Source organism: Xanthomonas sp. D-109 (assembly GCF_017746095.1).
Taxonomy (GTDB): Bacteria; Pseudomonadota; Gammaproteobacteria; order Xanthomonadales; family Xanthomonadaceae; genus Xanthomonas_A; species Xanthomonas_A sacchari.
In genome coordinates this window covers 1-115,343 of sequence record NZ_JAGHWV010000023.1, presented here as the reverse complement: position 1 = coordinate 115,343, position 115,343 = coordinate 1, and the positions used below count along the sequence as shown (strand labels likewise).

At 67.1% G+C, this 115,343-nt stretch carries 87 protein-coding genes and 1 riboswitch (1 of these 88 running past the window's edge); of the genes, 47 read left to right on the top strand and 40 right to left on the bottom strand.

Annotated features, from left to right (window positions below; all coding sequences use genetic code 11):
• Positions 1 to 176, top strand: partial view of an ATP-binding protein gene (locus tag J7357_RS18255; protein WP_209248655.1) — the final stretch only. 1,045 nt of this gene lie to the left of the window's left edge; 176 of the gene's 1,221 nt are visible here — the last part of the coding sequence; the start codon falls outside the window, past its left edge; the stop codon is at positions 174 to 176.
• Between the two features lie 162 nt (positions 177 to 338).
• Here the strand turns inward: J7357_RS18255 and J7357_RS18250 are convergent, their stop codons facing one another.
• The gene (locus J7357_RS18250; RefSeq protein ID WP_010341742.1) at positions 339 to 2,063 is read right to left on the bottom strand and encodes an EAL domain-containing protein; all 1,725 of its coding nucleotides are present in this window, start codon (positions 2,061 to 2,063) and stop codon (positions 339 to 341) included.
• A gap of 4 nt (positions 2,064 to 2,067) precedes the next feature.
• On the bottom strand, positions 2,068 to 4,170 hold the full coding sequence (locus J7357_RS18245) for a PAS domain S-box protein (protein WP_244667646.1): 2,103 nt from the start codon (positions 4,168 to 4,170) through the stop codon (positions 2,068 to 2,070).
• Positions 4,171 to 4,333: 163 nt separating this feature from the next.
• On the opposite strand from J7357_RS18245, the gene J7357_RS18240 reads away from it, so the two are divergent.
• The 3 genes from J7357_RS18240 to J7357_RS18230 all read left to right on the top strand — a co-directional run bounded on the left by J7357_RS18240 (position 4,334) and on the right by J7357_RS18230 (position 10,742).
• Positions 4,334 to 7,123 carry a bifunctional diguanylate cyclase/phosphodiesterase gene (locus J7357_RS18240; RefSeq protein ID WP_209248653.1) on the top strand — a complete coding sequence of 930 codons (2,790 nt, stop codon included), beginning with the start codon at positions 4,334 to 4,336 and terminating at the stop codon, positions 7,121 to 7,123.
• A gap of 525 nt (positions 7,124 to 7,648) precedes the next feature.
• Positions 7,649 to 9,406: an ABC transporter permease subunit gene (locus tag J7357_RS18235; protein ID WP_209248651.1), complete on the top strand. Its 1,758-nt coding sequence runs from the start codon at positions 7,649 to 7,651 to the stop codon at positions 9,404 to 9,406.
• Between the two features lie 16 nt (positions 9,407 to 9,422).
• The gene (locus J7357_RS18230) at positions 9,423 to 10,742 is read left to right on the top strand and encodes a nitrate/sulfonate/bicarbonate ABC transporter ATP-binding protein (protein WP_010341738.1); all 1,320 of its coding nucleotides are present in this window, start codon (positions 9,423 to 9,425) and stop codon (positions 10,740 to 10,742) included.
• Between the two features lie 686 nt (positions 10,743 to 11,428).
• Here the strand turns inward: J7357_RS18230 and J7357_RS18225 are convergent.
• The 6 genes from J7357_RS18225 to J7357_RS18200 all read right to left on the bottom strand — a co-directional run bounded on the left by J7357_RS18225 (position 11,429) and on the right by J7357_RS18200 (position 15,855).
• A complete protein-coding gene (locus J7357_RS18225; RefSeq protein ID WP_343237431.1) occupies positions 11,429 to 11,698 on the bottom strand; it encodes a hypothetical protein in 270 nt (89 codons plus the stop codon).
• 160 nt (positions 11,699 to 11,858) lie between these two features.
• On the bottom strand, positions 11,859 to 13,049 hold the full coding sequence (locus J7357_RS18220; RefSeq protein ID WP_209248646.1) for a methyl-accepting chemotaxis protein: 1,191 nt from the start codon (positions 13,047 to 13,049) through the stop codon (positions 11,859 to 11,861).
• A gap of 148 nt (positions 13,050 to 13,197) precedes the next feature.
• Entirely contained in the window at positions 13,198 to 13,812 is a 615-nt protein-coding gene (gene hflD, locus J7357_RS18215) for a high frequency lysogenization protein HflD (RefSeq protein ID WP_209029260.1), read from the bottom strand.
• Positions 13,809 to 14,951, bottom strand: coding sequence for a tRNA 2-thiouridine(34) synthase MnmA (mnmA, locus tag J7357_RS18210; protein WP_209248645.1), 1,143 nt, complete (start codon positions 14,949 to 14,951; stop codon positions 13,809 to 13,811). Before mnmA ends, hflD begins: the two co-directional genes overlap by 4 nt.
• Positions 14,948 to 15,406, bottom strand: a complete 459-nt coding sequence (locus J7357_RS18205; protein ID WP_209248643.1) for an NUDIX hydrolase — start codon at positions 15,404 to 15,406, stop codon at positions 14,948 to 14,950. The genes mnmA and J7357_RS18205 overlap by 4 nt, the downstream gene beginning before the upstream one ends.
• Positions 15,406 to 15,855, bottom strand: a complete 450-nt coding sequence (locus tag J7357_RS18200; RefSeq protein WP_209248641.1) for a hypothetical protein — start codon at positions 15,853 to 15,855, stop codon at positions 15,406 to 15,408. The genes J7357_RS18205 and J7357_RS18200 overlap by 1 nt, the downstream gene beginning before the upstream one ends.
• A gap of 76 nt (positions 15,856 to 15,931) precedes the next feature.
• Here J7357_RS18200 and clpS point away from each other — a divergent pair, with 76 nt between their 5' ends.
• Positions 15,932 to 16,252 carry an ATP-dependent Clp protease adapter ClpS gene (gene clpS / locus J7357_RS18195; protein WP_010341728.1) on the top strand — a complete coding sequence of 107 codons (321 nt, stop codon included), beginning with the start codon at positions 15,932 to 15,934 and terminating at the stop codon, positions 16,250 to 16,252.
• Between the two features lie 123 nt (positions 16,253 to 16,375).
• On the top strand, positions 16,376 to 18,658 hold the full coding sequence (gene clpA / locus J7357_RS18190; protein WP_209248639.1) for an ATP-dependent Clp protease ATP-binding subunit ClpA: 2,283 nt from the start codon (positions 16,376 to 16,378) through the stop codon (positions 18,656 to 18,658).
• A gap of 135 nt (positions 18,659 to 18,793) precedes the next feature.
• Here clpA and infA read toward each other — a convergent pair whose 3' ends face one another.
• The 4 genes from infA to trxB form a co-directional block, all read right to left on the bottom strand.
• Positions 18,794 to 19,012, bottom strand: coding sequence for a translation initiation factor IF-1 (gene infA / locus J7357_RS18185; protein ID WP_004425677.1), 219 nt, complete (start codon positions 19,010 to 19,012; stop codon positions 18,794 to 18,796).
• A gap of 92 nt (positions 19,013 to 19,104) precedes the next feature.
• A complete protein-coding gene (gene aat / locus J7357_RS18180) occupies positions 19,105 to 19,842 on the bottom strand; it encodes a leucyl/phenylalanyl-tRNA--protein transferase (RefSeq protein ID WP_209248637.1) in 738 nt (245 codons plus the stop codon).
• Between the two features lie 22 nt (positions 19,843 to 19,864).
• A complete protein-coding gene (locus tag J7357_RS18175; RefSeq protein WP_209248635.1) occupies positions 19,865 to 20,989 on the bottom strand; it encodes a GNAT family N-acetyltransferase in 1,125 nt (374 codons plus the stop codon).
• 93 nt (positions 20,990 to 21,082) lie between these two features.
• On the bottom strand, positions 21,083 to 22,051 hold the full coding sequence (trxB, locus tag J7357_RS18170; protein ID WP_209248633.1) for a thioredoxin-disulfide reductase: 969 nt from the start codon (positions 22,049 to 22,051) through the stop codon (positions 21,083 to 21,085).
• A 287-nt stretch (positions 22,052 to 22,338) separates the two neighbouring features.
• Between trxB and J7357_RS18165 the strand changes: the two genes are divergently transcribed.
• From J7357_RS18165 to lolA, 3 genes are all read left to right on the top strand, one after another.
• Complete coding sequence (locus J7357_RS18165; protein WP_017909556.1) at positions 22,339 to 24,696, top strand: DNA translocase FtsK; 2,358 nt, start codon at positions 22,339 to 22,341, stop codon at positions 24,694 to 24,696.
• Between the two features lie 191 nt (positions 24,697 to 24,887).
• Entirely contained in the window at positions 24,888 to 26,687 is a 1,800-nt protein-coding gene (locus J7357_RS18160) for a DUF3857 domain-containing transglutaminase family protein (RefSeq protein ID WP_343237432.1), read from the top strand.
• A gap of 87 nt (positions 26,688 to 26,774) precedes the next feature.
• Positions 26,775 to 27,401, top strand: a complete 627-nt coding sequence (gene lolA, locus J7357_RS18155) for an outer membrane lipoprotein chaperone LolA (RefSeq protein WP_010341718.1) — start codon at positions 26,775 to 26,777, stop codon at positions 27,399 to 27,401.
• Positions 27,402 to 27,447: 46 nt separating this feature from the next.
• On the opposite strand, the gene dmeF is transcribed toward lolA, so the two are convergent.
• Positions 27,448 to 28,533, bottom strand: coding sequence for a CDF family Co(II)/Ni(II) efflux transporter DmeF (gene dmeF, locus J7357_RS18150; RefSeq protein WP_209248629.1), 1,086 nt, complete (start codon positions 28,531 to 28,533; stop codon positions 27,448 to 27,450).
• 104 nt (positions 28,534 to 28,637) lie between these two features.
• On the opposite strand from dmeF, the gene J7357_RS18145 reads away from it, so the two are divergent.
• Complete coding sequence (locus tag J7357_RS18145) at positions 28,638 to 30,011, top strand: replication-associated recombination protein A (protein ID WP_209248627.1); 1,374 nt, start codon at positions 28,638 to 28,640, stop codon at positions 30,009 to 30,011.
• A 1-nt stretch (position 30,012) separates the two neighbouring features.
• Positions 30,013 to 30,082, top strand: a riboswitch (Fluoride riboswitch).
• 110 nt (positions 30,083 to 30,192) lie between these two features.
• Positions 30,193 to 30,612, top strand: a complete 420-nt coding sequence (gene crcB / locus J7357_RS18140) for a fluoride efflux transporter CrcB (RefSeq protein ID WP_209248625.1) — start codon at positions 30,193 to 30,195, stop codon at positions 30,610 to 30,612.
• A gap of 13 nt (positions 30,613 to 30,625) precedes the next feature.
• Here the strand turns inward: crcB and J7357_RS18135 are convergent, their stop codons facing one another.
• The 17 genes from J7357_RS18135 to J7357_RS18055 form a co-directional block, all read right to left on the bottom strand.
• A complete protein-coding gene (locus tag J7357_RS18135) occupies positions 30,626 to 30,958 on the bottom strand; it encodes a DUF3325 domain-containing protein (RefSeq protein WP_209248623.1) in 333 nt (110 codons plus the stop codon).
• Positions 30,955 to 32,571: a PepSY-associated TM helix domain-containing protein gene (locus J7357_RS18130; protein ID WP_209248621.1), complete on the bottom strand. Its 1,617-nt coding sequence runs from the start codon at positions 32,569 to 32,571 to the stop codon at positions 30,955 to 30,957. Before J7357_RS18130 ends, J7357_RS18135 begins: the two co-directional genes overlap by 4 nt.
• Positions 32,568 to 32,906: a DUF3649 domain-containing protein gene (locus J7357_RS18125; RefSeq protein ID WP_244667644.1), complete on the bottom strand. Its 339-nt coding sequence runs from the start codon at positions 32,904 to 32,906 to the stop codon at positions 32,568 to 32,570. The genes J7357_RS18130 and J7357_RS18125 overlap by 4 nt, the downstream gene beginning before the upstream one ends.
• A 272-nt stretch (positions 32,907 to 33,178) precedes the next feature.
• Positions 33,179 to 33,826 carry a tetratricopeptide repeat protein gene (locus tag J7357_RS18120; protein ID WP_209248619.1) on the bottom strand — a complete coding sequence of 216 codons (648 nt, stop codon included), beginning with the start codon at positions 33,824 to 33,826 and terminating at the stop codon, positions 33,179 to 33,181.
• Entirely contained in the window at positions 33,826 to 34,269 is a 444-nt protein-coding gene (locus J7357_RS18115; RefSeq protein ID WP_244667650.1) for a cytochrome c-type biogenesis protein, read from the bottom strand. The genes J7357_RS18120 and J7357_RS18115 overlap by 1 nt, the downstream gene beginning before the upstream one ends.
• Positions 34,270 to 34,298: 29 nt before the next feature.
• The gene (locus tag J7357_RS18110; RefSeq protein WP_209248615.1) at positions 34,299 to 34,841 is read right to left on the bottom strand and encodes a DsbE family thiol:disulfide interchange protein; all 543 of its coding nucleotides are present in this window, start codon (positions 34,839 to 34,841) and stop codon (positions 34,299 to 34,301) included.
• A complete protein-coding gene (locus J7357_RS18105) occupies positions 34,838 to 36,808 on the bottom strand; it encodes a heme lyase CcmF/NrfE family subunit (RefSeq protein WP_209248613.1) in 1,971 nt (656 codons plus the stop codon). The genes J7357_RS18110 and J7357_RS18105 overlap by 4 nt, the downstream gene beginning before the upstream one ends.
• A 37-nt stretch (positions 36,809 to 36,845) precedes the next feature.
• On the bottom strand, positions 36,846 to 37,328 hold the full coding sequence (gene ccmE, locus J7357_RS18100; protein ID WP_209248611.1) for a cytochrome c maturation protein CcmE: 483 nt from the start codon (positions 37,326 to 37,328) through the stop codon (positions 36,846 to 36,848).
• Complete coding sequence (gene ccmD / locus J7357_RS18095) at positions 37,312 to 37,524, bottom strand: heme exporter protein CcmD (RefSeq protein ID WP_209248609.1); 213 nt, start codon at positions 37,522 to 37,524, stop codon at positions 37,312 to 37,314. Before ccmD ends, ccmE begins: the two co-directional genes overlap by 17 nt.
• Positions 37,521 to 38,327: a heme ABC transporter permease gene (locus J7357_RS18090; RefSeq protein ID WP_209248607.1), complete on the bottom strand. Its 807-nt coding sequence runs from the start codon at positions 38,325 to 38,327 to the stop codon at positions 37,521 to 37,523. Before J7357_RS18090 ends, ccmD begins: the two co-directional genes overlap by 4 nt.
• A 10-nt stretch (positions 38,328 to 38,337) precedes the next feature.
• Entirely contained in the window at positions 38,338 to 39,660 is a 1,323-nt protein-coding gene (locus tag J7357_RS18085) for a S8 family serine peptidase (protein WP_209248605.1), read from the bottom strand.
• Positions 39,657 to 40,298, bottom strand: coding sequence for a zf-HC2 domain-containing protein (locus tag J7357_RS18080; protein ID WP_209248604.1), 642 nt, complete (start codon positions 40,296 to 40,298; stop codon positions 39,657 to 39,659). The genes J7357_RS18085 and J7357_RS18080 overlap by 4 nt, the downstream gene beginning before the upstream one ends.
• Complete coding sequence (locus J7357_RS18075) at positions 40,298 to 40,879, bottom strand: sigma-70 family RNA polymerase sigma factor (protein ID WP_209231565.1); 582 nt, start codon at positions 40,877 to 40,879, stop codon at positions 40,298 to 40,300. The genes J7357_RS18080 and J7357_RS18075 overlap by 1 nt, the downstream gene beginning before the upstream one ends.
• Positions 40,880 to 40,942: 63 nt before the next feature.
• Positions 40,943 to 41,671, bottom strand: a complete 729-nt coding sequence (locus tag J7357_RS18070; protein WP_244667643.1) for a hypothetical protein — start codon at positions 41,669 to 41,671, stop codon at positions 40,943 to 40,945.
• 171 nt (positions 41,672 to 41,842) lie between these two features.
• Positions 41,843 to 42,238 carry a c-type cytochrome gene (locus J7357_RS18065; protein ID WP_209248602.1) on the bottom strand — a complete coding sequence of 132 codons (396 nt, stop codon included), beginning with the start codon at positions 42,236 to 42,238 and terminating at the stop codon, positions 41,843 to 41,845.
• 23 nt (positions 42,239 to 42,261) lie between these two features.
• Positions 42,262 to 43,626 carry a cytochrome C gene (locus tag J7357_RS18060; protein ID WP_209248600.1) on the bottom strand — a complete coding sequence of 455 codons (1,365 nt, stop codon included), beginning with the start codon at positions 43,624 to 43,626 and terminating at the stop codon, positions 42,262 to 42,264.
• A 65-nt stretch (positions 43,627 to 43,691) separates the two neighbouring features.
• Positions 43,692 to 44,279: a cytochrome b gene (locus tag J7357_RS18055; RefSeq protein WP_244667642.1), complete on the bottom strand. Its 588-nt coding sequence runs from the start codon at positions 44,277 to 44,279 to the stop codon at positions 43,692 to 43,694.
• Between the two features lie 200 nt (positions 44,280 to 44,479).
• Between J7357_RS18055 and J7357_RS18050 the strand changes: the two genes are divergently transcribed.
• From J7357_RS18050 to J7357_RS17980, 15 genes are all read left to right on the top strand, one after another.
• Complete coding sequence (locus J7357_RS18050; protein ID WP_209248598.1) at positions 44,480 to 44,896, top strand: FdtA/QdtA family cupin domain-containing protein; 417 nt, start codon at positions 44,480 to 44,482, stop codon at positions 44,894 to 44,896.
• A 3-nt stretch (positions 44,897 to 44,899) separates the two neighbouring features.
• On the top strand, positions 44,900 to 45,565 hold the full coding sequence (locus J7357_RS18045) for an acetyltransferase (protein ID WP_209248596.1): 666 nt from the start codon (positions 44,900 to 44,902) through the stop codon (positions 45,563 to 45,565).
• Positions 45,566 to 45,570: 5 nt separating this feature from the next.
• A complete protein-coding gene (locus tag J7357_RS18040) occupies positions 45,571 to 46,530 on the top strand; it encodes a hypothetical protein (protein ID WP_209248594.1) in 960 nt (319 codons plus the stop codon).
• Positions 46,517 to 47,452: a GNAT family N-acetyltransferase gene (locus J7357_RS18035; RefSeq protein WP_209248592.1), complete on the top strand. Its 936-nt coding sequence runs from the start codon at positions 46,517 to 46,519 to the stop codon at positions 47,450 to 47,452. The genes J7357_RS18040 and J7357_RS18035 overlap by 14 nt, the downstream gene beginning before the upstream one ends.
• A complete protein-coding gene (locus J7357_RS18030) occupies positions 47,449 to 48,579 on the top strand; it encodes a DegT/DnrJ/EryC1/StrS family aminotransferase (protein ID WP_209248590.1) in 1,131 nt (376 codons plus the stop codon). Before J7357_RS18035 ends, J7357_RS18030 begins: the two co-directional genes overlap by 4 nt.
• Complete coding sequence (locus tag J7357_RS18025; protein ID WP_209248588.1) at positions 48,576 to 49,829, top strand: O-antigen translocase; 1,254 nt, start codon at positions 48,576 to 48,578, stop codon at positions 49,827 to 49,829. The genes J7357_RS18030 and J7357_RS18025 overlap by 4 nt, the downstream gene beginning before the upstream one ends.
• Complete coding sequence (locus J7357_RS18020; RefSeq protein ID WP_209248586.1) at positions 49,829 to 50,770, top strand: glycosyltransferase; 942 nt, start codon at positions 49,829 to 49,831, stop codon at positions 50,768 to 50,770. The genes J7357_RS18025 and J7357_RS18020 overlap by 1 nt, the downstream gene beginning before the upstream one ends.
• Positions 50,767 to 51,933 carry a hypothetical protein gene (locus tag J7357_RS18015; protein ID WP_209248584.1) on the top strand — a complete coding sequence of 389 codons (1,167 nt, stop codon included), beginning with the start codon at positions 50,767 to 50,769 and terminating at the stop codon, positions 51,931 to 51,933. The genes J7357_RS18020 and J7357_RS18015 overlap by 4 nt, the downstream gene beginning before the upstream one ends.
• Before the next feature lie 11 nt (positions 51,934 to 51,944).
• Entirely contained in the window at positions 51,945 to 52,790 is an 846-nt protein-coding gene (locus J7357_RS18010) for a Wzz/FepE/Etk N-terminal domain-containing protein (protein ID WP_209248582.1), read from the top strand.
• A 108-nt stretch (positions 52,791 to 52,898) separates the two neighbouring features.
• Positions 52,899 to 53,747 (top strand): class I SAM-dependent methyltransferase, encoded by an 849-nt coding sequence (locus tag J7357_RS18005; protein WP_209248580.1) that lies wholly within the window; start codon positions 52,899 to 52,901, stop codon positions 53,745 to 53,747.
• A gap of 2 nt (positions 53,748 to 53,749) precedes the next feature.
• Positions 53,750 to 54,982, top strand: a complete 1,233-nt coding sequence (locus J7357_RS18000) for an amidohydrolase family protein (protein WP_209248578.1) — start codon at positions 53,750 to 53,752, stop codon at positions 54,980 to 54,982.
• Positions 54,979 to 55,674: a class I SAM-dependent methyltransferase gene (locus tag J7357_RS17995; protein WP_209248576.1), complete on the top strand. Its 696-nt coding sequence runs from the start codon at positions 54,979 to 54,981 to the stop codon at positions 55,672 to 55,674. The genes J7357_RS18000 and J7357_RS17995 overlap by 4 nt, the downstream gene beginning before the upstream one ends.
• 22 nt (positions 55,675 to 55,696) lie before the next feature.
• A complete protein-coding gene (locus J7357_RS17990) occupies positions 55,697 to 57,208 on the top strand; it encodes a radical SAM protein (protein ID WP_209248574.1) in 1,512 nt (503 codons plus the stop codon).
• Positions 57,209 to 57,234: 26 nt separating this feature from the next.
• Entirely contained in the window at positions 57,235 to 58,359 is a 1,125-nt protein-coding gene (locus J7357_RS17985) for a glycosyltransferase family 4 protein (protein WP_209248683.1), read from the top strand.
• Positions 58,356 to 59,492: a glycosyltransferase family 4 protein gene (locus J7357_RS17980; RefSeq protein ID WP_209248572.1), complete on the top strand. Its 1,137-nt coding sequence runs from the start codon at positions 58,356 to 58,358 to the stop codon at positions 59,490 to 59,492. The genes J7357_RS17985 and J7357_RS17980 overlap by 4 nt, the downstream gene beginning before the upstream one ends.
• A gap of 164 nt (positions 59,493 to 59,656) precedes the next feature.
• Here J7357_RS17980 and J7357_RS17975 read toward each other — a convergent pair whose 3' ends face one another.
• On the bottom strand, positions 59,657 to 60,940 hold the full coding sequence (locus tag J7357_RS17975) for a nucleotidyltransferase family protein (protein WP_209248569.1): 1,284 nt from the start codon (positions 60,938 to 60,940) through the stop codon (positions 59,657 to 59,659).
• A complete protein-coding gene (locus J7357_RS17970; protein ID WP_209248567.1) occupies positions 60,937 to 62,445 on the bottom strand; it encodes a radical SAM protein in 1,509 nt (502 codons plus the stop codon). The genes J7357_RS17975 and J7357_RS17970 overlap by 4 nt, the downstream gene beginning before the upstream one ends.
• Before the next feature lie 184 nt (positions 62,446 to 62,629).
• Here J7357_RS17970 and J7357_RS17965 point away from each other — a divergent pair, with 184 nt between their 5' ends.
• Positions 62,630 to 63,691 carry a serine kinase gene (locus J7357_RS17965; RefSeq protein ID WP_209248566.1) on the top strand — a complete coding sequence of 354 codons (1,062 nt, stop codon included), beginning with the start codon at positions 62,630 to 62,632 and terminating at the stop codon, positions 63,689 to 63,691.
• Between the two features lie 51 nt (positions 63,692 to 63,742).
• Positions 63,743 to 65,464, top strand: a complete 1,722-nt coding sequence (locus J7357_RS17960; protein WP_209248564.1) for an ABC transporter ATP-binding protein — start codon at positions 63,743 to 63,745, stop codon at positions 65,462 to 65,464.
• A gap of 170 nt (positions 65,465 to 65,634) precedes the next feature.
• Here the strand turns inward: J7357_RS17960 and J7357_RS17955 are convergent, their stop codons facing one another.
• The 3 genes from J7357_RS17955 to J7357_RS17945 form a co-directional block, all read right to left on the bottom strand.
• Positions 65,635 to 65,916: a hypothetical protein gene (locus tag J7357_RS17955; RefSeq protein ID WP_209029302.1), complete on the bottom strand. Its 282-nt coding sequence runs from the start codon at positions 65,914 to 65,916 to the stop codon at positions 65,635 to 65,637.
• 272 nt (positions 65,917 to 66,188) lie between these two features.
• The gene (locus tag J7357_RS17950) at positions 66,189 to 67,469 is read right to left on the bottom strand and encodes a phospholipase D-like domain-containing protein (protein WP_343237429.1); all 1,281 of its coding nucleotides are present in this window, start codon (positions 67,467 to 67,469) and stop codon (positions 66,189 to 66,191) included.
• Between the two features lie 356 nt (positions 67,470 to 67,825).
• The gene (locus J7357_RS17945) at positions 67,826 to 68,056 is read right to left on the bottom strand and encodes a hypothetical protein (protein WP_209248562.1); all 231 of its coding nucleotides are present in this window, start codon (positions 68,054 to 68,056) and stop codon (positions 67,826 to 67,828) included.
• Between the two features lie 162 nt (positions 68,057 to 68,218).
• Here J7357_RS17945 and J7357_RS17940 point away from each other — a divergent pair, with 162 nt between their 5' ends.
• The 6 genes from J7357_RS17940 to J7357_RS17915 are packed head-to-tail and all read left to right on the top strand — an operon-like array spanning position 68,219 to position 72,776.
• Positions 68,219 to 68,755, top strand: coding sequence for a DUF2796 domain-containing protein (locus tag J7357_RS17940; RefSeq protein ID WP_244667641.1), 537 nt, complete (start codon positions 68,219 to 68,221; stop codon positions 68,753 to 68,755).
• Entirely contained in the window at positions 68,752 to 69,465 is a 714-nt protein-coding gene (locus J7357_RS17935; protein ID WP_209248560.1) for an ATP-binding cassette domain-containing protein, read from the top strand. Before J7357_RS17940 ends, J7357_RS17935 begins: the two co-directional genes overlap by 4 nt.
• A gap of 2 nt (positions 69,466 to 69,467) precedes the next feature.
• The gene (locus J7357_RS17930) at positions 69,468 to 70,721 is read left to right on the top strand and encodes an ABC transporter permease (protein ID WP_209248677.1); all 1,254 of its coding nucleotides are present in this window, start codon (positions 69,468 to 69,470) and stop codon (positions 70,719 to 70,721) included.
• 2 nt (positions 70,722 to 70,723) lie between these two features.
• Entirely contained in the window at positions 70,724 to 71,320 is a 597-nt protein-coding gene (locus J7357_RS17925; RefSeq protein ID WP_209248558.1) for a DUF3299 domain-containing protein, read from the top strand.
• Complete coding sequence (locus J7357_RS17920) at positions 71,307 to 71,957, top strand: DUF3299 domain-containing protein (RefSeq protein ID WP_244667639.1); 651 nt, start codon at positions 71,307 to 71,309, stop codon at positions 71,955 to 71,957. Before J7357_RS17925 ends, J7357_RS17920 begins: the two co-directional genes overlap by 14 nt.
• A gap of 12 nt (positions 71,958 to 71,969) precedes the next feature.
• On the top strand, positions 71,970 to 72,776 hold the full coding sequence (locus J7357_RS17915; RefSeq protein ID WP_244667638.1) for a hypothetical protein: 807 nt from the start codon (positions 71,970 to 71,972) through the stop codon (positions 72,774 to 72,776).
• 81 nt (positions 72,777 to 72,857) lie between these two features.
• Here the strand turns inward: J7357_RS17915 and J7357_RS17910 are convergent, their stop codons facing one another.
• Entirely contained in the window at positions 72,858 to 73,817 is a 960-nt protein-coding gene (locus tag J7357_RS17910) for a LysR family transcriptional regulator (RefSeq protein WP_209248556.1), read from the bottom strand.
• Positions 73,818 to 73,951: 134 nt separating this feature from the next.
• Here J7357_RS17910 and J7357_RS17905 point away from each other — a divergent pair, with 134 nt between their 5' ends.
• Positions 73,952 to 75,169 carry an FAD-dependent monooxygenase gene (locus tag J7357_RS17905; protein WP_209248554.1) on the top strand — a complete coding sequence of 406 codons (1,218 nt, stop codon included), beginning with the start codon at positions 73,952 to 73,954 and terminating at the stop codon, positions 75,167 to 75,169.
• Positions 75,170 to 75,312: 143 nt separating this feature from the next.
• On the opposite strand, the gene J7357_RS17900 is transcribed toward J7357_RS17905, so the two are convergent.
• Complete coding sequence (locus J7357_RS17900) at positions 75,313 to 75,954, bottom strand: TetR/AcrR family transcriptional regulator (RefSeq protein WP_209248552.1); 642 nt, start codon at positions 75,952 to 75,954, stop codon at positions 75,313 to 75,315.
• Positions 75,955 to 76,044: 90 nt separating this feature from the next.
• On the opposite strand from J7357_RS17900, the gene J7357_RS17895 reads away from it, so the two are divergent.
• Positions 76,045 to 77,046 carry an NmrA family NAD(P)-binding protein gene (locus tag J7357_RS17895; RefSeq protein ID WP_209248550.1) on the top strand — a complete coding sequence of 334 codons (1,002 nt, stop codon included), beginning with the start codon at positions 76,045 to 76,047 and terminating at the stop codon, positions 77,044 to 77,046.
• A 1-nt stretch (position 77,047) separates the two neighbouring features.
• Positions 77,048 to 78,202 carry an epoxide hydrolase family protein gene (locus tag J7357_RS17890; RefSeq protein ID WP_209248548.1) on the top strand — a complete coding sequence of 385 codons (1,155 nt, stop codon included), beginning with the start codon at positions 77,048 to 77,050 and terminating at the stop codon, positions 78,200 to 78,202.
• Positions 78,203 to 78,235: 33 nt separating this feature from the next.
• Here J7357_RS17890 and J7357_RS17885 read toward each other — a convergent pair whose 3' ends face one another.
• On the bottom strand, positions 78,236 to 80,608 hold the full coding sequence (locus tag J7357_RS17885; protein ID WP_209248546.1) for a TonB-dependent receptor: 2,373 nt from the start codon (positions 80,606 to 80,608) through the stop codon (positions 78,236 to 78,238).
• Between the two features lie 377 nt (positions 80,609 to 80,985).
• Between J7357_RS17885 and metX the strand changes: the two genes are divergently transcribed.
• The 10 genes from metX (at position 80,986) to J7357_RS17835 (ending at position 109,287) form a co-directional block, all read left to right on the top strand.
• On the top strand, positions 80,986 to 82,125 hold the full coding sequence (gene metX / locus J7357_RS17880) for a homoserine O-acetyltransferase (protein ID WP_209248544.1): 1,140 nt from the start codon (positions 80,986 to 80,988) through the stop codon (positions 82,123 to 82,125).
• On the top strand, positions 82,122 to 83,228 hold the full coding sequence (locus tag J7357_RS17875) for a hypothetical protein (RefSeq protein ID WP_209248542.1): 1,107 nt from the start codon (positions 82,122 to 82,124) through the stop codon (positions 83,226 to 83,228). The genes metX and J7357_RS17875 overlap by 4 nt, the downstream gene beginning before the upstream one ends.
• Before the next feature lie 2 nt (positions 83,229 to 83,230).
• The gene (locus J7357_RS17870; RefSeq protein WP_209248540.1) at positions 83,231 to 84,880 is read left to right on the top strand and encodes a fatty acyl-AMP ligase; all 1,650 of its coding nucleotides are present in this window, start codon (positions 83,231 to 83,233) and stop codon (positions 84,878 to 84,880) included.
• An 85-nt stretch (positions 84,881 to 84,965) separates the two neighbouring features.
• The gene (locus J7357_RS17865; protein WP_209248538.1) at positions 84,966 to 85,235 is read left to right on the top strand and encodes an acyl carrier protein; all 270 of its coding nucleotides are present in this window, start codon (positions 84,966 to 84,968) and stop codon (positions 85,233 to 85,235) included.
• Positions 85,195 to 91,632, top strand: coding sequence for an amino acid adenylation domain-containing protein (locus J7357_RS17860; protein ID WP_343237428.1), 6,438 nt, complete (start codon positions 85,195 to 85,197; stop codon positions 91,630 to 91,632). The genes J7357_RS17865 and J7357_RS17860 overlap by 41 nt, the downstream gene beginning before the upstream one ends.
• A 34-nt stretch (positions 91,633 to 91,666) precedes the next feature.
• Complete coding sequence (locus tag J7357_RS21425) at positions 91,667 to 93,262, top strand: MBL fold metallo-hydrolase (RefSeq protein ID WP_244667637.1); 1,596 nt, start codon at positions 91,667 to 91,669, stop codon at positions 93,260 to 93,262.
• A 63-nt stretch (positions 93,263 to 93,325) separates the two neighbouring features.
• Positions 93,326 to 104,194 (top strand): non-ribosomal peptide synthetase, encoded by a 10,869-nt coding sequence (locus tag J7357_RS17850; protein WP_209248534.1) that lies wholly within the window; start codon positions 93,326 to 93,328, stop codon positions 104,192 to 104,194.
• A 90-nt stretch (positions 104,195 to 104,284) separates the two neighbouring features.
• On the top strand, positions 104,285 to 105,064 hold the full coding sequence (locus J7357_RS17845; protein ID WP_209248533.1) for an alpha/beta fold hydrolase: 780 nt from the start codon (positions 104,285 to 104,287) through the stop codon (positions 105,062 to 105,064).
• 90 nt (positions 105,065 to 105,154) lie between these two features.
• Positions 105,155 to 107,545 carry a penicillin acylase family protein gene (locus J7357_RS17840; RefSeq protein ID WP_209248531.1) on the top strand — a complete coding sequence of 797 codons (2,391 nt, stop codon included), beginning with the start codon at positions 105,155 to 105,157 and terminating at the stop codon, positions 107,543 to 107,545.
• Positions 107,542 to 109,287: a cyclic peptide export ABC transporter gene (locus tag J7357_RS17835; protein WP_209248529.1), complete on the top strand. Its 1,746-nt coding sequence runs from the start codon at positions 107,542 to 107,544 to the stop codon at positions 109,285 to 109,287. The genes J7357_RS17840 and J7357_RS17835 overlap by 4 nt, the downstream gene beginning before the upstream one ends.
• Here the strand turns inward: J7357_RS17835 and J7357_RS17830 are convergent.
• Positions 109,284 to 109,787, bottom strand: a complete 504-nt coding sequence (locus tag J7357_RS17830; RefSeq protein WP_209248527.1) for a nuclear transport factor 2 family protein — start codon at positions 109,785 to 109,787, stop codon at positions 109,284 to 109,286. The two genes, J7357_RS17835 and J7357_RS17830, sit on opposite strands and share 4 nt — an antisense overlap.
• A gap of 37 nt (positions 109,788 to 109,824) precedes the next feature.
• Complete coding sequence (locus tag J7357_RS17825; RefSeq protein WP_209248525.1) at positions 109,825 to 115,188, bottom strand: non-ribosomal peptide synthetase; 5,364 nt, start codon at positions 115,186 to 115,188, stop codon at positions 109,825 to 109,827.
• Positions 115,189 to 115,343: the final 155 nt, after the last annotated feature.

Sequence of the window (115,343 nt, the reverse complement as noted above, 5' to 3'; positions counted from 1 at the left end):
TGCAGCGCATCTTCGACCCGTTCTTCACCACCAAGCCGGTCGGCAGCGGCACCGGCCTGGGCCTGTCGATCTCCTACGGCATCATCAACAAGCACCACGGCCGCATCGACGTGAGCAGCGTCGTGGGCGAGGGGTCGACGTTCCGGATCGTGATTCCGGTTAGGCAGCCGAAGTAGCTGGGAATGGGGAATCGGGAATGGAGAATCGGAAAAGCGGGCAGCACTGCCGCTATTCGATTTCCGCGTACCCGATTTTGCATCAATGATCTGATATGAAAAATGAAAAGCCGCGATGCGGCTTTTCCCATTCCCGATTCCCCATTCCCCAATCCCAGCCCCTCAAGGCCCCGCATCCCGCCGCTGTTCGTCGTGCGTGCGGAAGGCCTGGCGGATGTGTTCGCGCAGTTCGTCGTCGTTCCAGGGCTTGGTCAGGAAGCGGTAGATCGCGCCGCGGTTGATCGCGTCGGTGACGGTGGCCAGGTCGGTGTAGCCGGACAGGACCAGGCGGATGGTGTCGGGGTAGAGCATCTTCACCCGGCCCAGGAACTCGGTGCCGCTCATGTCGGACATGCGCTGGTCGGACAGGATCACCTGCACGTCGTTGGTGGCGAGCAGGTCGAAGGCGTCGCGGACGTTGCCGGCGGCGAGGATGCGGTAGCCGTCGCGGCGGAACAGGCGCACCAGCGAGCGCAGCACGTTCTCTTCGTCGTCGAGCAGCAGCAGGGTGCGGTCCGGGCGGGTCTCGGTGAACGATTCCGGGCGCAGGTAGCGCCGGCGCAGGGCCATGCCGGCGGCTTCGGCCGACATCGGTTCGCCGAACAGGTAGCCCTGGAAGATGTCGCAGTCGTTGCGGCGCAGGAAGCCGAGTTGCGCCTGCGATTCGACGCCGTTGGCGATCACCACCATGCCCAGCTGGTGGCCCATGGCGATGATCGCGCGGGCGATCGCCGCCTCGCGGTTGCCGGCCGGCGCGCTCTTGATGAAGCTGCGGTCGATCTTCAGCTTGTCCACCGGGTAGCGCACCAGCGCGCTGAGGCTGGAATCGCCGGTGCCGAAGTTGTCCAGGCTCAGGCTGATGCCTTCGCGGCACAGGTTGGCCAGGGTCTCGTGGACGAAATTGACGTTGTTGGTGAGCGCGCTCTCGTTGATCTCCAGCACCACCATCTGCGGCGGCACCCCGGCCGCCTGCAGCGCGGACATTACTTCGTTGAAGAAGGTCGGGCGCAGCAGCTGCAGGGTGGAGACGTTGACCGCGATGGTGAAGTCGTCGAAGCCCTGGTCGCGCCACAGCCGCGCCTGGCGCAGCGCGCCTTCCATCACCCAGGTGCCGATCTGCACGATCACGCCCAGGCGCTCGGCGGTGCGCATGAAGCGCTCCGGCACCAGGATGCCCAAAGTCGGCGACTGCCAGCGCAGCAGCGATTCCATGCCGACCACGCGACCGTCGCGGGCGCTGACCATCGGCTGGTAGCGCAGGCGCAGTTCGCCGTTGGGGATGGCGTCGACGATCTGCCGCGAGATGATGCTCTCGCTGTGCGCGCTGGGCGGGCCGTCGGCGGCGTACAGGCGTACCAGGTTGCCGCCTTCGCGTGCGGCCTGGTAGACCGCGTCCTCGGCGAAGTCGAGCAGGGTCGACAGGCGCGTGGAATGTTCCGGGCACAGGCTCACGCCGATCTTGCCGGTCATGAACAGGGTGTACGGCAGCACCGACAGCGGCAGTTCGATCTGCTGCCGGATCTCCTCGGCGAAGGCTTCCGGCGGCGGCACGTCGGCGGTGCGCGGCACCGCCATCACCAGTTCGTCGCTGCCGTGGCGCCACAGCAGGCCGCGGCCGCGCAGGTGCGCCTGCAGCCGGTGCGCCAGCAGCGCCAGCGCCTGGTCGCCGACCTCCGGGCTCATGTTCTCGTTGATCGAGGCGAAGTGGTCGATGTCGATGTGCAGCAACATCACCCCCGGCCCGCCGGCCAGCGCCTCGGCGATCATGCCGGTCAGGGCGGGATGGCCCGCACCCAGGCGCGACGGCAGTTCGTCGTCCACGGGTACGGCGCTGGCGGGATTCCACATCGGCTCAGGTTCCAGGCGGGGGCGACGGCGGTGCCGCGGTGGTGTAGGGCAGGCACAGCGTCACCCGGGTGCCGGCGCCGGGGGCGGTGTCGATCTGCAGGGTACCGCCAGCGCTCTGCGCGCGCTCGCGCATCACGATCAGGCCCAGGCCGCGCGGCCCGGCCGGATCGAAGCCGTCGCCGTCGTCGACCACTTCCAGGCGCAGGCGCTGGCGTTCCTCGTCGCCGAGGGTCATCCGCACCTCACCGGCGCTGGCATGGCGCAGCACGTTGGTCAGGCTCTCCTGGGCGATGCGGAAACAGGCCTGTTCGACCTCGCCGCTGGGGCGCTCGGGCAGGGCGGCGATGTCCAGTTGCAGGCGCACCGGCGAGGCGCGGAACAGCATGCCGGCCTGCCAGCGCAGCGCCGCCTCCAGGCCCAGCGCGTCCAGTTGCGGCGGACGCAGCAGGGTGGAGAGGTTGCGCAGCTTGGTGATGCTGCTGTCGGCCAGTTGCACGATCTCGCTCAGGTCCTCGCGGCGGCGCTCGGCGTCGGTCTCGTCCAGCGCCGCGTGCGCGGACAGCTTCATCGCGGTGATCGCCTGGCCGATGTCGTCGTGCAGGTCGCGCGAGATCGCCCGGCGCTCGTCTTCCTGCAGCGAGAACAGGCGCCGCGCCATCGCCTGCAGTTCGCGGTTGCTCTGCGCCAGCGCGTCGCGCATGCGCTCCGGTTCGCTGAGGTCGCGCACGATCATCAGCTTGCAGTCGCGGCCGCTGTAGCGGACGTTGCCGAACGACAGCCCGGCATGGAACAGCGAGCCGTCGCGGCGGCACATGCGCGCGGTGGCGCCGCGTTCGCCCTTGGCCCCGGCCGCGCCCATCCGCTGTCGCACCAGCGCCAGGTCGGCGCTGTCGACCAGGCCCTGCAGCGGCTCGCCAAGCAGGTTCTCGCCCTCGAAGCCGAACTGCCCGGCGCAGGCGGCGTTGGCGTACAGCACGTGTTCCTGGTGCAGGATCGCCACGCCGTCCGGCAGCACCCGCACCAGTTCGCGGAACTGCTCCTCGCGCTCGTGCAGCAGGCGCCGCGAGCGCTCGTGCTCGGTCACGTCCTGCAGGGTGCCGTGCACGCAGGCGCGGCCTTCGTCGTCGCTGGCCGATTCGGCGCGCAGGTGCAGCATGCGCGCCTGGCCGTCGGCGGCCAGCACCGGCAGCAGCATGTCCAGTTGCAGCGGCGCGCTGCCGCACAGGTCCTCGATCACCCGCTGGATGCGCGCCTGCGAGGCCACGTCGGGCGGGACCAGCAGTTCTTCCAGGCGGTGCTGGCGCGGCTGGTCCGGCACGCGCCGGCCGAGCATCCGGTAGACCTGCTCGGAATAGCTGCCCAGGCCGCTGGCCCGGTCCAGTTGCCAGGAGCCCAGCCGCGCGATCGACTGCGCCTCCTGCAGATGCTGCAGGGCCTGGTCGCGGCGGCGCTGCGCGTCGTATTCGGCGCTGCGGTCGCTGATGACCACCAGCCGCGCCTGCCGGCCGTGGTAGTCCAGGCTGGTGCTGCGCGCCTCGGCCATGCACTGGGTGCCGTCGCGCAGGCGCAGCGGCTCGGCCACCACGCAGGTCTTGGACGGGGTCTGGCGGATCGTCTCGATCACCTCGGCCAGGCGGGCGCTGGCGCTGGGCGGCCACAGCCGGGCCAGCTCCAGGCCGACGAACTCGTCGTGCGACCAGCCGAAGAAAGCGACCGCGGCGGGGTTCACGTCGAGGATGCGCAGGCTTTCCAGGTCGTAGACCAGCATCGGGCTGGGATTGGCGTGGAACATCTGCCGGTAGCCGGCCTCCGACAGCGCCAGCCGGGTGTGCGCCTGCACCGCGGCGCGCACCAGCGGGCGCAGCAGGTAGTACAGGGCGACCGCGGTCAGGGCCAGGAACAGGGCGTCGTTGGCCAGCTGCAGGACGATCAACGTGCGGGGATCGTCTACGAAATGCGCCAGAACCAGGTCGCTGCCGATCGACAGCGCCAGCCCCAGCAGGACATACAGCAGCACCACCCGCCAGATGCCGCGGTCCAGGCGCTGCGCCAGGCGCATGCCGGAGGTCGCCTGGGTGGGCAGGGAGCTGTCGCGTTGTGGTTGCATGCCCCGGCAGCCTGCTGCGGTGGTCCGTGTCCGGCGGACATCTTAGCCGCTGACGGCCGCCGCGGCCCATCGCCGGGCGCTGCCGGCGCTCAATTAATGCCACCGGGTGCCGTTATCACCTTCGACCGCTGGCCTCCAGGGCGGCGAAACGGAGTATCTCGGCGTGGATCAAGGCGTCATCGCAAGCTTGCTGCAGCACCCGCTCACCTCGGCGCTCGTCCTGTTGGACGCCGATGGCAGGCCGCTGGCGGCGAACCGGGCAGCGCAGGCGCTGGAGCTGCCGCGCACGGTGGAGGCGTATGCCGAGCTGTTGCGTGCGGCCCGCGAGCGCCTGCTCGGCGGCGAGACCATGCTGGCCTGCGCCTTGCCCGGCACCGCCGGGCGGCGCCTGGACGGCTGGCTGCGTGCGGTCCGCGACGACAGCGGCGGCCTGCTGGCCTATACCCTCAGCGTGCCCGAACCGGTCGGCAGCGATGGCGCTACCCGCTGGGAGATCGCCCTGGACAGCGCCGAACACGGCCTGTGGGACTGGGACATCCCAAGCGACACCATCTTCCGCTCCGAGCGCTGGAAGCGGATGCTCGGCTACGCGGGCGATGCCCCGGCCGATGGCCTGAACGCGCTGCTGCCGCTGGTCCACGGCGACGACCAGGAGCGCCTGCGCCAGGCGATCCGCGCGCATTTCGAGGGCCGTACCGAAACCTATATGTGCGAGTTCCGCCTGCGCCGGCAGGACGGGCAATGGCACTGGATCCTGGACCGCGGCCGCATCGTGGCGCGCACCGCCGACGGCAGCCCGCTGCGCATGATCGGCACGCACACCGACATCCACGAGCAGAAACTGCTCGAGCAGCGCCTGCGCGACCAGCAGACCCTGCTGCGCGAGGCGCAGCGCATGACCCGCATGGGCAGCTGGTCCTGGGACCCGCTGCGCGACCGGGTCTGGTGCTCGCGCGAGTTTCTGCGCGTCACCGGCCTGGACGAACAGCAGGCGCCGAGCAGCCGCGGCTGGCTGCGCCTGCTCAGCCGCGATTCGATGGCGCAGCTGATCTCGGTGTGGCGGCGCATGGTGCGCGAGGCCAAGCCGGCCAACTTCGAGGTCGAGCTGGTGCGCGGCGGCGAGTCGCCGTTGCACCTGCGGGTGTGGGCGCAGCCGCAGGTTGAGGCCGACGGCCGCATCCAGCGCGTGCTCGGCCAGGTGCAGAACATCACCGAACAGCGTCAGACCGACGCGCTGATCCGCTGGCGCACCGAACTGCTCAACCGGGTCTCGGCGCTGGGCAAGATCGGCGGCTGCGAGATCGAGGTCGGCACCCGGCGCATGCAGTGGACCGAGGAGTGCTACCGCATCCATGGCCTGCGCAAGGAGGCCATCGATCTGGACCACGCGCTGGCGCTGTACACCCAGGACTCGCGCGATGCGTTCGAGTCGGCGCTGGTGCGCATCGCCGAGGGCGGCCTGCCCGAGCAACTGGACCTGTGCTTCCACCGTCCGTCCGGGCAGCGCATCTGGGTGCAGGTGCTGATCGAGCTGGACGAACGCGACGGCCTGCCGCCGCGCTTCGTGGTGCTGTTCCGCGACATCACCCGCGAACGCGAGGCCAGCGAGCGTATCGAGCTGCTGGCCCACTACGACCTGCTGACCGGTCTGCCGAACCGGCAACTGCTGCGCGAGCAGGCCGAGAAGGCGATGCACGAGGCGGTGGAGCGCGGCACCACGCTGGCGATGCTGTTCGTCGACCTGGACGGCTTCAAGAGCATCAACGATTCCTTCGGCCACGCCACCGGCGACGCGCTGCTGAAGCTGGCGGCCACCCGCATGCATCAGCAGCTGCGCACCAGCGACCTGTTCGGCCGCTTCAGCGGCGACGAGTTCGTGGTGGTACTGCGCGACCTGGCCGAGCCGGGCGACGCCGGGCACGTGGCGCGCAAGCTGATCGCGGCGCTGGCCGAGCCGCTGCACAGCGGCGAGAACGTGATCAAGATCGGCGCCAGCATCGGCATCGCGCTGATGGAGGAGGGGCGCCAGGACTTCGACGGTCTGCTGCGCGCGGCCGATGCGGCGATGTACGCGGCCAAGGAATCCGGGCGCAACACCTGCCACTACTACAGCCAGGACGTGTTGCTGCGCGCGCAGCGGCGTCTGGAGATCGAGCATGCGCTGCACGGCGCGCTGGACCGCGAGGAGTTCTCGCTGGTGTACCAGCCGCTGGTGCATGCGGCGGGCGAGCGCGCCCCGGCGGTGGAAGCGCTGCTGCGCTGGCACCGCCCCGGCCACGGCCACTGCAACCCGGCCGAGTTCATTCCCATCGCCGAGGAATGCGGCGAGATCGTGCGCCTGGGCGACTGGGTGATCGGCGAGGCCTGCCGCCAGGCCGCGGCCTGGGATGCGGCGGGGCTGAGCTTCGACCGGGTCTCGGTGAACGTCTCGGCGATGCAGTTGCGCGACCGCGGCTTCGCCGAGCGGGTGATCGAGCTGTGCCAGCGCAACGGCTGGTCGCCGAAGCGGCTGGAACTGGAACTGACCGAATCGGCGCTGATCCGCGACAGCGAGTCGCTGCGCCGGTGCTTCGAACTGTTCGAACAGGAAGGTGTGCTGCTGGCGGTGGACGATTTCGGCACCGGCTTCTCCAACCTGCATTACCTCAACCGCTTCCCGGTGCAGCGCCTGAAGATCGACCGCAGCTTCGTGCAGGACATGCTGCACGACAGCGGCACCGCCAAGGTCACCCAGGCGATCGTGCAGCTCGGCCATGCGCTGGGCATGCAGGTGGTGGCCGAGGGCGTGGAGACGGTGCAGGAAGAGGCGCTGCTGCGCGAGCAGGGCTGCGACGAGATCCAGGGCTACCTGCACGCGCGGCCGTTGCCGCCGCGCGAGCTGGCCGCCTGGCTGCGCGCGCGCCAGCAGGTGGCGCCGGCCACGCACCCGCGGTTGGTGCTGGCTGCGCAGTGAATGCGCGGCGCTGCGTGCGCCGTGCCGACTTGCGGCGGCGCAGCAGCTGGCTATACTGCGCGCGCCCATCGTTTCCCGGCCAGAGGCCACCTTCCTTGGACAGTCATCCTAGACCGACGCTGCAGCGACAGAGCTGACAGGACCGCCACGGTCTGGGTCGTCCCAGATGGGTCCCGTCCGCTCAGGACGGGATCGTTCGCCAGCCGCTTGCGGCGCTGGCCTTGATTCCGAGAGTGCGCAAGCCCGATCCGCGAGGACTCCGAGCGTAGCCCCTGGCGTTGCCCGTCGTCGGAGCCGCCCATGCGCCTGCCATCGCCATCGTTCCCGATCCACCTGACCTCGCTGCCCATTCGCGCGCGGTGGCGACGTCCTGCCTGCGCCACATTGCCTGGGGACGCCCGCGCAGCCGGCAGCGGCTGACGCACGCCGTACATCTTCCCCGGTCACACTGGGCGGTCCGCTCCGCGACCCGCGCCAGCGTCCTTTTTCCTGCGGCGCCCGCTGCCGCTCTTGCCGGATCTTCCCATGCTGCCATTCGCTCGCGACCGCACCGCGCCCGGACAGCTCGCCGCACGCCCCGGCGTACTGCCCAACCTGCACGACCTGGCGGTGTTCGCCCTGCTGCTGGGGCTGGGGGCGCTGCTGCTGCACGGCGCTACCGACATGCGCGCGCCGCTGCCGCCGGCCGGCACCGATGCGGTGTCGCTGGACCTGTGGCAGTTGCCCGAATACGGCCTGCGCACCACCTTGCGCATGTTCGCGGCGATGGCCGCCTCGCTGGTGTTCACCTTCGTGGTGGCGACCCTGGCCGCCAAGAGCCGCCGCGCCGAGCGGGTGATCGTGCCGGCGCTGGACATCCTGCAGTCGGTGCCGGTGCTGGGCTTTCTCACCTTCACCGTCACTTTCTTCCTGGGCCTGTTCCCCGGTCGGCAGATCGGTGCCGAACTGGCCTCGATCTTCGCCATCTTCACCAGCCAGGCCTGGAACATGGCGTTCTCGTTCTACCAGTCGCTGCGCAACGTGCCGCGCGACCTGGACGAGGTGTCGCGCGGCTTCGGGCTCAGCGCCTGGCAGCGCTTCTGGCGGCTGGAGGCGCCGTACGCCACGCCTTCGCTGATCTGGAACATGATGATGTCCATGTCCGGCGGCTGGTTCTTCGTGGTCGCCTCCGAGGCGATCAGCGTCGGCGACCACACGCTGGAGCTGCCCGGCATCGGCTCGTACCTGGCGCTGGCGATCGCCCAGCGCAACTTCGCCGCGGTCGGCTGGGCGGTGGTGGCGATGGCGGTGCTGATCGCGCTGTACGACCAGTTGCTGTTCCGCCCGATCGTGGCCTGGTCGGACAAGTTCCGCGCCGAACTCACCGCCTCGCAGGACAAGCCGCAGTCGTGGCTGTACGACCTGCTGCGGCGCACGCGCCTGGCCAAGCGGCTGGTCGCGCCGCTGGCCTGGGTCTGGCAGCGCGCCATGCTGGTGCGCTGGACGCCGCGGCGCCAGCCGCAACTGCTGCCCGCGCCGCAGGTACCCGGCCGCAGCGGGGTGTGGGGCGACCGGCTGTGGAGCGCGGCGCTGGCGCTGGCCGGCGCGGCCGCGGCCTGGTTCGCCTACGACTACGGCCGCCGCCACCTGGGCCTGCACGACCTGGCCGAGGCCTTCGGCGGTGGCCTGGCCACGCTGCTGCGCGTGGTGGTGCTGATCGCCCTGGCCAGCCTGGTGTGGGTGCCGATCGGCGTGTGGATCGGGCTGCGGCCGAAGGTGGCGCAGCGGGTGCAGCCGCTGGCGCAGTTCCTGGCCGCGTTCCCGGCCAACGTGCTGTTCCCGTTCGCGGTCCTGGCCATCGTCAGCACCGGCGCCGATCCCAACATCTGGCTGTCGCCGCTGATGATCCTCGGCACCCAGTGGTACATCCTGTTCAACGTGATCGCCGGCGCCAGCGCGTTCCCCACCGATCTGCGCGAGGCCGCGACGATCTACCACCTGCGTTCGTGGACCTGGTGGCGGCGGGTGATCCTGCCCGGCATCTTTCCGTACTACATCACCGGTGCGCTGACCGCGTCGGGCGGCTCCTGGAACGCCAGCATCGTGGCCGAGCTGGCCAGTTGGGGCCACACCCAGGTGCAGGCCTACGGCCTGGGCGCCTACATCGCCCGCGCCACCGCCGCCGGCGACGGCCCGCGGGTGTTGCTCGGTGTGGCGGTGATGTCGCTGTTCGTGACCCTCTTCAACCGCGCGGTCTGGCGACGCCTGTACGTGTTCGCCGAACGCCGCCTGCGTTTCGACTGATTCCTGGAGACCGACCATGAGCTATTCCGCAAGCGTGCCCGAACGCGCCCCGCTGGTCCGCGTGCAGGGCGTGCGCAAGACCTACGACAAGGGTGGGGCGACGCCGCTGGTGGTGCTGGAGGATGTCGACCTGACCCTGCACTCGGGGCAGATCGTCGGTCTGCTCGGCCGTTCCGGCTCGGGCAAGTCGACCCTGCTGCGCGCCATCGCCGGGCTGCTGCAGCCCAGCGCCGGCAGCATCGCCTTCCGCGACGCCGCGCCCGGCCAGGTCGCCGACGACATCGCCATGGTGTTCCAGAGCTTCGCCCTGTTCCCGTGGCTGACCGTGCTGCAGAACGTGGAAGTAGGCCTGGAAGCGCGTGGCGTGGCCGCCGACGAACGCCGCCGGCGTGCGCTGGCGGCGATCGACCTGATCGGCCTGGACGGCTACGAGGGCGCCTACCCGAAGGAACTGTCCGGCGGCATGCGCCAGCGCGTGGGCCTGGCGCGGGCGCTGGTGGTGCGGCCGAAGCTGCTGCTGATGGACGAGCCGTTCTCGGCGCTGGACGTGCTGACCGCCGAGACCCTGCGCACCGACCTGCTGGACCTGTGGTCGGAAGGGCGCATGCCGATCGAATCGATCCTGATGGTCACCCACAACATCGAGGAGGCAGTGCTGATGTGCGACCGCATCGTCATCTTCGGCGCCAATCCGGGGCGGGTGATCGGCGAGATCGAGGTGACCCTGCCGCAGCCGCGCAACCGTCTGGCGCCGGCGTTCCGCGCCCTGGTCGACGACATCTACGCGCGCATGACCGCCAGCCCGCAGCGGCCGCAGACCCGCGAGGGCGTGTTCCCGGGCAGCGGCATCGCCATGGTGTTGCCGCGCGTGTCGAGCAACCTGCTGGCCGGCCTGATCGAGGCGGTGGCGGCCGAGCCCTACCACGGCCGCGCCGACCTGCCGCCGCTGGCGGCCGGCCTGCAACTGGAAGTGGACGAACTGTTCCCGATCGCCGAGACCCTGCAACTGCTGCGCTTCGCCGTGTTCGAGCAGGGCGACCTGCAATTGACCCCGGCCGGACAGCGCTTCGCCGAACTGGGCACCGACGCGCGCAAGCAGCTATTCGCCCAGCACCTGGCCACCTACGTGCCGCTGGCCGCGCACATCCGCCGCGTCCTCGACGAACGCCCGGCGCATCACGCACCGGCGCGCCGTTTCCGCGACGAGCTGGAAGACCACATGTCCGAGGCCTATGCGGCGGAGACGGTGCAGGCGGTCACCAGCTGGGCGCGTTATGCCGAGTACTTCGCCTACGACAAGCAGGCGGATCTGTTCTCGCTGGAGAATCCGAGCTGATCAAGGGAGCTGCACAGCTTCGCGTAGGAGCGGCTCCAGCCGCGACGGGACGGCCAACATTGCTGGCGTCAAGCATGAGCTTGCTCGCCGCCCAATGCGCCTTGCAGCAGGATGTCGCGATCTGATCGGCGTCGTTGTGGGAGGGACTTCAGTCCCGATTGCGGGCGCATCGAAGCGCCGGACGGCATCGCGCGTCGCGACTGAAGTCGCTCCCACAGTGACGCTTTCCCACGGCCGGGCGCTCGCGATTCGGAGAAGGGTTCAGGCGCGCGCCTGGATGCGACGTCGATCGGTCAATGTGTCGTAGCTCGCCGCCTAATGCGCCTTTGCAGCAACGATGTCGCGATCCGATCGGAGTCGTTGTGGGAGGGACTTCAGTCCCGACTGCATGCGGCCGGCCAGGCACGTGTCGCTCGCTTGTGGCGATTGAAAAGCCGTACGGCGCGGCTTTTCCGCGGCCTGGTGGGCCCGTCGTGCTCGCGTAGGAGCGGCTTCAGCCGCGACAGGAGCATTCCCCTACCGCCTGTCGCGACTGAAGCCGCTGCCACAGTCGTGACGCGTGCATGGGCCACGCGGCCTCCACCAAGCAAAATCGAGAGATGGGGCCGGGTCACTCTCCAGCGCGGTGCCCCGAACGCGCTGCCACATCAGGCACCGTGCGATGCCAACGCCGCCGACGCGTCGACTCAATCGCCGTCGTAGAGCGGGAAGTGCACCAGCGGCGCCGGCGTGCCGGCGGCAGCGACCGCGCTGCCGTTCAGGCCCATGTCCCAGGCCAGGCCGGCCCAGACCGGGTCGGCGATGCGTGCGTCCTGCGGTGCCGGTGCGCGCGCGATCAGCAATTGCCGCAGTTCGGCCTGGGCCAGCGTCTCCAGCCGTCGCAGGGCGTGGCCGGGCTGGCGCGGTGTGGCCGCCGGCCGGATGCCGGGATCGGCCACCGGCTCTGACGCAGACACGTGCGCGCTGCTGCTTTCATCGCAGGACATGGCCGCAACTCGGGACAGGGACTGGAGATGCATCGACATCGACGGAGCCGGACGGGGAGGGCAGAGACGACAAGCCCCGGCAGGGGCCGGGGACTCGTCGGTTCATGGCGTGGGGGACGACAAGGCGGACTTAGAACAGCTCGACCGTGCCGGCACCCATGCTCTGCTGCGCCACCGGCTTGTGCGGCGGACGCTCCCACTCCACGCGCATGTCGCGCAGGCGGTTGCCGACCCGCTGCAGGGCGTCGAGCAGTTCGTGGTCGAACACGCCGCCATTGCGATGCAGCAGTTCCTGCAGCGCCACGGCCTCGCGGTTGATCGCGGTCAGGCGGTCCAGGTGGGTGTGCACGCCACCCAGGGCCTGGGTCGCGATGTCCTCGAACTGCAGGGCACGCACCGCTTCGGCGACGCTGCTGTCGATGGCGCGGCCGCACTCGGAGATCTCGCGCATGCCGTCGCCCAGCGAGTGGTTGATCGCGGCCACGTTGTCCAGCATCGACGCGGCCTCGGCCCGCGCCTCGCGGGAGCGGTCCATGTCGCGCGAGGCCATGTTCGAGACCGTCTCGCGGACCTTGGCGATGGCGTCCTTGGAGCTGTGCGCCAGCTTGCGGATCTGCTCGTTGAAGGTGGTCGAGCGCTCAGACAGGTTGCGCACCTCGTCGGCCACCACCGCGAAGCCGCGGCCCGCCTCGCCGGCGCGCGCCGCTTCGATCGCCGCGTTCAGCGCCAGCAGGTTGGTCTGGTCGGCGATCGACTTGACGTCCTCCAGCAGGGCGAAGATGCCGTCCAGGTGCTGGGACATGTCGTCGATGTAATGCACCGTGGTGCTGCTCTGGCCGCTGACCTGTTCCAGCGCCTCCACCAGCTGCTCCATGCGCTGGCTGGCATGCTGGGCGAAGCGGGCCACGTCCACCCCGGCGCCGCCGTCTTCGCCGGCGCGGTCGACGATGCGGGCCAGGGCCACGCTCTGCTGCCGCGACTTGCGGTTCATCGCCTCGAAGCTGCCACCCAGGCCGCTGACCGCCTGGCGGATCAGTTCGCGGGCACGTTCGATCTCCGAGCGCGAGCCCTCGATCTCGTTGCCGACGAAGCTGCGCAGCTCGGTCAGCAGGTGGTCCTGCTCGCGCATGACCTTGGCCTGCTCCGGCGAGCGCCGGCTCTGGCTGTACGCGGTCCAGCCGGCAAAGCCGAGCCAGCTCAGCGTCATGGTGGTGAGGATGGCCCAACGGACCGGGGCCGGCCAGTCGAAACCGGCGGCGATGGGGAACAGCAGCGTCAGGGCGAGCGGGGCGGCCAGACGGATCAGGAGGCGTGAGTACATGGAAGTTCTCGGCAGATTCACGATTGCTGTATCGGCCGCCCCCCCGGGGTCTTTAGCAGCGTCATCGCCGAATCGTCGAAACCTGCGTCCTGTCGCAGGATCGGCGTCGCAGAACGGGCGCGGCGGCCCGCGCCCTCCGCCTCCGGGCTCAGCGCAGCGCGCGGTCCACGGTCTCGCGCATGCGCCGCTTGGCCAGCAGGAAGTCCCACAGGCTGCCGCCCATCTGCCGCCACAGCACCGCCGCGCGGACCGCCGCCAGCAGCAGGGCGCGAATCTCCGCCACCACCCCGGCCTGGCCCAGGTAATGCGGATTGCCTTGCACCATCACCCGTGGGCGCAGGTGGCTGATGGTGTCGGCATACAGCTGGCCCAGTGCGGTGATCACCTCCGGGTGGGTGCTGTCGCCATGGCGTTCCAGCAGCGGCGCGATCCGGGCCAGGCCGGCATCGACCTTGGCGTCGGTCTCGGCATCGCCGGCGAAGCGCCGCTCCAGCTGGATCACGGCCATCGCCAGCCGCGGCAGCACCTCGTCCTGGCCCTGGTTGCGGAAGTAGTTGTGCAGCAGGCGCAGGCCCGGCGCCAGGTCGGCACGGCGGCCGTAGACCGCTTCGGGGCTGGGCGCGTCGATGCGGAACACGCTGTCGAGCAGGGTGCGCACCAGCGACGCCTCCGACTGGCCGGTCTCGGCGATGCGCCGCACCTGCTGCAGGGCCTGGGCCAGGCCCGCCAGCGCCAGCATGCGCGCGTCCATGGAATCGGTCATCGAATGGAGTCCTCGTGTACGGCGGGGGCCTGCTGCGCCAGGCGGCGCTCCAGCGGGGCATCGGTGGTGGCGATCACGGCGCCGCCCAGGCATTGCTCGCCCTGGTACAGCACCAGCGACTGCCCGGGGGTGACGGCGCGCTGCGGGCACGCGAAGCGGACCGAGAGGGTGCCGTCGTCGCCGACCTCGACCGTGCAGGGCTCGTCGGCCTGGCGGTAGCGGGTCTGCGCGGTGCAGTCGAACCGTCGCGCCGGCGGCGCGCCGGCGATCCAGTGGGCGGTCTCGGACTGCAGCCAGTTGGCCATCAGGTAGGGACTGTCGCGGTCCTGGTCGACGTACAGCACATTGCGGGCGACGTCCTTGCCGACCACGTACCAGGGCGCCGCGGCACGCCCGCGCACCCCGCCGATGTTCAGGCCCTCGCGCTGGCCGAGGGTGAAGTAGAACACCCCCGGGTGCTCGGCCACGACCTGCTCGTGCGGGTCGCGGATCTCGCCGCGCCGGGCCGGCAGGTAGCGGCCCAGGAACTCACGGAAGTCGCGTTCGCCGATGAAGCAGATGCCGGTGGAATCCTTCTTGGCGTGGGTCGGCAGGCCGGCCTCGCGGGCGATGCGGCGTACCTGCTCCTTTGGCAGCTCGCCGACCGGGAACAGGGTCGCGGCCAGTTGCGCCTGGCCCAGCTGGTGCAGGAAGTAGCTCTGGTCCTTGTTGCGGTCCAGCCCGCGCAGCAGCCGCCAGCGGCCGCCGACGCAGTCCACCCGTGCGTAGTGGCCGGTGGCGATGCGCTCGGCGCCGAGCTCCCGCGCCGCGTCCAGGAAATGCTTGAACTTGACCTCGCGGTTGCACAGCACGTCTGGATTGGGCGTGCGCCCGGCGGCGTACTCGGCCAGGAAGTGCGCGAACACGCCTTGCCAGTATTCCTGCGAGAAATCGCGGAAATGGAACGGGATGCCGAGCCGCCCGCACACCGCCACCGCATCGCGGCGGTCGTCGTCGGCGCGGCAGTCTCCGCTGCCGTCGTCGGCCCAGTTCTGCATGAACAGGCCGGACACCGCCGCGCCCTGCTGGACCAGTTGCCAGGCCGCCACCGACGAATCCACGCCGCCGGAAACCCCGACCATGACCGCTGCGCCGCTCATGCCACCTGCCGCAACAGGTCCAGCGGGTAGCGGCGCCCGGCCAGGTAGTCGGCCACCACCTGCCACACCAGCGGGCTGCGCCAGCGCGGCGCGGCGGCCTCCAGCTCGGCCGGGGTCATCCACAGCGCGCGCACGATGCCGGTGTCCAGCGGCCGCTGCACATCGTGCGCGACCGGGTCGGCGGCGAAGGCGAAGCGCAGGTAGTGGCGGCCGTTGTCGGCCTTCCACTGGTAGGCGCCGATGAAGGCAGTCGGCTGCACCTGCCAGCCGGTTTCCTCCAGCGTCTCGCGCACCGCGGCCTCGATCAGGCTCTCGTCCGGTTCCAGGTGACCGGCCGGCTGGTTCAGCACCAGCGCACCGGCGATGGCTTCCTCGACCTGCAGCAACCGCCCGTCGCGCACTACCACCGTGGCCACGGTCACATCCGGCTGCCAGGGCTCGGTGATCGCCGTCATCAGAACAGATCCTTGCCGCCGTTGAGCTCGGCGTCCATCGCATCGGCGGGCAGCTTGACCACGAACACGGCGGTACCGCCCTGGCGCACCCAGCCACCGAGGATGTCCGACTGCGCGTCTTCCAGCAGCCGGTTGGCGACCTTGGCGGGCAGGCTGTCGCCCTGCGCCTGGTAGGCCGGCGACCAGACCTCGCGGATGCGGTAGCTGCCGAAGGTCTCCACCGGCGAGCGCACGTAGGTGAGCTGCTTGCGCTCCTGGCCGTGGTCGCGCAGGCCGAACAGCACCTGGTAGTCGCCATCCTCGTCGGCCTGCACGTCGTAGCCCAGCGCCTGCAGCCGCTTGCCCAGCGCCGCATCCGGCGGCTCGGCGGCCGCCGGCAGGGCGGCGGCGAGCAGCGCGGCGAGCAGCGGAACCTTGGGGAACATCGTCGAATGCATGCGGAGCGCCATCGAAAGGAGGGGAATTGTGCGGGCAGGGCCGGCGATCGTCCAATCCCGCCAGGCAGGCCCCGTATATAATGAGCGGATGCCCCGCAAGAATTCCCCCGAGCACGATCATGGCGTCATGGTGGAGACCGGCAAGCCGGAAGTCGCCCGCCCGCCCATGTATCAGGTGCTGCTGCTGAACGACGACTACACCCCGATGGACTTCGTGGTGACCGTGCTGCAACAGTTCTTCTCCCTGGACCTGGAGCGCGCCACCCAGGTGATGCTGCACGTCCATACCCGCGGCCGCGGCGTCTGCGGCGTCTATACCCGCGAGGTGGCTGAATCCAAGGTAGCTCAGGTGAACGAGTTCTCGCGGATGAACCAGCACCCCCTGTTGTGCACGATGGAAAAAGCCTGATAGTGGGAGGCGTCGGTCACCGGTTTGCCCGGACTAACGCGGTGTGAACACACTGATCCGATAGGGTTGTGGAAATTCGCAACTCAAGCCACATATTGTCGGCAACAGACGTCGGAGTACACCATGTTCAGCAAAGATCTCGAGCAGACCATCGGCCAGTGCTACAAGCGCGCCCGGGAAGCCCGTCATGAGTTCATGACGGTGGAGCACCTGCTGTTGGCGCTGCTCGACAATCCCTCCGCCCAGGCCGTGCTCAAGGCCTGCGGCGCCGACGTCGACCGCCTGCGCAGCGACCTGGAACAGGCCATCGAAGCCTCGGTGGCCCGGTTGGCCGAGGACGACGGCCGCGATACCCAGCCCACCCTGGGCTTCCAGCGGGTGCTGCAGCGGGCGGTCTACCACGTGCAGTCCTCCGGCAAGAAGGAGGTCAGCGGCGCCAACGTGCTGGTGGCGATCTTCGGCGAGAAGGACTCGCATGCGGTGTATTTCCTGAATCAGCAGGACATCACCCGCCTGGACATCGTCAACTACCTGTCCCACGGCATCGCCAAGATGGGCGAAGACGGCGAGCAGGCGGCGCCGAGCGACGGCGAGCCGAAGGGCGAGGCAGGTGAGGGCGAACCGAAGGGCGACGCCCTGGCCGAGTACGCCACCAACCTGAACGAGCAGGCCCGCAATGGCCGCATCGACCCGCTGGTGGGGCGTGGCGACGAGATCGAACGCACCATCCAGGTGCTGTGCCGCCGCCGCAAGAACAATCCGCTGTACGTGGGCGAGGCCGGCGTCGGCAAGACCGCCATCGCCGAGGGCCTGGCCAAGCGCATCGTCGAGGGCAGCGTACCGGAGGTGCTGGCCGACGCGGTGATCTTCTCGCTCGACCTGGGCGCGCTGGTCGCCGGCACCAAGTACCGCGGCGACTTCGAGAAGCGCCTGAAGGGCGTGCTGACCTCGCTGAAGAAGGTGCCCAATGCGGTGCTGTTCATCGACGAGATCCACACCATCATCGGCGCCGGTTCCGCCTCCGGCGGCACCATGGACGCGTCCAACCTGATCAAGCCGGCGCTGTCCTCGGGCGAGCTGCGCTGCATCGGCTCGACCACGTTCCAGGAATACCGCGGCATCTTCGAGAAGGACCGCGCCCTGGCGCGGCGCTTCCAGAAGATCGACATCGTCGAGCCGACCGTGGGCGAGACCTTCGAGATCCTGCAGGGCCTCAAGCCCAAGTACGAGGCGCACCACGGCGTGACCTACGCCGACGACGCGCTGCAGGCGGCGGTGGACCTGTCGGTCAAGCACATCGGCGACCGGCTGCTGCCGGACAAGGCGATCGACGTGATCGACGAGGCCGGCGCACGCCAGCGGCTGCTGCCGGAAGGCCAGCGCAAGGAACTGATCGACATCGAGGAGATCGAGACCATCGTCGCCAAGATGGCGCGGATCCCGGCCAAGCAGGTCAGCGCCACCGACAAGGACGTGCTGCAGCACCTGGAGCGCAACCTGAAGATGGTGATCTTCGGCCAGGATCCGGCGATCGAGACGCTGTCCTCGTCGATCAAGCTGGCGCGCTCGGGCCTTGCCAATCCGGAGAAGCCGATCGGCAACTTCCTGTTCGCCGGCCCCACCGGCGTGGGCAAGACCGAGGTCACCAAGCAGCTGGCGCTGCAGCTGGGCATCGAACTGGTGCGCTTCGACATGTCCGAGTACATGGAGCCGCATTCGATCAGCCGCCTGATCGGTGCGCCCCCGGGCTACGTCGGCTTCGACCAGGGCGGCCTGCTGACCGAGAAGATCGTCAAGACCCCGCACTGCGTGCTGCTGCTGGACGAGGTGGAGAAGGCGCATCCGGACATCTTCAACATCCTGTTGCAGGTCATGGACCGCGGCGTGCTCACCGACACCAACGGGCGCGAGGCCAACTTCAAGAACGTGATCCTGGTGATGACCACCAATGCCGGTGCCACCCAGGCCTCGCGGCGCTCGATCGGCTTCACCCAACAGGACCACTCCACCGACGCGATGGAGATCATCCGCCGCAGCTTCACCCCGGAGTTCCGCAACCGGCTGGACGCGGTGGTGCAGTTCCAGCCGCTGGCCTTCAGCCACATCCTGCGCGTGGTCGACAAGTTCGTGATCGAGCTGGAGATGCTGCTGCAGGAGAAGCACGTGTCGTTGTCGGCGACCCCGACCGCGCGCGACTGGCTGGCCCAGCACGGCTTCGACCCGCTGATGGGCGCGCGGCCGATGGCGCGGGTGATCCAGGACAAGGTCAAGCGCCCGCTGGCCGACGAGCTGCTGTTCGGCAAGCTGGTCAACGGCGGCCGCGTCACCATCGACGTGCGCGACGGTGAGCTGGTGGTGGAGACCCAGGCCGAGCCGGAACGCCTGCTGCCGGCGACGGTGGACTGAGCCCTGTCCCGGGGCACAGGCACGACGAAAGGCGGCTGCAGAGGCTGCAGCCGCCTGGCGAGGTCACCGTCGTTCCATCGTTGCAGACGCGGAAGGCGGCCAGTGGCCGCCTTCTTCATGTCCGCCCGTGGCGGATTACTTCATGCGGTAGGTGATGCGACCCTTGGTCAGGTCGTACGGGGTCATTTCGACCTTCACCCGGTCGCCGGTCAGGATGCGGATGTAGTTCTTGCGCATGCGGCCGGAGATGTGGGCGATGATTTCGTGCCCGTTTTCCAGCTTGACCCGGAACGTGGTATTGGGCAACGTCTCGCTGACGGTGCCTTCGAATTCGATGGAGTCGTCTTTCGACATGTAATCCTGTGCGATTCGGAACGGCCAAAGGCCTGAAGAGCGAGGATTTTACTCGCCTGCGCCGCGCCTTGCAAAGTTTGCGTTAATCCCGCTCAGCCCTGGGCCAGTTCCGCGGCCGCCAGGGTGCCGAACTGGGACGTCCACGGCCCGATCTCGGCCGGTGCCGCCACCAGCGGGGCGATGGCCTCCAGGAAGCGCGGGCGCGGCCAGCGCTCGGCGCCCAGGCTCAGCAGGTGGTCGTTCTCGACCTGCGCGTCGATCAGCGGCCAGTCCCAGCCGTGCAGGCGCCGCGCCAGCGCCGCCAGCGCCACCTTGGAACCGCCGCTGCGGGCGCTGAACATGCTCTCGCCGAAGAACATGCGCCCGCGCGCCACCCCGTAGATGCCGCCGACCAGGTCGTCGCCGTCGAACACTTCCACCGAATGCGCATGGCCGGCCTGGTGCAGGGCCAGGTAGGCGGCGCGCATCGGTGCGGTGATCCAGGTGCCGTCCTGGCCGCGGCGCGGCAGTTGCGCGCAGGCGTCGATGACGGCGGCGAAGGCGGTGTCGGCGCGCACCGTCCACGGCGAGCGCCGCAGGCTGCGGCGGAAGCGCGAGGACAGGCGCACGCCGTCGCTGCGGAACACGGTACGCGGGTCCGGGCTCCACCACAGGATCGGTTCGCCGTCGGAGTACCAGGGGAAGATGCCCTGCGCATAGGCGGCGAGCAGGCGGGTCGGCGACAGGTCGCCGCCGATCGCGAGCAGCCCATCCGGCTCGCGCAGGGCGCTGGACGGTGGCGGGAACGGGGCGGCCGGATCGGCCGCGAGCAGGGCAGGAAGACGACGCATCGCCGGCAGCGTAGCCGATGCCTCAGGCGTCGTGGCGGAACGGCGAGTGGCGTTGCAGCGCCGCGGCGTGCTGACGCACCTCGGCGCGCTCCTGCGCGCACCAGTCGGCCAGCGGCACACGGAAGCCGGGGTCGGCGATCCAGTGGCGGCTGCGCACCAGCCGCGGCAGGAAGCCGCGGGCGATCTTGTGCTGGCCCTGCGCGCCCGGCTCGAAGCGGGTCAGGCCCTCGCGCAGGCAGTACTCGATGCCCTGGTAGTAGCAGGTCTCGAAGTGCAGGCCGGGCAGGGCATCGCCGCCCCAATAGCGGCCGTACAGGGTGTCGCCGCCGCGCAGGCAGAACGCCCCGGCCACCGGCATGTCCTCATGCATGGCGAGGAAGATCAGCAGGTTGCGCGGCATCGTTCGCGCAAGATGCGAGAAGAAGTCCAGGGTCAACGCCGGCGAATTGCCGTAGTCGTCGAAGGTGCGCAGGTAGAACCCGTACATCGCCTGCAGGTCGGCGGCGCTGGCCTCGTCGCCGTGCAGTACGCGAAAGCCGATGCCGGCGCGCTGCACCTTGGCCCGCTCCTGGCGGATGTTCTTGCGGTGCTTGTGGTCCATCGCGCCCAGGTAGTCGTCGAAGCCGGTCCAGCCGGCGTCGTTGTGCCACTGGTACTGCACGTCGTTGCGCTCCAGCCAGTCGACGCCGAACGCGGCGTCCTCGTCGGCACGGTGGAAATTGACGTGGGCCGAGGACAGGCCGGTACGCTCGGTCAGCGCCTGCATGGCCGCGAGCAGTTCCTGCTGCGCGGCCTGGTCGCGCGCCAGCAGCCGCGGCCCGGTCACCGGCGAGTAGGGCACCGCGCACAGCCACTTCGGGAAGTAGTCCTGGCCGTAGCGCGCGTAGGCATGCGCCCAGGCGTGGTCGAACACGAATTCGCCGTGCGAGTTGCTTTTGATGTACCCGGGCGCCGCCGCGACCAGCGCCTCGCCGTCCCACACGGTGAGATGCAGCGGGCTCCAGCCCCAGTCCGGGCGCAGGCAGCCGTGCTGCTCCAGCCCGGCCAGGAAGGCGTGGGCGATGAACGGATTGCAGCCGTCGTGCAGGGCGTCCCAGTCCGCGGCGGCGACCGCCTCGAGCCCGCGCAGCCAGCGGATCCGGCTCATCGCCGGGACGGCCTGCGGCGGCGGGCGCCGCCACGGTCGTCCGCGCCACCGGCCGCGCGCGCAGGCGCACGGCCGCTCAGGGCGTGCGCGGACTCAGGCACCCTTGTCCAGATACCGCTCGGCGTCCAGCGCGGCCATGCAGCCGAAGCCGGCGGAGGTGATCGCCTGGCGGTAGTGCTGGTCGGCGACGTCGCCGGCGGCGAACACGCCCGGCACCGAGGTCTCGGTGGCGGCGCCGCCCAGGCCGGAGCGGATCTCCAGGTAGCCGTTGTGCATGGTCAACTGGCCGTCGAACAGCTGGGTGTTCGGGTGATGGCCGATGGCGACGAAGAAGCCGTGCGCCTCCAGGTCGCGGGTGCTGCCGTCCTGCACCGACTTGACCCGCACGCCGGTGACGCCGGCCTCGTTGCCCAGCACCTCGTCCACCTGATGATGCCAGACGGTCTCGATCTTGCCGGCGGCGACCTTGGCGAACAGCTTGTCCTGCATGATCTTTTCCGCGCGCAGGGTGTCGCGGCGATGCACCAGGTAGACCTTGCGGGCGATGTTGGACAGGTACAGCGCCTCTTCCACGGCGGTGTTGCCGCCGCCGACCACGACCACGTCCTGATCCTTGTAGAAGAAGCCGTCGCAGGTGGCGCAGGCGGACACGCCGCGGCCCTTGAACGCCTCTTCCGAGGGAATGCCCAGGTACTTGGCGGTGGCGCCGGTGGCGATGATCAGCGCGTCGCAGGTGTAGTCGCCGCTGTCGCCACTGAGCCGGAACGGGCGCTGCGACAGGTCGGCGGTATGGATGTGGTCGAAGATCACCTCGGTCTCGAAGCGCTCGGCATGCGCCTGCATGCGCGCCATCAGGTCCGGGCCCATCAGGCCGTGGGGGTCGCCGGGCCAGTTGTCGACCTCGGTGGTGGTCATCAGCTGGCCGCCCTGCTGCAGGCCGGTGATCACCACCGGCTTGAGGTTGGCGCGCGCGGCGTAGACCGCGGCGGTCCAGCCGGCCGGGCCGGAACCCAGGATCAGCAGGCGGGAATGCTTGGCGGAATTGGCGGCAGAGGGGCTCATGTATACTCGCGAACAGGGTGAAATGGCGGCGGAAACGCGGCATTGCGCGGGTTCCGGCGAAGGCGCATAGAGTGGCGGCCGGCCTGGAACGAATCAAGCCGCGTGGCGGAAACGCTGCGGCCCGCTGCGACAGACAGCGGATTTCGCGCGTCGTTGCCCGCCTCGATCGGGCGCTGCCAGCGTCGGCCTGCGCAAGTCCGGACGATTCAGGTACCGACTGCTGAAATGCAAGGGCGAGTCGTTTATTATCAATCACTAACGATGCATTTCTAAGGTCTGGTCATAGCGTGGCGAAGCAGGTTCCGGAACGCGGCAAATCCCAGGGCGCCAACGCGGCGGCACGCAAGCAGGGCGCCGCGCCCAACCCACGCCGGCAGAAGCTGTGGCGCGATCTGGCGCTGATCGCGATCGCGCCGCTGTTGCTGTACCTGCTGGCCAGCCTGGCCACGTACTCGGCGACCGATCCGGGCTGGTCGCATACCGGCAGCGTGGTCGCGCCGGTGCACAACATGGGCGGCAAGTTCGGCGCCTGGATCGCCGACGTGCTGCTGCAACTGTTCGGCTACGTGGCCTTCTTGCTGCCGGTGGTGATCGGCGCGATCTCCTGGATCGCGCTGTTCGGCATGGACCAGGACGGCGATGGCGAGGCCGATCTCGGCCCGGCGCTGCGCCTGGTCGGCATCGTCGGCTTCCTGATCGCCGCCACCGGGCTGCTGCACCTGCGCTTGTTCGCCGGCGACGTGGCCGGGGCCGGCGGCATCCTCGGCAAGCTGGTCGGCAATTCGCTGGGCGCCGGCTTCGGCGCGCTCGGCGCCAACCTGTTCGTGCTGGTGCTGCTGCTGGTGTCGGTGACCCTGGCCACCGGGCTGTCCTGGTTCGCGGTGATGGAGCGCATCGGCAAGGCGGTGATGACCCTGCCGGCGCTGGCCCGCCGCGGCACCCAGCAGGCCAACGAATGGCAGCAGACCCGCGCCATGCGCGAGGAACGCGAGGAAGTGCGCAAGGTCGATGCGGTGCAGCGCGCCAAGCGCGAGCCGGTCAAGATCGAGCCGCCGCCGGCACCGGTAGTGGAGAAAAGCGAGCGCGCCAAGCGCGAGCAGCAGATCCCGCTGTTCCACGGCACCGGCAGCGACCCGTCCGGGGTGCCGCCGCTGGCGTTGCTGGACGACCCCAAGCCGCAGGCCAAGGGCTATTCCGAGGAGACCCTGGAAACCCTGTCGCGGCAGATCGAGTTCAAGCTCAAGGATTTCCGCATCGAGGCGCAGGTGGTCGGGGCCTATCCGGGCCCGGTGATCACCCGCTTCGAGATCGAACCGGCGCCGGGCATCAAGGTCAGCCAGATCAGCTCGCTGGACAAGGACATCGCCCGCGGCCTGTCGGTGAAGTCGGTGCGCGTGGTCGACGTGATCCCGGGCAAGTCGGTGATCGGCCTGGAGATTCCCAACGTCAGCCGCGAGATGATCTATCTCAGCGAGCTGCTGCGCTCCAAGGAATACGACAAGTCGGCCAGTCCGCTGACGCTGGCCCTGGGCAAGGACATCGCCGGGCGCCCGACCGTGGCCGACCTGGCGCGCATGCCGCACCTGCTGGTCGCCGGCACCACCGGCTCGGGCAAGTCGGTGGCGGTCAACGCCATGGTGCTGAGCCTGCTGTACAAGGCCTCGGCCAAGGATCTGCGGATGCTGATGATCGACCCGAAGATGCTCGAACTGAGCGTCTACCAGGGCATCCCGCACCTGCTGGCGCCGGTGGTCACCGACATGAAGGAGGCCGCCAACGGCCTGCGCTGGTGCGTGGCGGAGATGGAGCGCCGCTACAAGCTGATGAGCGCGGTGGGCGTGCGCAACCTGGCCGGCTTCAACAAGAAGGTCAAGGACGCGCAGGACGCCGGGCAGCCGCTGATGGACCCGCTGTTCAAGCCCAACCCGGACCTGGCCGAGGCGCCGCGGCCGCTGGACACGCTGCCGTTCATCGTCATCTTCATCGACGAATTCGCCGACATGATGATGATCGTCGGCAAGAAGGTCGAAGAGCTGATCGCGCGCCTGGCGCAGAAGGCCCGCGCCGCCGGCATCCACCTGATCCTGGCCACCCAGCGCCCGTCGGTGGACGTGATCACCGGCCTGATCAAGGCCAATATCCCGACCCGCATCGCCTTCCAGGTCAGCTCCAAGATCGACTCGCGCACCATCCTCGACCAGTCCGGCGCCGAGACCCTGCTGGGCCATGGCGACATGCTGTACCTGCCGCCGGGCACGGCGATGCCGGACCGCGTGCACGGCGCCTTCGTCAGCGACGAGGAAGTGCACCGGGTGGTCGAGCACCTCAAGGCCAGCGGCCCGGCCGACTACATCGAGGGCGTGCTGGACGAGGTTCAGACCATGGGCGACGGCACCGTGATCGGCGCCACTGGCCTGCCGGAAGCCGGCGGTGGTGGCGGCGACGAATCCGACCCGCTGTACGACGAGGCCCTGCGCATCGTCACCGAGACCCGCCGCGCCTCGATCTCCGGCGTGCAGCGGCGGCTGAAGATCGGCTACAACCGCGCCGCGCGGCTGATCGAGGCGATGGAAGCCGCCGGCGTGGTCAGCCCGCCCGAACACAACGGCGACCGCAGCGTGCTGGCGCCGCCGCCGCCGAAGTGAGGCGCACCGCGCCGTTCGCCGGCCATGGCCGGCGCCTGTGTGGGTTGGCGCAGCTGCCCCGGTTGGTCGGAGCGGCGCTGCTGGCGCTGGCCGGCGCCGCCGCCGCGCAACCGGCACCGGCTGCGCACGGCGACACCGATCAGGCCACGGCCACCGCGGCCGCACCGGTGGTCAGCAACAACTACAGCTACGTGCGCTACCGCGCCGACTACGAGGTGCGCGAGGACGCCACCAGCGTGGAGACCGACGAGTACGAACTGCTGCTCAAGACCAAGGCCGGCGTCGACCAGTTCAGCCAGGTGCGGCTGGGCTACAGCGAGAAGCTGGAGACCCTGGAGGTGCTGGCCGCCTACACGCTGACCCCGGACGGGCTGCGCCACGACGTGCCGGCCGACAAGATCTATACCCAGGAAAGTTATTCCAGCGCGACGGCGGCGATGTACGCCGACCGCAAGGTCAAGGTGGTGGTGTTCCCCAACCTGATGCCTGGCGCGCGCCTGGTGTACCGGGTGCGGCGTACCCAGAACGTGCCGTACTTCCCCGGCTACTTCAGCCTGTGGGAGACCTTCAGCGTGTTCTCCCAGTACGACGACGCGACCGTGACCCTGGTGGCGCCGCGGCGCCTGCAGATGCACCTGTACACGCGCGGCGTGCAGGGCAGCGATACGCCGACGATTGACGGCGAGCAGGCCCGCTGGGAATGGCGCTACAGCCGCCGCGAACCGATGAAGAGCCAGAACTGGTCGGCGGCGACCTGGGAATTCAGCCCGACCATCATGGCCAGCAGCTTCCGCCGCTGGTCGCAGATGGCCCAGGCCTACCAGCACAGCAGCGCCGCGGCCGCGCAGGTCACGCCCAAGGTGCGCGCCCGCGCCGAGCAGATCACCGCCGGCATCGGCGATCGCCGCGCGCAGGCCGCGGCGCTGTACGAGTGGGTGGCGCGCAACATCCGCTACGTGGCGGTGTACCTGGGCAATGGTGGGCTGCAGCCGAACAGCGCCGACAGCATCCTCGACAACCACTACGGCGACTGCAAGGACCACACCGTGGTGCTGGAAGCGCTGCTGGCGGCCAAGGGCATCGCCAGCACGCCGGTACTGCTCGGTGCGCAGGGCGGGCCGACCCTGCCCGAGGTGCCGGTGCTGGGCCGGTTCAACCACGCCATCACCTATCTGCCCGAATTCAAGCTGTACGTGGACTCGACCAGCCCGTACGCGCGCTTCGGCCAGTTGCCGGCCGGCGACCTCGGCGTGCCGGTGCTGCATACCGCCGACGGCACCGTGGCGCGCACGCCGCCGGACGACGCCAAGGTCAACCGCTACCTGGCCGAGACCGACTACCGTTTCGCTGCCGATGGCAGCGTCAGCGGCATCACCCGCCTGGACAGCGGCGACGTCGGCGAGATCGGCCTGCGCACCATGTTCGTGCAGCTCAACGCGCAGAACCGCACCCGCATCGAGGAGTCGATCGTGGCCGCCTCCGGCTTCGACGGCAGCGGCGAGCTGCTGCTGCAGGGCGCGCCGCAGGACCTGAGCCGGCCGTTCGGCTACGCCTACCGCTTCCGCGCCCACGACTACGTGGACTTCGGCGTGGTCGGCGGCATGAGCCTGCCGCTGATGCCGGGCGCCGACTCGGTGCGCGGGGTCTACAGCACCGCCTCGGCCGAGCGCAACCTGACCCCGTTCTACTGCAACGACAACGCGCGCAGCGAGACCTACCGGCTGACCTTCCCGGACAGCGTGCCGATCATCGCGATCCCGGCCGACACCCAGTTCCACAACGCCGCCGGCGAGTACGCCGCGACCTGGGTGCGCGACGGACAGACCGTGACCGCCACGCACACGCTGCACCGGCGCGCGATCCATGGCCCGGCGGCGCTGTGCCAGCCGCAGGATTACGCCGCCTTCCGCGAGCTGTACCAGCAGGTGCGGCGCGGCTTCCGCGGGCAGATCCTGTACGGCGACCTGGGCAAGATGCAGACCGGGCCGTAGCCGCGGTTCGGCCGGTCGTGTCGCTCTGATCGCCTATTCAGGCGCGCCGCGTCACACTTCCCACACTCCATCCGGAAATCCATCCGCATGCTTCGCACACTCCGCTACACCGTCCTCGCCACCGCGCTGCTGGCCGGCTCCGCCTTCGCCGGCGCCCGCGAGGACCTCACCGCCTTCACCCGCGGGCTGAAGGGCCTGGACGGCCAGTTCGCGCAGAAGGTCTACGACGGCAAGGGCACGCTGAAGGAAAGCTCCAGCGGCCGCGTCGCGCTGTCGGCGCCGCGCCTGTTCCGCTGGGAGTACCGCAAGCCCTATACCCAGCTGATCGTCGCCGACGGCAGCAAGGTCTGGGTCTACGATCCGGACCTGAAGCAGGCCACGGTGCGCGCGCAGGGCAGCGAGGAGCAGAACAGCCCGCTGACCGCGTTGATCGACCCGGGCAAGCTCGACCGCCAGTACGACGTCAGCGAGGAGGCGGTGGCCCGCGACGGGCTGCAGTGGCTGACCATGACCCCGAAGGTGGACACCGAGGCCAGCTTCCAGATGGCCAAGCTCGGCTTCGACCGCAACGGCCTGGCGCGGATGGAAGTGGTCGACCCGGTCGGCCAGCGCACCGAGATCAGCTTCAGCGACTGGAAGCGCAATCCGGCCTTCGCCACCGGCACCTTCCGCTACGTCCCGGACAAGGACGTGGACGTGGTCGGCGACCGCTGAGCCGGCTGCCGCCGCGCACGTCGTCGGTGCGCGGCGGTTTGCCCGGTCAGTCCGGGCAGGTCTGCACTTCGATGCTGACGTGGCCCAGCGTGGCCACGCCCTGCAGGCGCGCGTGGTAGAACGCCGCCGGCCGCGGCTTGTGCGTCACCAGCGACACGATCGCCGCGTGCTGGCCGGGGCCGACCCGCCACACGTGCAGGTCGGCGATGCGCTCGTCGTCCTGCTGCAGGCGGTCGCGGATCTGCGCCTGCAGCGCCGCCGGCGCCGAGGCGTCGAGCAGTACCGCACCGGTGTCGCGCAACAGCGCCAGCGACCAGCGTGCGATGACGATGGCGCCGACGATGCCCATCAACGCATCGGTCCAGGTCCAGCCCAGGTACTTGGCCAGCAACAGGGCGACGATCGCCATCACCGAGGTCAGCGCGTCGGCCAGCACGTGCATGTAGGCCGAGCGCAGGTTGTGGTCGGCGTGCGCGTGGCGGTCGTGACTGTGCGCGGGCGCTTGCGCAGCATGGGCATGCGCGTGACCGTGGTGATCGTGCGGGTGGAGATGGCCGTGATCGTGCGGATGATCGTGATCATGCCCACCGTGGTGCGCGTGGTCGTCATGCCGGTGCGCGGCATCGGCGTGGTCGTGATGATGCCCGTGCCCATGCCCGTGATCGTGGTGGTGATCGGCACCCAGCATCCAGGCGCTGAGCAGATTCACCAGCAGGCCCAGCGCCGCGATCCACAGGGCCTCGTCGTAGGCGATGTGGACCGGCTGCGCCAGCCGCAATGCCGACTCCACGCCGATGCCCAGGGCGATCAGCGCCAGGATCAGCGCGCTGGAGAAGCCGGCCAGGTCGCCGACCTTGCCGGTGCCGAAGGTGAAGCGCGGATTATGCCGGTGCCGGCGTGCGAACCAGTAGGCGAAGCCGGCCAGCGACAGCGCGCCGGCATGGGTGGCCATGTGCAGGCCATCGGCCAGCAGCGCCATCGAGCCGGTCCACCAGCCGGCGACGATTTCCACGAACATCATCGCGGCGGTCAGCGCCACCACCGACCAGGTGCGGCGCGCATTGCGCTCGTGGCGCGTGCCGAGGAAGTCGTGCTGATGGGTGAACGCGTCCAGGGTGTCGTGATGACTCATGGCGGGGCGACCGGGCAGGGGAGGCGCGGCGATTCTAGCGCCGGCGTCGGTGCCGCGCAGGCCTGCGGCACGGCGTAGACGGGCCGCGGCGATAGAATGGGTGCATGGCCAAACGCAGACCCTTCGCTTCCGATGCCCCCGATCTGCTGAGCGTGGACCGCGAGGCGATGCGCCCGCTGGCCGAGCGCATGCGCCCGCGCACGCTGGACGAGATGGTCGGGCAGAAGCGCCTGTTGGCGCCGACCAGTGCGCTGCGCCGTGCGGTCGCGTCCGGCCGGGTGCACTCGATGATCCTGTGGGGGCCGCCGGGCTGCGGCAAGACCACCCTGGCGCTGCTGCTGGCGCAGTACGCCGAGGCCGAGTTCAAGGCGATCTCGGCGGTGCTGTCCGGCCTGCCGGAGGTGCGGGGGGTGCTGGCCGAGGCCGCGCAGCGTTTCGCCGACGGGCGCCGCACGGTGCTGTTCGTCGACGAGGTGCACCGCTTCAACAAGGCGCAGCAGGACGCGTTCCTGCCGCACATCGAGCGCGGCACCATCCTGTTCGTCGGCGCCACCACCGAGAATCCCTCGTTCGAGCTGAATTCGGCGCTGCTGTCGCGCTGCCGCGTGCACGTGCTGGAGGCGGTGTCGCCGCAGGACATCGCCGAGGCGCTGCAGCGGGCGCTGCACGATCCCGAACGCGGGCTCGGCGCCGAGCCGTTGCGGGTGTCCGATGCGGCGTTGCTGGAGATCGCCGGGGCCGCCGATGGCGACGTGCGGCGCGCGCTGACCCTGCTGGAAATCGCCGCCGAACTGGCCCAAGACGAGGGCGGCGAGATCACCGCGCAGACCCTGCAGCAGGTGCTGGCCGATCGTACCCGCCGCTTCGACAAGGGCGGCGAGCAGTTCTACGACCAGATCTCGGCGCTGCACAAGTCGGTGCGCAGCTCCAATCCGGACGCGGCGCTGTACTGGCTCACGCGCATGCTCGACGGCGGCTGCGACCCGTCCTACCTGGCGCGGCGGCTGACCCGCATGGCGATCGAGGACATCGGCCTGGCCGATCCGCGCGCGCAGTCGATGGCGCTGGAAGCCTGGGACATCTACGAGCGCCTGGGCAGCCCCGAAGGCGAACTGGCCTTCGCGCAACTGGTGCTGTACCTGGCCAGCACCGCCAAGTCCAACGCCGGCTATGCCGCGTTCAACCAGGCCAAGGCCGAGGTACGCGAGACCGGCACCCAGGAGGTGCCGCTGCACCTGCGCAACGCGCCGACCAAGTTGATGAAGACCCTGGGCTACGGCGCCGACTACCAGTACGACCACGATGCCGAGGGCGGCATCGCCCTGGACCAGACCGGCTTCCCCGATGCGATGGGCGAGCGGGTCTATTACCGGCCGGTGGAACGCGGCCTGGAGATCAAGCTCAAGGACAAGCTCGACCGCCTGCGCGCCGCGCGCGAACAGGCGCGGGCTGACAAGGCCGGGCGATCGGCTTCATAATCGGCGCACAGGAGATGGCATTCCTCCTCGAACCGCCCGCAGCACTGCGCGCTGATGATGCCTGCCCAACCCCCGCCGGGGTGGCAGGCGTGCGCCCCGGCATCGTCCTTGTGGAGAATCCGATGCCCGTTCTTTCTCGTTTTTCCGCTGCCGCGCCGGCGTTCGTCTCGCGGAGGCGCGCATGAACCTGACCCTGTGGTGGCAGCAACTGCTGCTGGCGATGGCCGGCGGTGCGGTCGGCTCCGGTTTGCGCTTCGCGGTCGGCAGTGCGCTGCTGCAGCGTTACGGCGCCGGCTTCCCGTGGGGCACGCTGGCGGTGAACCTGGCCGGCGCCTTCGTCGGCGGCTTCCTGCTGGTGTGGATCGAAGGCCGCGGCGCCAGCGCGCCGTACTGGCGGGCGCTGCTGATCGTGGGCCTGGTCGGCGGGCTGACCACGTTCTCCTCGCTGATGATGGAAAGCCTGGTGTTCGTGCGCAACGGCCGCCTCGGCATGGTCCCGCTGTACCTGGCGATCACCGTGATAGCGGGGCTGGTGCTGGTGTTCGCCGGCGCGCGCACCGCCGCGGAACTGCGGCCGCCGAGCGTGACCGCCGATCGTTGAGCGAGGCCAGCGTTTAGCCCAACAGGGCGGCGCCCACGCCCAGCGGCGGTGCCAGCAGGGCCAGCGGCACGATCAGCCGCGGCCGGTACGGCAGCAGGCCCAGGGTCAGCAGCGCCGCGCTGGCGCTGAGCGAGCCCACCCACAGCACCGGGCCGATGCCCCAGCCGCGCGCGGCGACGCAGCAGGCGAACGCCGCGCCCAGCAACAGCCAGCCGGCGGCCTGCAATTGCCGCAGGCGCGGCGCGGATGCGCGCTGTGCGCCGTAAAGCTCGAGCTGGTGTTTCTCCATGCCCAGGCACAGCGCGACGAAACCGGAGAAGGCCAGGCACAGGCCGAGGACGGTCATGCGCCCTCCGTGGCCAGCACCGGCTTGCCCGATCCGCCGCGTTCGCGGGCGCGGCGTTCGGCCGCCGACAGCGGCGGTTGCCAGCGCTGCATGCGTCGCGCGGCCAGCGCCAGGGCCACGCCGAGGAACAGGCAGACCAGGTCGACCCCGGCCAGTGCCCAGTCGCCGGCCAGCAGGCTCACGCCCAGGTGGGCCTCGGTGGTGAGGGCGTTGAGCAGCGGCAGCAGGCCGAACAGCGCCGCGCCGGCATACAGCTGCCAGGCCCACATCGCACGCTTCGGCCACACCTGCGCCGCGATCAGCGCCGCGGCCCAAGCCAGGAAGAACACCGCCGCTTCGTTTTCCGGGCGCGATTCCAGATGCAGCGGCAGCAGCCGGTTGCCCCAGAAATAGGCGGCGAAGGCGATCGGCAGCCCGGCCACGGTGCCGATGTTGAGCGCGTCGACCAGGCGCAGGCCCAGGCCGATGCGTCCGGCCTTGGCGTGCTTGGGCCGTTCCTTGACCGCCCACAGGATCGCGCCGCTGGCCACCATCAGACAGCCGAGCAGGCCGCAGCCGAAGAACAGCCAGCGCAACCAGGGCCCGGCGAAGTGCGCCAGGTGCAGGCCATACAGAGTGCTGCGAGTTTCGGCAGCGGCACCGAGGGCGCCGCTGCGGCCGAGGATCTGCCCGCTGGCCGCATCCAGCAACAGCGACGGCGTGGTGTAGCCCAGGCGCTGGCCGTCGCCCTGGCGGATCTGGATCGCCGCGGCGGCGTCGCCGGCGTTGTACACGGTGAAGCCGGCGATCGGCGCCTGCGCGCCCCATTCGCGGCGCGCCACGTCCAGCAGTTGCGCGATCGGCAGCATGTGGCCGGGCGTGCCGCTGGCCTCGCGCAGGTTCTGCGGCTCCTGGAAGGCCTCGGCGTAGAACGCCTGCTCGGCGTCGGGGTAGGCGGTCTTGATGCCCCACGGCAGGTACATCAGCATCAGCGTGACCAGCCCGGTGTAGGTGATCATCGCGTGGTAGGGCAGGGCCAGCACCGCACTGGCGTTGTGGAAGTCCAGCCACGAGCGCTGGCCCTTGGCCGGGCGGAAGGTGAAGACGTCCTTGAAGATCTTCTTGTGGATGATCACGCCGCTGATGATCGCCACCAGCATGAACATCGCGCAGAAGCCGACGATGTAGCGTGCCCACAGCGCCGGCATGTAGTGCAGGTCGAAGTGCAGCCGGTAGAAGAAGTCGCCGCCGCGGGTCTCGCGGGTCTGGCTGGCCTCGCCGCTGACCGGGTCGAGCAGGGCGTTGCCGAACAGTTCCTTGCGGCTCGGGCGGGTGCCGTCGGCCGGTGGCGGATTGCGCCAGAACAGGTCGGTGAACGGCGCCCGCGGGTTGGCCAGCGACACGAACCACTGCGGCGACTGCGGCGCTTCGCGCTGCAACAGCGCCACCGCGCGTGCGGCCACCACGTCGGTGCTCGGCTGCGTGCGCGGCAGTTCCGGGCGCATCCACTGGCTGATCTCGTTGCGGAAATAGCTGGCGGTGCCAGCCATGAAGATCAGCAGCAGCACCCACGACACCAGCAGGCCGCTCCAGGTGTGCAGCCAGGCCATCGATTGGCGGAATCCCTGCTTCATGGCGCGTGCTGCTGCAGCCAGGCGATGGCCAGCGCCATCGGCGCCAGCAGCGCGGCGATGCCCAGCCAGGCGCGCCCGGCGCTGCGCGCGGCGAACGCCCACAGCGCGGTGCAGGCGCAGACCAGGATGCCGAGCATCATGCCGCTCAGCACCGCCTGCGCACGCAGCGACGGCCATAGCAGGGGCAGCAGCACCGCCGTGGCCGCGGCCAGCGCGTAGCCGCCGACGATCGCGGCCAGGGTCCGCGCCAGCACGCCCAGCCAGGGGGGCAGGGTGCGGCGCCGCGGCGTGGCCGGGGCATCAGGGGTGCGGAGCGAAGCGGAAGAAGAAGACATGCAGGCCCGTGGGGAGAAAGCACCGGCTGGGCAGCGGAGGACAGCGCGTGGCGGCGGTGGCTGAGATGTCAGTTAATGATACGCATTCCTATCTTTGACGCAAATGCGGGACTTCACCACCGGGAGCGCCATGTATTTGGAGCGGCTGCCGCGGTGCGCCGCTTGGCGTGTCAGATCGCGTCGTCCAAGCGTTCGCTGCGGATGCGCTGAAGCGCCTGCTGGACCTGGCCGTCTGAGCCTAATCGCGGTCTATTACCGTCGTTTCGATCAAGTCAACGCCGCGGTGCGTGCACCGGCGCGCGATTGGCCTCCATCGCGTCGGCGGCAGCAATTTTCTGCGTCACCGCCTCGCGCAGCGGCGACGCGGCGGGCAGCAAGGTCGACAGGTGGCGCCAGTCGTCGGCCGCATCGGCGTAGCGCTGCTGCTGGAAGGCGGCGATGCCGCGCATCCACAGCGCCCGCTGGTTGTCCGGTTGCTGCGCCAGGACCCGGTCGAGCATGGCGCGGGCGGCGCGGCCGACGGCCAGATCCGCGTGTTGTGCCATGTCGGTCTCCGCCCAACCGAGCAATGCCTCGACGTTGTCCGGGTCCAGGCGCAGGGCCTGCGCGTAGGCGCGCTGCGCGTCCTGCGGTCGCTTCGCCTGCTGGGCGTCCCAGGCCTGCTGCAGCACGTCCTGCAGCGCTCGGTCGTTCGGATCCGCGGCGGACGGCGGCAGCGGCTGCAGCGGCACCCCAGCCAGGGCTGTCGGTGTGCCGATGTGCCAGTAGAGGCCGGCACCGAGCAAGGGCAGGAGCAGCGCCAGCAGCAGCGCCACACCACGCTGCGCGCGTGCGCCGGTGTGTTGCATGAGCAACGGGCGCAGCACCGCGAACAGGGCGACGCTCAGCATCGCGGCGGCGGCCAGGACAAAGCCGGGCATCACCAGGCGTCCTCCGCGTCCGCTTCCGCCGTCGCGGCGCCGATGGCGCGACGGCGCTGGCGCAGCGTCGCCACGACAACGCCGGCGCCGCCCAGCAGCAACAGCACCGGCCCGAACCACAGCAGCCAGGTGCCCGGCGCCAGCGGCGGGTCGTACAGCACGAAGGCCGAGTAGCGATCGACCATGTACTGCTTGATCTGCGCATCGCTGCGCCCGGCCTGCAGTTGCGCGAACACCTGGTGGCGCAGGTCGCGCGCCAGGGTCGCGTCGGAATCGGCCAGGTTCTCGTTCTGGCAGACCAGGCAGCGCAACTGCGCGGTCAGGTGCTGGAAGCGCTGCTCCTGCGCATGGTCCTTGAAGGGCAATGGGTCCACCGCCTGGGCGAAGGCCGGCAGTGCGCCGCCTATCACCCACAGCAGCACCAGCAACCGCCACCACGGCATGCGCCGGTGCGTGCGTCCGACCGGCGCGCTCATCGCCGCGCCCCGTCGAGCGCCGCGATCGCCGGGCGCACTTCCTCGGCCAGTACTTGCGGCGTCAGCACGCCGACGTGCTTGTAGCGGACCACGCCGTCGGCATCGATCAGGAAGGTTTCCGGGGCGCCATACACGCCGAGGTCGATGGCGCGTTGGCCATCAGCGTCCACCAGCACCAGCGCGTACGGATTGCCGCGCTGCGCCAGCCAGGCGGCAGTGTCGTGCGGATCGTCGCGGTAGGCGTAGCCGACCAGGGTCACGCCAAGTTGCCGCGCCTGCGCCATCAGCAGCGGATGCTCCTCGCTGCAGGCCATGCACCAGCTGCCGAACACGTTGAGCAGGAACGGGCGGCCGCGCAGCGCCTGGCTGCCGCTGCGCAGGTCCGGGCGGTCCAGGCGCGGCAGCGCGAACGCCGGCACCGGCTTGCCCAGCAGCGGCGAGGGCACCTCGCGCGGGTCGTGGCTTCGACTCCACCACAGGCCGAACCCGAACAGCGCGGCCAGCAGCACGAACGCGGCCAGCGGCAGCAGCCGGCTCATGGCGCGGCTCCGGCGAGCGCGGCCGGCGCGGTAGCGCTCGCCGCAGCGGGCTGCGCACGCAAGCGGCGCGCGCCGGCGCTGACGAAGCCGCCGAGCATCATCAGCAGGCCGCCGGCCCAGATCCAGCGGATGAAGGGCTTGTCGTACAGGCGCAGGGTCCAGCCGTATTCGATGTGCTGGTCGTCGACCGGCTCGCCGAGGGCGACATACAGGTCGCGCAGCACGCCGGCGTCGATCGCCGCCTCGGTCTGGATCCGCTCGCTGCTGTACAGGCGCTTCTGCGGATGCAGCACCGCGACGAGGGCGCCGTCGCGCAGCACGCTCACCGTGCCTTGTTCGGCCTTCCAGTTGGGGCCATCGATCAACTGCACGCCATCGAAGCGGAAGCTGTGCGCGCCGATCTGCGCGCTCTGGCCGGGATCCAGGCGCACGTCGCGTTCCACCGACAGGCTTTCCGACAGCAGCACGCCGGCCACGAACACCGCGACCCCGGCATGCGCGAGCAGCATGCCGGCCAGTTCGGCGGGGAAGCGGCGGCCACGCGGTGCGCTGCGCCAGCGGGTCAGCGCATACAGGGCGGTGCCGACGCCGACCCAGGCGGCGGCCGCGACGCCGGCCACCGCACGCAGCGTGCCCGCGCTCAACAGCCATGCCAGCAGCGCGCAGCCGAGTGCGGCCAGCCCGGCGCGGGCGGCCACCGCGCGCAGTGCGCCGGGTTCGGTGCGGCCCCAGCGCAGGTAAGGGCCGAACGGCAACAGCAGCACCACCGGCAGCATCAGCAGCGGGAACAGCAGGCCGAAGTAGGGCGGCCCGACCGAGAGCTTGCCCAGCCGCAGCGCATCGCCGAGCAGCGGGAACAGCGTGCCAAGCAGCACCATCGCCGCGGCCACGCTGAGCATCAGGTTGCCGACCAGGATCGCGGTCTCCCGCGACAGCGCGGCGAACGGCTTGCCCGCGGCCAGGCGTGGCGCGCGCAGCGCGTACAGCAGCAGCGAGCCGCCGACCACCAGCACCAGGAAGCCGAGGATGTACAGGCCGCGACGCGGGTCGGCGGCGAAGGCGTGCACCGAGGTCAGCACGCCCGAGCGCACCAGAAAAGTACCCAGCAACGACAACGAGAACGCCAGGATCGACAGCAGCAGGGTCCAGGCGCCGAGCGCGCCGCGCTTCTCGGTGACCGCCTGGGTGTGGATCAGCGCCGCGCCGACCAGCCACGGCATGAAGCTGGCGTTCTCCACCGGGTCCCAGAACCACCAGCCGCCCCAGCCCAGCTCGGCGTAGGCCCACCAGCTGCCGGCGACGATGCCGGCGCTGAGGAAGCCCCAGGCGACATTGGTCCACGGCCGCGCCCAGCGCACCCAGGCCTGCTGCTGCTCGCCGCCGAGCAGGGCGGCGATGGCGAAGGCGAAGGCCACCGAGAAACCGACGTAGCCGGTGTACAGCACCGGCGGATGCAACACCATGCCCGGGTCCTGCAGTACCGGGTTGAGTTCGCTGCCGTCGCGCGGCATCGGCGACAGGCGCACGAAGGGATTGGAGGTGAACAGGACAAAGGCGAGGAAGCCGCTGGAGATCAGCCCGAGCACGCCGAGCACGCGCGCGGCGAAGGCCTCGGGCAGGTGCCGGCCGCTGCGTGCCAGCGCCACCGTCCACAGGTTGAGGATGGCGATCCACAGCAGCAGCGAGCCCTCGTGCGCGCCCCATACCGCGGCCAGCCGGTAGTACCAGGGCTGCGCCAGGTTGGCGTTGGCGGCGACGTAGCGCACCGAGAAATCCAGTTGCAGCAACACATAGCCGAGCAGGCCGAAGGCCATCCAGGCGAAGCCGGCCTGGGCGTAGGCGGCCGGCCGCGCCACCGCCATCCAGGCATGCTGGCCGCGCCAGGCGCCGAGCAGCGGCAGCACGCCCTGCACCAGCGCCAGCAGCAAGGCCAGGATCAGCGCACACTGGCCGAGTTCGGCGCTCATGGCGCGGCGCTCCCGATGCGGCGGGACGCGATCGGGCTCATGGCCGCGCCGTGACGTCAGCCGCCGCCGCGGCGGCGCGAACGGTCTTGGCGCGATCGGCATGCGCCTGCGCCATCGCGTCCTTCAGTTCCTGCGGCATGTAGGTCTCGTCGTGCTTGGCCAGCACCTCGGTGGCGACGAAGCGCGCGCCCTGCATCGAGCCGGTGGCGATCACCGCCTGGTTGTCGCGGAACAGGTCGGGCAGGATGCCGGTGTAGGCCACGGCGGTGGCGCCGGCCTTGTCGATCACGGTGAACTGCACCTGCAGCGCATCGGCGCTGCGTGTGATCGAGCCGGCCTTGACCATGCCGCCGAGCCGGAACACCCGGTAGTCCCGGGCCGCGCCGGCCTGCACCTGGCTGGGGGTGAACAGGTAGCTGATGTTGTGCTGCAGGGCCAGCACGAACAGGCCGGTGGCCAGCGCCGCGGCGCCGAGCAACAGCAGCACCAGCAGCAGGCGGCGCTTACGGGTGGGATGCATCGTGCGCTCCGTTGGTCGCAACGTTGCCGCGGGCACGGCGTGCCTGTTCGCGCGTCACTTGCGCACGGATGTCGGCGAGCAGGCGGCGCTGGCGGCGGCGCGGCAGCACGCTGTCCAGGAGCAGCACGAGCAAGGCCAGTGCGTAGGCGCTCCACACATAGACGGCGTAGCCGCCCATCGCCCAGAACCCGCTCATGCCGCGTGCTCCGCAGGCAGCGGCACGGTGTCCGCGGGCGTCGCCGGCACCGGCGCGGACTGCATGGCGATCGCACGCACCCAGGCCTTGCCGCGCTCCAGCGCCAGCAGGTCGGTGCGCAGGCGCCCGCACAGGCTGGCGACGTAATAGCACTTGCTGGCGACCACGCCGGTCAGCAGCGGCCACAGCATCGACAGCGGCATCGTCGACGGGCCGAGCACGCGCACCGTGGAGCCCTGGTGCAGGGTGTTCCACCAGACCACCGAGTAATGCACGATCGGCAGGTTGATCAGCCCGACCAGCGCCAGCAGCGCCGCGGCGCGCGCGCCCTGGCGTGGATCGTCGATGGCGCGGTGCAGGCCGATCACGCCCAGGTACAGGAACAGCAGCACCAGTTCCGAGGTCAGCCGCGCATCCCAGGTCCACCAGGTGCCCCACATCGGCCGGCCCCACAGCGAGCCGGTGCACAGGGTGACGAAGGTGAAGGCGGCGCCGATCGGCGCCGAGGCCATGCAGGCGACTTCCGCCAGCTTGATCCGCCACACCAGCGCGACCAGCCCGGCCATGCCCATCGCCGCGTAGACGAACAGGCTCATCCACGCGCAGGGCACGTGCACGAAAATGATGCGGTAGGCGTCGTGCTGCTGGTAATCCGGCGGCGCCAGCACCAGCCCGCCGTAGGCGGCCACGGCACCGAGCAGCATGGCCGCGGCCAGGCTCCACGGGCGCACTGCGCCGGCCACGCGATAGGCCGTCGGCGGTGCGCCGAGCCGGTGCAACCAGAGCGGGATCCAGGAACGCATGGCGATGACCTCAGCGGGCGAGGGGCGCGCTGCGCGGCAACGCCTGCACGGCGGCGGCGGCGTCCACCTGCAGCAGCCCGTCGCGCATGCGGCTGGTACGCAGCAGCAGCTCGTGCACGCTGCGCGCATCCAGTTGCGGCGCCAGCGCCAGCAACAGCGCGACCACGCCGCTGACGTGGGCGGTGGCCATCGACGAGCCGGAGGTGAAGTCGTAGCCGCCGTTGGGCTGGGTGGTGAGGATGTCCTCGCCCGGCGCGCTGATCACGCCCGCCGGCGCCGGCGTGGCGGCGCTGCTGCGCACCACGATCACCCCGGGAATGCCGTCGGGAAATCCGTCCAGGCGCCCGTTGGGCGGCATCGCCGCGACCACGATGCGCCCCTCGCGCAGCAACTGTTCCAGCAGCTTGCGCAGCAGCGGGTCGGCCGGACCGCCGAGGCTGAGATTGATGATGCGGGTGCGGGTGTCGCCGATCGCCGCCAGCGCCTTGGCCAGGGTGAAGGAGTTGCAGCCGGCGCCGGCGCCGGGGCGCTGCGGATACCAGCAGGCCTTGTATACGTCGAGCATCGCCTTCGGTGCGATGCCGACGATGCCCAGGTGGTTGTTGCTGCCGGCGGCGATGATGCCGGCGACCTCGGTGCCGTGGTGGTCGCGATTGAACGCACCCGGGTCGGCGGCGACCAGGTCGCGGGTGTTGCGCAGGCGCCCGCGCAGGTCCGGATGCGCGGTGTCCACGCCGGTGTCGACGATCGCCACGTCCACGCCCTGGCCCTGGCTCAGCGTTTGCGCGGTGGCCGCGTTCGTGGCGGCGAAGCCGCGCTGCATGTCCACGTAGGGGTCGTTGTAGCGCAGCGGCTGCGCCGGCGTCGCTGCGGCCTGGCTGTCCGCGGAATACGTGCCGAAGTCCTGCAGCGGCTGCGACAGCGCCACGCGGTCGTCCTTGGCCAGTTGCGCCAGCAGCGCGGCGCGGTCGCTGCCCGGTGCCGGCTCCAGCACCACGCAGTACAGCCCCAGCGCCTTGATCGGCCAGCCGGCGACCTGGCGCAGGCCGTAGCGCTTGTTCAGCGCGTCCAGGGTGGCCACCGCCTGGGTGCCGGCGCCGTAGTAGCGGGCCGAGGCGTAGCCGAGCAGGTTGGAGCCGGCGTGGCGGCTCGGCGCGGCCATCGGGTTGGCCACGGCGAGGACGATCTGGCGCTGGCTGTCCAGCGCCGGCGACGGATCCAGGCTCGGCGCCTTGGCCGCTGGCGCAGGATCGGCGACCGCCGCCGGTGCGGCATGGGCGCAGGCGCCCAGGCCCAGGCCGGCGACGAGCAGGCAGGCAAGACGCAGCTTCATGGCGCGGCGATCGGCTCCGCCAGGCGGATGCCGGCGGTGGCGCGCAACTGCTGCACGCTGCGCTGCGGCTGCGCTGGCGACCCGGCCTGGGTCGGCACCACGGTATAGGCGCCGGCGGCGTTGGGGCCGCCGATCACCCGCAGCTGCAGCTTGCGCAGCAGCGCGTCCCAGTCGGCCAGGGTCATGCGCGCGTCCGGCACCACCCGGATCGCATCGGCCGCCAGCGGCTGCGCGGCATCGCTGAGCGTGCGGTAGGCGGTGCTGCGCTCGTGTTCGGCGGACAGGCGCATGCCCAGCACGCCCAGGCCCACCGCCTGCAGCAGCGCGGCGGCAACCAGCGCCCGCGTGGTCCAGCTGGTGCGGCTGCGCTGCGGCGGCGCCTGTGGGACCGGCGCGTCCAGGCGCTGCAGCAGGCGCTGCAGGCCGGCCTCGGCGTCCACCGGCACGTCGCTGGGCAGGGTCATGGCCATGCGCAGGCGGCTCTGTTGGGCGAACTCGGCGCTGCAGTGCCGGCACTTGGCCAGGTGCGCCACCAGCCACTCGTTCTCTTGTTCCGTGGCGCTGTCCTGCAGCACCCACGGCATCAGTTCCCAGGCATGCGCGCACTCGTTGCCCGGCTCGTTGAAGCCCGTTTTCATCACGCGCTCTCCGTCAGCGTGGACGCATCGCCGGCCAATCCCGGCAACACGTTGCGAAGCTTGACCCGGGCATGGAACAGCCGGGCTTTGATGGTGCCCACCGGGCACTGCATGATCGCGGCGACCTCTTCCAGCTTGTGGCCGAGGCCGTAGACCAGTTCCACCACCAGGCGCTGGTCGGCCGACAGGCGGTCCAGGCCCTTGCCCAGCCAGTCGCGCAGCTCGCGGTCCTCGTCCGGGTCGGCCGCCGCGGCGTGGTCCTCGGCCATCGCGCCGTCGTCGATGGCGTCGTCGCTGTGGTGGCGGATCGCCTTGAGCCCGCAGCGGTAGGCGATGCCCATGATCCAGGTCGAGACCTGCGAGTCGCCGCGGAAGTCGCCGGCCTTCTGCCAGACGATCCAGAAGCAGTCGTTGATTGCTTCCTCGATGATGTCCGGGCGCCGGGTCAGCCGCGACAGGAACCGGCACAGGCGGCCGTGGTAGGCGCGGTACAGGCGGGCCAGCGCCTCGCGGTCGCTGGCCGCCATGCGCCGGAGCAGCATGCGGTCGGTGGCATCGCCGAGCAGGTCGGTGTCGTTCATGGGAGCAGGTGTGGCAACGGGCACCGGTATGTGCCGGGGCTGCAGGGAAAGGTTGCGCTCGCCTCAGAAGCTGCGGGATACGCTGGCCACCCAGGGCCACAGGCCGCGGTCGGCATAGCCGGTGCGGGCATTGCTGAACACACGGTCCACCTCCAGGCTCCAGCGCCCGGCGTTCCAGATCAGCCCGGCGTGGCCGTAGCGATAGTGCGCTGTGTACTCCAGTCCGTACAGCGCCGGCGGCGCCTGGCTGACGCCGGCGCCCACCGACAGCGACAGCGGACCGGTCAGCGGCTGGTGCGCGGTCAGGTCCAGCGCCCCGTACCAGCGCTGCTGCAGGCCGCTGTCGGGCATGCGGAAGGCGGCCAGCGACAGGCTCAGGCGGTCGCGGTAGCTCCAGCCGAGGCTGACTTCGTCGCGGTTGAACAGGCGGTTGGCGCGCGCGCCGGGGTAGCGGTACAGCAGCGCCTCGGCCTGCAGTTGCCAGCTGTCGGACAGCGTCCAGCTGCGCGACAGGCCGAGGCTGCTCATCAGCACCGTGCCCGGCGCGTCCAGCGCCACGCTGGCCGAGCCGCTCAGCGACCAGCCCGGCGCCGGCAGCCAGAACAGCGCGCCTTGCAGGGTCGGGGTGCTGCGGGTCACGGCGATGCCGCGGTCGACCAGTTGCGAGCTGATCCCGGCGGCGCCGCCGATGTCGCCGGCGGTGGCCGCCGGTGCGTGCAGGGCGGCGAGTGCCAGGCCTGCTGCCAATGCCGCGCTGGCGCCTGGACGCAGTGACGCGCGTGCGCTCAGCATGCGCGGTCCGCCCTGTGGCGCCGGGGTGCGACGGGAAGCGGCGACGAGGCGCCGCAGGCGGCAGGGGACAAACGCACGGTGGCTCGATGCTCGCAGGTCAGGAATCGGGCACGGGCGCGGCGCGCTGGCCGGCCCGTCGGGCGCCGAATATGACCGGATCGGCCAGCCAGTTCAATGCAGGCTGTGCAGGTAGGCGATCAGGTCCTGCAACTGCTTGGCGTCGTCCAGGCCGTCGTACTTCATCTTGCCGCCGGGCAGCGCCTTGGACGCCGGCTGCGACAGGTAGCTGCGCAGTTTGTCGTCGCTCCAGGTCCACTGGCTCTGCTTCATCGCGTCGGAGTAGGCGTAGTCCGGCACGCTGCCGGCGCGGCGCCCGACCACGCCGAACAGGGTCGGGCCCTTCTTGTTCTTGGCCGGCGCGGCGCTGTGGCATTCGGCGCATTCGCTGGCGAACACGCCGGCACCGGGCATGCCGCCGGCGGCATGTGCGGAGGGCGCCACGACGGCGACCAGCGGCATCAGGCCGGCCAGCATGGTGCACAGGGGGAGGGCATTGGGGCGTTTCATGGGGGAAGCTCCGGGCGGGAAAATCAGAAAGCCAGGCTCAGGCCCAGCGAGAACTGGTTGAGGTCGCGCGGGCGGGTGACCGGGGTGGCCCCGAACACATTCCCCGTCGTGCCGTTGAACTTGCTGAAACGGAACCAGGTCGCGGACAGGCGCAGGTTGGAGATCGACGAGTAGCTGTCGTCCTTGCCGAACGGCGCCCACGAGGCGCTGATCAGGTTGCTGGTGGTATCCGGCGCGCCGTACGGGCGGTAGCGGAACGGATCGTCCGAGCCGGTGTTGATGAAGTGCGCCAGCAGCAGGCTGTAGCTCTGCTTGTAGGTGTAGTTGAGGCTGAACGACTGGTCGCGCACGCTGGCCCGGCGCGGGCCGGCCACGGTCGGGTCGGTGGGATCGATCAGCGCGCTGCCGTAGCGGCGGCGCTCGTAGATGTTGAGGTAGCCGAGCTTGAGGATGTGCTCGCGGGTGCCCAGGAACTGGTAGTTGAGGTCGTAGCCGAGATCGGTGAAGTCGTCGCGCGGGCCGGTGCTGCGTGGCAGTTGCCGGCGCGTGGTCAGCGCGACCACGCCGGCGGAGAAGAACTGCCGCTTGAGGTCCTTCATGTAGCTCAGGCGCAGGTAGCCGGTGTCGCTGAGCTTGCCGGGGTCGCCGCCGACGGCGTAGCCCAGGTCGTCCTGGGTCGAGAGCGGCAGGGCGGTGTAGGTGCCGAGTTCGCCGTACCAGTTGCGGTCGTACAGGCCGTAGACGCTGGTGCCGATCACCCGGTTGGACAACGACGACTGGTTGAGCAGCGTGGTCGAGCTGGCATAGGCCGAGGCCGGGCCCAGGCCGGAGGCATTGGGCAGCATGCCGATCGGATCCTGGCTGCCGGGGTTGTTGTTGACGCTGACGCCGAGCAGGGTGTCCTTGCCGCCGAGCTGGAAGCTCTTGAGTACCGCGCGCAGGTCCACGTTGTCCAGGCGCGTGGTGTAGTCGTTCTTGCCGTTGTTGCTGGTGGCGACCTTGACGTAGCCGCCGACGTTGTCGGTGATGCGCCCGGCTAGGTACAGGTCGGCCTCGCTGAAGCGGGTGCGGCTCTCGCCGCGCGCCGGCACGCTGCGGGTGGCGGTGAGCTGCGCGGAGGCCGGGATCTTGGTGCCGTTGCCGTCGCTGTCGGTATAGCCGCCGAGCTTGAAGCGCATGCCGTACGGGGTCAGCGCCGGACCGTAGGCGCCGATGTGGCAGTCGGCGCAGGACGAGCCGGTCTGCCGTGCGAACGCCGGCACCGCGGCCGCGCGCGGGCTCAGCACCAGCAGCAGCGAGCCCAGCGCCGACCACAGCAGCGCCTGCTCGGCGCCGCGCGTCCTGTCGCTGCGGGAGGAGGTGGAGGGGAACGACGGGGACTGGTGCATGCGGAAAGTCCTTTGGCAGGCGGGTGGGTGCGGCGACGGACGCGAACGAGGAAGGGAAGGGCGGCTCAGCGCCGGCGCAGGAACGGCAGCATCCGGCGCAGCACGCCATCGCGGCGGACGAAGTGATGCCAAAGTGCTGCGCCGATATGCAGCAGGATCAGGGCCAGCAGCAGCCAGGCGGCATCCACGTGCCAGGCGCCGAGGCGATCGGCGAGATCGGGATCGGCGGCGACCAGCTCGGGCAGGGTGGCGCCGAACAGATGCACCGGCTTGCCCATCGACTGGCTCAGCGCCCAGCCCAGCACCGGCAAGGTCAGCAGCAGCGCGTACATCACCACGTGGGTGGCGCCGGCCAGCAAGCGCATCAGCGCCGAGCCGGCCTCCGGGTCGTCACGCTTGCCCAGGCGCATGCGCAACACGACGCGCACGCAGAACAGGCCGAGCACGAACAGCCCGAAGTGGCGGTGGCCTTCCAGCAGCCACTGTCGCCACATGCGGCCTTCGACTTCTTCGCGCAGCAGGATCAGCCCCGCCGCCAGCACCAGGCACAGCACGGTCAGCCAGTGCAACCACACCATCGGCCGTGGCAGGGCGGCCGATGCAGCGGGAGGGGAAACGGGCGGTGTCGGCGCAGCCGGCGTGGGCGAGGTCATGGCGGTACGCGGTGTCCTGGAGGCGACGAGGGTGGGGCGCCGCGATGCCGGCGGGGGCATCGCTGTAGCTGTTGCGTCGATGGGTGCCGGCGCTGTGGCGAAAGGTTGCGTCGCGCTGCGCTTCTGACTCGCGCAACCTTTCCGTGGACCGGCGGCACTCAGCCTGGACGCTCCGATGCGGAGCCCGGTCGGGCACTCTGATGGCAATCGAACGAATCCAGTTGCGGACGCACGGCGACGCGCGCGGCCAGCTCGTGGCGCTGGAGCAGCAGCGCGATGTGCCCTTCGACATCCGCCGCGTGTACTACCTGTTCGCCACCCGCAACGGCGTGCATCGCGGCCAGCATGCGCACCGCCATCTCAACCAGTTGGCGGTGGCGCTGCACGGGTCGGTGTCGTTCCTGCTCGACGATGGCAGCGGGCCGGTGCAGGTGGTGCTGGACGATCCGCGCCAGGGCCTGTTGCTGGGCAGCATGGTCTGGCGCGACCTGTACGACTTCAGCGAGGACTGCGTGCTGATGGTGCTCGCCGACCAGGCCTACGACCCCACCGACTACATCTTCGACTACGACGAATTCCTGCGCGAAGCCGCGGGCGTACGCCGGCAGGAGGCCTAGGCGATGGCACGCCCCCTGGTCATCGTCGGCGCCGGCGAACTGGCGCAGATCGCCTGCGAATACTTCACCCACGACAGCGACTACACCGTGCTGGCCTTCAGCGTGGAGCGCGACTACATGTCCACGCCGACGCTGGCCGGTCTTCCTGTGGTGGCCTATGAGGATCTCGAGCAGCGCTATCCGCCGTCGCAGGTGGAGGTGTTCGTGGCGATCCCGGCCAGCGGCCTCAACCGGCTGCGCACGCGTTTCTATCTGGACGCCAAGCGTCGCGGCTACCGCATGGCCAGCTACGTCAGCTCGCAGGCGTTCGTCTGGCGCAACGTGGAACTGGGCGAACACTGCTTCGTGTTCGAGCACAACGTGCTGCAGCCGTTCACCCGCATCGGCGCCAACTGCATCCTGTGGAGCGGCAACCATATCGGTCATCGCACGGTCCTCCACGACCATGTGTTCCTGGCCTCGCATGCGGTGATTTCCGGCTACTGCGAGATCGGCGCCAGCAGCTTCGTCGGCGTCAACGCCACACTCAGCGACCGGGTCAAGGTGGCTGCCGACAACGTGATCGGCGCGGGCGCGCTGCTGACCCGCGACACCGAGCCCGGACGCATCTACGTCGGTGCGCCGGCGCGGGCGGTGGCCGGCAAGTCCAGCTTCGACGTGGAGCTGTGAGGCGCATGTTCGCCTGGCACAAACGTGGTCTTGTGTTCGACACTGCGCGCGACGGCGTCGGCGGCTGGATGCGGCATTCGGCGTTGACGCCGACGCCGTTGCGCCTGGATGCCGAGCGGTTACGGATCTACGCCGGCTTCCGCGACGACGCCGGGGTCAGCCGCATCGGCTACGTCGATGTGCGCGCCGACGATCCGACCCGGGTGCAGGGTGTCAGCGCCGCGCCGGTGCTGGACATCGGTCGCCCCGGCTGTTTCGACGACAACGGCATGATCCTCGGCGACGTGGTGCATGGGCCGGACGGGCTGTACATGTTCTATGTCGGCTTCCAGCAGGTGGAGCGGGCCAAGTTCCTGGCCTTCACCGGCCTGGCGGTGTCCACCGACGGCGGCGACACCTTCCAGCGCCGCCAGGACACGCCGCTGCTGGACCGCGCGCCGGGTCGCAGCACCATCGCCGCGGTGCACTCGGCGCACTACGCGCATGACCGCTGGCGGCTGTGGTACGCGGTCGGCGACGACTGGGAATGGATCGGCGGCACGCCGTATCCGCGCTACCACATCCGCTGCGTGGAGACCGACGACCTGCAGGCGATCCCGCGGCAGGACACGTTGTGCCTGCAGCCGCAGGGCGACGAATACCGCATCGGCCGCCCGCGGGTGTATCGGCACGATGGCCGCTACCTGATGCTGTTCACCCACGGCAGCCGCGGCGGCGCCTATCTGCCCGGCATGGCGGTCAGCGACGATGGTCGCCACTGGCAGCGCTGCGACGCGGCGCTGGGCCTGCCGCTGTCGGCCGTGGGCTGGGATGCGCGCACGCTCTGCTACCCAGCACTGATCCGCCACGGCGAGCGGCTGCTGCTGTTCTACAACGGCAACGACATGGGCCGCGACGGCTTCGGCGTGGCCGAGGCGGTGCTGCCTGCCGGCACCGTCTGGGAGGATGCCGATGCTGTCGGTTAGGGCCTACACCGCCGCCGACGCGCCGCTGTGGGATTGCCTGGTGGACGCCTCGCGCAATGGCAATCTGCTGCACCGGCGCGGCTATATGGACTATCACGCGGCGCGCTTCGTCGATGCTTCGTTGCTGGTCGAGGACGCCGGCATGCCGGTGGCGGTGTTTCCGGCCAACCGCGACGGCGACGCGGTGACCAGCCATGCAGGCCTCAGCTATGCCGGGTTGCTGTCGACCCACACGCTGCGCGCGACGGCGACGCTGGAGGCGTTCGAGCGTATCGCGGCGTACTACCGCGGTGCCGGCGTACGCACGCTGCTGTACAAGGCGGTGCCGCATCTGTTCCACCGCAGTCCGGCGGAGGAGGATCTGTACGCGCTGCATCGGCTGGGGGCGTGTCTCTACCGCCGCGACCTGTCCTCGGCGGTGCCGTTGCGCGCGCCGCCGCGCTACGCCGCCGCACGCAAACGCTCGGTGGCCAAGGCGCGCCGCGCCGGACTGCATGTGCAGCGCGTGGACGACCCGGCGCCGCTGCATGCGCTGCTGGGCGAGGTGCTGCAACGCCACGACGCACGCCCCACGCACAGCCTGGAGGAACTGCGCCTGCTGTGCGCGCGCTTTCCCACGCAGATCGTGCCCTACGAAGTGCGCGACGGCGCCGAACTGCTGGCCGCCACGCTGGTGTACGACTTCGGCCACGTCGTCCATACCCAGTACATGGCCTGTTCGGAGCAAGGCCGCCGCGCCGATGCGCTGAGCCTGCTGCTGGCCGAGCTGATCGAGCAGGTCTACGCGCAGCGCGAGTTCCTCAGCCTGGGCATTTCCACCGAGCAGCACGGCCGGGTGCTCAATGCCGGCCTGGTCGAGCAGAAGGAGCGCTTCGGCGCGCGCGCCATCGTCCACGATTTCTACCGTTGGGAGTTGCAATGAGTCTGCCGACGGCCAGCGTGCCGTTCCTCGACCTGCGCGCCAGCAACGCCCGCCATGCCGACGAACTGAAGGCCGCCGCAGCGCGGGTGATCGATTCGGGCTGGTACGTGCTCGGCGAGGAACTGGAGGCGTTCGAGCGCGAGTTCGCCGCCTACTGCGGTACCGCCCACGCCATCGGCGTCGGCAACGGCATGGACGCGCTGACCCTGATCCTGCGCGGCTACCATGCGCTGGGCCGGCTGCGCGACGGCGACGAGGTGCTGGTGCCGGGCAATACCTTCATCGCCAGCTTCCTGGCGATCAGCGAGAACCGGCTGCGACCGGTGCCGCTGGAGCCGGCGGCGGCCAGCTTCAACCTGGACCCCGCACAGGTGGAACGGGCGATCGGCCCACGCACGAGGGCGATCCTGGCGGTGCACCTGTACGGCCAGCTCGCCGACATGGCGGCGTTGCGCGCCATCGCCGAGCGTCACGGGCTGTTGCTGCTCGAGGACGCGGCGCAGGCGCACGGCGCGCGCCGCGGCGGCCGCCACGCCGGCAGCTTCGGCGATGCCGCAGGCTTCAGCTTCTTCCCCGGCAAGAACCTGGGTGCGCTGGGCGATGGCGGCGCGGTGACCACCGACGACGACGCGCTGGCGGCGCAGATCCGCGTGTTGCGCAACTACGGCTCGGACATCAAGTACCGGCATCTCGTGCAGGGCGTGAACTCGCGCCTGGACGAACTGCAGGCGGCGCTGTTGCGGGTCAAGCTGCGCTACCTGGATGCCGACATCGCCGCGCGCCGCGCGATCGCCGAGCGCTACCTGCATGGCATCGCGCATCCGCAGATCGCCTTGCCGCAGGTGGAAGACCCGGCCGCACATGCCTGGCACCTGTTCGTGGTGCGCTGCGCGCAGCGCGATGCGCTGCAACGGCATTTGCAGGCTCACGGCGTGCAGTGCCTGGTGCACTACCCGACGCCGCCGCACCGCCAGCCGGCCTATCCGCAACTGGCGACGCTGCAGTTGCCGCTGTGCGAGCGGCTGGGAGCAGAAGTGCTCAGCCTGCCGATCGGCCCGACCCTGGACGACGCGGCGGTGGCGCAGGTGATCGACGCCTGCCAGCGTTTTGCCGGTGTGGCGGCATGAACGTGCTGCGCAGCGGCGTGTACAGCGGCGTGGCCACGGCGGCCAAGCTGCTGGCGGCGTTGCTGGTGCTCAAGCTGGTAGCGGTGTACGCCGGCCCGGCCGGGGTCGCCCGGCTCGGCCAGTTCACCAGCCTGATGTCGCTGCTGGCGGTCCTGGCCGGCGGCGGCATCGGCGCCGGCGTGGTCAAGTACGTGGCCGAGTACCGCGATGATCCGGCTGCGCTGAACCGGTTGTTCGGCAGCGCACTGGGCTACGCCTGCGCCGCCGCCTGCGCGATGGGCGTGGCCGCGCTGCTGTGCAGCCGCCTGATCGCCGAGCGCCTGCTCGGCGACGCGCAGTACCAGCCACTGATCTGCGTGCTGGCGGTGGCGCAGCTCGGCATCGCCCTGGCCAACTACATCCTGGCGGTGGTCAACGGCTTCATGGACGTGCGCCGGCTGGCCTTGATCCAGGTCGCCGGCGCAGTGTTGAGCGTGCTGCTGGTGGCCGCGCTGGCGCATCGCATGGGCCTGTATGGCGCACTGCTCGGGCTGGTGCTGGGGCAGGTGGCCTGGCTTTGCGCGGGCGTGCCGGCGCTGCGCCGCAGCCCGTACTTCCGCCGCGAGATGCTGCGCATTCGCTTCGACCGGGCGATGGTGCGGCGGCTGGCGGCCTTCTCGGCGATGACCCTGGCCTCGGCGCTGCTGCCGCTGCTGGTCAACATCGGCGTGCGCGATCACCTGGCCGGCCAGTTCGGCTGGCAACAGGTTGGCTACTGGCAGGCGGTGAGCCGCGTGTCCGATGCCTATCTGCTGTTCTTCACCACGGCCATCAACGTCTACTACCTGCCGAAGCTCGCGGCGCTGCACACGCGCCAGGCGCTGTGGCAGGAACTGCGCGGCGCCTACCGCTATGTGCTGCCGGCGGTGATCCTGGCGGCGGCCTCGGTCTACCTGTGCCGCGACTGGATCACCCGGCTGCTGTTTTCCGCCGATTTCGCCGCCGCGTTGCCGCTGTACGCGCCGCAGTTGCTCGGCGACGTGCTCAAGATCGCCTCCTTCGTGCTGTCCTACCTGATGCTGGCCAAGGCGATGACGCGGCTGTTCGTGCTCTCCGAATGCCTGTTCGCCGCCAGCTACCTGGGCCTGGTGGTGCTGTTCACCGCGCGCATGGGGCTGATCGGCGCGGCCTGTGCGTTCGCCTGCAACTACGCGCTGTACCTGGCGTTCAACGTGCTGGTCGTGCGCCGCTATCTGCGAGGACTGGGCTGATGGATGCACCGCACGCGCCACCGACGCTCCCGCTGGTCTCGATCCTGATCCCGGCCTACAACCACGTGCGCTTCGTGCAGCGCTGCCTGGACAGCGTGCTGGAGGATCCGTACCCGAACAAGGAGCTGGTGATCGTCGACGACGGCTCCCGCGACGGCACCGCCGAGTGCATCGCCGCGTGGATCGCGCAGCATGGCGACGGACTGCACGTGCGCTTCTGGCCACGCGAGAACCTCGGCATCGCCGCCACGCTCAACCACCTGGTGGCGATGGCCCGCGGCGAGTTCCTGCGCCTGGGGGCGAGCGACGATTACCTGCTGCCCGGCGGGCTGGGTGTGCAGGTGGCGTACCTGGGCGCGCATCCGCACAAGGCCGCGGTGATCGGCGACGCCATCGTGGTCGACACGCAGGGTCGCACCGTGCATCAGAGCAGCATGCGCGACCTGCACGGCGTGGACAAACGCCTGTACCTGAGCGAGGCCGGCATCCGCCGCGCGGTGATCCGCCACTGGGCGGTGAGCGGGGCGGTGGCGCTGGTGAGGCGCAGCGCGCTGCAGCCGGGCGCCGAATGGGACGAGGGCCTGCGCATCGAGGACTGGGATTTCTTCCTGCGCCTGGTCGCGCGCGACGCGCTGGGTTTCCTGGACGTGGCGGTCTGCGCCTACCGCGTGCACGACCACAACGCCAGCCGCACCCGGCATCTGCCCAGCCGCCTGGCCAACCTGGCCGAGTCGCGGCAGGTGGCGTTGCGCCGCGCGCGCTTGTTCGATCCGGCCTGCCGCACCTTGCTGCACGCGCAGGCGCACTACATCGCCGCCAAGATCGCGTTCCTGCGACGCAGCCCGCTGGCGCTGGGCGGGCATCTGCTGGCGCATGCGTGGCTGTCGCTGTTGGCGCGGCTGCGCCAGGGCGGCCAGTCAGCATTGATCGAGCGCGCATGAGCCGCCTGCTGCGCCTGCCGTCGGCGTATTTCGGCCTGCCGCTGCTGCTGGGCTGCGCGTTGACCCTGCTCACCTTCGACCTGCCGCCCGGGTATCTTGCCGGCATTGCGTTGCTGGCCGCCGTGGCGCTGGCGGCGCTGGGCCTGGATGCACTGCTTGGCATCCGCCTGCCGCCGCTGGCGGCGTTCCGCTCGCGCGAGTACGCCGGCACCCGCGAGGCGTTCGTCGCGCTCGGCCTGGCCGCCGCGGTGGGGCTGTTCTGCCTGCTGGACCTGCTGCTGTTCCCGATCCCCTTGCTGCACAACCCCTCCGCCTACGCCGACCTGAGCCCGCTGCAATCGCACGTGCGGCATGTGTCGAACATGTGCTGGATCCTGCCGCCGATCGGCCTGCTGTGCGTGCGGCAGCGCAGCGTGCGCAACGCGCTGCTGCTGGCCGGCTTCGCGTTCCCGGTGCTGGTGATCGACCGCAACCGCCTGTTCGCGGCGGTGTTCAGCGTCGGCCTGTTGGTCTTGCTGCGCCGCGACCCGGCGCGGCCGCTGCCGTGGAAGCGGGTGCTGGCGCTGCTGTGCGCCGGCGCCGCCGCGTTCTCGCTGCTGGGCACGCTGCGCTCCGGCTCGCTGGACTCGGTGGCGCTGCCGTTCGGCGCGCTGTACCGTGCCGCGCCGCAGGGCATCAAGTGGCTGCTGCTGTACATCGGCGCCGGCCCGTACAACTTCGGTGCGCTGCTCAGCAAGGGCTACGCCAACGCCAGCTTCCTGGTCAACCAACTGGTGCCGCTCAGCGGTTCCATCGCCACTGCCGGCACCGGCATCCCGCTGGATGCGCCGAACATCAATGTCGGTACCGAGTTCCTGCCGTTCCTGCTGGCCGGCGGCCCCGGCGCCGCGCTGGCGGCGATGCTGGCGCTGTACGCGGCGCTGCTGTGGAGCGTGCGCCTGCTCGGCCGCGGCGTGGCGCTGTTCAATCTGCTGGTGTTCCTGCGCATGGCCTACGCCTGCGTGATGTCGCCGTTCGCACCGCAGGCCTTCACCTGGACCAATGCCGGCTTCGTCGCGCTGTGCCTGCTGCTGCACGCGTGCAGCGCCTTGCTGCCGAACCGCCGCGACACCGCGCCGTCCACGGCCCTGCCTTTCGTTGCCCCGAGATCCCCGCTGCCATGACCGATACCGCCATGTCCCAAGACGAAATCTACCTGATCGACCTGTGGCGGATCCTGCGGCGCGAATGGCGCTGGTGCCTGCTGCCGCTGCTGCTGGCATTGGCGTTGGCGGCGCTGTTCCTGCACGGCGCGACCCGTCAGTGGCAGGCCACCGCCTGGGTGCAGGTCGGCGAGTTCGGCCCGACCCCGGCCGGGCGCGACCCCAAGCTGGAGCCGTTCCAGCGGGTGATCGACCGGATCAGGACCCGGCAATTCCAGGAGCAGGTGCTGCACAGCGCCGGCGTGGCTCTGGACAGCCGTCAGGCCGCTTTGTACCGCGATAGCCTGAAGCTGGATCCCGACCCGTATGCCAACCTGATCCAGCTGACCCTGCGCGCGCAATCGCCGCAGCAGGCACGGCAACTGGCCACGGCCACCATCGCGCAACTACAGGCGCTGCACCGGCGCATCCAGGCCGGGCCGCTGCAGCAGGCCAGTGCGCGGCTGCAGGAGTTGGCCGCGGACATCGCCGCCACCCAGGCCGAGCGCGAGCGCCTGTTGCAGCAGCAGCGCGAAGGCCGCGGCAGCGTCGAGCAGCAATTGCTCGGCAACATGTTGCTGTCGGAGAAGACCACCACGCTGCGCGGCCTCAAGGCCGAACGCCAGGACCTGCTCGGCCGGCTCGGTACGCGCTACACCTACGACACCTCGGCGCCCTGGGACACCTATGTACCGCCACGCGCGGCATTCCCCAATCCGGTGCTGGTGCTGGCCGCCGCGCTGCTGGCCGGGCTGGCTGGCGGCGTGCTCGCGGCGGTGGCGCGCAACGCGCTGCGTCGGCGCCAGTCGCGGCCGGTGCGAGCGCAGGCCGCCGCATAACGGCGTCTCGCCGATTCAACCAAACGCCGCCGCCGCCGCACCTACCTGCAGTCCCGCGCGCTCGATGCGCGCGGATTCCGACACGGGCAGGACGGTGGAGAGGTGCAGGTGACAGCGAATGGCAAGGCGGGTGCAACGGCGCACACGACCACTCTGGACCCGGTGCGGTTGCTGGACACGCAGCGCGCCTTCGACAGCGTGGCCGCCGACTACGATGGCCCGCGCGGCAACAACGCGCTGATCCAGCGCATGCGCACCACGCTGTGGGACACGGTGGCGACGCAGTTGCCGGCCGGCTCGCGCCTGGTCGACCTGGGCTGCGGCACCGGCCTGGACGCACATGCCTTCGCCCAGCGCGGCTACCGCGTGCTGGCCACCGACTGGTCGCCGCAGATGGTCGAGCGCACGCGTGCGCGCGCCCAGGATCCTAGCCTGCACGGGCGGCTCAGCGTGGCGCACGTCGGCATCCAGCAACTGGACCTGCTCGACGGCGAGTTCGACGGCATGTATTCCAACTTCGGCCCGCTCAACTGCGCGCCGGACCTGCCCGACGTCGCGCGTCACTGCGCACGGCTGCTGCGCCGCGACGGCCGCCTGGTGTTCTCGGTGATCGGCCGGCTGTGCCCGTGGGAACTGGGCCACTACCTGCTGCGCCGCCGCCTGCGCCGTGCCACGGTCCGCGCCGCGCGTGGCGCCACCGCGGTCGGCATGAACGGGCACACGATCTGGACCTGGTACTACTTCCCACGCGAGTTCTACCGCGCGTTCGCGCCGCATTTCGACCTTGAATCGTACCGCGCGCTCAGCCTGTGCCTGCCGCCGCCGTACCTGGTCGACCATTACCAGCGCCACCCGCGCCTGGGCGAGGCGCTGGGCCGCCTCGACGACCGCATCGGCGGCTGGCCGTTGCTGCGCGACATGGGCGATCACTTCCTGATCGTGCTGCGCAAGCGCTGAGCATGTCCGTGCCTGCCGCCCCCGTCGACGTCTGCCTGGAAGGTGCGCGTGTCGCGCACGCCAGCGGCGCGGTGCGCGCACCGCTGGCGCTGCGCGCCGGCCGTATCGCCGCGGCGGCCACGCCGGCGGCGCTGCATCTCGATTTGCCGGGCCACCTGGTGCTGCCCGGCTTGATCAACGCCCACGAGCATCTGCACGTCAATGCGGTGCCGCCGTTGCCGCAGGCCGCGCCGTTCGTCAACAGCTATGCCTGGATCGAGGCGTTCGCCGCGCATTTCCGCACCTCGTCGGTGGCCGCGGCGCTAGCCCTGCCCAAGCCGCTGCGGCTGCGCCATGGCGGGTTGAAGAACCTGCTGGCCGGGGTGACCTGCGTGGCCCACCACGACCCCTGGCATCCGGCGCTGGACGCGGCCGACTTTCCGGTGGCGCTGCTGCGCGACTTCGGCTGGAGCTACACCTTGCACGGCCCGGACTACGGGCCGCCGCTTGCGCAGAGCTTCGCCGCGGCAGCCGCCGCCGGCTGGCCGTGGATCATCCACTTGGCCGAAGGCACCGACGCGGTGGCCGCAGGCGAACTCGCCGAACTGGAGCGGCGCGGCTATCTGGCGGACAACACGGTGTTGATCCACGGTGTGGGCCTCAGTGCGGACGACGTCGCACGCGTGCTCGCCTGCGGCGCGGCGGTGGTGTGGTGCCCGAGCAGCAACCTGACCCTGCTCGGACGCACCCTCGACCCGCAGCGCCTGAGCGCGGCCGGGCGGCTGGCGCTGGGCAGCGATGCGCGGGTCAGCGGCGGCCGCGACCTGCTCGAGGACCTGCGCCTGGCCGCCGCCCACGGCCTGGACGCGACCCAGGCGCTGCGCCTGGCCACGACCGCCGCGGCCGACATCCTGCGCGTGCCGGATCGCGGGCATCTGGCGCCGGGTGCACACGCCGATCTGCTGATCGTCGCCGACCGTGGCGGGGCGCCGGCGCAGAGCCTGGTCGGGCTGCCGCGCAGCGCGCTGCGCGCAGTGGTGCGAGACGGCAGGCCACGGATCTCCGATCCCGATTTCGCCCCATGGTTCGCCGCGTCCGGCGTGGACACGGTGCCGGTGACGCTGGACGGCGTGCCGAAGTTGCTGGCCGCAGAACTCGCCGACCCTGCGCTGCTCGCGCTGGAGCCGGGCCTGGACGTCCAGGTTGCACCGCCGCGTTCGCGCCTGACCCAGTTGTCGCAGGAATGCCCCGCATGAACGCCGTCCCGACCCTCGATCCGCTCGCCGCCTACGCGCTGTGGGCGGACAGCTACCCGGCGCAGGCGCACAACCCGGTGATGCAGGCCGAACAGCGCGCCATGCTGGCCTTGCTGCCGCCCTCGTTGCGTGGCCGGGAGGTGCTCGATGCCGGCTGCGGCAGCGGCCGCTACCTGCTGCATGCGTTGCAGCGTGGCGCCGGGCATGTCACCGGCGTGGACCTGTCGCCGCAGATGCTGGCGCGTGCCGCGCAGGAACTGGCCGAGATCGAGGCCGGCCGCTGCACGCTGCGCGAAGGCAGCCTGGAGGCCTTGCCGCTGGCCGACGCCAGCGTCGACCTGAGCCTGTGCGCGCTGGCATTGGGGCATCTGCCGCAGCTCGGGCCGGCCCTGGCGGAATTGCGCCGCGTCACCCGGCCCGGCGGCTGGGTGCTGTGCAGCGACGTGCATCCGATCGGCCCGGCGCTGGGCTGGCGCCGCGACTTCAAGGCTGGCGGCCAGCGCTACGCGGTGCGCCACACCCAGCACCTGTACAGCCACTGGCACGCCGCCTGCGCCGCGCTCGGGCTGGCCATCGACGCCGTCAGCGAACCGCTGCTCGACCCGGCGGACATTGCCGCCGGCGCCCATTTCGATCCCGTTGCATTGCAGGTGCCGGTGGCCCTGGTGCTGCGCCTGCGGCGCCTGCCGTAACCCCGTCCTGCGTCCGCCCGGTATGTCCTCCACACCCAACACGCTGCTGGTCAATCCCACCATCACCAAGCCGTCCAGCGCCCGCTTTCCGCTGTCGTTGCTGAACCTGGCGGCGGCGCTGGACCGCCATGGCGACAGCCGCATCATCGACGGCAACGTCGAGCGCGACTTCATCGAGCGCAGCCTGCAGGCACTGCAGGAGCGGCACTACGATGCGGTCGGCATCAGCGTGATGGGCGGGCCGCAACTGGCGCCGTCGATCGCGCTGTCGCAGGCCATCCGCGGGCGCTTCCCGGCACTGCCGATTGTCTGGGGCGGCTATTTCCCCACGCTTTACCCGGACACCGCGCTGGCCGCCCCATACGTGGACTATGCGATCCGCGCGCAGGGCGAGGACACCCTGCCGGAACTGCTGGCCGCGGTGCGTGGCGAGGGGCCGACGCTGGCGCAGGTCGACGGGCTGTCCTGGAAGCAGGACGGGGTGGTGGTGCACAACCGCAACCGCGCCTTCCAGCGCGGCGATGCGCTGCCGTCGCTCCCCTACGAAAAGCTCGGCGAGCCGCGCCGCTACCTCGGCCGCACCTTCCTCGGCCAGCGCACCGCCTCGCACCAGGCCGCGCTGGGCTGCCGCTTCCGCTGCACCTTCTGCGGGGTGGCGGCGATGTTCGGCGGCGCCACCGTCTTGCCGACTGCGGCGCGCCTGGAGCGTGAGCTGGGGTACCTGAAGTACGGCCTGGGCGCCGATTCGATCCAGTTCTTCGACCACAATTTCTTCGACCGCGAAGCCGACATGATTCCGCTGCTGGAGGTGATGGCCAAGCTGGAACTGCCGTGGTGGTGCTACGCCCGCGCCGACGCGCTGCTCAACCTGTCCGAGAGCACCTGGAAGCTGGTGCGCAAGAGCCGCCTGCGCATGGCCTACATCGGCGCCGAGTCGCCGAGCGGGGCGATGCTCAAGGAAATCCGCAAGGGCACGCGCCCGGACCAGACGCTGGAAGTGGCCGAATTGTGCCGGCGCAACGGGGTGATCCCCGAGCTGTCGTTCATGGTCGCGCCACCGCAGGACAGCGAGCGCGAGACCGAGCAGACCTTCGAGTTCATCCGCGAGCTGAAGCGGATCAACCCGCAGTCGGAAATCATCGTCTACGTGTACACCCCACTGCCGGACAGCAGCCGCCACGAGAAGGACCGCGGCCGCCGCGGCGGCACGCCCTTGCTCGACCGCGACGGCGTGCCGGTGCAGTTCCCGCGCACGCCGGAGGAATGGGCGCAGCCGCAGTGGGTGGACTATGCCTGCCACGCCGATGCGCCCTGGCTCAGCGATGCGCTGCGCCAGCGCATCCGCGATTTCGTCACCGTGCTCGGCTGCCGCTATCCCACCGCGCAGGACCAGCGTTCGCCGGGCTGGGCCAAGCGCGGGCTCAGCGCGCTGGCGGCCTGGCGCTACCGCTACCGGCGCTACGACCGACCGTGGGAACTGAACCTGGCCAACCGGCTGGTGCGCCTGCACCGGCCGCAGGTGTCCGGGATCTGAGCATGTCGACCAACGTCGCCCGCGCCATGCATGCCGTGCAGCTCAACTTCGTGCCGCTGCCGGACGGGGTGACGCCGGAACAGGCGTTCGCGCTGTGGCCGTCGCTGGCCGACATCGCCGAGGCGGTGGCCAGCGTCGGCACCCGCGTGTCGGTGATCCAGGCCGCCGCGGTCGATGCGCACCTGCAGCGCAACGGCGTCGACTATCACTTCCTGCGCCGTGCCGACGCCGGGCGCCGGCGCCATCTGCGCCGCATCGCCGCCTTGCTGACCGAACTCAGGGCCGACGTGGTGCACGTGCACGGCCTGCAGTTCGCGCGCGAGGCGGCGACGCTGGCGCGCTGGCAGCCGTCGCGGCCGATCCTGCTGCAGGACCATGCCAACCGTCCGCCGCGCTGGTGGCGGCGACCGCAGTGGCGGCGCTGGTACGCGGCCGCCAGCGGCATCGCCTTCACCTCGCTGGACTTGGCGCGGGGTTTCGTCGGTGCTGGGCTGTTCGCCGGGTCCACGCGCCTGTTCGCCATTCCCGAATCCAGTTGTCGCTTCATTCCCGGCGAGCGCGACCAGGCGCGCCGCGACAGCGGACTGCATGGCGCGCCCTGTGTGCTGTGGGTCGGCCATCTGAGCGAGGGCAAGGATCCCCTCACCGTGCTCGAAGGCGTGGCCCGCGCGAGCGTGCAGTTGCCCGGGCTGCAACTGTTCTGCGCGTTCGGCGATGCGCCGCTGCTGCCGGTGGTGCAACAGCGCATCCAGTCCGATCCGCGGCTGGCCGGCCGCGTGCACCTGTTGGGCCGGGTGGAGCACGCGCAGATCCAGACCCTGATGCACGCGGCCGACCTGTTCGTGTCCGCCAGCCTGGGTGAGAGCTGCGGCTACGCCGCGCTGGAGGCCTATGCCTGCGGCGCGGTGCCGGTACTGACCGATATCCCGGCGTTCCGCGCGCTCAGCGATGGTGGCCGGGTTGGCGCGCTGTGGCCGTGCGGCGACACCGAACGCCTGGCGGCCGCACTGGTGCAGGCGTCGCGCGCCGGGCCGTCGCGGGCGTTGGTGCGCGCGCACTTCGATGCGCAGCTGTCGTTCGCGGCGGTCGGGCGCCGTTGGGCGCGTGCCTATGCGCAACTGCTCGACGCCGCGCCGCGGAGCGCGGCATGAAGCTGGCGCTGGTGGTGCCAGGCGGCGTCGACCGCAGCGGCGAGTACCGGGTGATCCCGGCCTTCCTGAGCCTGATCGAGCGGCTGGCGCGTGCGCACGACCTGCACGTGTTCGTGCTGCACCAGGAGCCGCTGCCGGCGCAATGGGATCTGCTGGGGGCGCGCATCCACAACATCGGCGCGGTGCGCACGCGCTGGCGCGCGATCGCGGCGATCCGCGCCGAGCACCGGCGCGCGCCGTTCGACTTGGTGCAATCGCTGTTTTCCGGCCACTGCAGCCTCATCGCAGTGGCCGCGGCGCGCTGGCTGCGGCGGCCGAGCCTGGTGCACATCGCCGGTGGCGAGCTGGTCGCCCTGCACGCGATCGGCTACGGCGGCCGGCGCAAATGGCAGGGGCGGCTGCGCGAGGCGCTGGTGTTGCGCCTGGCGAGTGCGGTGACCGCCGCCAGCGCGCCCATTCTCGACAGCCTGCGGGCGCTGGGCATCGCCGCCGAACGCGTGCCGTTGGGCGTGGACCTGCGCGCCTGGCCGCCACGCGCGCCGCGTGCGCGCGGCGACGGGCCGGCGCGGCTGCTGCATGTGGCCAGCCTCAATCCGGTCAAGGACCAGACGACCCTGCTGCGCGCCCTCGCGGCGCTGGCCCGCGCCGGGGTCGACTTCCGCATCGACCTTGTCGGGGTGGACACCCTCGACGGCGCGATGCAGCGTTTGGTGGCCACGCTTGGGCTGAGCGAGCAGGTGCGTTTCCTCGGCTTCAAGACCCAGCGCGACCTGCGGCCGCTGGTGGAGGCGGCGGATCTGCTGGTGTTGTCGTCGCTGCATGAAGCCGGGCCGCTGGTCTTGCTGGAAGCAGCGGTGGCCGGGGTGCCGACGGTGGGCACCGCGGTCGGGCATCTGCAGGAGTGGGCGCCTTCGGCGGCGCTGGCGGTGCCGGTGGGCGACTGGGCCGGGCTGGCCGATGCGCTGCGCCAGGTGCTCAGCGACGACGAACTGCGCCTGCGCCTGGCCTGGGCGGCGCAATGCCGCGCCGTGCGGGAAGACGCCGACTGCAGCGTGCGTGGCTTCACCGCGTTGTATCAGCGTCTGTGTGCACCGCGACACGCTGATGATCGGCGTGCCGCGCACAATGGCTGACGCACAGTGCGGCATTGGGAGAACGCGCTTTCGCGACAATCGCGTTGTATCGGCTCGTCTTGTAGGAGCGGCTTCAGCCGCGACAGCCATTAGCGGTGACGCGTGTCGCGGCTGAAGCCGCTCCTACAACGGCAGTTCACAGCGCTCCCTAGTGACAGCGTGCGTCAGTCCGACAAAGCCACGTAACCCTGCAGCGCAGTCCGCACCGCATACAGCGTGTCCATTCGCGGTACCGGATGCAGCAGCCGTTGCAGTATCCGGCGCCGCTGCGGCAGGCGCACCCAGTCCTGGCCCTGCAGCCACAGCTGGGTGCGGATCATCTCGGCGCGTTCCTGCCGGCTTTCCGCCGAGGGCTGCAGGCGCTGGCGCAGATAGTCGACCACCTCGCGGCCCGAGCGCGCCCACTCAATGCCCGGCAGTGCCGGCAGCCATAGCTGCGAGCACGATGCCGCAGTCAGGTCCAGCCCGCGCGCGTGCAGCCGCAGCAGCGGCGGGCAGTGCGCACGCAGTCGCTGCAGGACCGCCGATGGAATCGCTGCGCGGTAGTAACGCAGCATCAACCGCAGCGGTGGCCACGCCCACCAGGCATCGGCGCCGATCAGCATCTGCCAGTCGCTGGCGCGCATGTGCGGCGCCAGCAGGGCCAGGTCGTGCAGGTGCATCAACCGCAGGCTGCGGCTGCACAGTCCGCCGGCCGCGTGCAGCAGCAGGTGGCGCATCAGCGCGCCGTTGCTCGGGTAGGGGTTCAAGCCGGGCGTGCCGTCGCGCGGCAGGATCGCGGTGCCGAGATCGACAGTGCGCAACGGCAGCCGTTCCTGGATGCGCACGTGCAGTTCGATGTTGATCGGCGTGTCGCGGTGCTCGCCCAGGCCACCAACCGCCTGTACCTGTGCCGGCCGGAAGGTCTGGTGCTTCCACTGCGCGAACTCGGCCGCATAGCCCAGCGCGCCCAGCAGCGTCGCAGCGCGCTCGGCGTCCTCGGGGCGCACCAGCAGGTCGATGTCCGCCATTGGCCGGTCGCCGGGCCGATACAGGCCCAGCGCATGCAGTGCCGCCCCCTTCAGCGGCACGATCGCCAGGCCGGCAGTCTGCGCCAGGGCGTCGATCCGCTGCAGCAGGGCGGCGATGCGCTGGTAGCGCTGCGCCACATGCTCGCGCTGTCCGTCGAGGAACGCGCGCCAGGCCCGGTCCGGCCACTGCGTGCGCTGGCTCAGCAGTGGCGCCACGCCGTGCGCGACCGCCGCTGCCGCCGCCAGTTGCCAATGCAGGCCGTGCCACGCCGGCATCGGCGCGCCTGGGCGCGCCAACTCGTGCGCCAGGGTCTCGGTCGCCCGGCGCAGGCCCCGACCGATGCGCCGCAACGGCAGGTGCGCAGGCGTGGCCGCGGATGCCGTTGCCGGCAGATCGGCCGCCACGGCCGGGGACGCTGGCGTCGCCAGGTCGTTCATGCGCGTTGCACCAACGGGATGCGCCGGCTGCCGGCGGCGGCGACCGCTTTGGCCGCCGGCGCGGGCGGTGGCTCGGTCCGATGCTGCGCCTCGCGTGCGATCAGCGCGTCCCAGTCCGCTTCCAGCGTCGCCCGGTCCTGCGCGTGCACCGGCGCCGGACACGCATCCTCGCGACATTGCAGGTCCACCTGCCGGTGCAACAGATCGCGCACCTGGCGGTAGAACGCCGAGTCGTAGGCGCCACGGAACATCATCGCCAGGTCGTCGCTGTCCTGCCAATGCGTCTTGCGCCCGAGCTGGTCCTTCACCTGCTGGTAGAACACGGTGCCGGGCAGGGGGTAGGACACGCTGACGCCGATGTCGTCCGGGCGCGCCTGCGCCACCAGCCGCCGCGTGGCGAGGATGTCGTCCAGTTGCTCGTCCAGGTAGCCGAGCTGCAGGAAGAAGCCGACGCGGATGCCCTGCGCGCCGAGGCGCCGGCGCGCGGCGATCACGCCCTCCACGTCGGTGCCCTTGGTCATCTTGTCGAGGATGCGCTGGCTGCCGCTCTCCGCGCCGATCCAGGCCTCGCGGCAGCCGGCCCGTGCCAGGGCCGTGGTCATGCGCTCGCTGCACAGGTCGGCGCGGGTCTGGATGGTGAAGGGCACCGCGCCATCGGCGGCGGCCAGTGCGTCGGCGAAGTCCTCCACCCAGTCGACGTGGAAGCCGAAGATGTCGTCGGCCATCCACACATGGTCGGGTGCGAAGCTGCGCTTGAGCTGGATCATCTCCGCGGCCACGTCCTGCGCCTCGCGGCGCTTGTAGTGATTGCCCCAGATCGGCTTGGCGCACCAGTTGCACCGGAACGGGCAACCGCGCGAGGCGGCCATGTTCAGGCTGAAATGGCCGTGCCGCTGCTGCCAGAACGTGCGATAGCGCGCGATGTCGAGCAGGTCCCAGGCGGCGGTGACCGACAGCCGCGTATCCGGCGGCCGCGCGCCGATCTGCGCGCGCCTGAGTTGCGGCGCCACGGCGCTGGCGACCTCGGCGATGCCGGCCACCCAGTGCGCCGGCGCGATGTCCGGTTCCGCCTGCAGGCGCGCCACCAGTTCCAGCAAGGCCGCGATGCCTTCGCCGATCAGCACCGCGTCGGCACCGGCGGCAAGAAACGCGTCCGGGTGATCCGACGCATCGGAGCCGGCGACGATCACCCGGCTGCCGCTGGCGCGCGCTTCGGCGATCATCCGGCACGCGGCCTCGCGCATCCGGCTCAGGCACATCTTGGTGAGGAAGTTGAAGTTGTCCTCGTAGAACACCACCAGGTCCGGCCGCTGCACGCGGACGGCGTGGTCATAGTCCTCCACGCCTTCGGCCAGCATTGCGTCGAACAGCGTCACCGCGTGCCCGTGCTGGCGCAGCAGCGCCGCCACCTGCAGCGTGGCCAGCGGTGGGTAAGGTTTTCCACGCTCCCATTGCTTGGGGTCGTAGCGCAGGAAGTAGGCGTGGCTGACCTGGATCTTGAGCATCGGCGAAAGGTCTCGTTCGGCGCCGCGGGGGAGGGCGCATGCAGCGATGGCCGCGCGCAGGTGGCCGTGGCGGTAGGTGCCGGGGCTGTGCCGTTTGGTTGCGCGAAAGACCGGCGTTCGCCCGCGCAACCTTTGGCCACGGCAGGCGCACCCACGCTGCATCCATTCAAGCGATCTTTTTCCGATGCAGCGATCGACCGCGCGTGTTCTGGACGTGGAACCAGGCGAACACGCCGCACCTGTCGTCGCCGTTGACGGCGCGTGCGATCCGTTCCACACCCAGCTGCGCCGCCCGCACACGCTCAGCAAGCAACTGCTCGGCGGCCGCTTCCACTTCGAGAGCAACAGCACGGCCCTGCTGGCGCTGGTGGAGGCCGCCTTCGGCGCGGTGCCGGCGCACCGCCTGCCGGAGAGCGCGTCGTTCCGTATCGAACTGACCCTGGTGGACCGCGGCGAGGCCCCCTACGCGCTGGCGGTGGAGCCGCCACCGGTGCAGACCCATTCCGGCGCCGGCGTCCTGAGCGGGGTGATCGATGCGCGCAACTACGTGGTGCTGGTGCCCGAGCAGGGCAGGGCGCTGCTGGTGGTGTCCGAGGACATGCTCGCCCACGCCTACCACGTGCGTTACGAACTGATCGAATTCGCCGTATTCGTGCTCGCCGCGCGCGGCATGCAACTGGTGCCGCTGCACGGCGCCTGCGTCGGCCGCGACGGCCGCGGCGTGCTGCTGCTCGGCGGCAGCGGCGCCGGCAAATCCACCCTGGCCCTGCACAGCCTGCTGCGCGGACTGGAGTTCCTCGCCGAGGACGCCCTGTTCGTTGCCCCGCAATCCCTGCTCGCCACCGGCATCGGCAATTTCCTGCACCTGCGGCCGGAACTGCTGCGCCTGCTCGACCCGCAGACCCGCGCCTGGATCGCCGCGGCGCCGATGATTCGCCGCCGCAGCGGAGCGCTCAAGCACGAGGTGGACATCCGCCACGGCGAGGGACGCCTGGCACCGGCGCCGTTGCGGCTGGTCGCGGCCGTCTTCGTTTCGGCCACCATCGCGGCCGATCCGCAGCGGCTGCTGCAGCCGGTGCCCGACGCCGATATGGCGGCACGCCTGGCTGCGGACCAACCCTACGCCGCGGGCCAGCCGCACTGGCCGCTATTCGCCCGCCAATTGCAGCGGCTGGGCGTGTACGAGCTGCAGCGCGGCGCTCATCCGGAGGCCTCGGTCGATGCGCTGCAGACGCTGCTGGCCTGACGATCCGCGCCGCACGACGAAGGCGGCGATGCGCACCGCTGGCGCGTGCCGATGAGCGCGCGCCCGGATCCGGCCTCGCACTTGCTGCGCGCCTTCATCGCCGTGCTCGGCCGTGCCGAGCGCCTGCGCATCGCCTGGTACGTGCTGCTGTCGCTGCTCGGCGCGCTCGCCGGCGCGCTTGCCGCGGTCGCGCTGGTGCCGCTGGTGCAACCCGGCCATGTGCTGACCCTGGCCGGCCACGCCCTGCCGCTGCCGGAGCGCTTCTTCGCGCAGACCTTGCTGTTCGTCGCCGCCAGCAGCGGCTTCGCCCTGCTGCGTTGGTGGGGCACGCGCCTGGCCGCGGACCTGGCCAGCCGCCACGCGCTGGACCTGCGCCGGCAGGTGCATGCGCGGCTGCTGCAGGCGCCATTGCCGGCGCTGGCCGATGCCAGTTCGGCGGAAATCGCCAACCTGCTCACCTACAACGTCGAGATCGTGGTGCAGGGCTTCAGCGCGCTGCTGCAGTTGCTGGTGGCGGCGATCACCGCGGCGGTGAGCCTGGCCGCCGCGTTCCTCGTCTCGCCGATGTTGGTGCTGGCACTGCCGCCGCTGCTGGCGCTGGGCCTGCTCGCCTTCCGCATCGCCGGCCACGAACAGGCCCGGGTCAGCCGCGAGTACGTCGCCGACATGACCCGGCTGTTCTGGCTCAGCGAGGACTTCCCGCGGCGCCTGCGCCACGTGCGCTCGTTCGCACGCGAGGCGCGCGAGCAGGAAGCCTACGAGGCGATCGCCGGCCGGCTGGCGCATGGCTATGCGCGGCAGCAGGCGCTGGTGGCCTCCGGTCGCTTGGTGCTGGAACTGGCGGCGGTGGCCGCCATCGCCGCGATCATGCTGCTGGCCGGGGTGTGGCATGGCATCGATCGCGGCGCATTGATTACCGTCGGCCTGCTGCTGGGGCGGCTGCTGCCGTACCTGGTCTCGACCCGGCAGAGCGTGCAGCAACTGCGCTCGGCCGCCCCGGCGTTGGAACTGTGGCACCGCTACGTCGCGCTCGGCACGCCATCCCCGGCGTTGCAGCGTACGGGAGCGGCCACGCCCCCTGCAGGGACCGTGGCGACATCGCCGTCGCCGATCCAGATCGAACGTATCGGTCTGGCGCCGCCGCTGGCCGCGGTGGCTTTGACCGACCTGGTGCTGGCACCAGGCACGCTGACCCTGATCAGCGGCGCGTCCGGGGTCGGCAAGAGCAGCCTGATGGACGTATTGGCCGGCATGGTCGCGCCCCCGCAGTTCGCGGCCCACTGCGATGGCCGCGCGCTCGACTTCGCCAGCTATCGGGCCGAACTGCAACCCCTGGCCTACGTCGCCCAGGGCGTGCGGCCCTGGCAGCACACCGTGCGGCAGTGCCTGGCCTGGGCCGCACCGACCGCAAACGAGGCGGCGATGTGGGAGGCCCTGCGCGACGTCGGCCTGGCCGCGCGCCTGCAGGGCGGCACCGGCCTGGACACCGCCGTGCATGGCGCCGGCGCGCGCCTGTCCGGCGGCGAACTGCAGCGGTTGCTACTCGCCCAGGTGCTGCTGCGCCGACCGCGCGTGGCCTTGCTCGATGAAGCCACCAGCGCACTCGACGCCGTCGCCGAACAGCAGGTGCTGAGCATGCTCCGGCGCCGCCTGCCGCAGACGGTGCTGGTGGCGGTTTCGCATCGGCTTGGCCTGTCTGCCATCGCCGACCAGTGCGTGATGGTGCAACGCGCCACGTTCGCTCCGTTGCTGCTGGCGGACCGGGCTTCCTGAGCCAACCGCACTCCGCCGAGATCGCTTTCGTCCACAGCGCCATCCTTCTTTCAGCCCGCTACAACGCTTCATCTCTTCGCAACAGACAACCGCGGGTTTTCCGCCCGCGCAAAAAAACAAAACCCCGCAAGCGGGGTTTTGTTTTCAAGCAAAGGACCTGCGAGCTGCGCTCAACCCTGCGGAAGATCGCACTTCATCTTTCCATCCACGTAGTACGGCTTGGGCACGTCCGGATTCTGGCTGGTCTTCTCGAACACCACCTCGAACGAATTGGGGTCCGGCTTGCCCTTGCGTTCGGTGCAGGCGTCCTGCAACTTCTTCTTGACCGCGGCGATGCCGGCGTCGCGGTTGGCACCGTCGGCGCTGTTGGTGAGATTGGCGACCTCGGCGAAGGCCGGCGAGGCGAGGCCCAGCAGGCTTCCTGCGAACACGAGTGCGTGCAGCTTCTTCATGGCGTCTCCTTGTGTGTGGGTGTCCGTACGCAATTGGAGGCATGCGTCGCCGCGCACGCGGCAATGCCTGGCGCAGCGGGCGCCTTCCAGCGCGGGGCTAGGATAGGGAGCGCTGGTTAAGACTTCGTGGGGATGGCGGCGCAACGGCGTTGCTGCAGCATGCGACAGGTCAACGCAGCGCATGGACGTGGCGCTGTGTCTGCGGGCCGAGCGCATGCTGCGACACGCGCCGGCCCGCCCATGGATGCACACGCCGCAGGACGACTCAGCGACTACTCCGTACGCGGCGCCTCGTAGTTCTGCCCAGGCTGCAGCGTGGTCACGTAGGGGCCGTTCCAGTCGCGGTCGAAGATGCGCGTCAACGTCTCGGCCGGTCCCTTGCCCTTGACGAACACCGAAGCATCCACCGCGGTGTTGAAGTAGCTCCATTCCCAGTTGCCGGTGCCGATGACGCTGCTGCGGTCGTCGGCCACCGCGTACTTGGCATGCTCGACCCGCGCATACGGAATGAAGCCCTGCGGCGCCGGCGGCAGGCGGCTGAACTTCACCGTGATGTTGGGCAGCGCAGCCAGGCTCTTCAGGTACGCCTGCATCGGTTCGCGCAGCGCCCAGTCGGCGACGATGATGTGCACCTGCACGCCACGTGCGGCGGCGTCGCGGATGGCGCCGTCGACCGGCGCCCACCAGCCCTTGGGCCCGAAGCTGCGGATCGCCGAGAGCGTCATCACCTGGATGCGCAGCGCATGCTGGCTGGCGCGGATCATCTCGACCAGCGCCGGCTCCTCGGCGCTGACCCAGACCGGCTGCAGCGCCGGGGGGCTGAACGCGGGGAAGGCGACCAACGGCGCGTCGCTGCGGGCATCCAGCAGCACCGGATCGGTAGCGGTGACCGGCGCGAAGTCCGGCGGCTGCACGCCGCGCGCCTTCGCCTTGGCCAGATCGCCTTCGTCGGCCAGGCGCCAGCTGTAGTCGAAACTGGCGGCGAAGGTCTTGGCGAAGCGCGCATCGTCGATGCGCGCGCCGATCTCGTGGATCTGCTCCAGCGCCCGCCAGTCCCAGTTCTGGCTGCCGACGAACACGCTGGCGTCGTCGACGATCATGTACTTGGCGTGCAGCACGCCGCCGGTCAGCGTGTCGACCGGCAGCACCCGCACGGTGATGCCCGGCACCTTGCACAGCCAGGCGACGCTGTCCGGGTTCTTGGCCAGGAAGGTGTGGTCGACCAGCAGGTGCACCGCCACGCCGGCACGGGCGCGCGCGGCCAGCGCGTCCAGCACTGGGGTCAGTCCTGTGCCGGGCTTCTCGGAGATGTAGAACGCGGCGATGTCGATGCGCTGCCTGGCGCCGTTGATCATCGCCAGCCAGGTCTGCTGGGTGCGCGGCACGTCGGGTTCGCCGTAGACACTGGCCTCGGGCACGCTTTCGACGATCTGGAACTGCGAGGGCTGCGGCCGGGCCTCGGCGCCGGTGGCTGCCGACAGCAGCAGGCAGGCCATGGCGGCGGACAGGAAGCGGCGCGCGGGATGCGCGCTGGCGATGGAAGCGAGAGGCACGTTGGGTGTCCTTGCGGGAGCGTGGGAAGTGGGTGCCGGCGGCGATGCACATGCATGCTACCGGCAGCCGTCGTAGCTTGGCAGCCTGCTTTGCAGCGCACGTGTCAGTGAGATGGATCCGGCGAAGTTGGCGTTCCCGTCCAGGGGCGTCAGCGCATCAGAGTAGCGCGCGCCGCCGATGCGCACGCTGGCGGCGGCCGACCTCCATCGCTTGAAGAGTCACTGCCCTCATTGGGATCAGGGCATCGTCATGCCGCGCCACGCAGCGTTCAGCACGTCCGGCCGTGCGGCGTTCGCAGAAGGAATGCATCGCCATCCAGCGGCACCCGCGACCGCGTCGCGCTACGCGAGAGGGTTCATGCGCGACCGTCGGCGAATGCGGCCTGTGCCTGCGCGAACCACTGCAGCACCTGCTGGCGATGCGGCTCGCCCCAGCAGCGCACGAACTGCTGGGTGTGATGGTCGCTGGGGTCGTTCAGCGCGGCAATGCGTTGCGCGATATAGGCAGGCGCCAGGCGCAGGCCGCAGTCGACCTCGATGCAGTGGCGCCAGGCGGTGTAGCTGACGGGAACGATGGAAGACGACATGGAGGTTCCTTGAAGTTCGGCGCCGTGCATCGCAGGCCCGGCCTGCGAAGCGAGGCGGCGATGGCCGGATGCGAACCGCGGCTGACTGACGGCAACGGCAGGCTTGCACCCACGATCAATAGTTCACTAATGTTATAGTGTAACTCAACCGATGCACTGCATATGCGCCCTGGCATTCCCCTGATCCTGTTGTGTCTCTTCGCCAGTTCGCCGGCCGCCGCAGCGGTTCGCCACCACGGCCCGCACGTGCACGGCCAGGCCAACCTGGAGGTCGCCGTCGATGGCACCGCCGTGGACGTGCAACTCAGCGCGCCCGGCATCGGCATCCTCGACTTCGAACATCCGGCACGCGACGCCGGCGAGCGTCAGCGGCTGCAAGCTGCGGTCGCCACCTTGCGCGCTGCCGGCTGGTTGCAGTTCCCGGTCGCGGCGGCCTGTTCGCTGCGCAGTGCGCAGGTCACCACCGAGGGCTACGACGTGGCGATGGCCGATCCGGACGAGCCCGGCCACAGCCATGCCGAATTCCACGCCCACTACGCCTTCGACTGCGCGCGGCCGGCGCGGCTCGATCACCTTCTGGTGTTGCTGCCGCAGCGTTTCCCGGGGCTGCACACAGCGGTCGTGGACGTCGCCACCGCCGCCGGCCAGGGCCGCGCCGAGGTGGTCGCCGGGCAGGCCCGGGTGACGCTGCCGCAATGAGCCAGCCGCATGTGGTCGAACTGACCGAGGTGCGCTTCGGCTATCCCGGCGCCACTGCGCCGGTACTGGACATCGCGGCGTTCGCGGTCCCGCGCGGGCAGCAGCTGTTGCTGCGAGGCGCAAGCGGATCGGGCAAGAGCACCTTGCTGGCGTTGATCGCCGGCGTGCTGCAGCCCACGACGGGCCGCGTGCGCGTGGCCGGGCAGGATCTTGCGGCCTTGCGCAAGGCCGCGCGCGACCGGTTCCGTGCCGACCACTGCGGCGTGGTGTTCCAGCAATTCAACCTGCTGCCGTTCCTGAGCACCCGCGACAATATCGCGCTGGGCCTGCAGTTCTCCGCGCGCCGCGGCCGACTGGCGCCGGGCACGCAGGCGCTGGACACCGAAATCGAGCGGCTGATGGTCGCGCTGGGCCTGGACGTGGCAGCGCTGTGGTCGCGACCGGCCGCGCGCCTCAGCGTCGGCCAGCAGCAACGCGTGGCTGCGGCGCGTGCGTTGATCGCGCGGCCGCCGCTGCTGCTCGCCGACGAACCCACCTCCGCGCTCGACCCGGTCGCGGCGCAGGCCTTCCTGCAATTGCTGTTCGCCGAGTGCCGGCAGGGCGGCACCAGTTCGATCGTGGTCAGCCACGATCCGTCGATCGCGCCGCTGTTCGACGCCCGGGCCGACCTGGCCACGCTCAACCGCGCCAGCGCCGGAGGTGCGCGATGACGCTGTTGACGCTGGCCCTGGCCAGCCTGCGCAGCCGGCGCCTGGGCGTGGCATTGACGGTCTTGGTGATCACCCTGAGCGTGACGCTGCTGCTGGGCGTGGAGCGCATCCGCACCCAGGCGCACGAAGGCTTCGCCAGTACCGTCTCGGGCACCGACCTGATCGTCGGCGCGCGCTCGGGCCCGGTGAACCTGTTGCTGTACTCGGTGTTCCACATCGGCGACGCTACCAACAACGTCTCGTGGAAGAGCTACCAGGACCTGAGCGCGATGCCCGAGGTGAAGTGGGCGGTGCCGCTGTCGCTGGGCGATTCCTATCGCGGCTACCGCGTGGTTGGCACCAGCACCGGCTTCTTCGCGCACTACCACTACGGCGCCAAGCATCCCCTCGCGTTTGCGCAGGGCAGGGCGTTCGACGACCTCTACGATGCGGTGATCGGCGCCGACGTCGCCGCCGCGCTCGGCCGCCACCTCGGCGACGAGATCGTGCTGACTCACGGCACCGGTCGGATCAGCCTGGCCAACCATGCCGACAAACCGTTCCGGATCGTCGGGATCCTGCGCCGCACCGGCACGCCGGTGGATTCCAGCGTGCTGGTGTCGCTGCAGGCGATCGAGGCGATCCATATCGACTGGCATTCCGGCGTGCGGCTGCCGGGCCAGCACGTCAGCGCCGCGCAGGCGCGGGCGATGGACCTGACCCCGGACACCATCACCGCCTTCATGCTCGGCCTGAAGACCCGCATCGCCACCTTCTCGGTGCAGCGGCGCATCAACGAGTACCCGGAGGAAGCGATGCTGGCGATCATGCCCGGCGTCACCCTGCAACAGCTATGGGGCACGCTGGGCACGGCCGAAGGCGCCTTGCGGATGATCGCCTCGCTGGTGGTGCTGCTCGGCCTGGTGTCGATGGTCGCGCTGCTGGTGGCGACGCTGCAGGAGCGCCGGCGCGAGATGGCGATCCTGCGCGCGGTCGGCGCACGGCCGCGCGACATCGCCTGGTTGCTGCTGTTCGAGGCCGGCCTGGTCACCGTGGTGTCGTGCGCACTGGCGCTGCTGGCGCTGACCGCGGCCAGCTGGCTGGCGCGCGGCTGGGTGCTCGATCATTTCGGCCTGGCGATCAACCGCATCGCACCCAGCGCGGCGGAATGGGGCTGGCTCGGCTGCGTGCTGCTGGCCGGCGTGCTCGCCGGCATCGTGCCGGCCCTGCTGGCCTATCGCCGCACCCTGGCCGATGGCCTCTCGCCGGACTTGTGAACATGACGCGCTGGATCCTTTCCTTGCTGGCGCTCGCGATGCTGTGCGGCTGCGGCCGGCAGCAGCAACCCGCCGCTCCGAGAAAAGCGCAGAAAACAGCGGCGGCGCAGCCGGCACCGGCCAACGACGCGGCGATCAACCCGCCACTGGGCGAGCCCGATGCCGATGGCTATCGCGAGCTGGACTGGAGCGCGATGCTGCCGCCGGCCGAACTGAAGGCGCTGGAAAACAGCGAAGAACCAGCGGTCGACCACACCGGCAAGCGTGCGATGCCGCAGACCGGTACCTACAACACCGTGGCTGCCGTGCTGGCGCGCAAGGTACGCCTGCCGGGCTACGTGGTGCCGCTGGACAGCGACGATGCCGGCCGCGTGCGCGAGTTCCTGTTCGTGCCGTACTACGGTGCCTGCATCCACGTGCCACCGCCGCCGCCGAACCAGATCGTGCATGTGCGCCTGGACACTCCGATCGACCCGCCCGACATGTACAGCCCGTTCTACCTGAGCGGCCAACTGCGCGCGGAAACCCTGCACGGCGAACTCGCCGGCACCGCCTACACAATGGAGCAGGCGCACCTGCATCCTTATGAAAAAAGCTGATCGCCATTTCCTGCTGGCCGCGGTGCTGTGCCTGCTGGCGGGCTGCCACGGTGATGGCGGGAAGCAGCCGGACGCCACGCCGACACCATCACCGGCAGCGACGCACGCGACCGCAGCAGCCGACGCCGTCCCGGGCACAGTGGAACGCTGGGAACAACTGGCGCCGGCCAACGACATCTACCAGCGCCCGCCGCCGCGGATCGGCACGGCCTGGCGCGGCGACGCCGCGGTGATGGACCAGGCGGCGCCGGTCGACGATGGCCCGTCCGTGGTCAACGGCATGCCGATCGACCACTCTGGCACCCAGCGCGCCGCCCAGTTCGGTTCGTCGCAAGTGGTGAAGGGCCTGGAAGGCAAACGTTTCGCCCTGGACGGCTACGTGGTGCCGCTGGAAAGCGACGACCAGGGCAAGGTCAGCGAACTGCTGTTCGTGCCGTTCTATGGCGCCTGCATCCACGTGCCGCCACCGCCACCGAACCAGATCCTGCACGTGGTGCTGCGCACCCCGATCGACGTACCGGAGCTGTGGGACCCGTTCCATCTGCAGGGGCGGCTGCATCTGGCCGACTTCAAGGCCGATATCGCCAATGCCACCTACGAGGCGGAAGACGCCACGATCACGCCGGTGCAGGGCTGAGGGCGCGGGGCGATGCGCCTGAAGTCGCCGATGCTTTTGGCGATCACGATCGCTACCTGTGGCGTCGTCGTTGCCGGTGGCGTGCTGTTGGCATTGCGCGCACTCGGGCACGTGGCGCCGACACCGCGTGCTGCTGCGACCACGGCGATCCACCCGCCAACTGTGCCCGCATTTCATGTCGCGCCATTGTCCGAAGATGCAGCCGACAAGCGCATCACCACACTGCTGCACAGCGATCCCGCATTCGCGCGCGACGCCACATTCCTGATCGCGGCCAGCGTCCGCGAACGCTGCGCACCGGCTCATTCTGGTGAACTGGCGAAGATGGCCAACCGCGCCCGCCTGCCGTTGCTGGTCGCAACGTCCGAGGTGACGGCACGCGAACCCGACCTGGACCAGCCGATCTACCAGGCGATCCAGCGCATCGCCGCCGCCGCACCGTGCGGCCGCGCGCTCGACCTGACGGCGACCGGCCTGCCGCTGCAAGTGGACCCGGAACGGTATGCGGCAACGTTCCCCGACAGCTACTACCAACCGACGCTGGACATCGTGCCGCACGAGTACGCCGGCCAACCGTTGGGCGCCCGCGCGGCGCAGGAATGCCAGTCGATCGCCTACGCGGTGCTGCCGCTGGGCCGGGATGGCTGGCAGTGCAAGGCGCTCTGGTCCGGCATGCGCCCGCGGATCGTCAAGGCCTGCGAGCAGGCCCGCAGCGAAGCCGGACAGGGGGCAGGTGAGGCGATTCCGCCGGAAGTCGCGAACCGGCTGACGCCGGTGGTGGCGGGGTTGCTGGAGAAGTTGCCGGAATCCTGTCGCTGAGCGTGGTTGCTTCTGTACTGCGAATGTCAACGGCTGCAAACAGCAGGAGCAGGGCAGGACAGCAGTTCGCGCAGCAACTGATCAGGCACGCTTCCCACGCCGCGTTGTTGATTTGGCGGTCACCTGGGATGGCCCATCAAACCCCTGCAACCGCACCTGGATGAACTCCAGCAACGCCCGGACCCGCGCAGTGACCGAGTGACGGTGACTGTAGGCACCAAGCAATTGCAGCGGGGCAGGGCGTAGATCCAGCGGCACTTCCTGCAACCTGCCTGCGGCAAGATCTTCCTGGCACGGGTAGGCCGCAACGATCGCAAAGCCGAGACCCTGGCGCGCGCCGGCCACCGCGAGTTCCCCGCTGTTGACGCGATAGCGGCTGCGCACGGGCACCTTCACGATCTCGCCCGCAGGATCGAGAAACTGCCAGGGCTGCCCCTTCAGTGCGCTCACGGTGGTGATGCACGGCAGGGACTTGAGTTCGCGCACATGGCGCGGCATTCCGGTTTGGGCCAGGAGCACGGGGGACGCGACCACGATGCTGGGCAAGGTCGCCAGTTCGCGGGTGATGAACGCGCTGTCGTCCTGACGCCCCCGGTGGAAGACGATGGAGAGATCCATGTCCTCGCGCAACACCTCCAGGCCGGTCAGGCGCGTGTCGCATTCCAACTCGATGCCCGGATGGAGACTGCAGAATTCCGCGAGGATCGGCGCGAGCAGCCTGGGCGCTTCGTTGGGCATGCACATCCTGAGGGGCCCCTTCAATTCGCGCTGGACTACGCCAAGCTCCTCCTCCGTGGCCAGCAAGGCGTCGAGGACCGGCTTGGCGCGCGCATACACCAGCTTTCCGGCTTCCGTCATGCGCAGATGGCGCGTGCTGCGTTCCAGCAAGCGCACGCCCAGCCTGCGCTCCAGCGCCGCGACGTGACGGCTGACGTTGGACGACGGCAACGCCAGCAGGCGCCCAGCCCCGGAAAAGCTCTGCGCGTCGACGACGGCCACATAGACGCGGACTGCATTGAGGTCGAGGTCGCTGCGCACCATTATCCCAACTGGGGTATGAAACCCCACCATTTTCGCATGCTAGTTGGCGGAATTGGCGAGGTCCAAGATGCACTCCCGTCCAACGGCTGCCCTTCAGGGGCACGCCTGGACCAATTGAATCGGGATGCATCGGCATGGAAATCGGAATACTGGGGGGCGGCATCGCAGGCTTGAGCGCGGCCCTCGCGTTGCACAAGCAGGGGCACACCGTCCGCGGCTATGAACGCCGGAACGGGCCGGCCACCATGGGCGCTGGCGTGACGCTTTGGCCCAACGCGGGCTTTGTGCTGCAAGAACTCGGATTGTTGGAGGATGTCGGGGCGGTGGGCGGTCGGCCAGTGTCGGTACACCGCAAAGACGCATCGGGTAACGCGCTGGGAGGCCTGGACATCACACTGCTGGACCAACTCATGGGCTACCCGACCCACACGATCCTGCGCCGCGACCTGCAGGCGGTACTGCTCGACCACGTGGAACGCGCTGGTATCCAGGTGGAGTTCGGGCATCGAGCCATCGCGATCGACCTGGATGCCGGCGGCAAGGCCGTGGCGCGGTTCGAGAACGGGAAGAGCATCTGTCCGGATCTGCTCATTGGCGCGGATGGCCGCATGGGCTCGGTGGCGCGCAAGTTCGTTGCAGGCGACAACACGCCCATCTACCAAGGGTTCGTGAACTGGATCGGCGTTGCCCAGGGAAGTGGCCCGTTGCTGAGCGACATGGCGATTCATGACTACTGGGGGGCTGGCGACCGTTTCGGCTGCGTCCCGATCCGGACGGATCTGGTGTACTGGGCCGCCGCGCAGGCGCGGCCATTGCCCGAGGCGACGCCAGCGGCGGAGATGCGCAAGGAACTGATGGATCTGTTTGCAAGATGGCCGGAGCCGGTCGCCCGCCTCATCGAAGCCACGCCGGCGCAGGCCATCCAACTGATTGCTGTGCACGACGTGGATCCGCTGCACACATGGAGCCGAGCGAACGTGCTGCTCGTCGGCGATGCGGCGCACGCGCCACTGCCGACCTCGGGCCAGGGCGCATGTCAGGCGTTGGAAGACGCCTGGCATCTGGCGCGGTGCCTCGAAGCGGCAGACGGCGCGCTGGATCAAGCATTGCCGCGCTTTGCCGCAATCCGTGGACCCAAGACCACCAAGCTGGCAGAGCAGGGCAGACTGTTCGCGCGCGGCCTGTTCGCTCAAGACCCCGAAACCTGCCGTCTCCGCAATGAGCGCGCCAGGGCGTCCGATCCATTGCGTGATGCGCAGGCCATGGCGGCGGGATGGTCGCAGGGGTTGCCGATGGCCGACTGCATTGACGGGACGCCGGCGAGCGGCGCTGGCAGTCTGTATCGCCTATGACAGACGATCTTCATCGAGCGTCGCATGGCATTCTGGCCGCCCGAGCCCGCTATCAGCAGTCTGTCGCCTCTCGCAGGCTCGGTGTCCCACGTGTTCGCCCGCTTTTAGTGGGAGAGAAAGTGCGGGCTAAGCCCGAATGCATGTCAACGAGGGCGCCCAGTCTTCAGCTGCCCCGCAGCTCTGAGGAGCCCAAGCGCCCACTCGACGCGGTCTGATGCAGTGTCGACCAGGTTGCTGGGGTGTTCTCCCAGCAGCGCCCGAAGTTGATGCGGAGCGAACACCAGGTCGACGAAGTAGCTCGCCAACGACGAGGGGTCGGCAGGTTGATCGGGACCATCGAGAATCGCCATGCGGACGCGCTGCAGCCCGCCCTCCCAGCCGATCCGGTTGACCTCAGCGGCAAGCGCCGGCGCTCGGATGGAGGTGCCGACGACCAAGCGCATCATGGCCACTGTCTCGGGCTGCAAGGCATGCGCGAGTATTCCTTGACCTGCGAGCCGTAGCCGCCCCTCCAGATCCATGGGGATGCTGGCAGTGGCGGGCACGGGCTGCGTCTCGACATCACGACGAATCACCGCCTCGAAGATGGCGTCCTTATTGGCATAGCGGGCATAGAGGCTCGCCTTTCCCGCACCCGCCAATCGCGCAATGTCTTCACACGAGGTGTCCTCGAAGCCGCGCTCCAGGAAGAGCCGCAAGGCCGCGTCGAGTAGGCGCCGATCGACATCGCCCGCCTTTTCAAGCGGCGGCCTCCCGCCTTTGGATTTCTGCTTCGTAGCCTTCATCGGCGAAAAGTTACACGCCACTTGCGTTTTCAACAACTGAACGATAACGTTCAGTTTTTCGCTGCGTGCGCTCTCTGGCCAGCACGATGCATGGCAGCCGATGTGACAGGACGCTTGTTCTGTCGCAGTCCCCCATCCGCCGCTTTCGGCGCAAAAAATTCAAGCGAGAACAATGTGTCGAACACCGGTTTGAATTCGCAGGTTGTCGTCGCCGGCGCCACCGGCGATCTTGGGTGCCGAATTGCCTTCGCCCTGAAAGAGCGGGGCGCCGCGGTAGTCGCACTCGTGCGGGATGGAGCAGGACCGGACCGCGTTGCGGTGTTGGAACGAGGTGGCATCCAGATTCGGCGTGTCGAACTGGATGACGACGAAAGGCTCCGCGACGCGATCAAAGGCGCCATCTGTGTTGTTTCCGCGCTCAACGGGCTGGAAGGCGTCGTGCTGGGCCAACAAGGAAAGCTATTGCAGGCTGCGGTTTCCGCAGGCGTCCCTCGCTTCATCCCGTCTGATTTCTCGCTGGACTACACAAAGACGCACCCAGGCGACAATCGAAACCTGGATCTGCGCCGTCGCTTCAGAGAGCACTTGGATGCCGCGCCAATTGCCGCCACATCTGTTCTCTGTGGCGGCTTTCTGGAACTCCTTGAAGGCAGTGCACGCCTCGTTGTTCCGGGCCGCCGCGTGATGCATTTTGGCGACGCAGGCCAGAAGCTCGATTTCACTGCCAAGGATGATGTCGCCAGCTACACCGCTGCCGCTGCGCTGGATCCCGATTCGCCGCGCGAGCTGCGGATTGCAGGCGACACCATTTCGCCACGCGACATCGCACAGCTGCTCACCCAGCTGACCGGCGAACGGTATCGGACACTCAGGCCGGGCGGACTCAAGACGCTGTCTGCGATCATCGGCATCGTTAAGGCGCTGACACCAACCAGCGATGCTCCATTCCCGCCGTGGCAGGGCATGCAGTATCTGCGCGACATGATGAGTGGGCGTGGCAAGTTGACCCAACTGGATAACGACCGCTACGGCGCGCGATCTTGGCAGACCGCTCGCCAGACCCTGGCCAGAACGTATGCATCGGGAGCCTGAAATGACGGACGCCATTGCACCATTGCAGATCCACGTCGCGCAGTCAGAGCTGGACGACCTCCAGCAACGTCTCAGGCAAACCCGCTGGCCCAGTGCGGAAACGGTAAGCGACCAGAGCCAGGGCCCACAACTCGAGCGCATGCGGCGTCTGGTCGACCGGTGGCAGACTGGCTACGACTGGCGCGTGACAGAGACGCTTCTGAATGACTGGAACAGCAGTCGCACCACCATTGACGGACTGGATATCCATTTCCTTCATGTGCGCTCCCCGGAACCGGACGCGCTTCCATTGCTGTTGACGCATGGATGGCCGGGATCCATTCTTGAGTTTCGTGAGGTCATCGGCGCACTGAGTGACCCGGTAGCCAATGGCGGCAAGGCGTCGGACGCCTTTCATTTGGTGATCCCGTCGTTGCCCGGCTTTGGTTTCTCCGGGAAACCCGTCGCCCGCGGATGGGGAGTAGAGCGAACGGCGATGGCATGGATCCAGTTGATGTGCCGGCTGGGCCACGGCGAGCGTTGGGGGGCTCAGGGTGGAGATTGGGGCAGTGCGATCACGACAGCACTTGGATTCATGCAGCCACCAGGCTTGGTCGGCATCCATCTGAACATGGTGATGTTCGACCCGAGCGCAGAGGAGATCGCCAACGCCACACCTGCTGAGCAGAGGATGCTCGACGACGCCAAGCGCTACCACACGGAATTTTCCGGCTACATGCGGCTTCAGAGCACCCGGCCGCAATCGGTGAGTTTCGGCCTGGCTGATTCTCCGGCGGGCTTGGCTGCGTGGATCTATGCGCTCTTCCAGGACGTCTCCCAAAGCGACGGCGAACCTGAGAAAGTGTTCGACTTGGACCAGCTCATCGACGACATCATGATGTACTGGCTCCCCAACGCAGGCCCGAGCTCCGCGCGTTTCTATTGGGAAGCCGCGCATGAAGCTGGGACGGCGATGCCTGCGCACGCCATGCGGACGCCGACGGGCATCAGCGTGTTTCCAGGAGAACAGGTGCGCATTTCCCGGCGATGGGCAAAGGCACGCTTTGAGGATCTACGTTTCTTTGGAGAAGCGGATAGAGGCGGGCATTTCGCTGCGATGGAAAATCCATCCGCATTCACTGAGCACGTGCGAGAGACCTTTCGGTCGCTTCGGTGATGGTTGGCGAATGATCTGGGCACGATCTCGCGGTCAAAGCTTCCGCTCGTAGAGCAACTTGACTCCAGTCGTCGTATCCACGCTATAGAGTCGCGAGATGCTGCCAGTACCATCCGTATAGGTATTGGTTTCGGTTTGCGGTTGGTGAAGCGCATTGGAGATGGTGAAGGTGAACTTCGATGCCTCGTCGAGCTTCCACTGCGCGAACAGATCCAGCGTTCGCACAGGACGCGAACTCATATCCCAGCGATCTGTCACTCGGCTGCGATTGCCACCTTGGTAGCTGAAATCAAGACCCAGCGACAAGGCGGTGCTAGGACGCCAGGTCGCTCCGAGGGTGCCGCTGAGCGGGATCTGTGTGGCAAGTCGGTTTCGCGGTCCTGGAATACTGTCGACTTGCGACCAATTCCGCGTCAAGTTCCCCTGCAGATCCACGTCCGCTCTTGCATTTTGCCACACATCCTTCAAGGCGAATTTTGTTTCGAGCGTAAGACCATGCGCCTGCGCACGCCCGGAATTCACCGGGCTGACGATCCAGATGCCATCGCGCTCGAGCAACAGGTCGGTGGTGACATCGTCGATCGAGCGCGCGTAGGCGCTGAGGCTCGTCATGCCGCCATCGCCAAAGTAGTGTTCGTATGCCACATCCAATCCCCAGGCGATCTCCGGACGCAAATCCGGGTTGCCTTCTTGGTCAGGATTGGTGGGGCCGTTCGCATTGTTGACGGTGTATCGACGCGGGACCAGGCGTGTGGGTGCAGGTGCGCTGAAGGTGCGCGCAATCCCGATGCGGAACTGATCCTGCTCGTCGGCCCACGGCTTCCATAGCAACTGGCCAATTGGACTGAACACGCTTGATCGGTTGCCGACCGAGTCGATGGTGCGGCCGGACACTGCGGTATCGAAACCCTCCCAGCGCACCCCGACGTAGACCTGCAGCGTGGGTGTCGCTTGCCACTCGTCCTGACCGTACAGCGCGATTCGGCTCACATCGGCGGTGTAGTCTTCGTCGACGATGCCCAGCAGCGTACCCTGCGCCGAACGGTCCTGTTGCAGTCGATGTTCCTGTCGCCGGGTGAACGCTCCATCCCAGCCGAACGCCAAGCCATGATCCTCGCCGATATGCGTGAGGTACTTCCCCACACTGGTGACGCTGCTATCCACCGCATCGGACACGATGAACCTGTCTAGTGCGAGGACATCACTTGGTGCATAGCCGAGAAACGAAAAATCCGTATCGCGCTTGAGATAGGTTGCTCCTAGCTTGACACTCAAGGAATCGCTATCGTTTACATTGTGCATCCAGTCGATGTCGGAACGGCCGGACCAAGTGCGTGAGCGATTGATCCACAGATTGTAGGGATAGTCGGATGGGCCGCCAAGAATCGTGGTTTCCCTGCGGTTGCGCTGCCACTGCTCATCGTCGTGCTGCAGCAGCGACTGCCAGGACAGCGTGTCGCCATTGTCGAATGTCCAATTCAGGCGCGGCGCCAGACTCACCGTATCCAGTTGGTCCTCGTAGCGTTCGCGCGTATCGCGCAACGCGACCTCCGTTGCGGATGCGTCGAGTTCGCGATCGATGATGCGGCCGCCAACACGATCGCTGGTGCGGCTTCCGCTGGCGGTGAGTGACCAGGCGAAATCCTCGGTTTTGTCGGAGAGCAGAAGGCTCAGCGACGGTGTCCATCCAGAACCGTTGCGGCCGGCAGAAAGTTTCAGAACGCGCTGGGTAGAACGGGTGTTCTTACGCAGCACGATGTTGATGGTGCCGACGATCGAACGGGTGCTGTACTCGGCCACCGGCGTAGGAAGGATCTCGATGCGCTCGATCAGTTCCGGGGCGATCGAATCGATTGAGAAATCGGAAGCAACGGGAGTGCCGTCCACCAATATCTGGATGTAGCCCGAGCCAAGACCGCGCATGCGGATCCCGTCGGTTGGAGACACCGTGATGCCGGGAAGACGACGCATCACGCTGCTCAGACTGTCATCGTTGTGCTTCAGGATCTCGGTTCGGTCGATCACGATCCGGTTTGTGGCTTCCGTACGACGCTGTTCGACCGTGGTGGTTCCGGTCACCTTGACCGCTTCGAGTTCCGTCGGCGTGTCCGTGGTCTGGATGGGGGCCGGCGCTGTGCTCTGGGCGAATGCGAAGCCAGGGGTGATCAATGTCAGGGACAGGGCATGGCGACAGAGACGGAGCGGACGGCGCGGCCAGGCTCGAGGCTTCTTCATTGCGGAGGCATTCTGGGGCAGCGAAGGCGAGGGACCCGTCTGCACAAGCGCCGACAGGAGTGGATCAGTGTCGATGGAGCGAAACAGTGGTGATGCGCCGAACTCGCTTGGCGCCCGATCGCCCACGGCCAGCAAGGGGTGATCCGCTTCGTCAGCATGCACATTCGACATCCTTGTCCTCATTGTCGCGCCTCTTTGCGGCGTGCTGCACAGATGCTAGCACGTGTCTACAAAAGCAGACGCGGGCGCTGCTATGCTCGATCGGGAGCTGTCGAGGCGCATTCGCACGCCGGAATGCATGCCAGTTCGTGCATTCATGCCGATGTCTTTTGAATGTCTTACAAGCGAAACGGCTCCGATTGGAATGGCCCAGGACTGGGCGCATGCGCAAAGCTGTGTCAAAGACGATGGAATCGTGAAGGTCGGTGAAATGGAGTCGCTCTTTTCATGCGGTTTTTGTAGCCTGGGCATGCGTCGCGCGGAAGTAGTCGCAGGTGCGCCCGACGAAGTTGACGCCTTTTCCCAAGGTAGTCGTCGGGGGCATTCAGATGTCGTCCCTTGAGTGCCGCGGCGCGATTGGTGCTGCGCGTACCGCAGCCACAGAGCACTGGATCTGCCGCGAGCCGCTGTCGCTCGAATTAGGGGGCGTGCTTCCCTCTTTTACCCTGGCATATCGCACCTGGGGGGAGCTTTCCGAAGCCGCGGACAATGCGGTGATCGTGTGCCACGCATTGACCGGTTCCGCAGACGCCGACGATTGGTGGAACGATCTCTTCGGCCCGGGACGAACGCTGGATCCTGAGCGCGACTTCATCGTATGCAGCAATGTGCTCGGAGGCTGCTATGGCAGTACCGGGCCGGCGTCTCCGGGCCCGGATGGAGTTCCCTATGGTCGTCGCTTCCCAGCGCTGACCATCCGCGATCAGGTGATCGCACAGATGCGACTTGCCGATGCGCTGGGGATTCGTAGCATCGCATTGGTCGTTGGTGGATCGATGGGGGGACTTCAGGTCTTCGAGTGGGCGTTGCTCGACCCTGAGCGAGTACGCTCCATCGCGGCGATCGCCGCCAGCGCGAGTCATTCGGCCTGGTGCATCTCGTGGAGTGAGACGCAGCGGCTGGCATTGCGCGCCGACCCGCGGTTTCGCAATGGCGACTATGCTCCTGATGCGCCTCCGGTCGCCGGGCTCGGTGCAGCGCGTGCCATTGCGATGACCACATACCGGTCGCCGACCACGTTGTCACAGCGTTATGGCCGCACCGACGGCGCGACGGTGTTCGGCGAGCGTGCGCTGGCGCCTGACGAATTTGCCGTGCGTTCGTGGCTGCGTCACCATGCGGAAAATTTCTGTGAACGTTTCGATGCAAATTGCTATCTGGGCCTGATAGACGCCATGGATCGGCACGACATCGGTCGCGGGCGCGGCGGTGTCGACGCGGCGCTGCGCCGCATTGTGCAGCCGACCATGATCGTTGCCGTTTCCAGCGACGCTCTTTATGTGACGTCCGACCAGCTTGCCATTTGCGAGCACCTCAGCGATGTGCGCTTCGTGGAAATCACCTCCGACCATGGACACGATGGCTTCCTCATCGACGCTGCGCAAATCGATCCTTACCTGGTGAGCTTTCGCGGCCGGCATGGCCGCATGGTGCAGTCGATGCCAGAGCAGGCAACGGGTATTGTGTGAACATCGAGGCGCTCCCCACTGTAGCTCCGCATCCGTCCGCCTCGCTTCGCGCGATCGACATGGTGCTTGTCGGGGCCCGGGGGCAGGTCGGCAGCGCGTTTCGCGCTCAACTCGCGCGACAGGAGCTCGTGCTGCGCCAGGAAGGCATTTACCTGCGCCTGCTGGCGGCGTTCGATCGCCGGGGCTTCGCCTTCGATGCGGCGGGCCTGGTTCCGCAAGGGGTGGTCGAACAGATGCGGCCGCGCGAAAAGGGCGATCGTGATCGTCTGCTCGACCTTCTGTGTGCGACGCGCGTGAACAGGGCAATCGTGATCGACTGTACTGCCAGCGACGACATTGCGGATCTTTACGCAGGGCTTCTCGGGAGTGGTGTTGGTGTGGTCGCCGCCAACAAACGCGCCAATTCCCGTGATCTGGCGACCTACCAGCATCTGCAACGACTCGCGCGAGACTATCGTGCCCCATATCGGTACGAGACGACCGTCGGTGCAGCGATCCCGCTGCTCGGGCCATTGCGCGACCTGCGGCTGCGCGGAGAACGCGTGCGCTCGATTCATGGCGTACTGTCCGGCTCGCTGAGCTATATCCTGCATCGAATGCATGAAGGAAGTTCGTTCTCCTGCGCGGTGCGAGAAGCGCGCGAACTGGGCTATACCGAACCCAATCCACTCGAAGACTTGTGTGCTGTGGATCTGGTGCGAAAGGTACTTGTATTGGCTCGCGAGGCGGGCTTCATGCTGGAGTATGATGCCGTGTCGGTCGAGCCGTTGAGCGCCTTGCATGATGTTCCTCCCGACGCCCTCTTCAACGCCTTGGCTGAAGAGGACGCCCTTTGGGGGAGACGGATCGCGGTGGCGCGTGCGCGAGGCGAGCGCTATGTCGTGATCGCGCAAATCGACGGGGACGGCGGGCGCATCGCGTGCCGCCCCATTCCGGAGAACGATGCCTTCGCGCAACTGGCGCCTGGCCAGAACCTCGTCAACATTCGTACCGACTTGCAGGATCGCGTGCCGCTCAGTGTCAGCGGTGCCGGTGCGGGCGTGGAAATCACCGCAGCCGGCGTGCTCAGCGATGTCATCGCTGCCGCACGCGGAATGCCCTGAGCATGGCCTGGTTCCCCGAGATCGTGGCCTTGCGGGCTCGGACTGAGCCGCAGCGGTTGGCCTATCGCTTCCAACACGGCCGCCTAGAGCCTCAGACACTGACATTTGCCGAACTCTGGCACTTGTCCAGCACCCTAGCCCAGCAGATGGTGCAGCATGGTTGGCGGGGAACGCGCGCCTTGTTGGTATGCCGTCAGGAACGCAGCTTCGTGATCGCGTTCTATGCCTGCCTGCTCTCAGGCGTCGTCGCGGTGCCGACGGCGGTGCCACGCAGACAGGCGTTACACGAGCGCCTGGGGTTGCTCGCTCACGATGCGCAGGTGGGGGCCATCCTGAGCGACTTCGACGAGATGCTACAAAGTGGCTTTCGGAGCGAGGCTGGCGATCTGCCGATGTTGGACGTCCGCGCAGTGGTTGCCGACCTTGCCTGCGGCTTCGTTCTTCCTCCGTTCGATGCATCGGATCCGGCCTTCTTGCAGTATACCTCCGGCTCAACGGGGGACCCGAAAGGCGTTGTCGTCAGTCATGCAAACCTGATCGACAACAGCGAATGCATCCGTAGATCGATGGACATTTCCGCGGACTCTTCAGTCCTCATCGGTCTGCCATTGTTCCACGACATGGGCTTGGTTGGCGGCGTGTTGCAGTCCATGTATGCCGGCTGCACGACCACGTTCCTTCCACCTGCAGAGTTGGTGCAGTATCCGGAACGTTGGCTGCAGCTGATCTCCAGGCTGAGGATCACCACCAGCGGCGGGCCGAACTACATGTATGCGCTGGCGGCTGAGCACATTCCAGACCTGGTGCTCGAGGACTTGGACCTATCTTGCTGGAAAGTCGCTTTCTGCGGTGCCGAGCCGATCCGTGCATCGACGATGGAACGTTTTTGCAGCCGCTTTGCGCCCGCGGGCTTTCGGCCGGGCGCGTTCTACCCTTGCTACGGCATGGCGGAAGCGACCCTTTTCATTGCTGGCGGCCAGGTCGGCGAGCAACCCCGCAGCGTGCGCCGTGACGCTGCGGATGTGGTGTGTTGCGGCCAGCCCGCGGATGGAACCCAGGTGTGCATCGTCAACGTCGACACCTGCCGTCCCGTCGCCGACGGCGAGATCGGTGAAATATGGGTGTCCGGCCCCAGCGTGGCGCTCGGTTATTGGGGACGTGAGGCATTGACGGCATCGATCTTCCAGGCATCGTTGGCAGGAGACAGCTCTGGCGCCTGGCTACGCACAGGCGACCTGGGCTGGTTGCAGGCCGGGTCGCTCTATGTGTCTGGACGCCTCAAGGATCTGATCATTCTGAACGGGCGCAAGTACGTTCCACAGGACATCGAGTCGGCGATTGAAGAGAGCGTTCCTGCGATACGTCGCGGTGCTGTCGCTGCCTTTGCCGTGGCGGACGATGGCGGCGAGAGGGCGGTGATCGTGGCCGAGCTTGAGCGCGAATGGTGGCGAAAGGCCGATGCGTGGCCGCACTTCGTCAACGCGGCACGTGCGGCAATCCGGAATGCGCAGGGGCCACATGTCGAAGACATCGTCTTCATTCGTCCCGGGGCTTTGCCGCGTACCTCCAGCGGCAAGCTACGGCGCTCCCAGTGCCGCAGCGACTATCTTTCCGGCCGTTTACACGCGTTGCCCGCGGACGCGCCTGCATGAACACCCGGTGCTTCCGGCGGTTTGGGATCGGCATAGAACCGGTCGGGCAATGTCTGCACCTTTCCTTTTGCCATCGGAGTGATGGATGAGCCCGCGCGAACGGCAATTGATCGATCTCCTTCAGACATTTCTTGGAGAGAGTGCGGCAACGGTCGACCCTCAAAGCCGATTCGACGCTCTCGGGCTGGACTCGCTCTCGAGCCTGCGTTTCGCGCGAAAGGCGGAGGAGTCGCTGGGAATCGAGGTGGATCTCGAATGGTTCTACGATCATCCGACTGTCCAAGAACTGGCACGGCATCTGGATATGCTCGCCGATGCGCCCATCGCCACGGCTGGCCGCGATTCCGGGCTTTAAGGGGGCGACCATGAAAGCGTCACCCTTGTTTCCGCTGTCACTGTCTCAGCGCAGTCGATGGTTCATGTATCGACTCTCCCCATCGGAGCAGGGGCGTTACAACACCGTATTTGCGGCCCGCATAGAAGGGGAGGCGCTGGTAGCACAACTTTCCGATGCGTTCGAGATCCTCGCACGTCGCCACCCGATGCTGCGCGCCCGCTTCGTCGAGCGAGACGGGGAGCCGATGCAGTATGTCGATTCCATTGCCCAGATTCCGCTCACCTCGGTCGATGCCGACGGTTTGGAGGGCGAGGCGCTGCGGGCGCGCGTGGAACGCGACGCTACTCAGGCGTTCGATCTGTCACGGTCGCCGCCCATTCGAGCGCATCTTTATCGCATTGAACCTCGGCGATGCGTGCTGCTTCTGTCGCTGGATCATATGGCCAGCGATGGCTGGTCGTATTGGCGTCTGCTCGGCGAGTTGGGAAGGCTGTTATCGGGCATGGAGCTGGCGCCCCTCGCAGGTCTCAACTACAAAGACCATGTTTTGCATCAGACAGCCTGGCTGGGATCTTCGGCCGCGCAACGCCAGCTTGCTTACTGGACGCGCACGCTGGAAGGCGATCTGCCCTTGCTCGACCTGTCTTTCGCCAGACGCGACAACGCGGGTGCACCTGACTACAGATCTGTCCGCGCAGACCTGACCCCGTCTCAGGTTTCGCGACTCCGCGCATTCTGCGTGCGAAATGCCGTCACTCCGTTCGTTTTTCTGCTGACGGCCTATCAAATCGCGCTACATCGCTTCAACGGCCAGGCGGACATCGTTGTCGGCTGTCCCATGCCCGCACGCGGTGATGGCCAGTGGGACGACGTCATCGGCGACTTCGTTAACGTAGTGCCGATGCGCGCCCATTTGTCTGCCGATGCCGACATCATGTCGGTGTTGCGCGATGGACGGCGTACCGCGCTTCACGCCATCTCGCACCAGGACTATCCGTTTCCGGAGCTTGTACGGACCTTGCGGCTCTCGCGAACAGACTGTCATCCGGTGTTCCAGACGATGTTCGTCTTCCAGAAGGCGCGAGGGGACGATGAACTGCATGCACTTTGGCATTCCGAGCAATCCAAGGTTCCGCGGATAAGATGGGGGGAGTTGGAACTGTCTCCGTTCGAAACCCGGCAGCATGTCGGCGTACCAGGCATTGACCTGAGCCTGCAGTCGATCGAAGTCGGTGACGTGATTCGCTGCGACATCGGCTTCGATGGGGGGAGGCTTGATGGGAATGCAGTTGCACGCTTTGCAGGCGCTTTCCGAATGCTGGTCGACAGCATGCTGCAGGCGCCGCCGGACGCCGGGGTCGATACGCTGCCGTTGCTGCATGACCTCGAGCGCCGCACCGTCATCGAGACGTTCAACGCGACGTCCACGCCCTGGAGGCCTGGACTGTTGCACGCGCGCTTCGAAGCGCAGGCGGCGGCGTCGCCGGACGCCGTGGCACTGGAATACGCCCAGGAACGATTGACCTACGCCCAACTCAATGCCCGCGCCAATCGGGTAGCCCGGCGCCTGCGGGCCGAGGGCGTAGGTCCCGACGCACTGGTGGCGATTTGCGTACCGCGCAGCATCGAGATGGTGGTGGGTCTGCTCGCCGTGCTCAAGGCCGGCGGCGCCTACGTCCCGCTGGATCCGACCTATCCGCATGAGCGCCTGGTCTATGTGCTGGAGGACAGCGCACCCTTGCTGCTGCTGACCGTCCATTCCCTTCACAGCCTCCTGCCGGTTACGCCGGTTCCCATGCTGTGGCTGGACGACGCGGCCGAATGGGCCGAGTTGCCGAGCCAGGACCCGCTACCCCAAGAACTGGCACCAGAGCACCTCGCGTACGTGATCTACACGTCCGGATCGACCGGACGGCCCAAGGGCGTCATGGTCACGCATGCCAATGCAGATCAGTTCTTGGACTGGACAGTGCACGCGTTTGATCCAGAGCTTCTTTCTTCAAGCGTATTCTCCACGTCGATATGTTTCGACCTGTCGATTTTCGAGTTGTTTGCCCCTATTGCGGTCGGCGGGCGCGTCCTGCTGGTTGACGATCTTCTTTCGGCGCAGCTGGTCCTGCCACGTGCCACGTTGATCAATACAGTCCCCTCTGCGATTGCCGCAGTTCTGGACAGTGGACCGCTCCCTCCGACCATTCGTCAGGTCAATCTGGCGGGCGAACCGCTGAAGGAATCGCTGGTCAAGCGCTTGTTCGATCAATCGAACATCTCGGCGGTGGCCAACCTATACGGACCCTCGGAAACGACGACATATTCCACCTGGGTCAGGATGACACGGGAGACCGGATTCGCGCCGCACATCGGTCGGCCGATCGCAAATACCCGGGTCTATATTCTCGACCGCCATCAGCAGCCCGTGCCGATCGGCGTGGCAGGCGAGTTGCTGATCGGCGGGGCTGGTGTATCGCGGGGCTATCTCGGGCGTCCCGATCTGACGGCAGAACGGTTCTTGCCGGATCCTTTCGTCGCAGGCGCTCGCATGTATCGCACCGGCGACCTGGGACGCTGGCGTCAGGACGGCACGATCGAGTATCTCGGACGCAATGACTTTCAAGTCAAGATTCGTGGGTTCCGCATCGAACTGGGCGAGATCGAAGCACAGCTGTCGGCCTGCGACGGCGTCCGCGAAGCCGTTGCCATAGCTCGGGAGGATGTTCCGCAACACACCCGCCTGGTAGGGTACGTCTCGGCATTACCCGGCGCCAATCTATCTGCTGTGGCGCTACGCGAAGCCGTGGCGAAGCGGTTGCCCGAATACATGGTGCCCTCGGCATTGGTGGTGTTGCCTGCGTTGCCGTTGACACCCAATGGAAAAGTGAACCGCGCTGCATTGCCCGCGCCGGGCCACGCAGCGATGACCACTCGCGCGTATGTGGCACCGCAAGGCGAAATCGAGCGGACGCTGGCGCAGGTATGGTCCGAATTACTTGGTGTGGATGCAGTCGGGCGCAAAGATCACTTCTTTGAGTTGGGCGGGCATTCGTTGGCGGCGGCACGTCTTGCCTCACGGGTGCGCGCCCTGATCGGCGTGGAATTGCCGCTGCGCACGGTATTCATGCACCCGCTGCTGTGCGATCTGGCCTCGGCTTTGGCGCATCTGCGCGCAGCTGGCGAAACGCAGTCGCCGATCCGCCAGGCGCGTCGCAGCGACGCGGCGTTGCCATTGTCCTGGTCACAGGAGAGGCTGTGGTTCCTCGACCGTCTGGACCCAGCGGCCAGCCTGGCTTATCACATGCCGGCCGCGCTGCGCCTGCAGGGACGGCTCGACCTGCAAGCGTTACAAAGCGCACTCGACGACCTCGCGGCAAGGCACGAGGTGTTGCGTACCTGCTTTGTCCAGGGCGACGACGGCACGCCGCGACAGCATATCCTTCCGCGCGATACCGGTGTTTTGCTTCCCTGTCATGACCTGAGCAACACGGTCACCAGCGCACAAGCCGAGCAGGTGGCGCGCCTGGCGGCAGAGGAAGCGGTTCGCCCGTTCGATCTGTCGCGCGACATGCCGATCCGCGGGCGCCTGCTGATGCTGTCTCCGCAGGAGCATGTCCTGCTGTTGACGCAGCACCATATCGCCTCCGATGCCTGGTCGGTAGGCGTGCTGATCCGTGAAGTCGGTGCACTGTATGCGGCACACAGCATGGGGCGAGGCGATCCGCTCCCGCCGCTGCCGATCCAATACGCGGACTACGCGCTATGGCAACGGGGCGCGGAGCACGACGCACCGCTGCAAAAGCAGCTTCGCTACTGGCTCGAGCAGCTCACCGGCGCCCCCGCGTTGCTGGAGCTGCCAACCGACCGCCCGCGTCCTGCTGCACGGACGCACGGCGGTGCGGATCTACAGGTCGCGCTTCCGGCCAGCTTGACGGCGCGGCTCAATGCGTTCGCGCGGCAACAGGGCGTTACCCCATTCATGGCGCTACTGACCGGATGGTCCGTGCTGCTGTCGCGTTTGTCAGGACAGGACGAGGTCGTGATCGGAACACCGGTCGCCAACCGGCAGCGTTCCGAGTTCGAGCCGCTGATCGGGTTTTTCGTCAACACACTCGCATTGCGGGTTCGCTTGGCATCGGCAACCGTCGACTCGCTTCTCGCACAGGTGCGCGCCGACACGCTGTCCGCGTATGCGCACCAGGACGTACCGTTCGAGCGCGTCGTGGAAGCGTTGCAGCCGGTACGGAGCCTAGGGCACAGTCCCGTATTCCAAGCCATGCTCGCCCTGGACAATACGCCTGCCTCGGGCAGCCTGGAGCTGAACGGCTTGCAGGTTTCCCTGATACCGCAGGCGGCCACGAAAGCCCACTTCGATCTGTCGCTATCGCTGCGCGAGACAGGAGGCGTGTTCTGCGGGCAGTTGAACTACGCAACGGACTTGTTCGACGCGCCAACAATGCACCGTTGGTGGGTAAGCTTCGAGTGCGTTCTCGCGGCCATGATCGACGCGCCATCGGCGCCGGTGCAGTCGCTGCCGTTGCTGCATGAGCTCGAGCGCCGCACCGTCATCGAGACGTTCAACGCGACGTCCACGCCCTGGAGGCCTGGACTGTTGCACGCGCGCTTCGAAGCGCAGGCGGCGGCGTCGCCGGACGCCGTGGCACTGGAGTACGCCCAGGAACGATTGACCTACGCCCAACTCAATGCCCGCGCCAATCGGGTAGCCCGGCGCCTGCGGGCCGAGGGCGTAGGTCCCGACGCACTGGTGGCGATTTGCGTACCGCGCAGCATCGAGATGGTGGTGGGTCTGCTCGCCGTGCTCAAGGCCGGCGGCGCCTACGTCCCGCTGGACCCAGCCTATCCGCATGAGCGCCTGGTCTATGTACTGGAGGACAGCGCACCCTTGCTGCTGCTGACCGTCCATTCCCTTCACAGCCTCCTGCCGGTTACGCCGGTTCCCGTGCTATGGCTGGACGACGCGGCCGAATGGGCCGAGTTGCCGAGCCAGGACCCGCTACCCCAAGAACTGGCACCAGAGCACCTCGCGTACGTGATCTACACGTCCGGATCGACCGGACGGCCCAAGGGTGTCATGGTCACGCATGCCAATGTCTCCAGCATGATCCATATGCACGTGGGTACGTGTGCGCTGGGCGCGAACGATCGAGCGCTGCAGTTCTCCACCTTCGCCTTTGATGCGTCGGTGGAGGAAATCTTTGGCCCGCTCAGCGTGGGCGCGACGCTGGTTCTGCTTCCTCCCGACATGATGTCCTATGCGGATGCGCGTTTTTCGGAGTACTTGCACCAGCAGCGAATCACCTTTGCGAGTCTCCCGACGGTTTTCTGGAATCACTGGGCTGGCAATCCGGACTTCGCTGGATCCCTGCAGGGCGCCGACCTGAAATTTGTGTTCATCGGCGGCGAAAAGCAGGACCGACAATCGCTCGACGCCTGGCTGTCGGGCATTCGGGGAAGCGACATCCGGCTCCTGGATGCCTACGGCCCGACCGAAGCGACGGTGTACGTGAGTGCCAATGAATACGGACCGGATTTTGAGGGGACGCAGACACTTGGACGACCATTGGCCAACAGTCGCATCTATATCGTCGATCGGCACGACCAACCTGCGCCGATCGGGGTACGCGGCGAACTGCTGATTGGCGGCGCACAGGTGGCGCGCGGCTATCTCGGCCGCCCCGACCTGACAGCCGAGCGCTTCGTTGCGGATCCATTCGTGCCAGGCGGCAGGGTTTACCGGACCGGCGACCTGGGACGTTGGCGTGCGGATGGCACAATCGAATACCTCGGGCGCAATGACTTTCAAGTCAAAATCCGCGGGTTTCGTATCGAGCTCGGCGAAATCGAGGCGCAGTTGTCTGCCTGCACCGGCGTGCGTGAAGCGGTCGTCGTCGTTCGCGAGGACATGCCGGGCCATCGCCGCCTCGTCGGCTACCTCTCGGCACAACCGGGAGCCGAACTCTCCGCGGCGACGATCCGCGAGACGGTGGCCAAGCGCCTCGCCGACTACATGGTGCCTTCGGCCCTCGTGGTGATGCCGGCGCTGCCGTTGACCCCCAGCGGGAAGCTGGACCGGGGTGCATTGCCGGTACCAGGCCACGAGTCCATGGCGACACGCGCGTATGCCGCGCCAAGCAGCGTGTCCGAACAGTCCCTCGCGCATATCTGGTCGGCGCTGCTGGGGATCGAGCAGGTCGGCCGTGAAGATCACTTCTTCGAGCTTGGCGGTACCTCGCTGCTGCTCGTGCGTCTCGGGTTCCAGATCAAGGAGACGTTCGGCGTCGAGCTTCGGGTCGCGCAAATATACGAAGCATCGACGCTCAAGGACATGGCCGCGCTTCTGGATGCCGCGACCGCACGCGCACGCGAGCGCACACAGGCGAAGACCGTGACGCTTGATCTCTGATGACATCCATCGTGCCAACTTCCCGGAATCATTGATGCAACAGGCCACTCACTATTACATGCGCGAAGACGCCTACTTCGAACCGTTGGTGTTCAAGTGGTACGCCTGGCCATATCTCATTCCACCGATAACCGCGGCGATGAACCTGACGGGGCGGGGGCTGCGTCTGATGAAGTCGTTTCTCGCCAATCACCAGTTGCACATTGCAGCCAGCCGCGATCCGACGCTGGTTGGCGGAGACTTCGTCAACTGCCGTGAAGAGCAGCTCGAAGACGTGCGCGCGCTGGTGAAGCGCATCGAGGTCGAGCACGCCGACTATCTCGAGGTGCGCAAGGCGCTTGCCGAAGTTCAGCAGCTATTGGAGCCGATGAAAGGGATGACGCTGGAGCCGCTCTATGCCAGTCTTCCTGATGTATTGCGCGGCTATGTCGAACTGGTCTACGACCAGAATCATTGCGCCTCGATTCGCTTGATCGAAGGGCTTCTGTACGAAGGCGACCTGTACAAGCCGCAGGAGCAGAGCCTGGCACTTGGCGTACTCGATCGCCAGCAGGAACGTCCCTTCGTGCTGAGTTCGCCTCGGCTCGCGGATGCCGATCACCTGCACCTGCACATTCCATTCGCGGATCAATTCGTCGATGCGCTGTTCGCGACGCGAGAGCGTCCCATACGAGGCGACATGCTGCAGGCGCTGTTCGCGGAGAAGGAGCTCTCCGGCGGACTTTCGCCCGATGCGCTGTTCACCACGGAGCCGCCCTCGATCCGCTGGACGCCCCTGACCGAGCAGTTGCGGATCAGCTATCTGGGTCATGCAGGCCTTATGTTGGAGACGGCCAAGACCACGGTCCTGGTCGATCCGGTCATCGCAACCCGCAGTGCACGCCACGGAAGCGACGTCATCAGCTTCAGTGAGCTCCCGGAGCGGATCGATTATGTATGCCTCACCCATAGCCACATGGATCATGTCTGTCTCGAAACGCTGCTGCAGCTGCGCTACAAGATCGGCAGGATCCTGGTTCCAAAGAACAACGGCGGCAGCCTGTTCGACCCCTCGTTGAAGCTCATGCTCGGAAAGCTGGGGTTCGACGTGTGGGAGATGGAGGACATGGAAAGGCTGGACTGCGTTGATGGCACGATCCGTGCCCTCCCGTTCCTCGGCGAACACGCCGACCTAAACATCCGCTCCAAGACCGCTTGGCTGTTTGAGTTTGCGGGGAAGAGAATCTTTTCCGGCGCCGACTCGTCCAGCCTGGACGATCGCCTCTATCAGCGTATCGCAGGCTTGATCGGGAAAGTGAACCTCCTGTTCATCGGCATGGAATGCGTCGGAGCGCCGATGAGCTGGCTCTATGGCTCGTTGTTCACCAAGCCGATTCCTCGCCAGATCAACGAGTCGCGCCGTTTCAATGGCTCCGACTGCGCATCGGTGGAGCGCATGATCGAGATCTTTCGTCCAGACGCAACCTATGTGTACGCGCTCGGAATGGAGCCCTGGTTCAAGTACTTCATGGGGGTCGATTACGACGACGATGCGCGACAGATTCAGGAGTCCGATCGACTACTCGCCATCTGTACGCAACGTGGACAGTCGACTGAACGCCTTTTTGCGAAGCGCGTCTGGAACTTCTAGCCCTAATCGCTTCACGTGGTTGATACGCGAAGTCGCTCCGTAGAACCGCATACCGAGGTTGTCATGCTGCTTTTCGAACTTGTCCAATTCATCGAAGAAAACAACATCGGCATTTCGGTCGCGGACGGCCGTCTGCGTATAAGCGGCAACGAGGCGCTTTTGACCGAGCCCGTGGTCGCTGCGCTGAAGGCCCACAAGAGCAGCTTGATCGCGCGCTATGCGGGTGCACTGCCAGCGCTGCCAGCGTCGCTTCCGTCGGGCGAGCCGGCGCCGTTGTCGTTCGCACAGCGAAGGCTCTATTTCCTCTATCAACTCGACCAACAGGCGACGCACTTCAATCTCCCGATCGAGTTGGAACTGCGCGGGCACATGAAGGAACCCGAGTTCGTTAAGGCGCTCGAATCGACCGTCGCACGCCATCGCATCTATCGGACCACTTACGAGATCGAGGCGGGCCTGCCCGTGCAACGCTTTCGTGATGATCTGGTCTTCAAGATGGAGCTCGTCGAGGCCGACGGCCCAGATGGCCACGATGTTCCACTGGTGCTGGCGGCGCGTGAGCGCATCGCCTGTCGGCCGTTCGATCTGGCGAGCGAATTGCCTGTTCGGGGTTGCCTGCTGCGACACGCGCCGGACAACCACACGCTCTTGTTCTGCTTTCATCATATTGCAACGGACGAATGGTCGATCCGCAACTTCGTTTCGGAATTCGCGAAGACATATCGTGACCTGCTCGCCAAACACCCTTTGCCCGAGCCACAGGATGCCATGTCCTACCTCGACTATGCCGCCTGGCAGACAAAGCGCTTCGAGGCAGGAATTTACGATGTCTCGCGCTCCTACTGGCGCCATGCGCTGGAAGGCGCTAAGAGCGTACTGGAGTTGCCGCTGGACGCGGCGAGGCCGCCCGTGCAGGGATTTGCGGGAGGTCTTAGATCCAGAACCCTGCCGGCGTCCGCTCCGGACCGTATCGCACGTTTCGCGCGCGAACACCGGATCAGCGACTACGCATTCCTGCTTGGCGCCTACTGCCTGTTGCTGCACCGCCTCAGCGGCGATCGGGACCTGGTCGTCGGCACGGATGTATATGGCCGCGATCAGCCCGGCTTGCAGGACATGGCCGGGTTCTTCGTGAACCAGCTTGCCCAGCGATGCAGGATTCAGGATGCCATTGATGTCGGCTCCTTCCTGCATGACATGCACGCGTCCGTGTTGGCGGCCTTCAATCATCAGGACATGCCATTCGACCAGATCGTGGACGATCTCGGCGTGGAGCGCGATGCCGCCTTTCCGCCGATATTCCAGGTCAAGTTCCTTTACGAACGCGAAGCGCCTACGCTCCCGGCCCTGGATGGGCTTGAGGTGCACCAGAGAACGCAAAACGAAGTGCGTTCTCAATACGACCTCACCCTGAAAATCTCAGGTGACAAAATCGAGGCGTTCTACAATCGCGATCTGTTCCATGCGGAGACAATCGATAGTTGGCTGGATCTCTATCTAGAACTGATCGAGGCCTGCCTGGAGGATGCGTCAGCGCCCATCCATGGCTTGCTGGATGCGCCGTTGGCGCGCCGGCTTGCGCCGCTCGTGCACGGCGACGTCGTACCGGTGGACGGATCGCATGTTTTCACGCGCTTTGACACGCACCTGGAACGCGCTCCCGACGCCATCGCGGTGAGCTCACCCGACAGCCGTCTGAGCTATAGGCAGTTCGCGTCCCTTGCCGACCGTATTGCCGCCCGCCTGGCACGAATGGGGGTTCGCCCGGGCGACAAAGTCGGCGTCTTTCTGGAGCGCTCACCGGAGCTGGCGGTAGCGGTATTTGCGGTGATGCGCATGGGAGGCGTATTCGTCCCGCTCGATCCCAGCTATCCCAGCGAGCATACCGATCACACGCTGCAGGATAGCGGCGTTGGCGTGGTCGTGACCTCCGAGGCGATGCAGGAGTTGCTTCCCGAGCACTACGGCTTCGTGCTGCACGTCGATGCGCTGAGCGAGGACGATCCGCCCCCATATCGATGGCCGCGGATCGACGACCATGCACCGGCGTACCTGCTTTATACATCCGGCTCGACGGGCCAGCCCAAAGGTGCGCTGATCGATCATCGGGCGTTCGCCAATCTGTGCGACTGGTACATCAGGTTCGCCGAACTCGACGCCAATTGCCGCGTGCTCCTGATGATCCCCATTGGCTTCGACGCATCCATCAAGAATGTGTTCGTTCCGCTGATGACAGGCGGTACGCTCGTACTGGCACGACCCGACCGGTTCGATCCTGCCGACCAACTTTTGCAGATCGCCTCGGAAGGGGTGACGCTGATCAATTGCGCGCCCAGCGCTGCCTATGCATTGCTGCGCGAAGACCAAGCGCGAGGATTCGCCTCGCTACGCAGTCTGCGCATGCTGGCGATGGGAGGCGAAGCACTGGACCGCGGTCAGCTGCTCCCATGGCTGGCCAGTACGGCTTGCACTGCCAATGTCGCGAACATCTATGGTCCGACCGAATGCACCGACATCTCGGTCGCCTACCGTGGCGATCGGTTCGCCTGGCTGCAGCGCGACAGTGTGGTGATCGGACGTCCCATTCAGAACGTTCGGGCGTGGATCGTCGATGCCGAGCTCAGGCCGGTGCCTCAGGGCGTTGCCGGCGAACTGGTCATTGCCGGATTCGGTGTGGGCATCGGGTACCATGAGCGTGCGGCGTTGACGGAGTCTAGTTTCGTCGCGTTGCCTGGTCTCGAACGGCGTGTCTACCGTACCGGTGATTATTGCCGATTGGACCGCGATGGAAACATCGTCTATCTCGGTCGACGCGACGGCCAGATCAAGATCCGAGGCAAGCGCGTGGAGGTCGGGGAGATCATGCATCAGCTCGGCGCGCTACTGCCTTCACGCGCCGTCAGCATCCAGCGACTTGCCAGCGACGGATCGGAGCTGCTGCTCGCCTTCATCGACGGTGGCCCTGCGCCGATCTCATCGGATCAGATCAAGACGGCACTGTTGCGGCAACTTCCGCGTCACATGGTTCCCGCGCAGTTCGTCTTTGTCGACACGCTGCCTCTCACCACCAATGGCAAGGTATGCAGTCGCTCCCTCATCGCCTTGTTCGAAGCACAGCGGCATCGGTGCGAGGGGACGCCGATCGAACTCGATCCGGTCGAGCGGACGATCGCATCGGTGTGGGAGCGACTGTTGCACATCGATGTTCGTCAGCGCGACGATGATTTCTTCAGCCTGGGGGGTGACTCCATTCTTTCGATCCAGGCTGTCGCAGAGTTGCGGGAGCAAGGAATCAACCTGACGGTCGCGGACCTTTTCCGCTATCCGACCCTGCGCGATCTCGCTGCCTTCGCGTCGGAATCGTCGAGCTTACCGCCAGATGCGGAGGTCGCTAGGCACACCCTTGCGTTTTCGCTGCTTTCTGGCCAGGATCGCGAAAGGCTTCCTCCCGGCCTCGAAGACGCCTATCCGGCCACGCCCTTGCAATTAGGCATGTTGTTCCACAGTCTTCTTGATGAACGCGGTGCCGCTTACCACGATGTGTTCTCCTTCCGCCTGCAGTTCGACTACGACGAGGCGGCGCTTCGACGCGCGATCGAAAAAGTCGTGTCCGAGCAGCCGGTATTGCGCACGGGCTTCGACCTCGCCACCTTCTCCATTCCGTTGCAGCTTGTCCACCGCGATGTCGTTGCGCACATCCAAAGCGAGGACATCAGTACGCTCGACGATGCAGCGCAAAATGCGTTCGTTCACGACCGTGTCGCAGCACTCAAACGTCAGAAGTTGCCGCTCGAAGGCCCCAGCTTGATTCGATTCACGCTGCTGCGCCTGGGCGAGGATCGTCTGCAGTGCATCATCGACGCGCACCACGCCATCCTTGATGGATGGAGTATGGCGACGCTCGAGCGGCAGATACTCGAGTATTACCGGCATGATCTTCAAGGCACGGCTCTCGCGGATGTCTTCGATACAGGCGGCCTTCGCTATGCCGACTACGTAGCCACTGTAGCTGCGGACGCTTCGATTGACGAATCCATCAAATTCTGGGATGCATTTTGCCAAGCCCTGCCTCCATTGCGGCGTACCGCGCCGGTCGCTCGCATCGCCGGGCCGTTCGCCCAGCGCCAGCGATCGATCGACGGCGCTTTGGCGCTCCGTGTGCAGATTCTCTCGGAACGCACGGGCGTCCCCATCAGGATCTTGATGCTGATGGCGCATGGTCAGGTACTCCGGTCGCTGGTAGGGCAGCCGGACATACTGACCGGGAACACGGACAACGGTCGCCTGGAGGCACGTGGTAGCCAGAACATGATCGGCCTGTTCCTCAACGTGCTGCCCACGCATTTGCCTGGTGGCCTCAGCTGGCACGGTCAGGCAGCGCATTTGCGCCAGATCGAATCGCACGTCAAACCGCATCGTCGCTATGCGCTCGCTAGCATTCTGCAACGTAATCCAGGTTTGACGGTCGATGCCAACTTCACCTACACGAACTTCCATGTCGTTTCCAAGTTCGTGAAAAGCGATTGGTTGCAGGTAGAGCTTGGCGAGCAGTTCGAGGAGGTGAATTTCGAATTCGCCACGCATGTTGGCGGAGACGTCTCCGACGGTTTCCAGGTCGTATTCAGTTCACGACTTGGCCTTTCGGATGCCTATGCGGAACGGCTCTTTGCTGTTTTTACAGGCGCGCTCGATGCAATGACTGTAGATTTCGACGCCGCGATTCCAATGCCGCTCCAGGTAAGCTTGCCTGTGCTCCCGTTCGGGGGAACATCGGCCGTACATCTGCTGCGTCGAAAAGCATCCATCGATCCATCTCTGTTGCATGATTCGGCGGAACGTACAGTTGCCGCCGCGGTCACCGAATCAAGCGCCCTGCAAGCGCTCAATGGGCGAGGAGCACTGGATCTCATCTCACTGGAGACTGGCAGCGGCGCAAACGGCGCCGACATGATCCGCTCGGTCTCTATGTTGGCCGAAGAACGCAGGGCGGTATTCGCGGCCGGGGTCGGCGTGCAAGACGGCTGGCATATGCTGTGCGTGGCAACCTGCGCTTTTCCCGCTGATTCGGCACAGACGGCCATTTCGGACTTCATCGCCAATTGCGTGGTGTTCGATGACGCGGCCGCACAGTGGGAGGTGGCCGCGGGTGAGGGCCTGCGCTGGGTCCCGTTCGATGATGCGAATGCAGCCTTCGGCTTCTGGGCAACGCAGTTGCGCGATGTCTCGCCAAGGCTTGCGTTGCCGCTCGATCGTCCAGGGTCTGCTGCGGTTCCAACGGTGCGGCAAACGCTGCATTCCATCGACGTGGAGGCGGTGGAGGCGTTCGCGCGGTGTCGTGCCGTCGATCCGGACGTCGTCTGGATTTCCGCATTCAGTGCCTTGCTCGCCCGGCTGAGTGGAGACTCGGCGTTCGCGATCGGATGGACCGCATCGAATAGCGATGGTCAGCCCACGGCGGGCGCGCTGCCGATTCTTCTGGAGCCTGCGACGACCACCGAGGCGTTGCTCGGGTCGGTCGCACGGGGGAGGGGCCTGGCTGCCACGCACGCATTGCCTTCGCTCGAGGACTTCGGCGCATGGCTGCAGCGGCACGGCACGCAGGCGGCATTCGATGCCATCGTCGTCAGAGACGCGAACCTGCCGCTGCCACAGTGCACTATTGCGCTGTGCCTGCACAACGCGACGCCGAATGTGGTCCAGATGGCGTTCAACCCAGCGCTGATTGCGCCTGACACCATTGCACGCTGGTCCGAGCAAATGGGAATGCTGCTGCGGGGCATGCTGGCCGATCCGGCAGCGGAGCTCGATGCGCTCCCTGTGCTGCCGCCGGCACAACGCGAGCAAGTTCTGGAGTCCTTCAATGCAACTCGGGTCGACTATCCGCAAGGCGATCGTTTAGTTCATGAACTTTTCGAAATGCAGGTTTCGCGTAATGCTAGTGCCGTCGCGTTGGAGTGCGACGGCAACACGCTCGATTACGCGCAACTCAATCGCCTGGCGAATCGCGTCGCGCACGCGCTCATTGCGCAGGGCGTGGGCCCGGACGTCCGCGTCGCGATCTGCGCGGAACGTGGATTCGACTTGGTGGTGGGTCTACTCGGGATTCTCAAGGCGGGCGGTGCATATGTGCCGCTGGATCCCGGGTACCCGGTGGGTCGTCTCGATTACATGCTCGAAGATAGCGCTCCACGGCTGTTGCTGAGTGTGCGCATGTTTGCATCCACCTTGCCGAAGACAGCAGTACCGATCCTGTGGTTGGACGACGCCAGCGCCTTCGAAAGCATGCCGGAGCACGATCCAGAACCAAGGACGCTTGGCCTGACCGCGTCGCATCTCGCCTACGTCATCTATACCTCGGGTTCGACCGGCCGCCCCAAGGGGGCAATGAACCAGCACGATGCTGTTGTCAATCGCCTGTTGTGGGCGCAATCGCAGTTCGCGCTGTGCGCGGACGATCGCATTTTGCAGAAGACCCCGGCTGGATTCGATGTCTCGGTCTGGGAGTTCTTCCTGCCGCTGCTTGCTGGCGCACGTCTGGTGCTGGCGCGCCCTGAGGGTCACAAGGATCCTGCCTACCTTGCCGACCTGATCGAATCCTCAGGGATAACGATGGCGCATTTCGTGCCCTCGATGCTGCGTGCGTTTACCGCAGCGGTGGGAGCAGGACGCTGCCGCGGCTTGCGGCAGGTATTGTGCAGCGGCGAAGTACTGCCTGCAGCGCTGCAGAACCACATGCTGGCGCGCTGGCCCGATACGACGTTGTACAACCTGTATGGTCCGACCGAGGCGGCTGTGGACGTAACATGCTGGCGCTGCGAGCCTTCGGATGACGTGCCGATCGGCCGTCCGATCGCCAATACGCGGATCTACGTGGTGGATCGCCATTATGCGCCGGTGCCGGTTGGTGTGGTCGGAGAATTGCTGATCGGCGGCGTGCAGGTGGGACGCGGCTACCTGGGGCGCCCGGACCTGACGTCCGAGCGCTTCTTTGAAGATCCTTTCCTGCGAGGCGGGCGCGTGTATCGTACCGGCGACCTTGCGCGTTGGCGCCACGACGGCGTCCTGGAGTATCTCGGTCGCAACGACTTTCAGGTCAAGGTGCGCGGCTTCCGGATCGAGTTGGGAGAGATTGAAGCGCAACTGTCTGCATGCGACGGCGTCCGCGAAGCGATCGTGATCGCACGCGACGACGCGGCGGGCGCACCGCGTTTGGTGGCCTATGTGGTGGCAGACCCGCACAGGGAAGACACGCTCTCGGCGAGTGCTCTACGTGAATGGCTGTCGAGTCGACTGGCGGACCATATGCTGCCATCGGCATTCGTGCTGTTGCCCGCACTGCCGGTCACGCCGAATGGGAAGCTGGATCGAGCCGCATTGCCGGTTCCTGATCACGCAGCTCTTGCTTCGCGGGCGTACGCCAGTCCGGAGGGCCACATGGAACGTGCGCTGGCCGGCATATGGTCGGAGCTGCTGGGAATCGAGCGAGTCGGTCGCGAAGATCACTTCTTCGAACTGGGTGGGCACTCCCTCATCGCTGTACAAGTGGTTGCGCGGGTACGGGCGACACTCGCCGTTGAAGTTCCGCTTCGCGTCGTGTTTCTGAGACCGGTGCTACGCGAGCTGGCTTCTGCATTGGAAGAGATCGGATCGACGAAGCAACGCCTCGAAATCGAGCGAGCTGACCGCGAGGCGTCATTGCCTCTATCCTGGGCACAACAGCGGCTGTGGTTCCTTGATCGTCTGGACCCCGCGGCAAGCCTCGCGTACCACATTCCAGCGGCATTTCGACTGACCGGGTACCTGCATCGCCAGGCGTTGGGCCGTGCGCTGGACCGCATCGTCGCTAGGCACGAAGTGTTGAGGACCCGTTTCGAACTCACTGGACGCCTTCCCACGCAGCAAATCAATGCAGAGACGACGGGTTTCCGCCTTATCGACGAAGACCTTAGCGGGTTGCCGGCCGAAGCGCGCGCATCCGCATTGCAGCGCTTTGGCGTGCAGGAAGCCGAACAGCGTTTCGATCTTTCGTGCGGGCCACTTATTCGTGGTCGCCTGCTGAAAATCTCGGCAGAAGAGCATGTGCTTCTTGTGACCCAGCACCATATCGTTTCGGATGGCTGGTCGATCGGGATACTGAGCCGAGAGCTGATGACACTGTATAACGCATTCGCAGCGGGTAAGGATGACCCGTTGCCGCCACTTCCGATTCAGTACGTCGACTACGCAGTTTGGCAGCGCCACCATCTAGCGGACCAACTCACGGTTGATGCGGCGTATTGGCGGGAGCAGCTCGCCGACGCGCCTACGTTGCTTGAGTTGCCCACGGACCGGCCGCGTCCAGCGGTGCAGACGTATGCCGGGTCAAGCGTGGCAATACGGATACCACCTTCTGTCACTTCGGGCTTGCGCGAGATCGCGCAACGCAATGGCGCGACGCTGTTCATGACATTGCTTGCCGCCTGGTCGGTACTGTTGACCCGGCTTAGCGGCCAGGACGAGGTAGTGATCGGATCACCCGTGGCCAACAGGGAGCGCGAAGAGATCGAGCCGCTGGTCGGATTCTTTGTGAACACTCTCGCGTTGCGTGTGCGGATGGACGATGCAACGGACATCAATTCGCTGTTGACGCATGTCAGGTCGGTGGCTCTGGACGCTTACGCGCACCAGGCACTGCCTTTAGACCAAGTCGTCGAGGCAGTACAGCCAGTGCGCAACCTTTCGCACAATGCCATCTTTCAGAGTCTGATCTCACTGGATACGACGCATCGGACATCGTTGCAGTTGGATGGCTTGACGCTTGAGGAATTGACGCCTGCGCAGACCAGTGCTGACTTCGATCTTTCGCTTTCGCTCATCGAGGAAGAGGGTGGGCTCAGTGGCCGGATAGAGTATGCAACCGATCTTTTCGATCGATCGACCATCCAGCGTTGGACTGGATATTTTTCAAGAATCCTGGATGCATTCGTTTCCGACGCAAGTGCGTCTGTCGCCTCGATTCCATTATTGCCTCAGGACGAACGAAATCTGCTCCTTCGTACGTTCAATGCAACAGCCCGTAACTGGGATACAGCAACACTTGTGCACGCAGAGTTCGAAATGCACGCACTGCGGACGCCGGCACGAACAGCCATCCTCTTCGAGGATCGCGTCGTTGATTACGCTCACTTGAACGCGATGGCCAATCGCATCGCACATTCGCTGCTGTCTGCCGGCGTGGTGCCGGATACGCGTGTCGCACTCTGTTTCGAGCGAAGCCCGGAGATGATCGCGGCAATGTTGGGCGTGTTGAAGGCGGGAGGCGCCTACGTGCCTCTGGATCCCGCCTACCCGCAAGAACGCCTGGCCACTGTACTTTCGGATTGCTCACCCAAAGTTGTGCTGACGACATCGACCGTGTTGCAGGATCAACCATGGTTGGCTGCATCCGCGGCACAGGTGATTCTCGCCGATGCCGCGCAGATGAGTACCTGGCCGGATACGAATCCGGTCGTGCCGTCGCTGTTGCCATCGCATCTGGCTTACTTGATCTACACATCGGGCTCGACCGGGCGGCCGAAGGGCGTGATGGTCGAGCATAGGCAAGTGTCCAACCTTATACGCGCTCAATGCGAGATCTGTAGTTTGCAGCAGGAAGATCGTATCCTGCAATTCGCGACCTATGCATTCGATTCATCCGTCGAGGAAATCTTCCCGGCGCTCTCGATCGGCGCAACATTGGTCTTGCGTCCGGCATCGCTGGTCGCGCCGGATCAGGCCTTTGTGGCGCTTCTCGACCGCCACGCGCCGGATCTGCTGAATCTTCCTACCGCGTTCTGGCAGCAGTGGTGTCAAGAGGTGGTCGAGGGCAGGCTGGTTCCTCAGCGCTGGCCTCGCATGGCGAACGTCGGTGGCGAAAAGATGGAACGCCGGCATCTCGCGGCCTGGCTGTCGTCTGCTGCGGGCTCGCACTGCGACATCCTTAACACGTACGGACCCACGGAAACGACGGTCAACGCGACCTCGATGCATTTCCTGGCTGGATCGCTTCCGCCCGACTGTGATGTGCCGATCGGGCGACCGATTCCGAATGCATCCGCCTACGTACTCGACTCCCACGGACAGCCCGTTCCGATCGGCGTCGCGGGCGAGTTGCACATTGGCGGGGAAGGCGTGACCCGGGGCTACTTCGGGGCTGAACCTCTGACGAGCGAGAAGTTCGTTCCCGACCCCTTTTCCCCAGAAGGCGGGCGAATGTATCGCACCGGCGACCTGTGTAGATGGCGGCTTGACGGCACGCTCGAGTACATCGGGCGCAATGACTTCCAGGTCAAGATTCGCGGCTTCCGGATCGAGTTGGGGGAGATCGAATCCAAGCTACAGGCGTGCGAGGGAGTTCGCGACGCCATCGTGGTCGCACGGGATACGCCGGCGGGCAAGCGCCTGATCGCTTATGTCGTCGCCCGCGAAGGCGCAGAACTGACGGCGCAGGGCTTGCGCGACCAGCTATCCAGACAGTTGGCCGACGTCATGCTGCCGTCGGCTTTTGTCGCGCTGGCCGCATTGCCGATGACGCCGAATGGAAAGCTGGATCGCAAGGCGTTGCCGCTACCCGACGATGCCGCATTGGTCGCGCATGCCTATGAAGCGCCCGACGGCGAAGCGGAACAAGCACTGGCGCAGATCTGGTCGGAACTCCTTGGCGTCAAGCGGGTGGGGCGCCGGGATCAGTTCTTCGAATTGGGGGGGCATTCACTGACGGTTGTCCAGCTCACATTGCGCATCCAGGAAATTTTCGGCGTACACGTCTCGGCGATGGATATCTTCCAGAATCCGATGTTCGCCGATCTCTCCGAGCTGATCCTGACCGCGCAACTTGGCGATTGTTCTCTCGAGGAACTGCAGGCGCTCGAAGAGGCGCTGAATGCCGGCGAAAAGGACATGGCGCATGGATGATTCGGCTTCGCATGCCATACTGTTGGCGATTCGGGCTCCTTTTGAGTCTGCGAGGATGGCTGTTCACTGCTTCCCTTCGAGACGCAAGACGTGACTGCCGACAATGCTTGGTTTATCCGGCCTCCATCACTGCGCGCGGCGCGTTCCTTCCGGCTGTACTGCTTCGCCTATGCGGGAGGAAACGCGTCGACCTTTCTCGACTGGCAAGCATTGATGCCTGACTCCATCGAGGTGTGCGGCGTCCAACTACCGGGGCGAGGTGCGCGTTTTCGCGAGGCGCCGATCCACTTGCTGTCTGCACTGATCCGCGAACTCGCACCCGCTTTCTCCCGGACCGTTGATCGTCGATTTGCTTTTTTTGGGCACAGCCTAGGCGGCCTGATCGCATTCGAGCTGAGCCGCGCGCTTGCGCAGCTCGGCGCAGTGCTACCGACACACCTGTTTCTTTCTGGTGTGCATGCACCACGATTCCGCGATCACGAGCGCAACTATCATCGCCTAGACGATGCAGGTCTCGCACAGGTGCTGAGGAACTACGGCGCGACGCCTTCGGAGATTCTCGATCAACCGGACTTGCTTGCGCTGCTTCTGCCAACGATCCGTGCCGATTTCGCCATGGCCGAGACCTATCGCTATCGACCTGGCCCGCGTCTCTCCGTACCGATCACCGCACTCGCAGGGCGAGACGACGAACGTCGCACTCTCGATCAGGTGGATGGATGGGCTCTGGAAACCAATGCTGAATTTTCCACATGCTGGTTCGACGGCGGACACTTCTTCCTCAACCCCTGTCGTGCCGAGGTTATTGATCTCGTTCTCTCCCGGCTGCGCAATCCCTCTGCTCCGATGTCGGTGCGCCATGTCAGTTGATCGCGCGCGAACTGCGGCGCTGCGTTCGACCCGGAGTTGCTGATGGCAAAAGCACAGAGAGCTTTCCGGCGATATCCGCTATTGACGCGCATGCTGCTGTTCGTCCTTCTTCCGTTGGTCGCACTGTCGCTATGGGCCTGGATCGGACTGCATCGGGCCTTGCCCGCAGCCGGGTTGACGCTTATCACGCGGGGCGTGAGTGCACCGGTCGAACTACGGCGAGATACCAACGGTGCGGTGCATATTCGTGCGGCAAACGACCGCGACGCGTACTTCGCAGTCGGCTACGCGCACGCCCAGGATCGCCTTTGGCAGCTAGAAGTGCAGCGCCGCATGGTGCGCGGACAGCTCAGTGAGGTATTCGGGAAAGGCAGTGTCGATCTCGATGTATGGTTCCGGACTCTCGGGTTGCATGCATCCGCGCAAAGTGCCTGGCCAGCGCTGAGCGAAGACGCACAGACCTCGCTGAGCGCCTACACCGCCGGCATCAATGCGGCGATCGCAGATACGTCGACCCTGCCAGTCGAGTTCCACCTGTTGGGCGTTCGCCCGCAACCTTGGACGGAAATCGATTCGCTCGCTTGGATCAAGGTATTCGCGCTGAACCTCAGTGGCAACTACCGCCGGGAAATAAGCCGGGCACTTGCCGGAGCATGGCTGACTCCGAGCCAGGTTAGCCTGTTCTTCCCCGACGATCCGGATGATGGGCCCACAACGGTTCCTTCCGCTGCGGAGCAGCGATCGCTCACGATGCTTGCGCAGGCACACGACCGGATCGTTGCACAGACCCGCCTGGCGGTTCCCGGCACTGGCAGCAACGCTTGGGCGATCGCCGGCGCCCACACGGTCGACGGCGGTTCGATACTCGCCAACGATCCACATCTCGGACTACAGATTCCATCGCTGTGGTATGTGCTCGATGTGCGTACGCCGACATTGCATGTCGCCGGCATGAGCCTGGTTGGCTTGCCGCTGGTGATTTTCGGACGTAACGACGACATCGCCTGGGGCGGCACGAATATGATGGCGGATACCCAGGATCTTTTCCTTGAGCGCATCGATGCAACTGGAACCCGCTATGAGGCGGGCGGCGGCCTACAACCCTTCCAGAGCCGACTTGAGGAAATCCGCGTTCGCCCGGATTTCCCTTCCAGCTTGCGACCAGCGTATGCACCTGTCAGCCTGACCGTTCGCACCAGTCGACATGGGCCGATCATCAGTGACTACTACCATGTATTGGATGCGCCGATAGCGCTGCGCTGGACCGGCCTGGATCCTGGCGATACCAGCTATGAGGCCTTCTTTCGGCTCAATCGCGCCAAGGATTGGGCAGACTTCCAGGCGGCCTTGCGCCTGCATGTCGCGCCTACACTGAACATGCTCTATGCCGATCGGGCCGGCCACATCGGCTATCTTGGCGCCGGTCGGCTTCCTCTCAGACGCAAAGGCGAAGGCACCATGCCTGTGCCGGGCTGGGACGATGCCTATGGATGGTCGGGGTACGTACCTACCGAGGCGTGGCCTCAAAGCTACGACCCGCCGTCAGGCTACCTGGTCAACGCCAACAATCGGGTTGTCGGTCGCGACTATCCGTTTTTCATTTCTCACGACTGGGCACCACCTGCGCGCGCGCAGCGCATCGAACAGCTCTTGCGTTCCCGCATCGAAGAGGGCAAGAAACTCGGCATTCCCGACATGGCGCGCATCCAGGGCGACACCTTGGACCTGGACGCGGTTGCGATGCTATCTCTCTTACGCCCTCGGCTGCCGCGCGGCGGCCATTCGGCAACGGCCGCGGCATTGCTGGACGCGTGGGATGGGGACATGCGCGCTGACAGCCAGGCTGCCGCGATCTTCCATGCATGGATGCGGCACTTTCGCGATGAAGTGTTCGCCGACAAGCTCAGGACGAAGTGGGATGATCCCCAGGGTACGCGCCTGCTCGGCGAACTGGGCAGCGACCTTCCCTTGTCCCGCCTTGCCTTGCTAGTTCAAGAAGATCCGGACAGATGGTGCGACCGGCGCAACACATCCGATCGCGAAGACTGCGCACACGCCCTGGCCGTCTCGCAGACAGCGGCGCTGAATGAACTGCACAAGCTGCGGGGCGATTGGAGTATGCAGGATTGGCGTTGGGACTCGGTGCACCGCACTATCTATCGCCACATGCCGATGAGCAGGATCAAGCCTTTCGACAAGCTATTCGAGCGGCGTATCGGCAATGGCGGTTCCGACAACAGCATCAATGTCGCACCATCCGACTTCGCTGATGCGGACGGCTATCTGCAGGGGTTCGGCCCTGGCTTTCGCCAGATCATGGCGATGGGGCCGCACCGGATCGCCCACGTCTACATGAATTCGACCGGACAATCGGGCAACCCGCTGAGTCCGCATTACGATGACATGGTGCGGCCGTTCCAGGCATTGCGCTACTTGCCGCTCGGCGACAACGCGGGTGCCGCAAAAGAGCCAAGAAAATGAATCTTTTCAGTGAGTTCTCGGCGCGCGCGCCGAATCGGGTGTTCGCGTCGGTGGTGCTCGGCGGGCTCTCTGGTGCCAGCTACTCCCTGCTCATTCCGCTGGTACTCAGCGTGATCAGCAACGAAGACATTCGGCTCGAGCACGTGGTTGAACGGGCTCCGCATTTTCTAGGACTCGAGATCGCGCACGCGCCATTCGCGGCGATTTTCGCCCTGACCTGCCTGTTCATCCTCGTGGCGCGCTCTCTTTCCCAAATCATGCTCACACGATTGTCGATCGATGTGGCCTCGGATCTGCGCGCAAGCATGTACCAGCGCATCGTACGCGCGCCGCTGCCAGCGCTTGAGCGTATCGGCGAGGCACGTTTGATTGCAGCGCTCACCACGGACATTCCGCGCATCGTCAATGGCGCGAGAGTCATGCCCGATCTGATGATCGACACCATCGTGACGGTAGGCATGCTGGGGTTTTTGCTGGTCCTCAATGTCGACGTTTTCTTTTTTGTCATCGGTTGCATCTTCTTCGGCATCCTCACTTATCAGATTCCGATGCTTTTGGCCCAGCGTCGCTTTGTCTCGGCGAGAAGGGCCTACGATCAGTTGCAACAGTCGATGAACGGATTGATTCACGGCATCAAGGAGTTGAAGCTGAGCGATGCCAAACAGCGGGACTTTTTCGAATCCGTCCTGATGAACCACGAAAGAAATGTCAGCGGCGGCGAGAAGGCAGGACACACGTTGTTCCGGGCAGCGGGCACCTATGGAGACCTGCTGAGCTTCTTCGTCATCGGCTGCATCATGTTCGTGTTCGTCAACTACCGCCTGATCAGCAACGCTGAGCTGATCGGCGTGGTAATGGCGCTGCTCTATCTGACCGGTCCTGTCGCGATGATTCTTGCCAACCTGCCTTTATTGAGTTTCGCCAGGGTATCGTTGCAACGCTTCTCGGCGCTTTCTGCCGAGATCCCCGAAGAGGAAGTCGGTACGTCGGCCACGGTGATGCCGATCCGTGACGGCATTCGCTTCGAGGGTGTCGTCTACCGGCACATTGCTGAAGCCAATGAGCGGCATTTCCAGGTAGGACCGATCGACCTGGAACTACGCCTCGGTGAAATCACGTTCATCGTCGGCGGCAATGGTTCAGGCAAATCCACCCTGAGCAAACTGATTACGCTGCACTACCGCGCGTCGGATGGACGCATTCTGGTAGACGGCGCTGCACTCGCGGCAAGCGGCGTCGGCGCTCTGCGCCAATCGATCTGTGCGATCTACTCCGACTACTATCTGTTCGACCGCGTGTTGGGTCGGGCCGGGGAGACCGACGCCGTCGCGCCACTGGTCGAACATTACCTGAGGATGCTTGGCCTTGAAGGCAAGGTTCAATACCGGGAAGGACGCTTTTCGACGCTGGCCCTCTCCGACGGGCAACGGCGGCGGCTCGCGCTGCTCGCCGCGATTCTGGACGATTGCACCCTTTACCTGTTCGACGAATGGGCCGCCGACCAAGATCCCGAATTCAAGGCGGTCTTCTATCGGGAAGTGCTTCCGGCGCTCAAGCGCCGCAACAAGGCGATCGTCGTCATCAGCCATGACGACCGCTACTTCGATGTCGCCGATCAGCTGGTGACGCTGGAAGAGGGAACCATTGCGCGCATAGATCGCGCCAAGCCAGTGGATGCAGCCTCGCCAGTGGCACGCCATGGTTTTTCCTTGTGCGGAGTCGAGCCCGAATCGCCTCGTTAATCCGCCGCCAGCTCAACGGAATAGGCGAGAGTCGTTATTTTCCACCCGGACTCTGTCCTTACCAATAGCCAACATTCACGTCCGGAATTCGTCGCTTTGCCATCGGCTATAAAGGTATAGTCGAATGAGACCGTCGCGACGTCGCCATCAGAGTCGATCTTGACGTTGGAAAATGTCTCTTCGCTGGAAGTGGGGCTATTGGCGATTTCGTCGATGAAAGCAGTAGGATTGTTTTCGGTTTTGAAGCGCGCCTTGATCGCCTTCGGACTTTCGTTTCGTACTTTCGCGAGGCTGCGATCGGTCAGCACGGACTGCCAGGGCAAGTCTGGCTTGACGAAAAGGGAAAGGAATTTTGGCTTGTCGCGTTCGATGATCGCGGTTCTGAACGATTCGACGACGGCATGGATCGCCCCCTGATCTTCAGCTTGCGCGGGTTGCTTCGCCGAAGCGACAAAAGCCGTGGCAAAGAAAAGAAGGCTGAACGCGGCAATACGTTTCATGTCTGACAGGTTCCTTGCGGTAGAGCGGATGGTTGTTTCATTCGGCGCCCGCGTGGACATCTGCGGCCATCAAGGCGTCGCGCACGATCGCGGCAATTTCCGACATGTGCATATCGTCGAACATCCGATTGTGGCGCATGTCGACCGTCACCAACTCCAGGTCTCCTGCAACCAGGCCTTTCCATTGGCCGACCATGCCCGGCATGTCGTGCGCATCGTCGCGAGCCGCTACGTAGAGTGCGTCTCCTTCCAATCCGAGCGGGCGATAGCGCAAGCTCATGTAAATGACGTCACGCACAGCCCAGAGACTCCTCAGCATCTCATCGCGACCGAAGCCATCTGTCGTGACCAACTGGCGCGATTTCAACAATTCCAGTGCGCGGTCGAGCAACGTATCCACATCGAGGCTCGCCGTGTCGGCACGCTCCAGATCGCCGATATCCTCGACGTACTGCAGCAGATCGTTCACCTTCAACAGGTAATACAGTGCCTCCAGTTCGTTCCACTTTTGCACCGGCGGCTCGCCACTGGCGATCAGCGCGTCCAGCATGACCAGATGCGAGACCTCCTCGCCGGCCCGGCGCAACTGGCGCGCCATTTCATAGACCGCCAGTCCACCGAAGGACCAGCCTAGCAGGCGGTAGGGGCCGGTCGGCTGATGCTGCTTGATCAATCCGATGTAGATCGTTGCGAGTTGCTCGATGGACTCGCACGCGATGTCCTGACCAGCGAGTGCTGGGTACTGGATAGCGTGGACCGACGCCGCGCTGCCGAGGCGGCTGGCGAGCTTCGCATAGAAGGAAGCATCGCCTGTGCCACCGTGTATGCAGAAGAGAGGAGGCGCCGCGCTACCTGGCGAAAGCTTCATCATCGCAGAAGTCGACCGTTTGGATTGGCTCGCGGACAAAGCCGCAACAGACGGAATCTCCGCAGCCTGCAGGCTCATCAAGGCTTCGATTGTCTGTTGCTCGAACAGGTTCCGGATAGAAAGATTCAAGCCAAGCGCCTTTTTTGCGCGGTTGATCATGCGGATCGCTGCAACCGAATTTCCACCAAGGTCGAAGAAGCGGTCGTCGATGCCGACCTTTTCCAATCTCAGTACCTCCGCCCATATCCGCGCCAGTTCCGCCTCCACGTCGTTGCGAGGCGCTGCGAATGCCCGCGTCGCCCGCTGCGTTTCCGGGTCGGGGAGGGCGAGCCGATCTAGTTTTCCGTTGGGGGTCAGCGGCAGACGTTCGAGTACGGTGATGCTATCGGGCAGCATATAGGAAGGCAATCGTACCTTCAGGTGCGTGGCCAACTCCTGTGGACGCAGGCCGCGCACACTCATCCTGCTCAAACGGTCCAGACTGTCGAGCCCGGCCAGGATGCGCTCTCCAGGCAATCCGAAATCGATGAGACATGCAATCTCGTCAGCACCCGCGTCATAGAGTTCGTGGACGATCGGAACGCACGATTCCGGCGAACCCACGAGCGCCTTGGTGGCGAGAAAGCGTTCCACCGCCAGGCCGATCAGCTCCTCTGACAACTCCTCATCCGCCAGGACTTCAAGCCCTACTGCGGCACCGACTTCCTTGCGTAGCCTCAATTGAGAGGTGAAATAGCGCTCCAAATGTGGCCGCGCTTCGGTCATGGCGGTGTCCGCATTTTCATGGACGTACGCATGGACCATGACGGCGACCTTGCCCGTCGCCGGATCGAAACCGGCATCACGACGAGCTTTACGATAGGCAGCGATCTTTTCGCTCAGGCCGACCGTGGTTGTGTTCAACACATGGGTAAGTACATTGGCGCCGAGCCGGCCAGCATCCTCGAAGGTCTTGAGTGCGCCGGCAGCGGTGATCCATGTTGGCAATTCGGCCTGTATCGGACGCGGATGGCTTCGCACGTCCACCTCTGCGCCGACGCCATTGGTCCGAGAAATCGGACCGCCCCGCCAGAGATTCTGCACATCCGCGATGCTCTTGAGCATGACCGCGTGGCGATCGGCGAAGTTCTCGGGCTTCAGCACGAAATCGTTGGGAACCCAGCCCGAGGCGAACGACAGTTCAACGCGACCATGAGACAGCCGATCGACGACTGCCCACTCCTCTGCGACGCGTAGCGGATCGTGCAGCGGCAGGACAACGCTTCCGGAACGCAGGCGCACGCGACTGGTGACCATCGCAGCCGCCGCACTGAGCACCGAGGGATTCGGGAACACGGCTCCGACTTCCGTGAAATGGCGTTCTGGCGTCCAGACCGCGTTGAAGCCGAGCGTATCGGCGCGACGTACCGTCTCGATGTACAACGCTATTTCGTCGCTTGTGGAGGTCGCTCCCGAATCCGAGAAGTAGAACAGCCCGAACGGCACATGGCCGCTTTCCTGACGGACATCGGTTGCCGGCACAACGTAGGCGGCCAAATGCGTGTCTTCGTCTTGTCGCCGGGCAACGACCACCGCATCGGTGACGCTAGCGTGCTCGATCAACGCATGTTCTATCTCTCCAGGCTCGATCCTGTAGCCGTGCAGGTTGATCTGGCGATCCGCGCGGCCAAGATATTCCAGGCCGCTTCCTTCTCGCCAACGGACCCTGTCGCCTGTACGGTACATGACGCGCCCTGGTTCGAACGGACAGGGCAGGAAGGATGCGTGGCTGAGATCAGGCCTGCCGTAATAGCCGGGTCCGATGCCAAGGCTGGTGACATAGAGATCCGCTTCGACCCCATGCGGTACGGGGCGCAGGCGTTCGTCCAGCAGGTAGAGTCCGACGTTCGGCATCGGCATGCCAAGCGCCACACCTGTCCGCGCCTCGAAGGGCGAGACGCGGTGCGCCGTCGCATCCCAGAACTCGGTGGTTCCATAGATGTTGATCAGGTCGACGTGCGGCAAGGTCGCTACGAAACGGTTCGCCAGTTCCAACGACAGCGGCTCGCCACTGGAGACGCAGTACTTCAAGTCGGGGAGCGCAGTGCGGCTTGCCTGCAGGTGCGACACCATCGCAGCCAATAGAGTCGGCACCAGGACGAGATGGCTGATCCTGCTCTCGCCGAGGACGCGACAGAACGCGTCGGGATCCTGGACTGTGTCGTGCGGAAGGATCTCGATCACGCCGCCTGTCGTCAGCGGCATGAAGACTTCCCAGAATGAGTCGATGAAGTTGATCGACGTCTTCTGGCCGTATACTTCAGAGCCGTCGCGAAGCCTGCGTTCTGGCAGCAGGCGGCTGGTCAAGGCACGGTGCAGGCCGATCACACCCTTTGGACGTCCGGTTGATCCTGACGTATAGAGCAGGTATGCGACGTCTTCGGAAGAAACATCCACAGGAACAGCGGCAACGGCGGCATCCGGCCAGTCATCCAGCGCGATCAACGTACGGCCGTCTCCGGCAACACGCTCCGCATGACAATCCAGCGTCACCACGACGCGGCAGGCGCTGTCGAGCATCAGGTAATCGAGACGCTCTTGGGGATAGTCTGGATCCAGTGGCAGATACGTCGCACCAGCCTTGAAAATCGCGATCATAGTGGCGACCTGATCGATTGAACGGCGCAGGCAGGTACCGACAACCGCGCCTTTGCCGACCCCGGCCTGCTGCAGGCGCCCAACGATGCCATTCGCACGACTGGCAAGTTGGCCATAGGTCATGCGTTGATCGCCGGAGCGAATCGCCAGACGGTCCGGTGACGCCGCCGCCTGCTCCTCAAAGAAATGGTGGATGCAGCGATTCTCAGGGATGGGCACTGTTTCTCCACGACAACCGAGGATGAGCGCCTGTTCTTGTTCGCGAGTGAGCACAGACAGTGCATTGAGCGACACAGGCGAAGCCGCCGAAAGCGCATCGACGATATTTGCCAGCGAGACCCGCACCAGTGAAAGAATCAGCTCAGGATCGATTCCGGTGGCAGCCTGGATCATGAACTTGAACGAGGTTCCGTAGTCATCCACCGACAGGGTGAGAGGGTAGTTGTTTCCTTCGTGTTGTGCGATGAACTCGACCTTGTCCACGGCAATGTCGGGAACGACCGCGCTTGATACCGATCGGTCCTTCGCGCTGCTGTGCCGATAATTGATCACCGATGTGAACAGCGGAATGCCATTCGGAAGATTGGCGGCCTTCTGCGTGGCGGTGAGCGGTGCATGTTCGTGATGCAACAGGTCTGCCAGGAGCGTCTGCATGTCGCGGACGCAGGTGGTCACCGGGCGCTCTGCACGGACCAAGACCGGCAACGTGTTGATCGACACACCGAGAATACGTTCGTTGCCTCCGCCGGTCTTGAGTCGGCCGAACATGACCGTGCCGAATACGGGCAGATCGGTGTTGCAGAGCCGTGCAAGCACGTGTCCCCAGGCGACGTGGATCATCGCCGTTGCGCTCAACCCCTTTGCGCGTGCGATGTTCGAGATCGACTGGCCGAGTTCGCCATCGATCACCGTACTGCTCTCTATGATCTCGGAACCATCCCGATGTACGTCGAGAAGGCCGAACGGCGCGGTCGTCCTGTCCACGTCCTGGAGCAGATCGCGGAAAAAGGCATCATGCTCGTTCCGGTCGAGACCCGAGCGCAGCTTCGCCACAAAGTTGCGGTAAGGAATCGGCTGAGGAAGGTGCTCGCCTTGGCCCGCCATGATCGCCATCAGTTCGGAGGTGATGATGTCACCTGTGGTGCGGTCGGTCGTGAGATGGTGCGAAAGCTCCATGACCACCAACCGGCCGGACATGTCGCGTGCGACCATCAGTTTGATCAGCGGTGCATCGCGCAGGTCGAGACGATAGAACGTAGGATCGAAGCGTGCCTTCAATTGTGCGACGACATCTGCGCCGGCGGCATCGAGATCGACGTATTCGACATGTATATGTGCTTCTCTCAGCACCACCTGGACTGGCTCGCGCAGTGCTTCCCAGCGCAGTACCGTGCGCAGGATGTCATGACGCGCTATTACCTGATCGTATGTCTTGATGTAGACATCGAAAATCTCCTGATCCGCGAAGCTGTAGATACTCCAGATCAGATAAGGGTCGCCTTTCTCTGCCATCAGATGATGAAACAGCATGCCTTCCTGCAAGGGCGTCAGGGGATAGATATCCTGTATGCCGCGTGCGCCATTCGGTACCGAGGCGACGATCTGATCGATCTCTTCCTGACTCAGCGTGACAAGCGGAAGCAGTTCCGGCGTTATGCGATCGGCGCCTGGTACCAGTAGATTGGGAGGAATCTCCTGCGTCTCCGTCCGCTCGTACTCGAATGCCTCGCCGGCTTCGATGCGTGCGATGATTTCCTCGCGATGTTGCTTGATCATCTCGATCAGTTCGCGATCCCTGAGTGCACTTCCGGGACCACGAAGGCCAAGTTTGCCCTCGGCTACGCGCAGAGAGGCCTGCAGGCGCTCGAGCGTGGCGCGGATGGCGGAAATGCTCATAGGAAGATCTCTCCGTATTCTTGGGTATTGGCCGCGATCTCGGACAGCACGGGCGTCGTGAAGAGCGTCCGGATGTCGGCCTGCAGATTGGCGCGCCGCATTTGCTCCATCACGCGCACGGCGAGCAGGGAATGTCCCCCGAGTTCGAAGAAGTT

What these genes read in the sequence shown, in the direction of transcription:
- J7357_RS18250 (WP_010341742.1), bottom strand. Translation starts at nt 2,063, where the DNA reads ATGTGGAATCCCGCCAGCGCCGTACCCGTGGACGACGAACTGCCGTCG.
- J7357_RS18245 (WP_244667646.1), bottom strand. Translation starts at nt 4,170, where the DNA reads ATGCAACCACAACGCGACAGCTCCCTGCCCACCCAGGCGACCTCCGGC.
- J7357_RS18235 (WP_209248651.1), top strand. Translation starts at nt 7,649, where the DNA reads ATGCTGCCATTCGCTCGCGACCGCACCGCGCCCGGACAGCTCGCCGCA.
- J7357_RS18230 (WP_010341738.1), top strand. Translation starts at nt 9,423, where the DNA reads ATGAGCTATTCCGCAAGCGTGCCCGAACGCGCCCCGCTGGTCCGCGTG.
- J7357_RS18220 (WP_209248646.1), bottom strand. Translation starts at nt 13,049, where the DNA reads ATGTACTCACGCCTCCTGATCCGTCTGGCCGCCCCGCTCGCCCTGACG.
- hflD (WP_209029260.1), bottom strand. Translation starts at nt 13,812, where the DNA reads ATGACCGATTCCATGGACGCGCGCATGCTGGCGCTGGCGGGCCTGGCC.
- mnmA (WP_209248645.1), bottom strand. Translation starts at nt 14,951, where the DNA reads ATGAGCGGCGCAGCGGTCATGGTCGGGGTTTCCGGCGGCGTGGATTCG.
- J7357_RS18205 (WP_209248643.1), bottom strand. Translation starts at nt 15,406, where the DNA reads ATGACGGCGATCACCGAGCCCTGGCAGCCGGATGTGACCGTGGCCACG.
- J7357_RS18200 (WP_209248641.1), bottom strand. Translation starts at nt 15,855, where the DNA reads ATGGCGCTCCGCATGCATTCGACGATGTTCCCCAAGGTTCCGCTGCTC.
- clpS (WP_010341728.1), top strand. Translation starts at nt 15,932, where the DNA reads ATGCCCCGCAAGAATTCCCCCGAGCACGATCATGGCGTCATGGTGGAG.
- clpA (WP_209248639.1), top strand. Translation starts at nt 16,376, where the DNA reads ATGTTCAGCAAAGATCTCGAGCAGACCATCGGCCAGTGCTACAAGCGC.
- infA (WP_004425677.1), bottom strand. Translation starts at nt 19,012, where the DNA reads ATGTCGAAAGACGACTCCATCGAATTCGAAGGCACCGTCAGCGAGACG.
- aat (WP_209248637.1), bottom strand. Translation starts at nt 19,842, where the DNA reads ATGCGTCGTCTTCCTGCCCTGCTCGCGGCCGATCCGGCCGCCCCGTTC.
- J7357_RS18175 (WP_209248635.1), bottom strand. Translation starts at nt 20,989, where the DNA reads ATGAGCCGGATCCGCTGGCTGCGCGGGCTCGAGGCGGTCGCCGCCGCG.
- trxB (WP_209248633.1), bottom strand. Translation starts at nt 22,051, where the DNA reads ATGAGCCCCTCTGCCGCCAATTCCGCCAAGCATTCCCGCCTGCTGATC.
- lolA (WP_010341718.1), top strand. Translation starts at nt 26,775, where the DNA reads ATGCTTCGCACACTCCGCTACACCGTCCTCGCCACCGCGCTGCTGGCC.
- dmeF (WP_209248629.1), bottom strand. Translation starts at nt 28,533, where the DNA reads ATGAGTCATCACGACACCCTGGACGCGTTCACCCATCAGCACGACTTC.
- J7357_RS18145 (WP_209248627.1), top strand. Translation starts at nt 28,638, where the DNA reads ATGGCCAAACGCAGACCCTTCGCTTCCGATGCCCCCGATCTGCTGAGC.
- crcB (WP_209248625.1), top strand. Translation starts at nt 30,193, where the DNA reads ATGAACCTGACCCTGTGGTGGCAGCAACTGCTGCTGGCGATGGCCGGC.
- J7357_RS18135 (WP_209248623.1), bottom strand. Translation starts at nt 30,958, where the DNA reads ATGACCGTCCTCGGCCTGTGCCTGGCCTTCTCCGGTTTCGTCGCGCTG.
- J7357_RS18130 (WP_209248621.1), bottom strand. Translation starts at nt 32,571, where the DNA reads ATGAAGCAGGGATTCCGCCAATCGATGGCCTGGCTGCACACCTGGAGC.
- J7357_RS18125 (WP_244667644.1), bottom strand. Translation starts at nt 32,906, where the DNA reads ATGTCTTCTTCTTCCGCTTCGCTCCGCACCCCTGATGCCCCGGCCACG.
- J7357_RS18120 (WP_209248619.1), bottom strand. Translation starts at nt 33,826, where the DNA reads ATGCCCGGCTTTGTCCTGGCCGCCGCCGCGATGCTGAGCGTCGCCCTG.
- J7357_RS18115 (WP_244667650.1), bottom strand. Translation starts at nt 34,269, where the DNA reads ATGCCGTGGTGGCGGTTGCTGGTGCTGCTGTGGGTGATAGGCGGCGCA.
- J7357_RS18110 (WP_209248615.1), bottom strand. Translation starts at nt 34,841, where the DNA reads ATGAGCCGGCTGCTGCCGCTGGCCGCGTTCGTGCTGCTGGCCGCGCTG.
- J7357_RS18105 (WP_209248613.1), bottom strand. Translation starts at nt 36,808, where the DNA reads ATGAGCGCCGAACTCGGCCAGTGTGCGCTGATCCTGGCCTTGCTGCTG.
- ccmE (WP_209248611.1), bottom strand. Translation starts at nt 37,328, where the DNA reads ATGCATCCCACCCGTAAGCGCCGCCTGCTGCTGGTGCTGCTGTTGCTC.
- ccmD (WP_209248609.1), bottom strand. Translation starts at nt 37,524, where the DNA reads ATGAGCGGGTTCTGGGCGATGGGCGGCTACGCCGTCTATGTGTGGAGC.
- J7357_RS18090 (WP_209248607.1), bottom strand. Translation starts at nt 38,327, where the DNA reads ATGCGTTCCTGGATCCCGCTCTGGTTGCACCGGCTCGGCGCACCGCCG.
- J7357_RS18085 (WP_209248605.1), bottom strand. Translation starts at nt 39,660, where the DNA reads ATGAAGCTGCGTCTTGCCTGCCTGCTCGTCGCCGGCCTGGGCCTGGGC.
- J7357_RS18080 (WP_209248604.1), bottom strand. Translation starts at nt 40,298, where the DNA reads ATGAAAACGGGCTTCAACGAGCCGGGCAACGAGTGCGCGCATGCCTGG.
- J7357_RS18075 (WP_209231565.1), bottom strand. Translation starts at nt 40,879, where the DNA reads ATGAACGACACCGACCTGCTCGGCGATGCCACCGACCGCATGCTGCTC.
- J7357_RS18070 (WP_244667643.1), bottom strand. Translation starts at nt 41,671, where the DNA reads ATGCTGAGCGCACGCGCGTCACTGCGTCCAGGCGCCAGCGCGGCATTG.
- J7357_RS18065 (WP_209248602.1), bottom strand. Translation starts at nt 42,238, where the DNA reads ATGAAACGCCCCAATGCCCTCCCCCTGTGCACCATGCTGGCCGGCCTG.
- J7357_RS18060 (WP_209248600.1), bottom strand. Translation starts at nt 43,626, where the DNA reads ATGCACCAGTCCCCGTCGTTCCCCTCCACCTCCTCCCGCAGCGACAGG.
- J7357_RS18055 (WP_244667642.1), bottom strand. Translation starts at nt 44,279, where the DNA reads ATGACCTCGCCCACGCCGGCTGCGCCGACACCGCCCGTTTCCCCTCCC.
- J7357_RS18050 (WP_209248598.1), top strand. Translation starts at nt 44,480, where the DNA reads ATGGCAATCGAACGAATCCAGTTGCGGACGCACGGCGACGCGCGCGGC.
- J7357_RS18045 (WP_209248596.1), top strand. Translation starts at nt 44,900, where the DNA reads ATGGCACGCCCCCTGGTCATCGTCGGCGCCGGCGAACTGGCGCAGATC.
- J7357_RS18040 (WP_209248594.1), top strand. Translation starts at nt 45,571, where the DNA reads ATGTTCGCCTGGCACAAACGTGGTCTTGTGTTCGACACTGCGCGCGAC.
- J7357_RS18035 (WP_209248592.1), top strand. Translation starts at nt 46,517, where the DNA reads ATGCTGTCGGTTAGGGCCTACACCGCCGCCGACGCGCCGCTGTGGGAT.
- J7357_RS18030 (WP_209248590.1), top strand. Translation starts at nt 47,449, where the DNA reads ATGAGTCTGCCGACGGCCAGCGTGCCGTTCCTCGACCTGCGCGCCAGC.
- J7357_RS18025 (WP_209248588.1), top strand. Translation starts at nt 48,576, where the DNA reads ATGAACGTGCTGCGCAGCGGCGTGTACAGCGGCGTGGCCACGGCGGCC.
- J7357_RS18020 (WP_209248586.1), top strand. Translation starts at nt 49,829, where the DNA reads ATGGATGCACCGCACGCGCCACCGACGCTCCCGCTGGTCTCGATCCTG.
- J7357_RS18015 (WP_209248584.1), top strand. Translation starts at nt 50,767, where the DNA reads ATGAGCCGCCTGCTGCGCCTGCCGTCGGCGTATTTCGGCCTGCCGCTG.
- J7357_RS18010 (WP_209248582.1), top strand. Translation starts at nt 51,945, where the DNA reads ATGTCCCAAGACGAAATCTACCTGATCGACCTGTGGCGGATCCTGCGG.
- J7357_RS18000 (WP_209248578.1), top strand. Translation starts at nt 53,750, where the DNA reads ATGTCCGTGCCTGCCGCCCCCGTCGACGTCTGCCTGGAAGGTGCGCGT.
- J7357_RS17995 (WP_209248576.1), top strand. Translation starts at nt 54,979, where the DNA reads ATGAACGCCGTCCCGACCCTCGATCCGCTCGCCGCCTACGCGCTGTGG.
- J7357_RS17990 (WP_209248574.1), top strand. Translation starts at nt 55,697, where the DNA reads ATGTCCTCCACACCCAACACGCTGCTGGTCAATCCCACCATCACCAAG.
- J7357_RS17985 (WP_209248683.1), top strand. Translation starts at nt 57,235, where the DNA reads ATGCATGCCGTGCAGCTCAACTTCGTGCCGCTGCCGGACGGGGTGACG.
- J7357_RS17980 (WP_209248572.1), top strand. Translation starts at nt 58,356, where the DNA reads ATGAAGCTGGCGCTGGTGGTGCCAGGCGGCGTCGACCGCAGCGGCGAG.
- J7357_RS17975 (WP_209248569.1), bottom strand. Translation starts at nt 60,940, where the DNA reads ATGAACGACCTGGCGACGCCAGCGTCCCCGGCCGTGGCGGCCGATCTG.
- J7357_RS17970 (WP_209248567.1), bottom strand. Translation starts at nt 62,445, where the DNA reads ATGCTCAAGATCCAGGTCAGCCACGCCTACTTCCTGCGCTACGACCCC.
- J7357_RS17965 (WP_209248566.1), top strand. Translation starts at nt 62,630, where the DNA reads ATGCAGCGATCGACCGCGCGTGTTCTGGACGTGGAACCAGGCGAACAC.
- J7357_RS17960 (WP_209248564.1), top strand. Translation starts at nt 63,743, where the DNA reads ATGAGCGCGCGCCCGGATCCGGCCTCGCACTTGCTGCGCGCCTTCATC.
- J7357_RS17955 (WP_209029302.1), bottom strand. Translation starts at nt 65,916, where the DNA reads ATGAAGAAGCTGCACGCACTCGTGTTCGCAGGAAGCCTGCTGGGCCTC.
- J7357_RS17945 (WP_209248562.1), bottom strand. Translation starts at nt 68,056, where the DNA reads ATGTCGTCTTCCATCGTTCCCGTCAGCTACACCGCCTGGCGCCACTGC.
- J7357_RS17940 (WP_244667641.1), top strand. Translation starts at nt 68,219, where the DNA reads ATGCGCCCTGGCATTCCCCTGATCCTGTTGTGTCTCTTCGCCAGTTCG.
- J7357_RS17935 (WP_209248560.1), top strand. Translation starts at nt 68,752, where the DNA reads ATGAGCCAGCCGCATGTGGTCGAACTGACCGAGGTGCGCTTCGGCTAT.
- J7357_RS17925 (WP_209248558.1), top strand. Translation starts at nt 70,724, where the DNA reads ATGACGCGCTGGATCCTTTCCTTGCTGGCGCTCGCGATGCTGTGCGGC.
- J7357_RS17920 (WP_244667639.1), top strand. Translation starts at nt 71,307, where the DNA reads ATGAAAAAAGCTGATCGCCATTTCCTGCTGGCCGCGGTGCTGTGCCTG.
- J7357_RS17915 (WP_244667638.1), top strand. Translation starts at nt 71,970, where the DNA reads ATGCGCCTGAAGTCGCCGATGCTTTTGGCGATCACGATCGCTACCTGT.
- J7357_RS17910 (WP_209248556.1), bottom strand. Translation starts at nt 73,817, where the DNA reads ATGGTGCGCAGCGACCTCGACCTCAATGCAGTCCGCGTCTATGTGGCC.
- J7357_RS17905 (WP_209248554.1), top strand. Translation starts at nt 73,952, where the DNA reads ATGGAAATCGGAATACTGGGGGGCGGCATCGCAGGCTTGAGCGCGGCC.
- J7357_RS17900 (WP_209248552.1), bottom strand. Translation starts at nt 75,954, where the DNA reads ATGAAGGCTACGAAGCAGAAATCCAAAGGCGGGAGGCCGCCGCTTGAA.
- J7357_RS17895 (WP_209248550.1), top strand. Translation starts at nt 76,045, where the DNA reads ATGGCAGCCGATGTGACAGGACGCTTGTTCTGTCGCAGTCCCCCATCC.
- J7357_RS17890 (WP_209248548.1), top strand. Translation starts at nt 77,048, where the DNA reads ATGACGGACGCCATTGCACCATTGCAGATCCACGTCGCGCAGTCAGAG.
- J7357_RS17885 (WP_209248546.1), bottom strand. Translation starts at nt 80,608, where the DNA reads ATGTCGAATGTGCATGCTGACGAAGCGGATCACCCCTTGCTGGCCGTG.
- metX (WP_209248544.1), top strand. Translation starts at nt 80,986, where the DNA reads ATGTCGTCCCTTGAGTGCCGCGGCGCGATTGGTGCTGCGCGTACCGCA.
- J7357_RS17870 (WP_209248540.1), top strand. Translation starts at nt 83,231, where the DNA reads ATGGCCTGGTTCCCCGAGATCGTGGCCTTGCGGGCTCGGACTGAGCCG.
- J7357_RS17865 (WP_209248538.1), top strand. Translation starts at nt 84,966, where the DNA reads ATGAGCCCGCGCGAACGGCAATTGATCGATCTCCTTCAGACATTTCTT.
- J7357_RS17860 (WP_343237428.1), top strand. Translation starts at nt 85,195, where the DNA reads ATGCGCCCATCGCCACGGCTGGCCGCGATTCCGGGCTTTAAGGGGGCG.
- J7357_RS21425 (WP_244667637.1), top strand. Translation starts at nt 91,667, where the DNA reads ATGCAACAGGCCACTCACTATTACATGCGCGAAGACGCCTACTTCGAA.
- J7357_RS17850 (WP_209248534.1), top strand. Translation starts at nt 93,326, where the DNA reads ATGCTGCTTTTCGAACTTGTCCAATTCATCGAAGAAAACAACATCGGC.
- J7357_RS17840 (WP_209248531.1), top strand. Translation starts at nt 105,155, where the DNA reads ATGCTGCTGTTCGTCCTTCTTCCGTTGGTCGCACTGTCGCTATGGGCC.
- J7357_RS17835 (WP_209248529.1), top strand. Translation starts at nt 107,542, where the DNA reads ATGAATCTTTTCAGTGAGTTCTCGGCGCGCGCGCCGAATCGGGTGTTC.
- J7357_RS17830 (WP_209248527.1), bottom strand. Translation starts at nt 109,787, where the DNA reads ATGAAACGTATTGCCGCGTTCAGCCTTCTTTTCTTTGCCACGGCTTTT.
- J7357_RS17825 (WP_209248525.1), bottom strand. Translation starts at nt 115,188, where the DNA reads ATGAGCATTTCCGCCATCCGCGCCACGCTCGAGCGCCTGCAGGCCTCT.